Source organism: uncultured Roseobacter sp. (genome assembly GCF_947501835.1).
Taxonomy (GTDB): domain Bacteria; phylum Pseudomonadota; class Alphaproteobacteria; order Rhodobacterales; family Rhodobacteraceae; genus Roseobacter.
Map to the genome: position 1 here is coordinate 287,893 of NZ_CANMXR010000004.1, position 114,354 is coordinate 402,246.

The following is a 114,354-nucleotide window of genomic DNA, read 5'->3' on the forward strand; positions in this document are numbered from 1 at the left end:
AAGGTGCCCAAGAAGCTGGAGGGCAAATTTGACCTGATCATCGACGGCGGCACGACTGAGCACATTTTTCACATCGGTACCGCACTGGAAAACTGCCATGCGATGCTGAAACCGGGTGGTGTGATGATGAGTTTTGTGGCTGCTGACGGCTGGTTTGGACATGGATTTTTTCAGACCGGCCCGGATGTGCCATGGCGGTACTGGCATCATTGCCTTGGGTATCAGGTGCTTGAGGCTGGCGCGCAGGAGCGGCGCGGCAAGCAGGAATACTTCGATATCCCGGACCCGTCAGGCCAACGGCGGGGCGGTGTGAGGGCGTTCAAGGGCCCGACCATGCTGTTTTATGCGGTGCGCAAGCCGTTGAAGCCGAAGCCTAAAACCTTCCCCGTTCAAGGACATTATGTCGACTACGAGCGGTAGGTCTGATTGAACGACCTTTGGCGTGTCCTATGCCAAGGCCGCAACGTGCTCGACCCGGCCTGCATGCGCCGCGTCTGGTTGCCGCCCAGGCAGTCCAAAGAGATCCAGCCTAGGGCTGGTCGGGAATGTCGAGCCCATAGGATTTGCTGCAAGCGGCCAGCGCCGCATAGGTCTCGGCATAGTCGGGATGTTGGGACCCAAGATTTCGCAACTGCCAGTAGTCGTCTTTCAGATTGTAGAATTCGGTGGTGCCATCCTGATATCTGATCAGGCGATAGTCGCCTTTACGGATCGACACATCATCATGATGGAATGTGGGGACAACCCGATCAGGAACGGCTTCGCCCCCGACTTGAGTGCGTAGGGACCGACCGACGCAATCGGCGAGGCCCGGCATTTCCGCATAATCCAGAACCGTTGGGCCGACATCAATCAGCGCCACGGGGTCGTGAACCTCTCGTGGTGTCTTCTGCGCCGGATCGTGAATAATGAACGGCACCGCAGCAACCTGTTCCCACAATGTGGATTTCTTGTAGCGGTTCCGGTTCCCGAGGTGAAAACCGTGATCCGACAGGATAATGACAATGGTGTTTTCCGCATGTTTTGATGCCTTCAATGCCTCCATCACCCGCCCGAAATGGTAATCGCCGTGGCTGAACGCGGAAAAATAGTTGCGCACACTCATTTTCCACCAGCGGTCATCGCGAATGGCAATATTCGCTGAATAGTGTTCTGCCGCGTAGGGGTTTTCGTCAAACCCGTCAGACCATGACGCCGGTTTCGTAAAGTTCTTAACGTCATACATCTCCTTGAAGCGGGCAGGGGTGTAATGGGGGCCGTGCGGGCTGTAAAAACCGATTTCCCGATAGAACGGCTCACTCCTGTCATACTCCTCCAGGAACTTAATCGCGGAATCTGCGGATTGGTGATCGTAGAACATGTTGTCATCTTCTTTGGCCGTCGTTCCAAAACCGCGTCTGTGTCCGCCGAATTTTTTCTTCTCCACATCGGCTGGCAGGTTCATGTCGCTTCTGAACCGTTTTTGTTCATCCGAGTAGATCACCCGGTGAAAGCGTCTGCGAAGCGGTCGGTAGAGGTGATGCAACTTGCCACCGGAGGAGCAGAAATAACCATTCTCCTTCAGCCGGTAGGACCAGATTTCCTTGGGCGAAACGCGATCAAAGATATTCTGTTCGTTTTCGAAGATACCCAATTCATGGGGCGTTTTTGCCGACATGAAACTGGACCGCGACGGCCCGCAAATGGGTGATTGACAGTAGGCTGCGTGGAACACCGCGGATTGTCGGCAGAACCGGTCCAGATTCGGGACCTGAAGCGGCTCCTTGAAGACGTCCTTGTATTTGTAAAAGGCAATCGCGTCGTCGAAGCTGACCACGATGATGTTTTTGCGCGATTTGTTCATTTCAGGTCGGTCCTGTGAGAAAATTCGTGGGTTTTGACCAGGAATTGTAGGTGGTTGTCTGTCGGCCCCGAATGAACGCGCCATGTCGAGTGTTACTACAGGATTGGAGAGGGTTCCATCGGGATGAGCCGCTTGGGTGAGCGGCGCTCAGAACCAGGGCTGGAGAGCCTTATCGCGGTACTTTTGTGTGGCGAATGAGGGCCCTTACGCTCTGACCCCGAGGGCGACAATCAAAGTGGTCGCAGTGCAGATACTGTCTGGCTTAGGTTTGCAGAAACGCTCTGGGTAGAGAATGCACGGTCTGTGGACGCCGGAAGATATGCGCCCGCAGCACTCTCCAATCCGCAACGATCAGGTATTTTCCGACTGTGAATGTTAACGGCAGCGACGGCGTCATCACTGCGCTGTGCAGATGCCTATTTGGGCGATTTGGGGGGCTGCCAGCCGGGTTTCGATAATTTTCTTGACTCGTAATGATGCTCGGATCATTCTTTATATCAGTACAAATGTGCTGATATACAGAACAACAGGGAAATCACAATGCTCACAAAAGCAACAGTAGTGAGCATGGCCGCAGCCGCGATTGCCATGCTTCCTGGCGCAGTTCTGGCGGAAAGCCCGACTGTCAAAGAAATTCAGGAACGGGGCACGATGCTATGTTCCGGCCATAACGGAAGCTACTTTGGCTTCGTGGAAGTGAACGACAAGAACGAATGGAAAGGCCTCGACATCGACATCTGTCGCGCTCTGACCACGGCCATTCTGGGCGATCCGGAAAAGGCACAGATCGTGCCATTGAGCTGGGCGCAGCGTTTCCCGGCATTGCAATCGGGCGATGTTGATATCATCATCAAGGCCACCGGTTGGACCATGGGGCGCGACACGGAACTGGGCCTGCAATTCTCGCTGCCCTACTTCTTTGGCGGCACACAATTCATGGCGCATGGTGAGCTTGGCATCACCGATGCCACGGGGCTTGAGGGCGGTACGATCTGCGTGGAAGCCGGTACGACGATTGAGCGTATCTCGGCCAACTACATGTCCACAATCGGGGTGGAACATACAATCGTTTCCTATGAAAGCGCTGCCGAACTGAGGGCCGCCTATCTGGCGAACCGCTGCGATGCCTTTGCCGGTTGGGGGCCGAACCTCGCGGTGCTGCGAGCAACCGAGATCGACAATCCGGACGCGCATATCATCCTCAGCGACAAACTCTCGAGTGAGCCAATTGCGGCCGCCATGCGTCAGGGGGACGAGGACTTCGTCGATGTTGTGAACTGGATGCTGGCCGCGCTGCTGATCGCAGAAGAAGAGGGCGTGACAAAAGCGAATGTGGCCGAGATGGCCGCAACACCGCCGAACCCGCGCGTGGCCCGTCTGCTGGGTGTGGAGCCGGGCATGGGCGAACGTCTTGGCCTGCGCGAAACATGGGCCCGCGAGATGATCGCGGCCATGGGGAACTTTGGCGAAATCTATGATCGTAACCTGGGCAAAGACAGTGCCTATAACCTCGATCGGGGCTTGAACAATCTTTGGAGCCATGGCGGCGTGCTCTACGCACCGATCCTGGACTGATCCGAAGATCCCTGAGGCCGCCTCTCATCTCGGCGAGGTGGCCTCCACACAGACTTCAGCAAGAAATCGGGGGCAGTGATGGCGACCGCAATGGAACTGCGCAGACGTGCGAAACGGCGCAAACTGATCATCCAGGGCGCTTTGATCGTCCTGTCGGTCATTGTCGTCCTGGGGGCCATCCAAAGCGCGCGTGTCAATCTCGCCGCACTCGGGATCACCAGCGGGTTCGGTTTTCTGGAACGCGGGACCGGTTGGGATTACAGCTTCTCCCTCATCCCGAAAAGCATCAATGATCCCTATTCCAAGACGCTTTTCATCGGCTTTCTGAACATGATGTTCGTTGGCTTTATCTCCATCATTCTATCGACCATCTTCGGGTTTCTCATTGGCACGGCACGCGACGCGTCAAACATCGCACTCAAAACTGCGGCCTCTGTCTATGTGCAGATTTTCCGGAACATTCCGCTCATCCTGCAATTGATATTCCTCTATTCCGTTTTGATCCATTTCCCGGGACCCCGGCAGGCAATGAGCATCGCGGATGCGGTATTTCTGTCGAACAGGGGTGTCATGATCCCTGGCCTGAATGTCCCACCATCCGTTGCCTTGGGGCTTCTGATTGCGTCGCTTCTGCTGGTTGCGGTTCTGATCCTGCTCAAGACACCCTTGATGCGCGGGCTGCTTTATTGGCTTGGCGGCACCGTGTTTGGCTGCATCGCCGCAGCGCTGATCTTTGCCCCGGCAGGAGAGAGCATCTTTTCGATCCCGGCGCTGGCTGGGTTGCGGTTCCGGGGCGGGATCACCGTGCCGATTGAGCTCGCCGCGATGATCGTCTCCATCGTGCTTTACGGCAGCGCCTACATTGCCGAGGTTGTGCGAGGTGGCCTGAACCAGGTCCCGCGCGGTTTGACGGAAGCAGGTCAGGCGCTGGGCCTGACGCCGCGCAATATCTGGTCACGCATCAAATTGCCCATGGCGCTGCGCAGCATCATTCCGCCGCTGGTCAACCAGTGGATTTTCATCATGAAGGCCACGACCATCGGGGTGGCGATTGGGTTCAGTGACCTCTTCATGCTGGTGTCGACCTCGATCACCCAATCGGGTCAGACCCTGGAACTGATCGCGATCTTGATGCTCGCGTTTTTGCTGGTGAACTTCGCCATTGCGCAATTCGGCAATTGGCTCAACGCACGTATGAAGCTGAAGGCAAATTGACATGACCGATATGAGCACAACTCTGACCGCGCGCCCCAGCCGCATGCAGGCCTTTGTCAAATCCATGAAGCGGAACGCCTTTGGCACGCCGCTGGATACGGCCATCACAATCATCGTCTTCAGTGTTCTGGCCTATTGGGCCTGGCTGCTGGTCGATTGGGCCGTGCTGCGCGCGGTCTGGCGCGCCGAGGATGTGGGCAATTGCACTGAAGAGGCGGGCGCCTGCTGGTCGGTCATTGCCGGGCGGCACCGCCTGATCCTCTTTGGCCTTTACCCTTTCGAGCAGCATTGGCGTTCGACACTGGCCTGCTTCGCGATCATCCTGACCGTGATCTTTTCCTGTTTCCCGCAAGCGTGGTCGGCAAAGCGACTGACGCTGTTGTGGGGTGTCGGCTTTGCCGCCTATTACCTGTTGATGGAAGGCAGCCTTCTGGGCCTGCAACAAGTGACCACCGACCAATGGGGCGGGCTGGCGCTGACGCTCTTTCTGTTTGCCTCGGTTGTGCTTCTGGGCATGCCAATGGGGTTGGGGCTGGCTCTGATGCGGCGGTCCGACATGCCGGTGGTGCGCGGCTTTGCGACGCTGATCATCGATTTCATCCGCTCCCTGCCGCTCCTGACGACCCTCTTCACGGCCGCTGTGGTGGTGCCGATCTTGCTGCCCAGTTGGCTCGAGGGCGACAAGATCTGGCGGGTGATCATTGCCTTTGCGTTGTTTTTTGCCTGCTATCAGGCGGAGGTTTTCCGCGGTGGTTTCCAGGCCATTCCATCTGGTCAGTTCGAGGCGGGCAAAGCGCTTGGGCTAAGCTATTGGAGCATCCTGGGGCGTATCGTGCTGCCGCAGGTTTTCCGTCATGCGCTGCCAAGCACGATCAACATGTTGGTTGTGACCTTCAAGGAAACAGCGATTGTGATCATCATCGGGTTCTTCGATATCCTGGCCTCAGCTAAGGCCGCTTTTGGCACCGGGGAATGGGCGCCGCATTATCTTGAAGTCTATGTGTTTGTGGGCGCGATCTATTGGGTGTTCATCTTTTCGCTCGGCCAGTACGGCGAATACCTGAAAGGCCGGATGTCGATCGCGGCACGCTGATGCGGGATTTCGCCTGCTTGCGTCATTCCAGCGGCGCACGTCGCAGGGCGTCGCGGGTCTGGCGCAGCGTGTCCAAAAACCGGCTGGTCGATGCGAGGCGCGCCTCCACCTCGGCGATTTTGCTGGCCAGAAAGGCGTCGCCGTCGAAGGCCTCGCTGTCTTCTGCGTTGAGCTGAGAGAGGAAGATCGACAGATCGCCAATGCTCATGCCCGCGGCCTGCGCGTCGCGGATGACCTGCAGGGTGAGCACCGCGTCCTCCGGATAGGACTTGTAGTTATTGTCCCCTTCGCGGGCCGTTGCGGTCAGGAGGCCCTGTTTTTCATAGAAGCGGATAGCGTCGCGGCTGAAACCGGTTTGCTTTGCAAGTTGTCCGATCCGCATATTTATAACCATTGACAAAAAACCATGGTTTCTAGTCTATTGTTTTTCAGATCAGGATCAAGGAGAAAGACATGGGCCAACGCTGTCAGAGTTGCGGTATGCCGCTGAACAAGGATCCAAAGGGCGGCGGGTCCGAGAAAGATGGCAGTCTGAGCACAACATATTGCTCAATCTGCTATGAGGATGGGGCGTTTCGGCATCCGGGTGTTTCCGTCGAAGAGTTTCAGGCCCATTGCGTCGATGCCCTGGCGGATAAGGGCATGCCCCGCATCATGGCCTGGGCCTTCACCCGCGGCATCCCGAAACTTGATCGCTGGGCCTGAGACAATCGGGACGAGCGGTGTCGGTCAGGTCCTCAAAAGCCCTTTGATCTAGTCCAAGATGACAGATCCCTTTTGCGTATTGAGCGCAAAGGACAGTGCTGCTGGACCCTCCTGCACATCGGCAAGGTGATCGACGTTGAGGGCTTCAAGCACCTTGGTCAAGGCATCCGGATCAGGATGCGAGAGCTGTATTTGTTCAAGCGTGACCCCAAGATCCTGTTGCCCTGTGCTGGGGTGCGGACCGGGGGACCATTCGATGAACGCAGGGAGCAGGCCGCCCATGGGCAGGCTGCCGTCCCTGGGCACGGTCAGGCGCCAGGATCGGTCGCCTCGGGTAAAGAGGACAACCTCCCCCAGATCGACGGGGCTGGCCGCGAGCACACCGTCCAGATCGTCGGTACCAACCACCCAGCACAGCGCGCGGGGGCGTTCGGCCAGGCGCGCTTGTGTCGCAGGCTCGTCGAGGGTGAACCAACGGGGGCGCCCCGGATCGGCAGGGGCCTCGGGATCGATTGCGATCAGTTCAAAGAAGCTCTCGTTGCCCGCTTGCATGACGCAGTTATGCGTGCTCATCGCTTCGTGTTTGCCTCCGCGGGTGACCTCGACGCCGAGCGCTTGCGCCATAGCGATGATGCCCTGGTCCAGGGTGTCCGCACCGATGGCGAAATGGTCGATTTTATTGTGCATGGGTCACTCCGGCGCAGAATTCAGAAGGGGAAGGGCGGCGGCGAGATCTGCCTTGAGGCTGGCGGGATCTTCGAGGCCAATATTGAACCGCACCAGTTGGCCGTCTTCGGTCCAGGGGGTTGCGGTGCGAACGGGCTTGACCGGCAGCACCAGGCTTTCATAGCCGCCCCAGCTGACGCCAATGCCAAAGAGCTGCAGCGCATCGACGAAGGCGCGAATTTGAGCGTCTGAACAAGCGTGGAAAATCACGCCGAAAAGCCCCGCAGCCCCGGTAAAATCACGCGACCATGCATCATGACCGGGGCAGGCAGGAAAGGCCGGATGAAGCAGGGTTTTGACCTGCGGCTGCGCGGCCAGCCACGCAGCAATATCGCGTCCGGCGCGGTCGATGGTTTCCATCCGCATTTTCAGCGTGCGCAGGCCACGCAGGCATAAAAAGACCTCCTGCGCCCCGGTTTTGTCGCCAATGGCCATGACGGTTTGGCGGATTTGGGCGTGATACGTCGCATTGCTGGCAATCATGCCCATCATGCAATCGGAATGACCGCTGAGATATTTCGAGCAGGAGGCAACGATCACATCTGCGCCAAGGGTCAGCGGTTGGCAAAAGATCGGTGTCGCCCAGGTGCCGTCGATGATCGAGGGCACGCCTGCCGCGCGGGCCGTGTTGGAAATGGCACGAATGTCCGGCACCTCAAACGTGCCGGAGCCGGGCGCTTCGAACATCACGGCACAGGTGGTATCGCGCAGCCGCTTTGCCAGATCACCGTCGATTATGGGGTCGAAATACTCAACCTCGACACCCATGCGCCGCAGGACGCTTTCGCAAAACGCGCGGGTGTTGCCATAGACATGATCTGCCACCAGCAGATGTGCACCGGGCGTGGCAAAGGCCAAGAGCGTGCAGGATATCGCAGCGACGCCGGAAGAGGTGAGGGTTACGCCATGGGCCTGTTCGAGCTTTGCCAACATCGTCTCAAGCTGGAAGCTTGCCGTGTTGCCATATCGTCCGTAATACAATGTGTCAGTGTCATAGCGCGCCTCGCGTGCTGCCTCGAACGCCGCAAGAGTGTCGAAGACGATGGTGGAGCCCAGTTCAACCGGCATGTTGACATGCCGACCGTCAACCCGCGAGGGGCGCCCAAGGTGCACCAGATCATCAGAAATCGCGAATTTGTCGGAGGTCATTGCGGTCTCGCCCAAAAAAGAGTTTTTGGAGGATGACACTCTCATTAGATTGTGTCAACATTCGGAATATGTGTTCTTTATATCAGCACAAAAGATAGGGCTAGGATGAGTACGGATCACAAACTGACGGCGAGCCATTGGGGGGTGGGGCTGGCGGTGACCGACGGCAAGACGCTTACCGCGATCCATCCGCACCCCGATGATCCCGACCCCTCACCGATCAATGACAACATCACCGGCAGTCTGAATGGTGCGGCACGGATTTTGCGCCCAGCCGTGCGGAAAAGCTGGTTGGAGAGGGGCCCAGGGGCGGGGCCAGTGGCCCGCGGGCGCGACGATTTTGTTGAGGTTGCCTGGGAAGAGGTGCTTAAGCTTATTGCTGCTGAGATAAAGCGCGTGCGCCGCGACCATGGCAACGAGGCCATCTATGCGGGCTCATATGGCTGGTCGAGCGCTGGCCGCTTTCATCATGCCCAAAGCCAGTTGAAGCGATTTCTGAACACACAAGGGGGCTTTGTCCGCTCGGAAGGGAATTACAGCTATAACGCCGCATTGGGTTTGATGCCTTTCATCGTGGGCCCGTTCCGCGACCAGGTGGCCAAGGCCACGCGCTGGAGCGTCATCGCGAACCACAGTGATCTGGTGGTGATGTTCGGCGGCATGGCGGAGCGTAACACACAGGTCAGTGATGGGGGTGTGGCGCGGCACCGAATGCGGGGCAACCTGCAGGCTTGCGCGGAGGCGGGGGTCAAATTTGTCAGCATAAGCCCCTTGCGGACCGACGCAGCGCAGGGGCTAAAGGCGGAATGGCTGGCCCCAAATCCCGGGTCGGATACGGCGCTGATGTTGGGTCTGGCGCATACGCTGCTAAGCGAAGGTTTGCATGATGAGGCCTTTCTTGCACGCTATTGCGTCGGGTTCGACAGGGTGGCGGCGTATCTGATGGGCAATGAGGACGCGCAGCCCAAAGATGCACACTGGGCAGCGCAGCACACTGGAGTGTCTGCGGAGCGGATCGTAGGCCTCGCACGGGAAATGGCCGCATCGCGCACGATGATTTCCGTCGCAGCGGGGGTGCAGCGCACCGATTTTGGGGAACAGCCGATGTGGATGGCGGTGACCCTGGCCGCCATGCTGGGGCAGATCGGGCTGCCCGGCGGGGGCTACACCGTCGGGTACGGCGTCAATGCCAACATCGGCAATATCGAGCGCCCCTTTCGCTGGGCGGCCATGGGGCAGGGGACCAATCCGGTGACGGAATTCATCCCGGTGGCGATGGTCTCGGAGATGCTGCTTAACCCCGGTGGGTCCTACACCTATCTGGGCCAGACACGGCGCTTTCCGGACGTGAAACTCGTATGGTGGGCCGGCGGCAATCCGTTTCATCATCATCAGGACCTCAATCGCCTCCATGCCGCTTTCCAAAGACCGCAAACGGTCATCGTGAACGACATCAACTGGACCGCGACCGCGCGCCATGCGGACATTGTGTTGCCGGTTGCTGCAGCACAGGAGCGGACCGATTTTGGCGCCGGCAAATCGGACAATGCGCTGGTGCCAATGCAGCAGGTCGTGCCGCCAGCAGGGGAAGCGCGCGTGGAATATGACATTTATGCGGAGCTTGCGGCGCTGCTCGGCACCGCAGAGGCATTCACCGAGGGGCGCAGCGCGCAGGATTGGGTGCAAAAGCTGTGGGACGACACGCGTGCTGCCGGAGCAACAGCAGGTGTGGCGCTGCCCGAGTGGGATCGTTTCATCGCGGGTGAGGTGGTGGTGGTGCCCGATCCCTCCCCGTCGCAGGTTTTCCTGGCGGAGTTCCGGGCGGATCCCGAGACCAACCCGTTACCAACACCCAGCGGCAAAATCGAACTTTTCAGCGATGTGATCGCCGGTTTCGATTTGCCCGATTGTAAGGGTCATGCCAGCTGGTTTCCACCGCGCGATCTGGGCGGTGCGCACACGGCGGCGCATCCGCTCTATCTTTTGTCCGGCCAGCCGAAAACCAGGTTGCACAGTCAGCTGGACAATGGCGCCTATAGCCTAAGTCAAAAGATCGCCGGGCGCGAGCCCGTATTGATCCATCCCGACGACGCTGCGGCGCGCGGGATCAAAGACGGCGATGTGGTTGAACTATTTAACGCGCGCGGGCGCTGCCTTGCCGGTGCGCGGGTGACCGAAGACATTGCGCAAGGCTGCGTCTTTTTGTGGACCGGGGCCTGGTACGATCCGGATTTCGATGCCCCGCAGGCGCGCGACCGCCATGGCAATCCGAACGTGCTGACCCATGACCTGCGCACCTCAAGCCTCACCCAAAGTCCGGCGGCGCATTCGGCGCGGGTTGAACTGGTCCGTTTCACGGGTATTCCGCCAGAGGTGCAGTCACATAAACCGCCTCGCTTCCGCTCCGACCCAAGACCTGATAGGCCTAAAAAAAGCGCACAGGTAACAGATGTCAGACACACCGACGAAAGAGCCAAAAGTTGATTCAACCCTGTCCAAGGGGTTGTCGATTCTGGAGAATCTCGCAGCATCCCCCAAGGGCAAAGGGGTGACCGAGCTGTCAAAGGAGCTTGGTCTCACCAAATCGAACACCTTTCGGTTGCTGCAGACGCTAACCACGCTGGGCTATGTCAAACACCGTGAAGACAAATCCTATTCCGCGACGCTCAAGACATGGCAGGTCGGTCGCGCCTCGCTGGACAATCTGAATCTGCGCGAACTCGCCGCACCCGAGATGTCCTACCTGTCAAATGAGACGCAGGAAACCATCTACCTCGCGGTGCCGGAAAACCTTTCGGTGATCTACATCGACAAGATCGACAGCCAAAAACCGATCCGATCCTGGAATCGCATCGGCGGCAGCGCGCCAATCCATTGTGTGGCGACCGGCAAGGCGATCCTTGCGGCCAATTACAACGCCCTGCGGGAGCAACTGGTTGGGAACCTCACCCGGCACACCGAGCTGACCCTGACGTCGATGCCAGCCTTGGATGCGGATATGGCTGAAACGCTGAAACGCGGCTACGGGTTTGATCGGGGAGAATTCCGGGATCGTATTCTGAGCTTTGGGGCGCCGATCACCTTGCCTGACGGACTGGCCATCGCCGCTCTGGGCATCTCGCTGCCTGACATCAACCTGCCCTCGGGAGGAGCCGAGCGGTTGGGCGGCCTTGTGGCCCATGCCGCTCAAAGTGTTTCGGCAAAACTCTCCCGAGGCTAAGGCCCGCGAGCGCGGATCAGTCCTTTTCTTTCGATTCCGGCATTTCCACGGGCCCGCCCTGATCGGCCCAGGTTGAGAATCCTTCCTTGAGGTGGGCAGCGTCAAACCCCATTTCCTTCAGGCCCGCAACGGTGAGGGCGGAGCGCCATCCTGACGCGCAATGGAAGACGTATTTCTTGTCCTGGCCGAACACCTCCTTGTAATACGGGCTGTCGGGGTCGATCCAGAATTCGATCATGCCGCGCGGGGCGTGCACGCTTCCGGGGATGAAACCGCTACGCTGTCTTTCCCGGATATCGCGGATGTCGACGATCACCACATCGGGGTTGTCTATCATCCCGATCAGATCCTTTGTTTCGATTTCTTCAATCTGCGCGCGCGCGGTTTTGACCATGTCAGCGGCCGTGGTCTTGAGATTTTTCATTCCTAGATCTGTGCTGTTATATAGAACATATATTTCATATATTGACACAATGAAATGGATGCTGCAACCTTGCCCACGTCAATACGGCACCCCGAACCGGTGCTGTCTTGGAGGAGTTTCGAAATGACGGTACGACGCCCAATTTCGCTTTGGGACGCTTCGGCGAAAGAACAGGACTATCACAGCCCGCTTGATGGTGACGCAACCGTTGATGTGGCGATTGTCGGGGGCGGGTTCACCGGATTGTCCAGTGCCCTGCATTGCGCCGAAAAGGGGATGTCGGCACATGTGGTCGAGGCCGCCCAAATCGGGTTTGGCGGGTCGGGGCGCAACTGTGGTTTGGTGAACGCCGCGCTCTGGCTGCCGCCTCAGGAAGTGCGTGAAGAATTGGGCCGGGTCTACGGGCCGCGCTTCATCAAGAAATTCGGCAGCGGGCCGGAATATGTGTTCTCGCTGATCGAGAAACACCAGATCCAATGCGAGGTGACGAGAACCGGCACCATTCACGCCGCCCACGCTGCCAGCGGTTTTCGCGACCTGAAAGGCCGGCATGAGGAATGGGTGCGTCTGGGCGAACCTGTGGATCTTCTGAACCGCCAGGAAGTCTCCGACATGATCGGAACCGATGCATTCCACGGTGGTCTTCTGGATCACCGCGCGGGGACGATTAACCCGATGGGGTATTGTCGCGGGCTGGCGCGCGCGGCCCTCGCGGCGGGTGCAAAGATCAGCACCGGCGTCCGGGCGACGAAATTGCGCAAGGACGGTAAGCTTTGGAAGCTGGAGACCAGCAAGGGCACGTTGAGCGCCAAAGCTGTGGTGCTGGGGACCAATGCCTATACGGATGATCTGTGGCCCGACCTGAAACGCGTCTTCACCACGATCCACTACTTTCAGCTGGCGACCAAACCTTTGGGGTCGGAGGCCGATCATATCCTGCCCGGTAAACAGGGGCTGTGGGACACCGGCCAGATCATGTTCAACATCCGCCGCGACGCGTTCAACAGGCTGCTGGTTGGCAGCATGGGCAAGGTTGTGGGCGGCGTGAATGGCGGTCTGTCCCATCGCTGGGCCAGAAAGCAGATCGCGCGAATTTTCCCGTCGCTGGGGCCGATGGAATTCGAAGAGGCATGGCACGGCCAGATCGCGATGACGCCCGATCACCTGCCGCGCATCTACGAATTGGACAAGAACCTTTTCACACCCATCGGGTACAATGGGCGGGGCATCACGACCGGCACCATGTTCGGTCAAACCATCGCCGATCTTCTGACCGGAATGGACCGCGCGGATCTGCCCTTGCCCATGACCGAGCTTAAGACCGTACCGTCGGCCCCGATCATGTCCCGTCTTTATCAGACGGCGTTCACCGCCAACCAAATTCTCAAGAGCATCTGACCCTATGACCTCTTCCTCGATCCGCGTCGGCGTTGATATTGGCGGCACATTTACGGATGTCGCGCTCGAACATCCTGGCGGTCTGGCGACATGCAAGGTATTGACGAACTACAGCCAGCCCGAGCAGGCCATTCTGGACGGGATTGCGCAGGCGGCGGCACAGGCGGGGTGCGACCTTTCAGCGATTGATCAGGTCATTCACGGCACAACTTTAGTGACCAATGCGCTGATCGAACGGCGCGGCGCCAAGCTCGCGTTTATCACCACAGAAGGGTTCCGGGACGTTATCGAAATGCGCTCCGAGAACCGGTTTGAGCAATATGACCTGAACCTGACACTGCCTAAACCTTTGGTCGCACGCCGGGATCGTTTCACGCTGAACGAGCGCATGGGCCCGGCTGGCGAGGTATTGCTGCCTCTGGCCGAAGACGACGTGGCGGCGATGGTCGAACGCATCCTCGCAGGTGGCTACGAAGCGGTCGCCATTGGCCTGATGCACAGCTATGCAAATGACGCCCACGAACGTCAGATGGCGCAGGCGTTGCGGGCGGCAGCGCCGCAGCTGTCGATTTCAATCTCCTCCGTCATCTCACCACAAATGCGGGAATTGCCGCGGTTTAACACGGTGATCGCGAATGCCTATGTGCAGCCGCAGGTGGCCGATTATCTGGGACGGCTTGTGGAGCGCCTGCGGGAGGCAGGCGTTGAGGCACCGGTTTTCATGCTGCATTCGGGTGGCGGGCTGATCTCGGTGGAAACGGCGGCCGAGCAACCGGTGCGCTTGCTGGAATCCGGTCCTGCAGGCGGCGCGATTTTCGCGGCACATCTGGCGCGGGGCTATGGGCTTGATAAGGTGCTCTCCTTCGATATGGGGGGCACCACAGCCAAGATTTGTCTGATTGAAGACGGCGCGCCCAAGACGGCAAACACCTTTGAGGTGGCGCGAACCTATCGCTTCAAAAAGGGTTCCGGCATGGTCATTTCGACCCCGGTGGTCGAGATGGTCGAGATTGGCGCCGGTGGGGGCTCGATCGCCTCGATTGACAGCATGGGGCGCATTCAGGTCGGGCCGCGGTCAGCGGCCTCCGAACCCGGACCGGCCTGCTATCAGCGCGGGGGCCAGGCGCCGACAGTGACGGATGCGAACCTGTTGCTGGGCCGTCTGGATCCAGAGAATTTCGCGGGCGGTGCGATCCCCTTGTCCACAGAGGCCGCGCGCCGTGCGGTCGCGACAGAGTTGACGGTTTCGACTGGGCTCGAAGCGCCGGATGCCGCCTTTGGCGTGACCGAGATGGTTGATGAGAACATGGCAAATGCCGCGCGCGTTCATACGGTCGAGAATGGGCGTGACATCGAGCATTTCACGATGATCGGATTTGGCGGTGGCGCGCCATTGCACGCCTGCCGCTTGTGCGAGAAGCTGGGCATTGAAGAACTGATCATCCCGCCCGGCGCGGGTGTCGGCTCGGCCATTGGTTTTCTCAAGGCGCCCTTCAGCTACGAGGCGACGCGCGGGCTGTTTCAAAAGCTTGATCAGTTCGACGCAACAGCCGTGAACGCCGCATTGAACGAGATGGAGCGGGAAGCGCGCGCTTTTGTCGACGATGGGGCAAGGGGAGCGGCAACGACAACACGGCTGACCGCATTCATGCGCTATTCCGGGCAGGGCTGGGAAATCCCCGTATCGCTGCCGCATAAGGTGTTCGAAAACAGCGATCAAAAACTGATCCTCGCAGCGTTTGAAGATGCCTACCGCACGTTATTTGGCCGCATCATCGACGGGTTGAAGGCCGAGATCACCAATTGGTCTCTGGTGGTGGCAACGGTGCTGCCTGATGTGGTCAAGATCGCACGACATGACAGCGGCACGCCGGCAGACGCACCTCGGGAGGTCAGCTTTTTTGATGCCGCGCGCGAGGTCGAGCGCGTGGCCATGACACCGGGAAAGATCGTCGATGGGCCTGCCGTGATCGTTGAAAACGAAACCACCACCATCGTGACATCCGCCTATCGCGCAATCGGGCAGGGTGACGGCAGCCTGCTTTTGCGCCGCAAGGGAGAGGCCGCATGACACCCACCGCCATTGACTATCAGATCATGTGGCACCGGCTGATCGCGGTGGTCGAGGAGCAGGCCAAAACCCTGATCCGCACCGCGTTCTCGACCTCCGTGCGCGAGGCCGGGATCTGTCGGCAGGTTTGTTTGACCGGCAAGGTCGGATGATGGCGCAGGCCGTGACTGGCACACCGGGGCATGTGAATGCCATGGCAGAGAGTGTCACGCATTTCCTGCGCGAGGTCGGCGCGCAGAACATCTTTGAAGGCGATGTCTTCATCACCAATGATCCCTGGCTTGGCACCGGGCACCTGCACGACATCACCGTTGTGTCCCCGACCTTCCGCAACGGTCATCATATTGGTTTCTTCGCCTGCACTGCGCATGTCGTCGATATCGGGGGGCGCGGGTTTGGACCGGACGGGAACGAGGTCTATGAAGAAGGCCTGCTGATCCCGATCATGAAATTCGCAGAACGTGGCCGCGTGTCGGATGACCTGATCCGCATGGTCCGCGCCAACGTGCGGGCGCCTGATATGGTTGTCGGCGATATGTATTCGCTGGCCGCTTGCAATGAAGCCGGGGACCGGCGGTTGCAGACCATGATGGGCGAATTTGGGATCGATGATCTGGACGGGTTGTCGGATTTCGTGATCGAAACCAGCCGCAAAGCCACACACGAGGCCATTGCGAAGGTGCCGGATGGGTCATTCGCCAACACCATGCAGGTCGATGGCTATGACGCGCCTGTGCAGATGGTTGTGCGCCTCGATGTGGCAGGCGACAGGCTGAGGGCGGATTTCGACGGCACCTCGGGAATGAGCCGGTTTGGCGTCAACGTGCCGGAAGTCTATACGCGCGCCTACGCCTGCTATGGGTTGAAATGCGCCATTGCGCCGGATGTGCCGAACAATACCGGTTCGCTGGACCCCTTCGAGATCACGGCCCCCGAGGGCTGCATCCTCGCAGCCAAACGGCCAGCGCCCGTGTCGGTGCGCCATGTTTTGGGACATCTGGTGCCGGATGTCGTGCTGGGTGCCTTGCACAAGGCGATGCCGGACACGGTGCCCGCCGAGGGCGCGAGCGCGCTTTGGAACATTCAGATTTCTGCACGGCCAAGCGACGCGCAGAGCGATCTGCCCAATGCCGAGGTGTTGATGTTCAATTCGGGGGGCACCGGTGCGCGGCCTGGGTTCGACGGGTTGTCAGCCACCGCCTTTCCGTCTGGTGTCTCGACCATGAGCGTTGAGGCCACGGAACATGTGGGTCCGATCACCGTGTGGCGGAAAGACTTGCGCGAAGGCTCGGGCGGGGCCGGGGCGATGCGCGGCGGGCTGGGCCAAACCATCGAAATCGAGCCACGCGCAGGTTATGACATTTACTTCAACGCGATGTTTGATCGGGTGGAAAACCCGGCCCGCGGGCGCGACGGCGGCGCTGATGGGGCGGCTGGTCGGGTTGAGCTGGCAGATGGCACGAAGCTGCGCAGCAAAGGCCGCCAACTGGTCAAAAACGGGCAGCGGTTGAAACTGAGCCTGCCCGGCGGCGGTGGATATGGCGCACCTGGGGCGCGCGACCGTGCACAGGTATCTGCGGACTTGGCGGATGGTTTCATCACCCGGGCGCAAGCCAAAAAAGACTATGGATATGAAGGGTAAACGACGATGACCGAGACACCACTTGCTCTTGTGACCGGGGCCGCTCAGGGGATCGGCTATGCCTGCGCGGAGGCTTTGGCCGAAGACGGTGCAAGGCTTGTGCTGGCCGATATCAACGCGGATGGCGTAAAGAAGGCGGCTGAAAAGCTGGGCAACGGGACTGTTGGGCTGGCCTGCGACATGGGCGATCCTGCGCAGATTGCAACGCTGTTCGATCAGATCGAGGCGGCGCATGGCCCAGTCGAAATTCTGGTGAACAATGCGGGCATCGCCATGCCTGGTGATTTCCTTGAGACACCGCTGGAGAATTTCCAGAAAGTCATCGACGTCAATCTGACAGGAACCTTTCTGGCCATGCAACGCGCGGCCAAATCCATGGTGGCTCATAAAATTGAAGGCGCGATCATCAATATGTCATCGATCAATGCGGTCGTCGCAATTCCCTCGATTGCCGCATATTGCGCCTCCAAGGGGGGTGTTATGCAACTGACCAAGGCAACCTCCCTGGCATTGGCCCCCCACAACATTCGCGTGAACGCGGTCGGCCCCGGCTCCATCAATACCGAGATGATGGCGGGTGTGAACGCCAACCCCGACGCCATGAAAATGGTCATGTCGCGCACGCCGCTGAAACGCATGGGCGAAGCCCGCGATATTGGCGATGCCGTGGCCTTCCTGGCCAGCAAACGCGCAAAATACATCACCGGCGAGACCATCTACGTGGACGGCGGTCGCATTGGCATGAACTACACCTGCTGAGGTTTTGATGAGCTCGAAATACGCCGAAACATATGCCGCCTGGGCCAGTGACCCCGCAGGGTTCTGGGGGGAAGCTGGTAAGGCCATCGACTGGTTCCGCCCGGCTGATCAGGTGTTCGACAAGGACAGTGGCGCCTATGGCCGGTGGTTCGCCGGGGCCACATGCAACACCTGCTACAATTGCGTGGACCGTCATGTCGAGGCCGGGAAGGGGGCCAGCACCGCCCTGATCTATGACAGCCCCGTAACGGGGCAAGCTGCCAGCTACAGTTTTGCCGAGCTGCAGGTCGAAGTCAGCGCCTTGGCCCATGTGTTGCGCGGGCTTGGCGTCGAAAAAGGCGACCGGGTTGTCATCTATATGCCGATGGTGCCGCAGGCGGTTTTCGCCATGCTGGCCTGCGCGCGGCTGGGCGCCATTCATTCCGTTGTGTTTGGTGGATTTGCCGCGCATGAGCTGGCAACGCGGATCGACGATGCCGCACCGAAGGCGATCATTTCCGCGTCCTGCGGCATCGAGCCGGGCCGGGTCATCGCCTATAAACCGCTTCTGGATGCAGCCATTGAAATGTCTGGCGTCAAGCCCGATCACTGCCTGATCCTGCAGCGCGACACGTTGCCCTGTGATCTGGTTGCCGGGCGCGATGTCGACTACGCGGATGCCGTTCAGGCCGCGAAAAAGGCGGGGCAGGGCACAGAATGCGTGCCCGTCGCGGCAACGGACCCGCTCTATATCCTCTATACCTCGGGGACGACCGGCCAGCCAAAAGGCGTGGTGCGGGACAATGGCGGTCATATGGTCGCGCTGAAGTGGACGATGGCGCATCACTACGGTCTCGCACCGGGGGAGGTTTTCTGGGCGGCCTCCGATGTGGGGTGGGTCGTCGGACACTCGTACATTTGCTATGGGCCGCTGTTGCACGGGTGCGGAACGGTTGTCTACGAGGGCAAACCGGTTGGGACGCCGGATGCTGGCGCGTTCTGGCGGGTGATCCAGGACCACAAGGTGGCCGCGCTCTTCACGGCCCCGACGGCTTTTCGTGCGATCAAGAAGGAAGACCCCAAAGGTGCGCGGATCGCCGCGTATGACCTGAGCCATTTCCGCACGTTGTTCCTCGCGGGCGAGCGCTCTGACCCGGCCACAATCGAATGGGCGCAAGAGAAGTTGCAACGCCCGGTGATCGACCACTGGTGGCAGACCGAAACAGGCTGGGCAATGTCCGGCAACCCGGTGGGCCTCGGGGCCTTTCCGGTGAAACTGGGCTCCCCGGGCAAACCGATGCCCGGCTACGACATCCGGGTGCTGGACGACGATGGCCGCGAGGTCGCACCGGGCGTTTTGGGCAATATCGTATGCAAACTACCGCTACCGCCCTCCGGTTTCCCGACGCTGTGGAATGCCGAGGCGCGGTTTCGCAGCGCCTATTTAGACGAATTCCCCGGGTTCTACGCGACCTCGGACGCCGGGATCATTGATGAGGACGGCTATGTTTTCATCATGGCGCGCACGGATGACATCATCAATGTCGCGGGCCACCGCCTGTCCACCGGTGCGATGGAAGAAGTGATCGCCAGCCACCCCGATATTGCCGAATGCGCCGTGGTCGGCGCGGCGGATGCGATGAAGGGGCAGATGCCGCTTGGATTCTTTGTGCCCAACGATGGGGCAGGCCGACGTGCGGCAGACCTTGAGCGAGAACTGGTGCAGCTCGTGCGTTCTAAAAACGGCGCGGTTGCAGCCTTCAAAACCGCGGTGGAAGTCGCGCGGTTGCCCAAAACCAGATCTGGAAAAGTGCTGCGCGGCACCATGCAAAAGATCGCAGACGGGGCCGCGTTCAAGATGCCCGCCGCCATTGATGACCCGGCAATCCTGACGGAAATCGAAGCCGCGCTGAACGCGCGCAATCTGATCGGACGGAAGGCATGATCCCGCAGCACCCCTCCCGTGCCGTGGATCTTATGGTGATCGACCCGCGGCATCTCGAAGATCCCGCACCCGCAGCCACCAACCCGCAACTTTCTGAGAAGGACTGATCCATGACCCCTGCCGTCGAAATGATCAACGTGAACAAATACTACGGCACTTTTCACGCCCTCAAGGACATCAACCTGACCGTATCAAAGGGCGAGAAAATCGTTGTGTGCGGACCTTCCGGGTCAGGCAAATCAACGATGATCCGGACGATCAACCAGTTGGAAGAACACCAGTCGGGCGAGATCAAGATCAACGGTGATATGATCAGCGCGGATGCTCCCAATATCGAGGAAATGCGTCGCGAAGTGGGTATGTGTTTCCAGCATTTCAACCTGTTCCCGCATCTCACGATCCTTGAGAACTGTACTTTGGCCCCGCTTCTGGCGCGCAAGATTTCCCAATCCGAGGCGGAGAAAACCGCGATGGGATATCTCAACAAGGTGCAGATCGGCAATCAGGCCGACAAGTATCCGGGGCAGTTGTCCGGTGGCCAGCAACAGCGGGTCGCGATCGCGCGGGCGCTGTGCATGAAACCGGAAATCCTGCTCTTTGACGAGCCAACCTCGGCCCTTGATCCGGAGATGATCGGCGAAGTGCTCGATGTGATGGTGACGTTGGCGCAGGAAGGCATGACCATGGTTTGTGTGACCCATGAGATGGGTTTTGCGCGGAAGGTGGCGGATAGGGTGATCTTCATGGACGCAGGCGAGATCATCGAGGAGAACGACCCGGAAAGCTTCTTTACAGCGCCGCAAAATGATCGGACGCGGAATTTTCTGGATCAGGTTCTGACGCACTGAGCTGTCGTTGGCGCGTCCATGATTGGCGGGTCGGTCATGCGCTGGGGATCAACGGGCGCTCCTTGCGGCCTTCATCATAGGACCTGATCACCGCCTCCGCACCGCTTCATCTGAAGCCTGCCCGCGATTTCGGAATGTCGTATCGCAATGCGCAAACGCCCGTCGCCGGCTCAAACTGTTGCGCGCCAGCGCAAGAGGGCGGCCAAATAGTTCTGCGACACAGAAAACTCCTTGGAGGAAACGGGTACCATCATTCCCAGAATTCCGCCTGCCAGTTCGGGTTCGGCAGTTCCTCGACCACTTCGAAAGCGTACTTCTGGGTGAAAAAGCGCCCATGCCGGTCAGTTGTGGAAACCGTTAAAGTGTGAGTGCCAATGGGTAGCTCGGAGGGCAGATCCACGCGCCACAGATGCTGGCTGCTATCCGTCAGCATCCAGCGCTGGAAAGGCCCCGCCTTGCCGAACCACTCCGTTCCTTGCCAGGTCGTATAGCCTTGTGTGTCGGAGCCGCCGTCAACGGATCGCGCCGAGACGGAACTGATGGTCGACTGCTGCCAGATCGCCAGCGGATCCGCATAGTTCACACCCTCCAGCTTCTCTTCTCCCGCGCCCGCCTGGGTCCGCGTGCCCATCATCTCTTCGCCGTCGTTGATGGCAACCGACACCTGCGAGCTTTTTGACCCATTCCAGACGTTCACAGCCACCCAGGTGCCATTTGCGAGATCGTCGAGCGTCACCATATAGAGATCACCGAGGTCACGGTTGATCACAGGCGGTTCCTGATCAAAGGAGCGCTCATAAAGATCGCGATACGCGATCAAACGAGCCGCCCACTCACGAAACCTTGGGGTATTGAAACTGGCGTGCAGTTGTGCGCCGTCCTGACCAAAGACGTGGTAGGTGTCGATATAGCTGCTGCCGTCAAAGGACAGCTGGTAATATCCCCGCGGGCTGCCAAGGCGCTGTGTCCCACGGGGTACGCCCGCATCATTCAGATCCCCTGCCCACCAGGAGCCGGACACAGCCCCGATGATGATCTGGTGAAAGGGCGCGCCTGCGACATTGGTATTCTCTTCCCAGCCGTGGAAATGTTCCCCCTCTTCGATGTTCTCGGTGGTGTGAGTGTGGCCCGCCAGCGCCAGAACCTTACGACCGTCCAGCAGGGCGGCAAGCTCATCGAGATTGTCGGTCTGATGCTTGGCAGCTGTATTGTCGGTGAACGTCTGGAACGGAATATGTGCCGTCATCACGATCAGCTTGTCCTGTGGCACGTTGGGCAGGAAATTCCCCAGCCATTCCAGCTGACGTTCGCTGATCACCCCATTGTAGGTGTGGGTCTTGTCGGTGGAGCAAAAGGGATGCGGATCGACGCCGTTGCAGGGGTAGCGGACATTGTCGAGACCGATGAACATCACATCGCCGATCTCAGCCGCCCAATACTCCGGCCCCCATTCCCGGCGAAACGTATCGAAACTGTCGGCATCCGAGGCGGCATCAAAATCCACATCGTGATTGCCGCCGACGAAGTATTGCGGTGTCCGCCCGACGGCGATGATGTCCTTGAACCGGTCATAGAGCGACAGATCATCGCCCATGATGTCACCGGCAAAGATCAGGCATTCGGTATCACTCATGTCGCGCTCAGCCAGCATCTTGCCAGCGGTGTCGCGCACATAGCCGATTTCGCGATTGCTGTAGGGTTGCGGGTCCCCAAAGACGAGACAGTCGAAGGTGGTGTCCTGTGCATCTTCGATCAGCGGGAAATTGATCGCCGCAGGCAGGGGGCCTGTCGGATCAAGCCCCCCAAAACGCAAATCAGGTGATCCGGCTTCTTTGTGCACATAGGCGAATTGCGGGACCATCTGAGCGTTGACTGGGGTCACGTAGCCAGCAGGTTTCGTTATGAAGAGGTTCATGTCGCCATAGGCTGGCAACTCATAGCTGCCATCCTCGCCGGAGATCACGACCTTGCGGCCGTTGGAGACGATCACGCCGGGCACACCGGGTTCGCCATCGTCCAGCGCGGCGTTGCGGTTGCTGTCGAGAAAGACGGTGCCCCGCGCCACATCTGTGGCCTCCCCGGCGACGGTTTCAACGGCCCCGATGTACGAGACATCTTTGGCCCCCGCCGCACTGGCGAGGACGATGGCAGTGGTCGTTGCAAGAAGACGCAGCATCAAATTCTCCATTGGGTGTCAGAAGGCCAGCATCACGCGATTCCGTGACAGCAGGCTGGTTCAGCTATGAAATTTTGCCGAAGTTTCGATGACTTGCGTATGACAGTCGCTCGAATATGGCGCGTGGCTGGCAAATCGGCGCCTGTCGGGCGAGATGCATTTCCCAAAATCCGCAATCCTGTGACACAATACCGTCTCAATCGGATGATTGATACACGAGAGGTCGCGCCGGGTTTTGGCCAATCCCCCCTTGTAACATTGCCGTGAGCTCACCATATCTAATGTATACCATTGAATACAATCGAAAGGCCGGACCATGTTCGACCTCTATCTGACGGAACCCTTTGTTCCGTTCGCAATCGCGCTGTCCCTGCTGTTTGGTTTGCTTGCGCTTGAAGTTATCTTATCTTTCCTCGGTGCGACGCTTTTGGGGCTGGGGGCGGATGCTGACATCGATCTTGATTTGGACGCGCCCGATGTTGGCGATCTGGATATTGACATCGACGGTTTCGACGCGGGCGATTTTGACTTTGCGGATCCTGATCTTGATGCAGGGCCCAGCAGCGATGCGGGCGGTGCGGCGGCGGCTGGGCCTGCGGCTTGGCTCGGGATCGGCAAGATGCCCGTTCTCATCTGGGTTGCTGCCGTCCTGCTTGCCTTTGGCCTTGCAGGGCTATTCCTGCAAAACATCACCATTTCGGTAACTGGCGCAGCACTCCCCGCGCTCGTGATCGCCTTGCCCGCTGGTGTCTTTGGCATGTGGTTTGCTCGCCAATTCGGCGCATTCTTCGCGCGTGTTCTGCCCAAAACCGAGAGCACCGCGCTGTCCAATCGTCACCTGGGGCGCCGTACTGGCACGGTCACTCAAGGCGTCGCAAAACGCGGCAACCCCGCGGAAGTGCGCATCATCGACCGCTACGGCAACATGCACTACCTGCGCGGCGAGCCGCTAAAAGACGATGAAGATATCGCAACCGGTACACGCGTTCTGGTGCTGCGTCACAGACATGATCACGGCTACCGTCTGGTGCCGCTGGAACCTGAAACCTAAGACCCAAAACAACCTGTCATTTAACAAGGAGATACTTATGGACCTCGTCACACTCGGTATAACTGTTGCCAGCATCATCGGCTTTTTGATTTTCGTGGGGCTGGTCCTGGGGCGTCTCTATCGGCGCGCGACACGCGAGGTGAGCCTGGTGAAAACCGGGGCGGGCGGCAAGAAGGTCATCATGGATGGCGGTACGATTGTGGTGCCTCTGCTGCACGAAATCAGCCCCGTGAATATGAAGACGCTGCGCCTTGAAGTTCAGCGGTCCCATGAGGGCGCTTTGATCACTAAGGACCGAATGCGTGTCGACGTGGGCGTCGAATTCTACGTCTCGGTCAATGCCACCGAAGAGGGCATCAGCCGCGCGGCGCAAACGCTTGGGGATCGGACCTTTTTCGTGGATCAGCTGCGGGAGATGATCGAAGGTAAACTCGTCGATGGTCTGCGCGCTGTTGCCGCGCAGATGACGATGGACGAGCTGCATGAGAACCGCGCTGAATTTGTGCAAGAGGTGCAAAATGCGGTGTCTGAGGACCTGCTGAAAAACGGTCTTGAGCTGGAATCCGTCTCGTTGACCGCCCTGGATCAGACCCCCTTTGAAGCGCTGGACGAGAACAACGCCTTTAACGCGGTGGGGATGCGCAAACTGGCCGAAGTCATTGCAACGTCAAAGAAAGAACGCGCGCAGATTGACGCGGATGCGGACGTATCGGTGCGCCGGGCTGCGATGGAAGCGGAACGTCTGAAGCTGAAGATTAACCAGGACGAACAGCAGGCCGCGATTGCCCAGCGTCAGGAAATTGCGACGCTTGAAGCGGCTCAGGAAGCCGAGATTGCGCGCCGTCAGGAAGACGCTGAGCGGGAGAAGGAACAGGCGCGGATCAAGCGAGAAGAAGCCATTCGCGCGGCGGATATCGAGCGGGAACGCGCGATCCGCGAAGCCGAGATTTCTCGGGACCGTGAATTGGAAGTGGCCGATCAGGAGCGCCAGATCATCATCGCGGTGAAATCGGAAGAGGAAAGCCGCGCGCGTGCGTCGGCGGACGAGGCCCGTGCCGAGGCCACAAAAGCCTCCGAAAGCATTGAGACCGTGCGCTCTGTTGCCACAGCTGAACGGGCGAAACAGATTGCGCTAATCGAAGCGGAGCGTGAAGCCGAGAGAGAGGCAACGCGTATCCGTCTGGCCGCTCAGGCCGATAAAGACGCCGCCCAGGACCGCGCGGAGGCGAAGCGGGAGGAAGCCCGTGCCGAAGCGGATGCACTGACAATTCGGGCGGATGCGAAGAAAGCCGACCTTTTGGCCGAGGCGGAAGGTCGCCGCGCCATCGTCGAGGCGGAAAATGCCATCGCGGAAGAGATCGTGAATATGAAAGTTGCGCTCGCACGCTTGGAGAAACTGCCCGAAATCGTGGCACAGATGGTCAAACCAGCCGAGAAGATCGACTCGATTAAGATCCACCACGTGGGCGGTATGAACGGCCTGCCGGGTGCTGAAGGGGCCGCCAATGGCGGCAAGGCTCCGGTCAATCAGGCGCTGGATTCCATCATGGGCATGGCGGTGCAGCTTCCTGCGTTGAAAAAACTGGGCCAGGAACTGGGTGTGTCGATGGAAAACGGCGTGGCTGGCCTCGCGGACAGCCTGTTGGAAAAAGAGGACGCATCTGTTCCCGCTGCCGAATTGTCGGCAGATGTATCGGAGCCCAAGACAGAAGAGCTTCCAGCGAAGTGAAGGTAAAGTCCCCCGGGGTTCTGAGCCCGGGGGATGGCACTTAGGTGCATCGTTTCTTCGACGCGCAAGGAACGACTTTCTCGACGGGCAAATTCAAGGCGATTGCTTTGCAGGGATGCGAGGACGTCGCCTTTTCCTGCCCGGTGCCGCACCACCCGTTCACCTTAGCCCACAACCCTCGATCGCCGCCACATGTCCCGACCCAACGCGCGGATATGACATTGCTTCCCGCCAAATGTTCACTTAATGTTCCATCGTATGATGATGTCCACAAGGGAGGTATATTGAGATGATCAATGGAAGCTGTTGCTGTGGGGCCGTCAAATTTGCGCTGCTGGCGGAACCTTCGATGATGGGGACATGTCACTGTTCCCGATGCCGCAAGGTTGGTGCCAGCGCCATCGTTTTTGTCAAAAGAACGGATCTGAAATGGCTTCAGGGCAAAGATCGCGTAACACGTTTTGCGCCGGTGGCCCCCTATATCTACGGTCGATGCTTTTGCGAAATCTGTGGCACATCTCTGGGTGAGATTTTGTCTGAAGACGACAGCTTTCCAATTGCGGCAAATGCCATCGACAGCGCGCTTGAAGTCCGGAACCAGTTTCATGAATTTGTCCGTGAAAAGCCGTCCTGGTACGAGATTTGCGACAACGCGAAACAGTTTGAAGGCCTCCCAGAGACGCCGTGATGTCTCAGCCTTAAAGGCCTTTGCCTGCAAAGCTCTCGCGGTGATCCGTCTCGGACCGGCGGCCAAAGGTCATGGATAATTCGATTTGGTCGATTGTCCGGACTGCATCAGACATCAGCCTGCCCATGAAAATATTTTTTGAAGAGACGGTCGATGATGGGCTAAGTATCAGGGGCATAGATTCAAAAATTTATCTGATCGAATGGGGCATACCCCGATGTTTGGTGCTCAGCAAAGCAAGGCTCTCGAACTGATTTATGACACGGCTGTGCGGCCCGGTGGTTGGCGCCGCGCGCTTGATCAGACGACGTCCATCGTCGGTGCGCGCGGGATCGCGCTGGTCATCCGGGGCCGGAACGCAGGCGCGCCTAACCTGACAATGATGAGCCAGGTCTACCTTGATTTCTCTCGAAAACCTTCAGGGTGGTATTACGGTGCTTTTCTGGCGCGACTTCAGGAAACGGATTGGGATGCGCTCCGGTCCTTTCCCGTGCACAAGGCCATTCCGGATACGGATGCGGGCCTAAGCGCGGATGAGCTTGATGTGCGCGCCGACTACAGATTTCTGCGAAAGCGCACCGGTGTTGCGCGCAGGGTCGGTGTGCGGCTCAATCCGGATGAAGTGTGGTTTGACGCGATGAGCATTGGATTTGACCGCTCGCTTAATCAAGCGCCGACGGGCCTTTCAGAGCAAATCAAACCGCTGCTCCCCCATTTCTCCAAGGCGATTGAGATGGGGAGGATGTTCACGCTGCTCAAGGCGCGGTACCGGGCCGCTTTGAGCGCGCTTGACCATGTGCAGGCCGGTCTTGTCATTGCGCTTCCAGGGGGCGCCATGATCGTTGAGAATGCCGAAGCGCAACGTATTTTTGACCTGTCGGACGGGCTGGCAAAAGGTCGGGACGGGTATCTATTCACGCAAGATGCAGATCTGACAAAACGCGTTCGCCTCGCGATTGAGGCCGCTGCGGGCACGGCGGATGGCACAGGGAATCAACACGAGGCACTATTCGCGATCCCGAGGCCGTCGGGGGAAACGCCAATCCTTCTGGAGGCCGCCCCGATCTCGGATGCCGGTGGCGAACTGGAAACAGGGCTACGCGGCGCGCTCATAACCCTGATTGACCCCAACCGGGCGCCCTATCTAAAGCTTGAAAGGTTTGCGGCGCTCTACAATCTGACGGCGGCGGAAACCGATGTGTGCCGTTGGGTGGCAGAAGGGGCTGGTATCCCGGAAATAGCGGATCGCAGGGGAACCTCTCCGACAACGACGAAAAACCAGATTGCCGCTGTCTTGTCCAAAACCGGTGTGCACAGCCGCGCGGAACTGATCCGTCTTGTCCTGCGCGTCCTGCCGCCCGTGGCCTGACGCCGTCGGCGCGGCGTTGGAAGAGGTGGAACAAGAACAGCATATTGAGTGATGCGATGTCATATGCGACGCTTCTTTGATGCCCGAAGAACTTCAGCAAAACCCACATAAGACCGCCGAATTCAGCGAGAATGACCTCCTGGTGGCGATTGGCCGACAAACGCGGGTGTTTCGCCGTCAGAAAGGTCTGACAATCTCGCAATTGGCCAGAGAAATGGGCGTCTCCAATGGCATGCTGTCCAAGATCGAAAACGGTCAGACAGCCGCGTCGTTACACACCCTTCAGGCCTTGTCGCAGGCCTTGAGTGTCCCGCTGACCTCCCTGTTTGCCGGGTTCGAAGAGACCCGCGAAGCGTCACACGTCAAGTCCGGCACGGGGATCGAAGCGGAGCGCGTGGGGACCCGCGCGGGGCATCAATACAGCCTTTTGGGCAATATCGCTGGATCCTCGGGCGTGACGGTGGAGCCCTATCTGATCTTGCTGACCGAAGAATCCGACGTGTTCCCGACTTTCCAACATGAGGGCATCGAATTCCTCTACATGCTCGAAGGCCAGCTGGCCTATCGCCATGGGCGCGAAAAATATCTGTTGGAACCCGGCGATAGCCTGATGTTCGATGCGGATGCGCCCCACGGGCCGGAACGCATGCTGAAGCTGCCGGCGCGCTACCTTTCGATCATTTGTTACCCCAAGGAAAATCGAGCTGAATAAAGTTCACTAGAGGAATAAAAAGTTCTTATCGAGAAACTTTTGATGTGCAGTATTGCAATTTTCTCTTAGCCTCGTTGCGATTGGATGAGGTGATGAAATGTGCGGCATTGTCGGGCTCTTTCTGAAGGATAAAGCGCTGGAAGGTGATCTGGGTCGCATGCTGACCGACATGCTGATCACCATGACGGACAGAGGCCCCGACAGCGCTGGCATCGCGGTGTATCGCGAGAACGACGCGCAACTGAAATTCACCGTGCAGTCGGCGGATCCGGACAGGTGTTTCGCGACATTGTCTGAGGTGTTGGGCGCAGATGTGATCCAGATCGACAGTCACGCGATTGTCTCCTGCGCGCTAGATCAGTCGGAGGCCCTGCGCGCCAGAATTCGCGCAATCGACGGGCTGCGCATTATGTCGGTGGGCGAGGCCATCGAGATCTACAAGGAAGTCGGTTTGCCGCAATCGGTCGCCGACCGATTTGACATTCCGCAGCTGCAGGGCAGCCATGGCATCGGGCACACGCGTATGGCGACGGAAAGTGCCGTGACAACGCTTGGCGCGCATCCGTTTTCGACCGGTCTTGACCAATGCCTGGTGCATAATGGCTCGCTATCCAACCACAATTCACTGCGGCGCAAACTTGGCAGGCAGGGGGTGCGCGTCGAGACTGAAAACGACACTGAAGTCGCCGCTGCCTACCTCACCTGGAAAATGCAGCAGGGCGCCAACCTCGGTGAGGCGCTGGAGGCCGGATTGCAGGACCTTGATGGGTTTTATACATTCGTTGTGGGTACAAAGACCGGCTTTGGCGTGTTGCGTGACCCCATCGCGTGCAAACCTGCCGTGCTCGCCGAAACGGATCAATATGTCGCGTTTGGCTCGGAATACCGGGCCTTGGTCAACCTGCCGGGCATCGACGCGGCACAGGTTTGGGAGCCTGAGCCCGCGACCGTCTATTTCTGGGAACATTGATGTATGGAAACACTCGATCTGTCTGCTCTCGATCTGCGCGCGGTTAATGCGACGCTTCAGGCCGTGGGCAAGGGCGCCAACACCGGGTTCGAGATCGCCAACCCGCGCGGCAGCCACGCGATTGCCGTTGGCCTCGATGCGCCCATCCAGGTCACCGTGAAAGGCTCGACCGGCTACTATTGTGCAGGCATGAACCAGCAGGCGACCGTGCGGGTTACCGGCTCTGTCGGCCCGGGCGTGGCGGAAAACATGATGTCGGGCAAGGTGGTGGTGGAAGGCAACGCCAGCCAATACGCCGGGGCTACGGCACATGGGGGGCTGCTGGTGATCAAGGGCGACGCATCCAGCCGTTGCGGCATTTCGATGAAGGGCGTGGATATTGTCGTGCATGGCAAAATTGGCCATATGAGCGCATTCATGGCGCAGGCGGGCAATCTGGTCGTGCTTGGCGATGCAGGTGATGCGCTGGGGGACAGTCTCTACGAGGCACGGATATTCGTGCGCGGCGCGGTGAAATCATTGGGGGCCGATTGTATTGAAAAGGAAATGCGGCCGGAGCATCTGGAGCTCCTCAAACATCTGCTGCGCGACGCCGAAGCGGATGCCGACCCAGGCGAATTTCGCCGATACGGTTCCGCGCGCAAGCTATATCATTTCGATGTCGACAATGCAGGAGCCTATTGATGGACAAGACCCCGCAGACGCATCCGGTCAAATCCGCGACTTTTGACGATTACACCACATCCTACATTCGCCGGGCGGCAGCGACGGGTATCTACGACATTCGCGGCGGGGGGGCAAAACGCAAGGTGCCGCATTTTGATGACCTGCTGTTTCTGGGGGCCTCAATGTCGCGCTATCCGCTCGAAGGGTACCGCGAGCGTTGCGACACCAGCGTCACGCTTGGCGACCGCTACGCCAAAAACCCAATTCAGCTGGACATTCCCATCACCATTGCCGGGATGAGCTTCGGATCCCTGTCCGGGCAGGCCAAGGAAGCGCTGGGGCGTGGCGCGAATGCTGCCGGAACCTCAACAACCACCGGAGATGGCGGTATGACCAAGGAGGAGCGCGGCCATTCCAAGACGCTGGTCTATCAATATCTGCCATCGCGCTACGGGATGAACCCCGACGATCTGCGTCAGGCGGATGCAATCGAGATCGTGGTCGGGCAGGGCGCGAAACCGGGCGGTGGGGGCATGCTGCTGGGGCAAAAGATTTCGGACCGGGTTGCGCAGATGCGCACATTGCCCGCGGGGATCGACCAGCGCTCCGCTTGTCGGCACCCGGATTGGACGGGGCCGGATGACCTTGAAATCAAGATACTGGAGCTGCGCGAAATCACCGGATGGCAGGTGCCGATCTACGTGAAAATCGGCGGCGCGCGACCTTATTTCGACACCACCCTGGCGGTCAAAGCGGGTGCGGATGTGGTCGTTCTGGATGGGATGCAGGGCGGAACGGCGGCAACGCAGGATGTCTTTATCGAACATGTCGGGCAACCGACGCTGGCCTGCATCCGGCCTGCGGTGCGTGCCCTTCAGGACATGGATATGCACCGCAAGGTGCAGCTTGTGCTGTCGGGTGGGATCAGGACGGGTGCCGATGTGGCAAAGGCGCTGGCGCTGGGGGCAGACGCCGTTTCCATAGGCACCGCGGCGTTGATCGCGATGGGGGACAATGATCCCGCGTTTGAAGAAGAGTACCGCAAGCTCGGCACCACCGCCGGCGCCTATGATGATTGGCACGAGGGACGGGACCCTGCCGGCATCACAACGCAGGATCCGGTGTTGGCCGCGCGTCTCGATCCGGTGATCGCGGGGCGTCGGCTCGCGAACTACCTCAAGGTCATGACGTTGGAGGCGCAGACCATCGCGCGCGCCTGCGGCAAAAGCCATGTGCTCAACCTCGAACCGGAGGACCTTTGTGCCCTGACGATCGAAGCGGCTGCCATGGCGGGCGTGCCCCTCGCGGGGACAAATTGGATACCGGGCGTGGGCGAAGCCCCTTAGATAGACGGAGACTGGCATGGGAAGTGATCTGGCAAAATTCGCGGCGGACAAGGGTGTTCGTTTCTTTCTGTTCAATTTCACCGATCTTTTCGGGGTGCAGCGTGCCAAGCTTGTGCCCGCCGAGGCCGTTGGGGAGATGCAGAAATCCGGCGCGGGTTTCGCGGGGTTTGCGAGTTGGCTGGACATGACACCGGCCCACCCCGATATGTTCGTGATGCCGGATGCTGCCTCCGTCATTCAACTGCCCTGGAAACCCGAAGTGGCCTGGGTTGCGGGCGATCCGTGGATGGACGGGGAACCGGTGGCACAAGCCCCGCGCAACGTTCTGAAGGCGCTGATTGCCCGTGCGGATGCGCTTGGGTTGAAGATGATGTCGGGGGTGGAGCCGGAGTTTCATTTAATTTCAGAAGACGGGGCGGAGATTTCAGACGCGCGGGATACCCAGGAAAAACCCTGCTATGATCAAAGCGCGCTGATGCGCCGGTATGATGTGATTTCTGAGATTTGCGCTACCATGATCACGCTGGGCTGGGCCCCCTATCAGAACGACCATGAAGACGCGAACGGTCAGTTCGAAATCAACTGGGATTTCGGCGATTGCCTGCAAACCGCAGATCAGCACGCGTTTTTTAAATTCATGGTCAAGGCGATTGCTGAAAAACACGGGCTGCGCGCGACATTCATGCCAAAGCCGTTCAGCAACTTGACGGGCAACGGATGTCACGTGCACCACTCGCTTTGGACGCCGGACGCGAAGTCATGCGTGTTTGCTGATGACACCGATGAAATGGGCCTGTCTGAGACAGCCTATCATTTTCTTGGCGGGCTGATGGCACATGGAGCGGCGATGTGCGCGATCACGAACCCCACGGTCAATAGCTACAAGCGGATCAACGCACCCGCTACGCTGTCCGGCGCGACATGGTCCCCGTCATCTGTGACTTATGGCGGCAATAACCGCACCCATATGGTGCGCATCCCGGATGCCGGTCGTCTTGAATTCCGCCTCGCGGATGGCGCGGCCAACCCCTATCTGCTGCAAGCGGTTTTGCTGGCGGCGGGGCTGGATGGCATTGACCGGAAACTGGACCCTGGGAAACGGTTGGATATCGATATGTACACCGAAGGGCACAAGGTGCGCGGCGCGAAGAAGCTGCCGCTGAACATGCTGGATGCCCTTCGCGAATTCCAAAAGAACAAAGCACTGACAGGGGCGATGGGCCCGGCCTTCTCGAAGGCTTATGTGAAACTGCGCACGCGGGAATGGAACCAGTTCACGCACCACCTGACCGATTGGGAGAGGGAAAACGCATTGGACTGCTGACGCGGTCAGGTGTCCAAGTGACCCCTGATCTGCAGATCACGAAAGGGGGTGAAAGCGTCATTGGGGCTCAGTGTCATATCAATATACGGAGCCATCAGTATTCAAAGATCACCCTTTGCAAGAGCGGCAAAGCCTGATCCGGATTAAGGTCGGCATCAGTGTTTTACGAAACCTGACACCTCAGTGACAGCGCCAGTCACCCCGTATCCCCCAGGTGATCTGGTGTCTCGAAACCTTCAACGCTTGGATCGATCTGTCGGCCTGACCACTTTGATTCCAACAACCAAGATACCTGTTCCGCTGGTACCGCCCGCTCAAAAAGGAACCCCTGCCCAAGTGAGCAATCCAGCGATTGCAGATACCCGAGGTCATCGGCAGATTCGATCCCTTCCGCCGTCACATCCAGCTCAAGACCGTTTGCCAGCGCCATGATGCCGGACACGATTTTCTGATTTTGCGGTTCCGCTGCGATATTGGTCACGAAGCTCCGATCAATCTTGATACGGTCAAACGGCAGTTGCCGAAGACTGGCGAGACTCGAATAACCCGTGCCAAAATCGTCCAGTGCGACGGCAACGCCGAGTTCTTTCAGGGCGTCCAGCTTGGTCCTTGCCACCCCGAAGTCGTGAATGACAGAGCTTTCCGTTACTTCGATGGTTAGGCGTTTTGCGTCAAAGTTGCATTCGATCAGAATCTCTTCGATTTGTTCGACCAGCCGTGGGTCATGGAATTGGAATGGCGAGACATTGAACGAAATGGAGAGCCCTGGATCCCATTGCGCGGCGGCCAAGCAGGCTTGCCGCAAAATGCTCAGCCCAAGTACGCCAATCTGGCCGCTGTCTTCGGCAAGTTCAATAAAAACGCTGGGCGGGATCTGGCCACGTGTCTTGTGGTTCCAGCGGGCCAGAACCTCGAAACCGATCAGGGTCTTTGTCTCGATTTGGATGATGGGCTGAAACCAGGGCTGAATTTCAGATTTGACGATGGCCTCGCGCAGGTCCGCTTCGATTTCCGCCCGTTCATGGGATTGATGATCCAATTCCGCATCATACCAGGCAAATTGCCCTCTTCCGTGATCTTTAGCGGTGTAGAGGGCTTTGTCAGCCCGCCGGATCGCTTCGGAACACGAGGCCTTTGAATCCCAATTCACCAGACCGATGCTGCAGCTGATGAAAATCTGATTTTGCTCAAAGCTGACGGCGGTTTCCATGGCGTGTAAAAGTCGCCGGGCCGCGCGCTCCGCCTGAAAGGAATCTGTCGTCTTGTCAAAGATGACGGCAAACTCATCGCCCCCCAAGCGCGCAACGATGCTGCCCGCACCGGCTTCAGCTTTCAGCCGTTGGGCGACACAGCGCAGCGTTTCGTCACCCGCAGCGTGGCCGTGCAGATCGTTCACGGGCTTGAACCGATCCAGGTCAATGATTGCGATAATGCGACCGGTCGATGGGGTGACTTCAGCTTTGATCTCTTCCAGCGCCGCAGAGAATGCGCGCCGGTTCATCAAACCGGTGAGTGGGTCGTGCCGTGCGTTCTGCTCCGCCCGCTGGCGTTGAAAATCACGTTCTCCCATAAGTTTTTTCAGCTTTTTCCACTGGAAGAAAATTGAGAAAATCAGGGCGATTGTCAGGTTGACGATCAGCAGGGCAAACTCATCAAGGTCCCAGTCTTCGTGCGCACGGCTGTAGTCATAAAAACGTTCGAATAACTCCATTTCCGCCATCGCTGGCCAACAGATTACAGCGGATAGGAAAAAGAGTGCTGTTACTGCGTGATCTCGCATGAAGCGGGGCAGTGAAAAGGATGAAACGACCGCCATGGTAAACTCTCTCAGGTCAAAAAACTGTTGGGTAGATTATTGGGTCGTGGCTCTACAGCCGGTAAATCAGGCACGACAATCCCGTTTCATTTTTACTAAACGGCGCGGGTATTTGCTAAGGTGACCGTACCTTCCGCTTTCGACATATGGCGTAATCGGGCAGCGTTTTAATTGGTACGCGGCGTCGAAATTCTCCTTGCCAATGGGCATTTCTTCAGCAATCGGCGCCCGCAGGCCAAGGTTTTCTCTGATCCGCACCGGCGTTAACCATATGTTCGCAAATCAGAAACAACATGATTTCTATGAAATATGTATGGAAAATCACGCTGCGCCGCGCATTGAAGAGTGGCGACAGACAGCAGGGCTATGCGCTTGCGGGCAGCATGGGCGAAGCTTTGGAACTGGCAGGCGCTCCTGATGCGATCGCCGTGCCACAACCCGGAAAAGCATGGCAGGGACCGGAAGGCGCGAATTTTTTCTGGTACGAATGGCAACACTCGACAGCTTGAAATGCATCCATGATGTCGATGAGGTTTGAGCAAAGGGTTTCAGTCTACTGCGCGGCGCATTGTCAGACGCACCGGGAGGGTCTGGCGCTCACTTTCGCGTTTCTGCTGCGAACACGCCGAACGTGAAGTGGGCGCGACGCCGTTTCCACTTATGCCCAATGATCACATGCGCGCGCCGCGACATGCTGTTTTCCGTTTGCCTCGATGCGCACTAAATATGCACATCAAGGCGGAGCCCTCCGGCCTAGACAATGAGCTCATCGATTAACAACACGTTTTGATCGATGTTCAAGGCACCTGCCTCCACACCGTTGAGCAGGGCAATCTCCTCCCCATCGACTTCAACCATGACTTTGGGGCCCACACCGATAAAGGAGATCTGCGCTTCGGGCGAGAAGCCAACGAGATGCAATTGATCTTCTGCAGCATTGAAATCCGTGACCGTATCGAAACCGGTTTCACCGAAATTGAAGATGAAATTGTCCGCATCACGACCGCCCTGCAGCGTGTCGAATCCATCACCCCCTGACAGGTTATCCTGTCCGCTTCCCCCTTTGAGCCCGTCGTCGCCCGATCCGCCAAGCAGCGTGTCATCCCCACGACCGCCGGCTATTTCATCATCGTCATGCCCGCCAAGCAGCGTATCATTCCCGCGCTTTCCAAGCAGATGATCATTTCCGGCACCGCCCTCGGCGCGGTCATCGCCGAGACCGCCGTTCAGATGATCGTCGCCCTCGCCGCCGCGCATCGTGTCGTCCTCCCCGCCGCCAAAGAGATGATCGTCTCCGGTGCCACCCTCCATCAGGTCGTCGCCCCGCCCGCCATGGAGCATGTCGTCATCTGCGCCGCCTAACAACGTGTCCGCGCCGCCGTCGCCTCGCAGTTCGTCCTCATCTGATCCGCCGTCCAGCAGATCATTGCCCTGGCGTCCCCGCTGCAGGTCGTCGCCAGATCCGCCCTCGACAATGTCGTCGCCCCGACCGCCCTTCACGGTGTCATCGCCTGCGCCCGCGATGGTCAGGCCGCCCCCATTGCCGGTAGAAATCATATCGTCCCCGCCGCGGGTAAAGAGCGCCTCCCAGCGGATTTCGGCATTTGCAGCCACCTTTTTACCGACCTCCAGACCGTTGAGGTTTCCATCCTGGATGTGGATGCCGCCATAGATGCGGGAGATGCCGGCCTCTTCCGCCGCCTCGGTGAGCGTTTCCCATTGCAGGACCACCGGGTGGCCGTTGCCGAAATCCTCAAAAGCCAGCTCACTCGTTTCATAGCGACCCAGCAAGTCGAGGCCCGCGAACCCGTCGAGATCGTAATTGCTGAGCGACGTGCCGTCGTAATAGCTGTCTGATCCGACAAAGCTGGCGATGGTTTTTGCCGCAGCCATTGAAAAGGTCGAATGACCCGAGACATATTCAGGGAAGGGCGGTGTCACAAAGGTGACATTCTGATAGGGCTGCCATTCCTGACTAAGGATCTGTTGCGTGCCCTGGTTGACGCCGCCCCATGCCTCTATGGTCTGGTCGTAATAGAGGTCGCGGATGGCGGATTGTGGGCGCACATAATCGTGGACATACTTCGCTTCCCACGTGGCAATCCCGGCGTCAAAGACTGCTGCATTGAGGGCAAAAAACATCTTGGCGTCTTCGTCGATGCCGTGCCCCTCGCGCAGGGCGATGTCCTGGGCGATCTGGTTCCAGTGGCCAGGAGGGGATTCGGTGCGTGGACCATCGGCCCAAAGCTCTGCAATCACCTTCTGTTCATCGGTCAGATTGGCCGAGGTTGCGATCACGTCGTTGATCTGATCGCGATATGCCTGGTCATTGGTCGTCACTTTTCCGGTACCATCGACGTAGGGCGAGAAATCTCCCAGTTGCGGTGGCGCGTCGGGGCGGAATTGATCGTTTGCGGCGAGCGCAAAGCTGTCGACAGATCCCCAATGCGGGGTGAGCGCGACCTGATCCACATAGCTGCCTGGATCATTGTCATCGATGATCGGAATGCCGTTCGCGTCTTTGACGGTGCCTGTCGGGACGCGCAGTGGCTGCCAGTGGTTGGGGTCGAAATTCGCGCCACCGGGCACCCGGCCTGTGTTCGGATCGGCCGAATTCACCGGGGCGTAACCGCTGCTGTCGGCAAAATCGTTCTGCGCGTTTGATCCATCGTCGGTGCGTGCGTCAAAGACACTCTGCGCGGCCAGAGTGCCCACGCCCGCAGCGGTGTTGGTGGTGAGGGAGGCGTCCGCGGGATCGTAGCCCAAGTGCGACATGAACCCATCGAACAGGGCAATCTGTCCCGGAAAGAGTTCGATTAGGGCGGCGTAAGCGGCAAAGCTGACAGCGGCGGATTTATTGGTATCCGTATTGGCGAGGCCCGTTTCGATTTCCGAATAGTGACCATAGGCCTCGGGATCGAAAGCCGCCCAGGCATCGTATATCGCGGCGCTTGCGATGTGCAGTTGGTAGGTGGTGGCGGTGGGTTTCGCGCTGCCTTCGCGGATCGCTTCGAGGGTGACTTCGTTCCATTGCGCGACAATAGATTGCTGTTGAACAGTCATCGTTAAATCTCCAATAAAAATGTCTTCGTGCTAAAATGTGGAACAAGGGTACCACCAATGCCGCGATATCCAAACAACCCATTGATCTATCAGGGCTCTTGGTCGGTGCGATGATGGCGCATCCGGAGCCTAGCGTGTGGGTGGCGATGAGATCGCTTAATTTATCGGCATGGGTTGCGAAAACGCGTCAAACCTGAATGCGGATCACGAAAGCGCGCTGAAATCTGTGTAATTTCAGCATGTTGAGAGCCATTTCTTATCCAATGAAACACCCTGATAGCGGGCATCACTCCACCAGACCGGGTAACCCTTGGGAAAACTCCCCAGATGACAGCTTAGGGCTGCATAATTCTTTGGCACTTACCTGCCTTAGAAAAAATCTGCAGATCAGCCTCCGATGATCGACAATTGGGGTCATTTTTTCTAGCGTTTTACCAAATACGATTGGTTTTGAAGGTGTAGACTGTTGTGCCGTCGCCGTTCTGGTCGGCTAAAGGCTTGCGTTGCTTTGGACCCGTAATTTGTAGTCGGACGGCAATTTCCGCGTCAGCCAGCCGGTGTAGAGCGGCCCAAATTCGGCAAGCAGCGCGCGCCGATCAGGCCGGTCAACGATCCAGTATGTCGCCAGCCCCGATCCGCGCTTGCCCATATCGGGGCTGAAGTAAGCACACCCAAGATAGGTTGTTTCCGCATCCCGGATGACCCAGGCAAAGGATCTTTTGGCGGTGAACTCTCGATGGTGCCAGTGCAGGTCGGTCGCGTTATAGGATCTGGTCAACCCATCCGGCCAGGTCGGGCCAAAGAGGCCACGCAAAACATCGGCAGATCGGGTGACTTCGCGAAAGTCTTCGTCGAGATCATCGACCGTCAGGATGTCCATTTGGAAAGCGCCCAAGGGAAAGGACGTCAGGAATTCCAGGGTTTCGAAATCCGGATGCGGCGTCATTCCGCGGCGGTTTTGGCGACCCGTTTGAACGGGTTTTCCTCGGGGACATCGTAATCCAGTTTCAACACCCCCTTGGCGCGCGCGTCGGCCATGTAGCGAAAGGCGTTGACGGACATGCGCATCAAATGCTCGCCCGCTTTCAGCGGCGGGTATTTTGCGATGGTCTCCGCAGTGCGGAACTTTTCCAGGGGCTCAACGATGGCGTGGTAGTCGAGGCCGAAGAACAGCGGCAAGGAATAGCGCTCGCGCCCGATGTTGTTCACCCGGTGCTGGGTCGATTTGAATTGCCCGCCGGACCAGGTCTCGAAAATGTCGCCGATGTTGACGATGAAACAGCCCGGGATGGGGGGTGCCTCGATCCAGACGTCATCGGCGTTCATCACCTGCAGGCCCGGACCGCCCTGCAGCAGAATGGTGAAACATTCGAAGTCCGAATGCGCCGCGATGCCAACCAGATCCTTGGTCGCATCCATGTCGTTTTCAACGTAGCGCAACAGGCGCAATTGCGAGGTCGGGTTGGTGATGTGTTGGGTCAGCTCCGCCGGATCGACACCCAGTTCCAGCGCCAGCGTGTCCAGCAGCGTCAGGCCGAGAGAGAAGATTTCATCGTAGTAAGAGGACACCGTCTCCTTCCAGCCGGGGATGTCCGGCCAGATGTTCGGGCCCGTCATGCGCCAGTTTGCCAGATAGTCTGGATGATCGGCGGGCGCCTCAAACGACATGTCCCAGGCTTCGTTGAAATTGATCTGTTTGGGGAAGGACGCGCCGTTTTCTTCCAGCGGCACATACCCGCGATGATGGGTCGTGAAACCGGACCAGTATTTCATCTTATAACTGCGCGGCATTTCGTGAAATGCCTTGGAGGCCGCAAAGACGTCGTCAATCAGAGCCTGCGACACGCCATGCTGGGTGATGTAGAAAAAGCCGGAGGTCCGGGCAGCGTCCCCCAGCGTGTTTGCAACCTTGACCCGGTCGCTAGGATCACCGGTCCGCAGCCCGGACAAATCAATGACCGGCAGGTTCGCTTCTTCTATTTTCACGGCCTTCAGTTCGGCATCCTTTACATCGCTCATGGCTGGGCTCCTGCTGTGCGTCGCTTGAGCGTCAACGACATCGAGCGGGTCACGCAAGCGCCGTATCCGAATATCTGCGCACCTGATGCCACTGCCTAAAAACTGCCCGGCACAAACAATTCGGCGCTGAAAAATTAACCATTTGCCGAAAGGCCCCGCACGTTCTGTCAGATTGTTTGACTCGCAGAACGGGTCCTTTGTCCAATCGATGCAAGAGCGCTCAAATGCCGACATGCTGGCCAATTGAGCGACGCAGATAATTAAAACAGGGGATTTAACATGACAAAAATCAATCGCCGCGCGCTATTGAAATCCACCGCCGGTGCTAGCGGGTTGGCACTGGCTGGCAGCATGCTGGGCACACCTTTGATCGCGCAGACGCGCAGCCTCAAGGTGGGTTCTTACGGCGGCTATTTCGAGGACAGCTTCAAATCCTTCGTCTATCCCGCCTTCACCGAAGCCACCGGCATCGAGATCGAAAGCGTGACCCAGCCCAATTCCTCCGACTGGCTGGTCACCATGCAGCAAGCCACAGCTGCGGGCACCGTTCCGGCGGATGTGTCGCTTTATGCACGTGATGCCTTGATCAAGGCCTCGCGCATCGGCGGGTTGTTGGCGCCGCTGGAGACCAAGAACATGAAGGCGTCTGAAAACCTTGATGGGTATTTCGTGTTCGAGGACACAACCGGCGTGATCGGTGTGGGGGCGATGTCTTGGTTCACCTCGATGGTCATAAACCCGGAATATGTTGAGACCCCGCCCGCCAGTTGGGCGGAGTTCTGGGACACCGGCCAGTATGAATCGAGCCTGGGCATCTCCAAACTGCACAACTCTAACTTCCTCGATATTGTCGCGGCCACATTCTTTGAGGGCGAGGCCACATTCGCCAGCAACGATGGGATCGTGGCATTGGTTGAGAAGGCGCGGGAACTGAAGGCCAATACCGCGCTTTGGTGGTCTGCGGAAAGCCAGATGGAGCAGGCCATGAAGAACGGCGATGTGATCGGCGGCATGTATTACCATGACGTCGCCCAGCTGATGGCGGCAGATGGCTTCTCCATCCTGTCCCACTTCCCCAAAGAGGGCAATCCGCAGGGCTACGGCTCATGGTGTCTGTCCACCCTGTCGGAGAAAAAGGCCGAGGCCGAGGAATTCATCAACTTCTCCTCGGATCCCGCCACGCAGGCGCTGATGTCGCGCATGATCGGCACCGCACCTTTGGTCGATAAATCCAAGACCGACCTGACGGATGAGGAGTTTGCTGCCGTCTCCGGCACCCCGGCCATCCAACCGGCCTATGAGGCCTATTTGGATAACGAGACCTTCATTAAGGAAACCTGGGATACGATGCTGGGCACCAGCTGATTCCGATGAGCGACCTTATCCTGAGGGGCATTCGCAAGGACTACGGTAAGGTGCGCGCTGTCGAAGGCGTTGACCTTACCTTTACACATGGTGAGCTGACAGCACTGCTTGGCCCCTCCGGATGCGGCAAAACCACCCTGTTGCGGATGATTGCGGGGCTTGAAGATCCAACAGTCGGGAGCCTGCGTCTGGGCGGTACCGATCTGACAGATGTCCCGGCGCACAAGCGCAAATTCGGAATGGTGTTTCAGAACTTTGCCCTCTTTCCGCATCTCAACGTGCGCGAAAACGTGTGTTACGCATTGATCATCGATGGCGTGCCGAAAGCCAGGGCGCATGAAAAAGCGCATGAACTTCTCGACCTTGTGCAGCTTGGCACCTTTGCCGACCGCCGGATTGGTGCCTTGTCGGGTGGCCAGCGCCAGCGGGTGGCCATCGCACGCGCGCTCGCCCAGGAGCCGGAGATCTTCTTGCTGGACGAGCCAATGTCGGCGCTTGATGCCAATCTGCGCGAAGCGATGCAGGTGGAATTGCGCATGCTGCAACAGCGCCTTGGCATCACCACGATTGTTGTGACCCATGATCAGCGCGAGGCGATGACCATGGCCGACAAGATCGTCGTGATGTCGAGCGGGCGTGTCGAGCAATTCGGCCCTCCCCAGGACATTTATCACAAACCGCAAAACGCATTTGTCGCCGATTTTATTGGCCGCGCGAATTTTTTCGATGGTGTCATCCGCAACAAGACCATAGAGGCGGCGGCGTTCAATTTAGAGGCGGCGACGTTGAATTTCACCGAAGGGGCGCCGGTGCGCGTCGCTGTGCGACCCGAACAGGTGCATCTGGATGGCACCTTGCCGCAAGGCAACAGGGTACCCGCGCAGGTGACATTTGTGCGGGATGTGGGGGCCACGCGCGACATTCACCTCGAAACACCACTTGGCAGGTTGATCGTCGAATACGCGCTTGGTGAAAAAGCCCGCGCCTACGCACTTGGCGAAGAGGTCGAAGTACACTTGCCGCCCAAGGCCTTGTACGTCTATCCGGCCGCTGACCCCATTCCGAGTGCGGCGTGACCAGTATCGAAACGCCATCTACGCTGGAGCCAGAGGTGGTGGCCCTGAAGCCGCCCAGAATAACCCCCTCATTCAACACGCTTTTGCTGTGGGCGCTGATCTGCATTTTTTGCGTTGTGCCCTTCTTGCTGGTTCTCGCGATCTCCTTTGGACAAAAGATCGAAGGGGCGGCGTGGGAATGGGCCTTCACTGGGGACAATTACATACGTTTCTTTGTCGGTGCCGATTGGCCGCAAAGCACCACCTTTCTCTATCTCAATCGGCTCTGGTACTCGCTCTACTACGCGGTCATCGCCTCCTGTATCGCGGTGATCACGGCCTTTCCCTTCACGTATTTCATGACCCGGATGTCGCGGGCCGCACAAAGCCGCTGGCTGGTCTTTCTGCTGGCCACCATGTCGCTCTCCGAGGTCTTCATCGTGATGGGGTGGGACATTCTGCTATCCAACCGCTCTGGTCTGCCGATGCTCCTGCGCGAGACCGGCGTGACGGCCTGGCTGAAGGACGTGGGCTGGTTCACCCAGCTGCGCGAATGGGGGCTGGCCAACCCGCGTGACGTCAAATTCAAAACATCGGAATTCGCCACCATCCTGACCATGTCCTATCTGGTCTGGCCCTATGCGGTGATCCTGCTCTACCCCGCACTGTCCCGACTGGATCAATCGATGGTCGAGGCCGCGCGCACTATGGGCGCGGGTCCGTGGACGGTGGTGCGCACCGTTGTCCTGCCCACCGTGCGGATGCCCCTGATCGGGACGCTCTTTCTGCTCTTTGTTTTCCTGCTGGGCACCTATGTTTCCGTCACCGTCTTTGCCGATCCGTCGAAGCAGACACTGGCGATCTCGGTCTATGAGGCGGTGCGCGGCTCAACGCTGAACGCGCCCTTTGGGGCGGCTCAGGCGATGATCCTCCTGGTGACGGGGGCCGTTTGCCTGCTCTTGGGGCAACAGTTGGTCAACCGGACAGGAGCGCGCGCATGAAAACGCTCAGCACCCTCTTCATGGGTCTTGCCGCGATTGTCGTCCTGTTGCCCATCGTGGTGGTCAGTGCCGCGGCACTGAACGGCGGGCGGTCAATGCTGTTCCCGCCGCAGGATCCGACCCTCAGCCGGTTCGCCGAGTTCTTTCTGACAGAGCCGGTCTGGCGGACAGCGATGTTTCACTCGGCCATCATCGCAATTGGCAGCGCGGCGCTTGCGGTTCTGATTGCCTGGCCACTGGCCTATGGGCTTTGGAAAAAGGGGGGCAAGGCTTCGAAGGTTCTCGCTGGCCTCGGCGCGATGCCTTTTGCCCTGCCACCGATTGTATTTGGCGTTGGCTTGGGGTTTTTCTGGGGTTTTTCCGGTGGTTTGGGCGCGATCTGGTCGGGCATTGTCAGCCATGCGGTACTGTTTCTGGCCCTGCCGCTGGTCACCATTTCCATCGGCCTGCAATCCATCGACCGAGCCCATCTTGATGCGGCGGCGACCATGGGCGCGACCGAAAAAGTGATCTTCCGCACCATCATCCTACCGCAGATGGTGCCTTACACCGCATCCGGTTTTTTCTTCGCGCTGGTGCTCAGTTTCAACGAATTTATCGTCATGTTCTTCGTGTCGAGCTCGGCCTATTCGACCGTGACGTTGCAAATCTTCAACTCGCTGCGCAACGGTTTTACGCCAACCATGGCGGTGGCCGCGATCACCTTTATCCTCGTGTCCATCGCCGTCTTTTCCCTTGTCGCCCGCTTCGGCGACCTGCCGCGCCTGATGGGGGCGGATCAATCCAAATCCTGAAGGAGACCAGATATGCCACGCCAACCCACGCTTGTCGGAAATGCTGTTCTGATGGTGATCGACATCCAGAAAGGCGCCTTCCTTGATGGGGACGGTGGTATCCCACATATGCCGGGCTACACCGAAAACATGACACGGGCGCGGCAGGTGATCGATGCTGCTCATGACACGGACGTCCCCGTCATCTTCTTTCAGGAAATCCACCGCCGGGACGGGATCGATTATGGCCGCGAGCTGGATGGGTCAGAAGGCATCCATTGTATGGAGGGCGATCCTGGCACCCCTGTCGCCGCCGTGGAAATGGACATGCGCGACACGGATTACTTCGTGCACAAGCGCCGCTATTCGGTGTTTTTCGGGACTGAAACGGAGATCCTGCTCAAAGGTCTCAAGGCCGAAACGCTGATCCTGATTGGCGGCATGACCGACGTTTGCGTGCATTACTCTTTCGTCGATGGGCATCAGCATGACTATTACTGCCGCGTCGTGGCCGACAGTGTGGGCGGTACGTCGCCTGAGGCGCATCAGGCCTCCCTGAATGCGATGGAATATCTGCAGGCCGGGGCCGTCATCAGCACCGAAGATATCGTTGCCGCCCTGCGCGGAAAGAACCAGGCGGCTGCATGATTGGTGCCGCTGATCTCCAGGGCCACTGGCAGCGCGACTGGATAAAAGCGCCGGGATTTGAAGATCACACAACCCGCGTGCATTGGATGCAGGCGGGGGCGCTTTTCGCCGACATCCGCGTTCCGTTGGACAGGCCTGATCTGACCGGGCGCGATTGTCTCGCCGACCTGACGCAGCCTGAACTGGCGCAATTGCTGGCCGCCGAAGGGTTCGCCGGTACCATTACGGTCGCGGAAAATCGCTGCACATGGCATCGCGAGATCAATTGGCACGGGGAGCCGGACATCAACGATGTCGGGCTCATGTCGTTTGAGGGCGGCGCGTTGATCGAGGATGGGGTTCTGGCAGAATACCGCGAGCTATGGCGACGCGCGCCGAATGAAAAGCTGCGCGGCCACCGCCTGACATTTGGGGATCAGCGGGCCGTGTTGATTGAAAACCACAGCGTTTTTCTGGTTGCGGTCGGTCCGGTGCCGCAAGGAAACACCACCGCATTGGTCGCACATCTGCAGACCGGTGATGCCTCTCCTGGGGTGCTCCGGCAGCATTTTGAAAGCACCTACTGCATGGGGTATTGGGACGGCGAAAGTGGTGTTGCCGAGTTGGCGACCAACCCGTTTTGCGAAGGTCGGGCGGTTTTACAACGCGGCTCGGCGTTCCATTGGTCCGGCCCCACTTTTGATGGCGAGACCCAAGCGCAAGTTCTCAGAGCAGCCTAGACGACGGAGGAATCAGATGACGATCCACACTGCGACCACATCACCCGGCGAGGACAGATGCCACATCTCAAAACCCACCAACCGCATGGGGCGCGTTTTGCTGCGTCTTGGTCGTCGTATTACAAGTCTTATCAGCCCACAGGATGCGGGTCGCACCACCTGCGGGCAGGAACCGGGAAACACGGTGCCGCAGGTGTTCGTGCTGCATCGAAACGCTGTCAGTACCGGGTTCATTCAGCAGGTGCCTGAGAGGTCGGATTAGGCCGCTGATCAACGTGTTTTCCACGCCAATGCGGGTCAAATCTCAGGCTTGCCAGAGCATCAGATAGCGTTCCACAATTTCGTCCAGTCTCTGCTTGCCAAAACACGGGTCATGCCCGCCATGCACAACTGTGACCGGCAAGTCGCGGAGCCTTCGCAGGGTCCTGGCATAATCGGGAAGGCTCATCCCCGGGCCGTCATAAATCAGCGGTCCGTCATAGATGGCGTCCGTGCCAAAAAGTGTCCCGCTGTCGTGGTGGAACAGGCCGACCTGACCGGGTGAGTGACCGGGCAAATGCAGCACTTCGGCCTGCCAATCGCCAAGGTCGATCACATCCCCTTCGGTGACCATGCCCGTCGCCGGGGCACCACGTAAAACATAGCTGTCGACGTCATAGTCAGGCGCAGGTACGGCATTGATCAGAAGCGGCCAGAGCGGTTCATACCCGGCCTCCAGAAACAGGTTTCGGAAGGCGTCGGAAATGCCATCGGTGCGCAGTGAATAGGGCGCAGGGGCAGCAAGTTCATCCGCCTCGATCGGGTGCACCAGTCGGGTGTCGAATTCATGCACTGCCCCGATGTGATCCACATGGGTGTGGGTTGAAAGGCAGATCAACGGGCGCGCCGGATCGGGGCGGAGCGGGTCCACGAAAGGGCGCAGCGGGGCGACACCCATACCGCTGTCGATCAGCAGATCAGCGTCGCGCCCCAGCACCAAATGCATATTGGCCGAAAAGATCGGATGCACCCGTGGCTCGGTGATGAGCCACAGGCGGGGATCAATCTGCTCCGCGCGATACCACGCGGCATCGACCGGTAGATCGGCGGTCATGAAACGGGTCTGGCGCCGCGCAGGCGCCACGCCAGGAGAGCAGCGGCGGCGATGATGCAGAGGCCGATCACAAGGCCCAAGGGCGATGCGCTCCCGATGTCGGCTTCGTGGTGGGCCAGCGCGGGTGTGCTGACAACGAGAGCGGTGAGAAGTGTTGCGTATTTCATTTTGTGATCCTTTCTGAGGCGGGGTGTTTTTGCAAGAAGGTGCGCAGGTCTGTGACCGCTTTGGCGTCGAGCGAGACATAGATCAGGCCCATATTGGTGCGTTCCGTCACCATCTCGCCGGGGTAGGGCAGGTAGCTCAGTTCGCGTGAGCCGAAGGAGGGCGAGGCCGTGCCAACCTGCCATTCGGTCGTCAGTTTGACGTCCACCAGCTTCATCGTGGGGCCGCCGCCGGGCGCGTCGATCTCGAGCGGCACACCGGCGATGCGCAGATACGACATCTTGTCCTTGGCGGCGATGAAACCGTCGATAAACTGCTCCGTCAGGACCTGCAATTCATCCGCTTCATCGGCCTCATGCATATGGCTGTGCAGATGGTCGGGGTGGTCATGGTTGTGGCCGATGTGGCCGTTCACGATATCATGTGGCATTGGACCACCGCTTTCCTGTGAACTCGCCATGGGGGATCTCGACGGGTTTGTCGATGTGCCGCTTGTGCGCGCCCATCTTGCCTGCGGCGACCAGAGAGCCCAGCACATCCACGATCACGCGGGTGCCCATGAGCGCCGTGATTTCCGACTGGTCATAGGGCGGGGCGACCTCAACAAGCTCCATGCCGCAGATCCCTTCGGCGGCGACCTTCGAGGCTAGCGCTAGCGCTTCGCGCGGCAGGAAGCCCCCCGGTTCCGGCCAGCCGGTGCCCGGCACGAACCCGCAGTCGATGCTGTCGATGTCAAAGGACATATAGACCATGTCGACCCCGTCCCAGGCCATCTCCAGCGCCATCTCGGCGGTCTTGTCCACGCCCATCTTCTCCATATCACCCATGGTGATGATATTGGTCTCACGTTCGCGCGCGACCTTCACCGCCTCACGCGGCACCTGCCAGCCGCCAATGCCGACCTGCACGAGGTTCTTGGCGGGCACATTGGGCAGCAGCGTCGAATGGAACCACGGCGTGGTGTGCATCCGTTCGTCCAGATCTTTTTCCTGAATGTCCGCGTGACGGTCGAAATGTACGATCCCGATTTTCTTCGAGGTGCATTCGGCAATCCCGCGCACGCAGGGAAAGCCGATGGAATGGTCTCCTCCGATCATGATCGGCAGCGAGCCAGAGGAGGCCACATGGCTCACGGCCCGGGTGATCTGGTCAAAGGTTTTTTCGATGTTGGCCGGGATGGTAAAGACATCGCCTGCATCGCAGAGCGTCATCTGTTCGCGCAGATCCACGCCCATCTCGTAGTTGTAAGGCGTATAGAGCGCCGAGATCTTGCGCACGCCTTGCGGGCCAAACCGCGTGCCCGCGCGGTAGGTGGTCCCCCCGTCAAAGGGGATGCCCAGCACGGTGGCGTCATAATCCTTCACTTCCGTCACATCCTCGGCATAGGGCGCCTTGAGAAAGGTGTTGATGCCGGCGTAATGCGGCAGCTCGCCACGTGCGAAGGTGGGGATGGACTTGTCCTCGATGCTGTCGGCACCGGTCAGCCCCATGCGCAGCGCCCATTTCTTTTCCTGCTCCCACGCGGTTTCGGGCAGGTCGCCCTCGGCCTGCATGGCCTTCCAACCCCGCAGTTTCGTCAGGTCCGGGTGGTGGTCGCGCCGGGTGCTAGCCCGATGATCGCGCGGATGGTGTGAGCGCGAGCGCTCACGCGGGCTGAAAAACATGGGTGTCCTCCTTCAAGGTCTGAAATGGGATGCCGCCGTCGCGGGCATCAAAATCGTAGGTGATCGTTGCGCCATAAAGGTTAGGGTCCTGCGGGTCCCAGCGCGGCTTGTCGAAAACCAGCACGCGGTCGCCGAGCTTGAACGCTTCTTCGAGATCATGGGTCACCATGAAAACGGTCATGCCGGTCTCGGCGCGCAGGTGAGAGAGAAAGTCGTGCATCGACAGGCGCGTGCCCGGATCAAGCGCGCCAAAGGGTTCATCAAGCAAGAGCACCCGAGGCTTGGCGGTCAGCGCCTGACCGATCGCAAGCCGCTGTTGCATGCCACCCGATAGGGTGGCCGGATATTGGTCGGCCACGTGATCCAGCCCGATCCGACCCAACACGTCATCGGCGCGCGCCAGGGTGGCCTTGCGTTCCGCGCCAAAAAAGCGCCCCCATCCACGGCGGAAGCTTTCCCCCGTCACGATGTTTTCCCGGACGGTGAGGTGCGGAAAGACCGAATAACGCTGAAAGACGATGCCGCGGTCCAGACCGGGCTCGCGCGCAGGTGCCGCTCCGGCGATCCGGATCTCGCCGCGTGTGGGGCGTTCCTGTGCCAGCAACAACCGCAGAAAGGTGGATTTGCCGCAGCCTGACGCACCGACTATCGAGATAAACTCGCCTTCGTCCACGGCAACATTCACGCGCTCGAGGATCGGGCGGCGGCCGTAGTTTTGGAAGACATCCCGTACGGCGACAAAGCTCATAGGCCCTGCTCCGCCCAGGGGAAAAAGCGTCGCGATGCCCACCGCAGCACCCAGTCGATGGCGAAAGCCAGCAGTGTAATCCAGATGACGTAGGTCAGGATCACATCCATCGCGAGATACCGCCGCACAAGGAAGATGCGATATCCCAGCCCTGCGTCTGAGGCGATGGCTTCGGCGGCGATCAGAAACAGCCAGGCGGGCCCAAGCGACAGGCGCACGGCGAGGATTAGGCGCGGCATCAGCTGTGGCAGGGCCACACGCATCGCGATCACCCAACTGGAGGCGCCGAGGGTCTGCGCCTTGACGATCAATTCCTGCGGGATTTCCAGCACCCGCTGGCTGAGATCGCGGATCAGAAAGGGTAGGGTGCCCACGACAATCAGCACGACCTTGGAGAGCTCGCCCAGACCAAAGACGATGAAGAGGATCGGCAAGAGCGCCAGGGGCGGGATCATCGACAACACCGCGACAAACTGCGCCAGGCAACTACGCACCAGAGGCAACAAACCAATGGCTAGCCCAAAGATCATCCCCACAAGGGCGGATATTCCGACACTCAGGCCCAGCCGTTTCAGGCTGGCCCAAGTGTCCTGCCAGAACAGTATATCGCCGCTGCGCCGGTCCGGTTGGCTGACCAGCCGCATGGCCGTATCCCAAACGGTTGAAGGCGCGGGCAGCAGTTTGTCCGCCGGATTTTCCGCCAGCCGCAGCTCTGAGCCAATCGCATAGGCGATGAACACGGCGACAAACGGCAAAAGCGCCAGGAACAGGGCCAGCGGACGGCCAGGGAGGATGTTGATGATACGCATGTCAGGGTGCCCTGCGCCGCTTGTCACTGGCGGCACGGGGCTTTGCCCGATGGATCAGAGCGCGCCGTCGGCGGCCATTTGCATGTATGTGGTGTCGAAGCGAAACATCACGTTGTTTTCATCCCCAGTGACCGTGCCATCCGGATAGGCAACCCCCACAAAATCGGCAGATGGTGCGCCCTCGCCGAGGATCCCCTTGTCAAAGAGGAATTCCGCGACGCTGACCATTGTGTCGGGCAGCGCTGCATCAGAGGTGAAACTGACGGCCGCCGCTGGATCATAGAACATCTCGGTCGAGGCAAGCTGTGCCTGATAGCCTGCGAGATCGGTTCCCGAGGCTTCTGCCATGGCGGACAAAACCTCTTCATCACCCGCCGCCATCAGCCCCATCACCTCGTACCACGCGCCGACCAGGGCCTTGCCGAAATCCGGGTTGGCCGCCAGCGTTTCGGTGTTCACCACCATCAGGTCAATGATCTCGCCCGGGATGTCGGAGCTGTCGAAAAGCTTCGTGGCTTTCGGGTCTTCGAGGATCGAGGAGACCAGCGGGTTCCAGGTGACCACAGCTTGCACATCGTCGGTCGCAAAGGCCGCAATCATATCCGCATCAGAGGTGTTGATGACGCTGTCCAGATCCGCCTCCGACAGACCGACGCTGTCCAGCCCGCGCGCCAGCAGGTAATGCGACACGGAAAGCTCCACCAGATTGACCGGCATGCCCGAGAGGCTCTTCAGATCGCCGTCGCCTTTCAGGATGACCGCATCGTTGCCGTTGGAATAGTCGCCGACAATCAACGCCGTGGTGTCGACGCCACCACCCGCAGGGATGGAGAGCGTATCCATGTTCGTGGCCGAGACGCCATCGAATTGCCCGGCGGTGTACTGGTTGATCGACTCGATGTAGTCGTTGATCTGCACGATCTCGACATCGATGCTGTATTTGTCCGCCCATTTGTCCATGATGCCGCTGTCTTCGAGATAGCCCCATGGCATCCAGCCCACGTAGATTGACCAGGCGACCCGGAAGTCGGTGCGGTCCTGGGCGCTGGCGCCGGACGCAAGGCATAGTGCAGCTACTGTCGAGAAAAATAGTTTTTTCATCTTTGGTCCCCATCGGTTTTCATAAATGGAATGACCGCGTGAAGTGCTATATCGGAGCGCGGGTCAAACCTGCGCAGTAGCCTCCCGGGATTTTGCCCCGCCGTGTACCGCCCGGTCTGTTGCCGGGTAGCGATATCTCTCGGACCAGACCCTCACGCGGAAGCGGAACCCTAGATATCCTGCGCCCCCATGTCAGAATGCGCGGCGCGGGAATTCAACAGAGGTTCGACATCATGGCTTTGGAAACCCGAGGGCTGCTTAAAAATAGGGCGTATCAGGGTGTTTTGTCTGTTTTTGCCTAATTTATGGGCGGATTGGGTGGCGGTTCCCGCGGTTTAGATCCGTTGCAGCGGGGCAAGCATCTGACCAGCAGCACGTTATTAACGCTCTTTAGCACCAGATAAATGCATCCCATTGGCAATCCGGAGAATTTTTTACCCTCGCCATCCGTAGTTCCTAGTGGACGACAAAAGGAGAGCGCCATGGCTGTGGGAAGAGCCAGTCCGGCATATCCGGAACCGAGTTGCGCTTTGGCGCCATTCATTCCATTACTTTCCCTGGGTGTTCTGATCATCGGGGATGTTACATGCGAGGACTGCATGTTGACTGACTTCAAGCGCGATATGATTGCCGTTTTGCCGCGTCTCAGACGGTTTGCCCGGAGCCTGACACGGTCAGTTCCGGAAGCGGATGATCTTGTGCAGGAGGCCTGTTTGCGGGCGCTCAGCAAATCGCATCAATGGGACCCTGCGCAGCCATTGGACCGCTGGCTCTTTCGCATCACCCGCAACCTCTGGATCAGCGAGATCCGCAAACGCAAAGTGCGGCTGGGTGAAGGTCACATCCCGGCGGAGGAAAGCGCTGAATTGATCACGACGGAAACGGGCGAGAGCCGCGTTGCCTTCTCTCAGCTGCAGGGCAAGATCGCGGCTTTGCCCAGCGACCTTGCAAGCGTTCTGCTGGTCGTTTCGGTGGAAGGGTACAGTTACGCCGAGGCTGCTGAACTGCTGGACATTCCGATTGGCACGGTGATGAGCCGCATCCACCGCGCCCGAAAGACCCTAGCACAGAAAATCGCAGACCCTGTGGGAGGCGTCCAATGAACCAGTATCAGGAAAAACTGAGCGCCTTTCTGGACGGTGAGCTTTCGGAGACCGAAACCCGCGCGATGGAGAAGGCACTGGAAAACGACGCGGAACTGCAGGCGGAGCTTGAGACGCTGATGGCAGCAGACCGCGTTGCCAAAGACGAATTCGCCGCGATCCTGGGTGAACCGGTTCCTTTTGAACTTGCAAAAGCCATACAGGATGCGCCGGAAGACATAATTGCGAATGATCCCGGCGCGCCGCGCAAGGGGACGGGGTGGCTGACGGCTGCTGCGGCGGTCATCGCCTTGGCAATCGGTAGCGGCGGCGGATACTGGGCCGGTTTGACGCAAGGCAACGAGGTCGTTGCCGCGCCGGGCTGGCTTCAGGATATTGCCGACTATCACACCGTTTATGCTGCGCAAAAACGCCATCTTGTCGAAGTTCCGGCAACCGAACGGGACCACATCCAGACATGGTTGACCAATACGGTCGGCGCTGACGTGCGGGTTCCTGATCTGACGGCTCAAGGGCTTGAATTCCAGGGTGCGCGGCTTTTGGTGGCCGCGGGCAAACCGGTGGCCCAACTGATGTATCTGGATGCGAATGAACGCGTTGTGGCGCTGTGCCAGATCCAGACGGAAACGCCGCGTGATGGGTTTGCGGAACAGTCGATCCAAAACTTCGGCATGGTGTCATGGGGCGGAGAGAATTCGAACTTCGTCGTGGTCGGGGACGAAGGCAGAAGTGACCTTGCAGAGATTGCACGGGCAGCAGCGACGCAGGTCTGACGGGCTGAGTGGCACGCCGCCACGGACCAGATGCGCTTGGATCTGACCGGCAGTTTCGCGACATAAAACGCGTTCAGAAAAAAAGTTTAAAATTTTCTCGGATGCCGAGAATAATCTCTAAGGGCCATGCGTAACCCTGATGTGAGCGACCTGAACAACCGCTCAGCATAGCAGGTAGGAGCAAGGCCATGAAACGGACCGTCTCTATATCCTCCAGGGTATTTTTCGGAGGGCGCACCAGGGCAGTAGCCCCAGCGTTTGTTTTGGTTCTAGACGGGTGTTCTGGACCGCACTTCTATCAGTTTTGATCGTCATAACGTTCGTGGGGGGCCTTAGTGCCCCCCTTTTCACGCAATGGTTTATGTATAGGAGTTCCCATGTTTTCGACCCGATTTTCAGCTTTTGTCGGCGCGCTCATATTAGCGCCCTGCGTTGCGACCGCAGCCCCGATGATTTTCTCTGCCGCCGGTTCAGACGCGGCAAGCATTCAGGCCGAGGTTGACGCATTTCGCGATGCGCTCGGCGCGCTCAATCCAAATGAGCCGGAGAATTTCAAGGGCGGGCGTCGCCAGATCGACTGGGACGGGGCACCGGATGTGGTCTCCGATCCAAACCCGTTTCCCGGGGATTTCTTCAATCGCAATTTCGCACCTCTTGCCCGCGGTATCGAGTTCCGGCCCAGCGAAAACCCCAAGGCAGGCGCGCCCGAACAGATTGCCAAGGGCTTCCAGCTCAGCAGTACGGAAGCCTCTGGTGAGCCGGTTCGCTTTGGGTTTGAAAAGGAGCTTGATGTTTTCAGCCCTGAACGGCTTTTTGCACCCACGGGCGGCACAATTTTCGACGTGGTGTTTTTTGATCCCGCCGATCAGAAAACCCCGGCGGCGACACGTGGCCTTGGCATTGTCTTCACCAATGTGAGTGAGGTTGAGGACGAAAAAACCAAGGAAAAGACGACCGATGCGATGGTGAACTTCTTCCTGAAGGGGCAGGATATCGGCACCGACCATCCCGCGTTTTCCGTGAACGCGGAGGCAAGTGGACCGGGCGGATTGTCCTTCATCGGCGTTCTCTTTGATGAGCCGACAATTGTTGGTGCCACGGTTCAGGCCGGGTATATCCCTTTTGATACGGCGAAAAGTGGCGCCGGTGTCGTGGCCATGGATGATTTCATTTTTGGTGAACCGACGGTCGCGGCGGTTCCGGTGCCGGCCAGCGCCTTGCTGTTGGGCTCGGCATTGTTCGGCGGGGCCGCCTTTGCGCGCCGCCGCCGTCGCCAAGCGGCCTGAGGATCTGCAAAGCAACTCTTTTCATCTTTTGGACAAAGCGCAGCGGTCATGAATTTGGCCGCTGTCTTGTCATCCAGCGGTAGCCCAAATCCGACTTGGACGCTGCTCAAGACCTGCATCGCGCACCCTCTTTCATCCCGAAAATCAAGCATTTCAGACATTTTGTTGCGTGAACCGCCCGGTGAATGGTAACAAAATGTAAAAAGGATGCGTGGGTTGGAAACGATTAGTCTTACGTTGGAAATGTCGGTGGTCCTTGGCTTGCTGGCATTCACGGTTTTCCTGTTCATCTCAGAGATCGTCCGAATAGACCTCGCGGCCATCATGGTGATGGTGCTGCTTGGGCTGCTGAGCCAGATACCGGGCCTCAACTCACTGGCCGATGTCAGTCGCCTCTTTGACGGTTTGGCCTCGAATGCCGTTGTCTCCATCATCGCGGTGATGATCATCGGCGCAGGTTTGGACAAAACCGGTCTGATGAGCAAGGTGGCCTCCCTGATCCTCAAGCACGGCGGCAAAACCGAAACCCGCATCATTCCGATCATCTCCGGCACCGTTGGTGTCATTTCGTCTTTCATGCAGAACGTAGGAGCAGCAGCGCTGTTCCTGCCCGTGGTCAGCCGGATTTCGGTGCGCACGGAATTGCCGCTGAGCCGCTTGCTGATGCCGATGGGGTTTTGCGCCATTCTGGGCGGGACCATGACAATGGTGGGGTCATCGCCGCTGATCCTGCTCAACGATCTGCTGCTCAGCGCGAACCAAACGCTGCCCGCAGATCAGCAAATGGCGCCTTTCGGGTTGTTTTCGGTAACGCCGGTGGGGATTTGTCTGGTGATGACGGGCATTTTGTATTTCATGCTTTTCGGTCGCTGGGTGTTGCCCAAGGGAACAAAAGCCGGCGATGGCGCAAGTGCCAAATCGCTGAAAGACTACCTGAAAAACATCTACGGGCTAAAGACGGATATTTTCGAGATCACCGTTCCCGAAGGGCATCCTTGTGTCGGTGAGACGTTCGACGACATCATGCAACGCTATCATGTCTATATCATCGGCAGCGCCTATCAGGGCAAACGCTGGTTCGCACCGGTCATACAGACGGAGATCACAGCGCCCTGCCGTCTCGCCATTCTGGGCCGTGAAAAGGTCATCCAGCAGATGGTGGAAGAGGGGGGCTACATCCTGCATGACGATCTGGATGTCTTTGCGGAGGATTATGCCCCCACCAAATCCGGCGTGGCCGAAATGGTGGTCCCACCGGGTTCTTCGGTGATCGGAAAATGCGCGCATGATCTGGTGTTTCGCAAGACCTATGGCGCCAGCCTGCTTGCCATTCACCGCGATGAAGAGACCATGAGCTATGTGGAAACCGACGAACATGCGCCGACGGCGGTGGGCGAAGTACCCTTCCACGCGGGTGATACGCTGGTCATTCACAGCACCTGGGAATCGCTCACGCGGCTGACCCGGGACCGCGATTTCGTTGTGGTGACCACGGATTTCCCGCAAGAAGAACTGCGCCCGACCAAGGTCGGCTGGGCGCTGGTGTTCTTTATCATCTCGATCTCACTCATTCTCTTCACTGACCTGCGCTTGTCCCTGTGTCTGCTGACCGGCGCGGTCGGCATGATCTTGACCGGTGTGCTGGACATTGACGACGCCTATGGCGCGGTGAGCTGGAGCACGGTGTTCCTGCTGGCCAGCCTGATCCCGCTGGGGCAGGCGGTGCAGACCACGGGCACGGCGGAGTGGATTGCACAGCAGATCCTGTCCTTGCTGAACGGCTGGCCCTTATGGTCGCTGCAGGCCGGGGTTGCGGTTCTGGCAACCGCCTTCACCCTGATCATGTCGAATGTGGGCGCGACGGTGCTGCTTGTCCCGCTGGCGGTTTCCATTGCAATTGCGGCAGGCGGCGATCCGGCGATCTTTGCCCTGACCGTTGCCATATCGACGTCCAACTCGTTCCTGATCCCGACCCATCAGGTCAACGCGCTGATCATGGGCCCTGCGGGATACAAGGTGACCGATTTCATGAAGAGCGGCGGGGTGATGACGATCCTCTTCTTGATCGTGTCCCTGTTCATGATGAACGTGGTTTTCTGAACGACCACCGGATCGGCGCGACGGCTGTCACAAAATCTTTGTCAGATTGTCATCAACCCGATGCTTTTACCTCTGTAGATGCGCTCGGACCCGGCCAGCCCGGGTGAAACGCATTATCAAAAAGAGGGTTCCCCTATGAGCTTCACGCGTCGCTCCGCATTGAAACTGACAGCGGCAGGTGCTGCTGCCCCGATGATCCTGAAAGCGTCCGACGCGCTGGCGTCCTCCGGGACGGTCAAGGTTTTTGCCTGGCAGGATTACGTTCAGCCCAACATCATCGAGGCATTTGAGGCGGAAACCGGTATCCAGCTGGAACTGACCACCTATGGCTCGAACGACGAGGCGGAATCGACTGTGCGCGCCAATGGCGGCAAAGGGTTCGATGTGGTGTTCCCCTCCATCACCAATTCGGGCGGTTATGTGGACGACAGCGGCGACAGCTTTTTCGCGCCCATTCCTGCCGCGGTGAATATAGAGAACGTGATCCCCTCCTTCGTGCGCGACAGCGCGGGGCTGGGCGGTGTGTTCAAAGGCGAACAGATCCTGCTGCCGTTTGATTGGGGCACCGAGGGCGTTACCTATAATTCGGCGGCCATGCCGATCGAGGGTCAGGTGTCCTACGGCGATTTATGGGCCGATGCGGCCAAGGGCAAAGCGGCCTTCCGTCAGAAATCGGTCATCATGGGCACCGGGCTCTATCTCGACGCCATTGGTGCCGTGCCGTCCAATCGCATGCTCGACGTTTACAAGTCAGAAGACGATGCGCGCCGGGTCTGGGGCGAAGTGACCAAGTGGATCCTGGAGCGCAAAGACAATTTCGGGGCGTTCTGGAACAACGCGACCGAAGCCACCGCCGCCTTCAAGGAAGCGGGTTCGATCATCGGTCAGACCTGGGACACCACCGGCCTGCTGCTGAACCGCGAAAACAGCGACTACCTCTACCGCGCGCCGAAAGAGGGCATTGTGACCTGGCTCGACAGTTTCGGCATCCTGAAAGGTGCGGAAAACCCCGAGCAGGCCGTTGCCTTCATGAACTTCATGCTGAAACCGGAAACCGGTGGCATGTTTGCCAATAACACCGGTTACAACTCGGCTGTGGCCGGGGCGGCGGACTTTGCCTCGCCAGAGTTCAAAGCGCAGTTCAACGAGGTCTATACGCCGGATGTTCTGGGGAACATGTGGTGGTGGCAGGCCGATACGCCGTTCTTTGCACCGGTGCGGAACGAGTTCGTCGAAATCATCACCAACGCCTGAGGGTTCCAAAGGCGATTTTCAAAAGACCAAGGCGGTCCCTTGTTGCGGGGCCGCCTTGGCCCAACGGTTGGAGCGGATTATGGAACGTGGCAAGGATGTTGTGCTCGACGGTGTGGAGATCACCTATCCCAACGGTTTCACCGCGGTCCATGAGACCCATCTGAAGGTCGAAGCTGGCGAGTTCTTTTCCATTCTGGGGCCTTCGGGCTGTGGCAAAACGACGATCCTGCGGTCGGTTTCGGGGTTTGTAGAACCCTCACGGGGGCGCGTGTTGATCGGTGGCGAGGATCAGCGTGGCAAGGGGCCGAATGGGCGCCCGACGGCGCTGATTTTTCAGAACCTTGCGCTCTTTCCGCTGATGCCTGTCTGGGAAAATGTGGCCTTCGGGCTGGAAGCGCGCGGCGTCGGCAAACGCGCACGCCGGGAAAAGGCCGATGAGCTCTTGCAGCTTGTCGCCCTCGGGGATCAGGCGGAGAAAAAACCCTCTGAGTTATCAGGCGGACAGCGCCAGCGCGTTGCCATTGCCCGGGCCTTGGCGGTGGGGCCATCGGTCTTGCTGCTGGATGAGCCACTCTCAGCGCTCGACCTGAAGCTGCGCCAGCATATGCGGGCTGAATTGCGCGCGATCCAAAAGAAAACCGGCGTGACCTTTATCTACATCACCCATGATCAGGGGGAGGCACTGACGATGTCCGACCGGATCGCGGTAATGAACGCGGGGCGCATCGAGCAGGTTGGCGGCGCAGATGAGATTTACTCCAGCCCGCACACGGCCTTTGCCGCCTCCTTCGTGGGGGAGGCCAACCAGTTTCGCGGTCGGGTGACGGCGGTGACCGGCGACTACGCCCATATCAAAACCGCTCATGGTCAATTTGTCGGCCGTAATCCGGTGGGCTTGCGGGACGGGGATGAGGCGATACTGTTCATTCGGCCCGAAGCGATGGTGCTGGACGCCGGGAACAATCAGATGATGGCGCGGATGGAGCGCCGCGATCTGGAAGGTGCCTTTGTCAACATGATGCTGCGCACGCCGACGGGTGCGCAGATCACTGTCTGCGTGCCCAATACCAGCGCCACGCAGATCAGCGCGGATGCCGCACAATTCGGGTTTCCTTCCGAGGACGCCGTCGTGCTGCCCGAGGGGCCGCTGGCCCGCACCGGCGGTGAGGAGCTTGCCGCGCAATGACGGATCTGATCCGGGGATATGGGCGCGGTCTTGTCGCGGTATTTGTCGGCGCGGTTCTGGTCTGGGGGTTGGTGCTGGTCATTCTGCCGCAACTGGCGATGCTGGAACGGGCGCTGACCAAGCCCAAGCGACAACTCGACAGCTCCATCGCCGCACAGCTGGAGCGCGACGCCTTCAATTGTATCAGCATTCTGGGTCAGTACGCTGAGGCGCCCGACACACCGGCGCAAAGTGGCGGTCTGGCTGTGCCATCCGCCTCCGGCATGGCCGTGCCCTCCGCGTCGGGTATGAGCGCCCCTTCAGCACAGGCCGGAAGCAGGCCCTATATCCTGCAATGTGACCGGGCCACCACGCGCAAGAAAATGGTGCGCGCTGCCGGGACAGAGGCGTGGTTCAACGATCTCTATGATCTGCCGCTGCTTTCGGTGACCGATGACCTGCCCATTGCGCAGCAGATCGACGTCGCCCGGCAGATTGCCGCGCTCGCCGGTGACACCTACCAATCCCTTCTGATCAGCGAGGCCAACGCGCCGCGTCTGAGCGTCGGCAATTTCGCCGCCCTGACGCAGCCCGTGCTGATCCCGCTGTCGGATGCCGCGCGGGTGGCAGAAAACGCCAAGCTGTCCAATCAGCTGCTCGGCGTCATCGGGCTGCGTTACAGTGTCGAGGGCGACGTCTACGAACGCATTGGCCTGATCATCCTCGTCCGCACGCTGGTCTTTGCGGTTCTCGCAACGGGGCTGGCGTTGGTGGTCTGCTATCCGATTGCCTACAAGGTGGCGCTCGCAACCCCGCCGGAACGGGCAGTCTGGCTGTTTCTGGGCCTGATCATCCCCTATGCCATTGTCGAGCTGATGCGCATCTATGCCTGGACGGCGATCATCGACAACAAGGGTCTGCTCAACCAATTCCTGCTCTGGACGGGCGCAATCGCGGAACCGATCCAGTTCAAACGCTCCGCGCTGACGGTTTTTGCCGTCATCGTCTACACCTATGTACTTTTCATGGTCTTCCCGATCTTCAATGTGATGTCGACGCTGGACCGCAACCAGATCGAGGCGGCGCGGGATCTTGGGTCCTCGACCTGGCGGGTGCATTGGCGGGTCATCATTCCGCATGCCAAACCCGGCATTGCCGTGGGCTGTATTGCCACCTTCATGCTGGCGGCAGGCGCGTTCTCCGTGCCGCGGATCATCAGTCGCGGGTTGCAGGCGGAATGGTTTAGTCAGACGATCTACAACAAGTTCTTTGAATCGGAAAACTCCAATGTCGGCGCGGCCTATTCCTTTGCCTATACGCTGGTGTGTTTTCTGATCGTGGCGCTGTTCATGTGGCTCATGCGGACGCGGCTCAAAGATTTCGCGAGTGTAAGATGACCGATGCATCCGTAACCCCCGGCGCAACTGCGCGCACGCTGCGGATCAGCGCCGATACCGTGCTGAGCGTCTATACCTGGGCCTTCCTCATCTTCATGCTGGCGCCGCTTTTGTTGATGATCGTATCGAGCTTTAACAACACCTCGCCGCCCTCTGTTACCGAATGGGGCGGGTTCACCACCAAATGGTATGACTTTTTCTGGATGTCGGAGGCGGCGATCCGCGAGGATCCGGTCCTGCGGTCACTGGATCGGGATCGGTTTCTGAGCTGTTTCGGCAATTCGCTGCAGGTCTCGGTGGTTGTCGTGCCATTGTCGCTCTTGCTGGGTCTCGCGGGGGCGGTGCTGTTGACGCGTTGGCGCAGCCGGGCAAATGGTATCCTGTGGTGGGTGCTGTTGTCGCCCATGCTGGCCCCAGGGGTGATCCTTGGCCTCTCGGCGCTGGTGTTTTGGAGCAGGCTTGGCGTGAACGCGGGCCTCTTCACCATCATGATGGCGCAGGTGACCTTCATCGCGGGCTATCCGCTGCTGATCCTGATGGCGCGGTTGCAACGCCAGCCGGTGGAGCTGGAAGAAGCAGCCCTTGATCTGGGTGCATCCCCGTTTCGCGTTTTCCGGCGCATCACCCTGCCATTCCTGCTGCCGGCGCTTGCCTCGGCGGCTGTGATCGCCTTCATGGCGTCGATGGAGAATTACAACACCACGATGTTCGCCAAGGGTGGGGCCTGTACCTTTGCGACGGAGATCGGCGCAATGAGCCGCAATCCCAACGGTCATCCCCCGGTGATCAATGCGGTCGGAACCATCATCATCGTGCTGACCGTGGCAGCCGCACTGACGCATACGGTTCTGACCCGCCGCGAAATGCGCTAAGGCCACCGCATGATGATCACTGCGCGGTGCCATCCGGCCCTGGAACCTTTGTTGCCCAAACCCGTACCCGCCGCGCGGATGCTGCCCAACTGGCTGCGCGACATGCCCGAAGAGGTGCAGGCAGCAAGCCTTGGCGGCGCGCCGGTGCGCACGCTCAAGCATTGCCCGCCGCTGATTGACGCGATGCGGCTGGGGGTGTTGATCCTGTGTCCCGTCGATGTGACGGTTCGTGGGGGGGAACTGAGCTGGGAGTGGGACCCGCCCGTTCTGCCGGAGACGCTGATCACCCGCGCGCCGGTCGGCCTGCATGTGCCGGAGCAGGCCAATGGCTCCCCGCTGGCGCAGGATCACATTTTCATAAAGTTCATCAACTACTGGACGCTGGAAGCGGAGCCGGGCTGGTCGCTGCTCTTCCATCACCCGTCCGGCCATCCGGACCTACCGTTTCAGACCCTCTCCGGCGTGGTGGATTGTGACCTCTTTGCAGACGGCTATGTGCATTTTCCCGCCGTGCTGGAGCCGGGTTTCGACGGAGTGATCCCGCGTGCGACACCCATCGCCCAGGTGGTGCCGGTTCAGAAAGCCACATCGCTCACGGTGACCACGATGACCGAGGCTGAAATTACCAGCAATCGTGATGTGCAGGAGGCGCTGTCGGTCGCGCCCGGGGTCTACCGGAAGCGTTTCCGCAGGTAGGTCTTTACCGGTTTGAGGGAAAATGTAACACTTTCATGACAAAAGGCAGGTCATGAGAGCAGTACTTTTATCTGTTGGATTTCTGGTTGCGGCAGGGGCGGCCCGGGCGGGTGCCTATGAGGATCGGCGTGCGCAATGTCTGGGCTGGATGGTTCAGGGATACCCCTCCGGGCTTGAGGAAACTGCCTGCACGGCGCAGTTTTCCCTGCCTTCGCCTTTTCTCTTCAAATGTGCGCATGCACAGCGCAAAGGATATGACAGCGAGCTGCAGCGCAATGCCTGTCGTTTGTTCTTTGAGGAGGCGTCCATTGCGACAGGTGACGGCTACGTCCGCTCGAACTGAGGCAGTTTAAGCGGCAGCGTGCCTTTCGCGGTACGGGTCAGCACGCGCAGAACAGCAGGGCGCATTTCCGGATCCCGCAAGAGTGCTGCGCGCGCCGCGGTGGTGTCTTCCCCTTGCTCCGCCGCAATGCGATACCGCGCCAGACGCGCCTCGCTGTCGGTACTCTCTGCAAATCCGGCCTTTGCCTTTTCCCAATCACCCAGCCGCAGCGCCAGCTGTGCCGATAGCCGCCGGGCCTCGTGATCCTCGGGAGCCAAACGCGCGGCCGTGTCAAAGGCCTGCGCGGCGGCGACAAGATCACCATCGTCCAGCGCCGCGCGTCCCAGTTCGAACCAGGCCATGGCGTAATCGGGGCGTTCTGAGACGGCACGTTTAAGCCAGATCTGGCGCTGCGCCGGTTTGCCGCGCGCCTCCAACACCTTGGCGAGGTTGTAATAGACTTCGGCGGGCGCACCCTTCTTTTGCGCGGCACGGCGCAGGAGCCGTTCGGCCCGTGGCCAGTCCTGCGCCTGCAGAATGCCATGTAATGCGCTGAGATCAGTCAAAAAAGGCTCCACGTCGCGAAACTGTCACATGCTTTTCACACCCTTGCGCAACAAGCGTATGACACAAAAGAGGGCACCCATGAGCAGTTTGGCATTCGACCGTCCGGGCCGGTTTTGGCGCGGGAACCTTCATACGCATTCCAACCTGTCAGACGGCTGCCTGGAGCCCGCAGAAGTTTGTCGCCGTTACCGCGCCGAAGGCTATGATTTCATTGCGCTGACAGATCATTTTATCGGGCAATATGGCTATCCGATTGCCGACACGCGCGCCTTTCGAGGCGAGGGGTTCACCACATTGCTTGGGGCCGAATTGCATTCTGGTGCAATGGAAAACGGAGAGCTGTGGCATATTCTGGCGGTGGGCCTGCCAGAGGATTTCGAGCCGCCAAACGCGCCTCACTTCAAACCCATCGATGGGCAGGAGAGCGGTGCGGCCTTGGCCCGACGGGCGCGCGACGCGGGTGCTTTTGTCGCCATTGCGCACCCCGAATGGTCCGGGCTGACAACAGAAGATGCGCGGACCCTTGAGGCCGCCCATGCGGTTGAGGTCTATAACCATGGCTGTGCCACCGGGTGTGATCGACCGCATGGGTTCTATACGCTCGATCAGATGCTGTCTGAGGGCCGCCAGATGACCCTTTGCGCCACCGATGATGCGCATTTCACGGAGCCTGATCATTTCGGCGGCTGGGTCATGGTCAAGGCGGAGGAAAACGACCCCGACGCGCTTTTGAGGGCGTTGAAGGACGGGGCCTATTACGCCTCGACCGGTCCTGAAATCCGCGCCATTCACTGGGAGGAAAATGCCGTGGTGGTGGAGACCAGTGCGGTTGCTTCCGTGATCGTGCAGGGGCGTGGGTCGGCAGCGGTTGGCGCGCATGGGGCGTCGATGACGCGCACTTCCGTGCCGCTTGAGCGCTTTGAGGCCTCGCCGTGGATGCGGGTGAGCGTCATCGACGCGGCCGGGCGGCGCGCCTGGGCCAACCCCGTTTACAGATCCGCGTGAAGTCCCGTACCCATGCGCCGTTGATTGCCGGCACATCACGGCTATCTGGTTTCCCGAAACCATGAGCATCACGGCACGAAACCTGACAAAGCGGTTCGGCGCGCTTGCGGCTGTTGACGATGTCTCTTTCGACATCCCGCAAAACGCCTTCTTTGCGATTGTTGGCGCGTCGGGCTGTGGCAAGAGCACGCTGTTGCGGCTGATCGCCGGGCTGGAAACACCAGACAGCGGCAGCCTTGCCTTGCACGGCGCGCAGGTCGCAGGGCCGGAGGTGTTTCTGCCGCCGGAAGACCGGGCCGTAGGCGTTGTTTTTCAATCCTACGCGCTCTGGCCGCATCTGACCGTTGAGGGGAATGTGGCATTCCCCTATGAGGCGCGGGGCCTGAGCCGTGAGGCGGCGCGCAGCAAAGCCGCCGCACATCTGGAAACCGTCGCCCTTACGGCGATGAAAGACCGGCGGCCCGAGGCGCTTTCGGGGGGGCAACGGCAACGTGTCGCCCTAGCCCGCTGCCTTGCGGGAGAGGCCGATACGATCCTGATGGATGAGCCCCTCGCCAACCTCGACCCGCATCTGCGCAGCGAGATGGAAACCGAGTTGAAAGCCTTTCATCGCCGCTCAGGCGTGACCACGCTTTACATCACCCATGATCAGCGCGAGGCGATGGCGCTTGCCGATATCATGGCGGTGATGGACGCGGGCCAGTTTCTGCAGATCGGATCGCCGCGGGAGATCTATGACCAACCGGCCTCGGCAAAGGTGGCGCGGTTCATTGGACGCGGGACCGTGGTGTCCGCGATCCTGCGCACGGGGCACGTTCAGATCGGGCACCAGAATGTCGCGCCAAGGCGTCCGCCCGACCGCGAGAATGGAACGGCGCAGGCTTTCCTGCGACCGCGTGATATCGGCATCGGGGGGCACGGGGTGCCCGCGGTTCTGACATCGGTGCACTACCGGGGCGGTGTGTGGGAGGCCACTGCCGCGGCGGAGGGCATCGACACGCCCTTGATGGTAGACCTTGATCAACCGGCCACCGTCGGCGAGGGTCTCTGGCTCACTTTCAGGGGGTGCTGGCTGTTGCCGGACTAAAGACGCCAGGGGACGACACCTCGTGGTGCAACACGGCCCAGACGGTCCAGCGCGATCATCAGCAGCACGGTGGCAACGACCGTCACCGCAGACATCGCTGCGGCCAAGGTGGTGTAGCCGCCGTCCTCATAATTGAAGATCGTGGTGCCGATGGTTTCATTCCCAGAGGACCACAAGAGCGCGGAGACCGTGACCTCGTTATAGGCGGTCAGAAACACCAGAATGGTGCCAGAGGCCGCCGCTGGCGCGATCAGCGGCGCGGTGATCCGCCGCATACGTGTGCCAAACCCGGCCCCGGCGACGCGCGCCGCTTCGTCCAGTGTGGGGTCAAGCTGTAAATAGGCCGCGCTGACCGGTTTTAGAGCGATGGAGAAAAAGGCGCAGAGATAGGCGAGCAGAATGATCGTCAGCGTGTTGTAGATCGACAGGTTGAGGAGTGGCAGCGGCTTGATGAAGGCGAGGATGAAGGCAATCGAGATCACCAACCCGGGGATGGCATAGGTGATTTCGGCCAGCGTCGCCATGCCCGTGCCGAGCCGTCGGGTGCCAGGGTCCCGAGCGACCATGTAGCGCGCCAGCAGGGTGCAGAGCAGGGCAATGGTGATCGCCGCGATCCCCGCGATCAGGGTGGAATTCAAGAACGCGCGCGCGGTCACGGATTGCCGAAACAGGACCTCCGCAAAGTTCTTCAGCGTCAGGGTTTCAGCGGTCAATGGCAACCCGTAGGTGGTGACCAGCGCGGTGGCGAAGAGTGCGGTGAGCGGCAGGACAAGCGTGCCCAGCACGACCATGGCCATGCTCAGTTCCACCACCGGACGCGCGGGGCCCAGGGCAATCGAAAGCGGCGCCTGCGGTGGGCCGATCAGGGCGTTGCGACTGCGGCGGGCGAGCCACATCTGGGCCAGCACGGCAGCGATCGCGATGACGGCAACCAGCGCGGCAATCGCGGCAACATCCGACAGGACCGAGGGGCCGAAACTGGCGAGCCGCTGCCAGATCAGGACGGGCAGCGTGGTGTAGCGCGCGGGAATGCCCAGAAGCGCGGGGATCCCGAAATTGCCCAAAGCCGAGACGAAAGCGAGCGCAAAGCCTGCAACCAGCGTGGGCGCCAGAAGCGGCAGAATGATGCGCGCCAGCAGCTGCCCGGGCCCGGCACCTGCCACGCGGGCGGCATCGGACATTTCCCGCGGCAAGCTGCGCAGGGCGGCCAGAACCACCAGAAACACAAGCGGGGCATGCTGGATGCCCAGCAGAAAGATGACCCCCTCACGGGAGTAGAGCGGGTGCGTGGTGCCGATCTCGGGAGCCACTCCCAGCGTTTTCAATAGCGGAGAGGAGGGACCCAGGGCCTGCACCCAGGCAATCGCTGTCACATGGGGCGGGATCATCATCGGGATCAGCAGGAGAAAGGTGAACGCGCCTTTCCACCTGATATCCGTCAGCCCCAGCACCAGTGCGGCGGTCGTGCCGCCGAGGAGTGCGAGTACAGCAGAGAGCAGGCTGCTTTCCAGCGAATTCCAAAGCGCGCGTGGCACCGCGCGGCTGTTGAGCGCTTCGATCACAGGGGCGAGGTTCAGACCCTCATCGCCAGACAGGCCCACCCGGACCAACAAGCCAAGCGGGAAGACAAAGAGGATCAGCGCGACACAAAGCAGAGCGGCGAGGGTCACCCCCTCGCCACTGCGCCAATAGCGGAGCAAGGCTTACCCGCCAAAAATGTCAGCGAAACGCGCTTTGTTGGCGGCGTCCTCAGACAGTGCCTTGGCTGGGTCAAAATCAAGCAGCTTGATTGCGTCGCGTGCCGGGAAGCCTTCGGGGGGCGCGATGGCGGGATGCGCGGGCAGATAGCCCATATCCGCCGCCAATTGCTGGCCCTCCGGCGAGATTAGGAAATCGATAAAGGCTTTCGCGGCTTGCGGGTTTTGCGCCGTCGACAGGATGGCCGCGGGTTCGGTCACCGCACTGACGCCTTCCTCGGGGAAGACGAATTTCACCGGCGCACCCTCAAGCATGTTCCGGATGGGCAGGAAATCGACAACGAAACCATAGAGTTTCTCGCCCCCGGCGATTGCTTTGTAGGTGCCGCCATTGCCGCCCTGCGGGTTTGCGCCCTGATCCGCCAAGGCTTCGTAGTAGTCCCACCCCAGATCGGAAGCTCCGGTGATCGATGCCATGTGAATGGTGGCCGCCCCGCTGGTCAGCGGCGAGGGCATTGCCAGCTTGTCCTTTGCATCAGGTTTCAGCAGATCTTTGTAGGAGGTTGGCACCATAGGGGCGCCGGTGTTGTAAACGATGCCCGTGGTGATCAGCTTGGTCGAGAAATAGTGGCCCTCGTCATCCATGAGTGCTGGATCATAGGCGGATACATCGGCGTCCGGATAAGGCATCAGGCGGCCCTCGGCCTCCAGGCCTTCCATGGTCACCATATCGGCGATCAAAAGCACATCCGGCTGTGGTGCGCCGGCCTCGAATTCAGCGCGCAGTTTGGCCATGATTTTGGTGGTGCCGTCACGGATCCATTCCACGTCAACCTCTGGATACTGGGCTGTAAAAGCATCGACAGTACGTTGCGCATCGGCATTCGGCTGCGAGGTATAAAGCACCAGCTTGCCGGAGACATCGGCGGCAAGGCTGGTTGCGCCAAAGCCAAGCGCGACAAGGGCGGCAGCAAGTATCGTTCGCATCAGGGTATCCCATCTGTTCGTGTTTCAACATTGCATGTGTGGCAAAGGACTGTGACAGGGCGATGAAATCCCCGAATGCATGCCGCAAAGACCTTTGAAACGCGATGACAGCAGGTGTTTGGGACAAGAGTAAACGCTCCATACATCGGCTGGAGCGGGTTTGGACATCCGCTGAGGCCGGGGCTACTCTGCAGGCCAACCTGGATGTATCGCATTGGATCGAACGGATGTCAGAATGGCGCTTGACTGAGGAATACCAGACCTCCGCCGGCAAGGTGGCGGCTGGCAGAGCCGGTCAAGGGCCCGCGCTGGTGGTTGCGCATGGCTGGCCGTGGTCGTCGTTCAGTTGGCACCGTGTCATTCCGCGATTGTCCCGGAAGTACACCGTTTATTGGTACGACATGCCAGGCTACGGGCAATCTGAAAAGCGCAGCGGGCAACGCACGTCGCTTGATGTCCAGGGCGCCGTGTTTTCCGAAATGCTCGCGCATTGGCAATTGGAAAAGCCATCCGTCATGGCGCATGATTTTGGGGGCGCGACCACCCTGCGTGCGCATTTGCTGCATGGGTGTGACTACGAACGCTATGTGCTGATGAACGTCGTGGCGATGCGCCCCTGGGGATCTGATTTTTTCGATCACGTCGGCAAACATGTGGATGCCTTTCAAGGGCTGCCGATGCATATCCACCGCGCCATTGTCGAAGCCTACATCCAGGGTGCCCTGATCAGCGAGATATCGGATGCGGATTTCCAGGAACTGGCAGCGCCCTGGCTGACGGACGCGGGCAGCCAGAGCTTTTACCAACAGTTTGCGCAGGCGGATGAAAAATACACCGCTGAAATTGAACCGCTCTTTGGTGCGATCCGATGCCCGGTTCAGGTTGTGTGGGGGGAGGATGATCCCTGGATCCCCCTTGCGCGAGGCAAGGCATTGCACCGCTTGATCGGCCAGGATCGGTTGGAAATTATGCAAGGCGTCGGCCACCTGCCGCAACTGGAAGCCCCTGAACGAGTGCTTGAGGCAGTGTCTGGGTTTTTGTGAACTGGCGCCGCCGGTTGCATTTTCAGGCCTTTCATCCCGCAGGAATTGTAGGTTTTCTACCTATCAGAGAAAGCTCACCAAATTCGTGATCAATTTTACGCCGATGCCCGACGCTATTCGGCATTATGTTGCGCAAACGACCGCGGGCGATGGACAGCCCATGTCGTTACTGTTCTCATACTAAACATAATAACGCTGCGGGCAGGCTGTTGTACCGCGGAGCGAAACGGGACGGGGAAGTGACGCGAATGGGAACGGCTTTGTGGCACGGCGCCATGAAGCGAAGGCGTGATGCCAGCCCGGGTCTCATTTCGTCAAATTGAAAGTGTTTTGTGAGACTTTTGAGTCGAAATGAGGGGATTTAGATGGATCAATCCTTGGATCAAACGGGGCGGTACCGGCCCGTTTTCACGGTTTGCGAAGACATGGGTGTTAGCTGTCTTGAGACATTCACAATGCTGACACCACATTGCCCGATTTGGTTGTGATGCTCGGCTGCAGCTGCATTCACAAGGGGAAATTCGCTGGTGCTTAACGCGAGTGTAAAAACTGACGACCGGGGCGATCTGATGAAGGCCCGCAAAGTGACAACGCGTCGTATTCTGTCTTTGGGATGCGCCGCCTTGGCGTTTGTGGTCGCGACCAGTCATTTGGCACCTGCATACGCGGGCACCAGTTCCGGCAGTTTTCTTGTGGCACAGCGGTCGATTAAGGCCCCGCCAGGCTTCTCCGGGCTTTGTGCGAAGTACAATTGGGCCTGTGCAAGCACCGGCCATTCAGCGCTCAGCAATGACGCCGTTGTCAAGCTGGCAACAAAGGTCAATCGCCAGGTGAACCGTCAGGTCCGCCAGATCGAAGACCAACAACAGTATGGCAAAGAAGAGCATTGGGCACTGCCCACGTCGCGCGGTGGTGACTGCGAAGACCTCGTTTTGCTGAAGAAGAAAATGCTGGTTGAAAGAGGCGTGGCCGCGCAGGATCTTTTGATCGCGACGGTGCTGGATCGTAGGCTGAACAGCCATGCCGTTCTTATTCTCCGGACGCAGAGCGGAGATCTGGTGCTCGACAATCTGACCAACAAGATCGTGGCTTGGGAAGCGACAGGGTATACCTTCCTGAAGCTGCAAAACCCAAAGGCGCTCAGCCGCTGGGATGCTGTGCTTGCGGGTGGGCTGATCACCGATAAACCGACCGCGTCTCGTTAAGACGGCGATGTCCGACCGCGATGCGCTGAATTCGACGGACCAGCCGTGGTCGTGAATTCAAAAAGGGCATCCCATTGGATGCCCTTTCCTTCGTATCAAACGAATGTTGAGGGTGTATCGAGCGGACCCGATCACTCATCGCAAGGTCGATCAGCCTGGCAATACGCCGCCACCGCCTGGGTTGTCACCGTTACCGCCGGGATCATCCGGGTTGTCGCCGCCACCGCCAGGCGTGTCGCCATCGCCACCGGGCGTACCGCCGTCACCACCTGGGGTGCCACCGCCGCCGCCGGGCGTGCTACCACCGGGGTCGCCTGCCGTGCGCGACGGACCATTACCGCGTGACCGGTCAAGGGCGTCACCTTCTTCAGGGTCTGCGCCCAATCCGATCGACGCTGTTGGCCTGTCCGTCAGCCCCAACGCACTTTCGGGGCAATACTTGAACATCCGTTGCAGGATTTCATTGTAGTCGGGGCGCCTTTCGATGCGGTTCAAAACCGCAGTTGGGATCGTTTCCCAGTTGCACATGTTGTATTCTTCAGCAGCAGATGTGTTTGGCGCCAAAACCGAAATTGCGGTCACGGCTGCTGCGGCGAGGGACGCGGTGAGAGAGACAGAGTTTTTCATTTTTTACCTCTTGGGGTGTTCCGAACTAGTTACCAAAAATTACAGTCGAATAGTCTTAAGTACCGGGTCGTAGAATTAAGAGTGCCCCGGAACGGCCCGGGGCATTCGAGTTTTATAACTGGTGAGACCGATGTGGCCGAGCGGTGCGGGCCGTCGAAACGACCTTGGCGCTCGATGATATCGGTCTCTGAATACTCATGCCGCCTTCTTGTCTTGGCGACGCATGGCTGCAAGGCCACCCAGGCCTCCCAGCAAAAGCCACATGCCCGCAGGCAGTGGGACGGTAGAAATATCTGCGTAAATACCAATTGTGGATGTACCACCTTCGACATTGGTCCAGAACCCGTTGCCCGCATTGTAGGCGCTGCGTGTTCCGGCGTCGAAGAGGTCAAAGAAGACGGCGTCCAATGTGTGCCCGCCGCCCAAGTCAAGCGGTACCCCGAATGCGCCAACAGCGAGTTGCATGCCGCTGATCTCGTCGGCGTTGTTACCCGTCGCTTCGTTGGTGTCGGTGTTAAAGCTCACGTCTGGCGTGTTGGTGATCTCGAACGCGATAGAGTCGCTCAATGTCAGCGCCAGCGGTGCAAAGAAATTCAGCCCCAGGTTCACATTGCTGGTCCATTCGGACCCGGTGTGAAAATTGGACTGGTTGTTCCATGTGATCGTGCCAAGCAGAACGCTTCCGCTTTTCACGTCGCTTTTTTCAAAGCTGAAATTTGTGGTGTTGATTTCCAGGGAGCTGGAATTTCCAGACTCGACCGTATAGTTTTTGTGGCTGGGTGTGCCCCACTCCAGCTTGCTGGTACCAGCTCCAATATACTGTATCGAAGGGTCTGTTGCCCCGGAGGGTGCATCAACTGTTCCGCTGAAACTTCCGGAAATGGTGCTTGCCTGGGCGGCGCCGACGACGCCTAAAGACAAGGCACCTGCGATGGCGATCTTCTTGAACATTGTTTAACCTCGGACCTACTAATAAAACTGTTACAATTGTCACCTACGCGTTTTGCTATTCATAATCAAGACACCTCGTTGCTGCATTTTCGCCTTATTTCGCAATTTCCGTTTCTGTTGCGAAAATGATGATGTCTGATGGCCTTCATTACCACCGAATCGGAAACGAACATAACCTATGCGGGAATATTTTCGTTGTTAACCAAGGTCATGCGGTAAGGGGTGGGATCTGGCAAGATATGCTTGGGAGCACCCGGATCTCGCGCGTTTTATGGGACCAGACGCGCGGGTTTTTCACGTCTTTTGCGCTCAGGACAGGCCGACCTTTAAGGCGCGGGTATCATTTGCAAAGAGCGCGCTGAGCGCCCCCACCGATGCCCGGAGGGGTGGGGGCCACTTCGCATGATTAGCCGATGATCTGATTCAGCGTTGCAGACGGGCGCATCACCTTTGCGGTTTTGTCAGCATCGGAGTGATAATATCCCCCGATATCCGCAGGGGCGCCCTGGACGGAAACGAAATCCGCCTGGATCGCCGCTTCATTCTCCGCGAGCGCCTGCGCCATGGGTGCAAAATGCGCCGCCATTTCCGCGTCGTCGGTTTGCGCGGCGAGGGCTTGCGCCCAGTAAAGCGCAAAATAGTAGTGGCTGTCGCGATTGTCTGTCTGACCGACCTTGCGATTCGGCGACTTATTGTTGTCCAGAATGCCTTGGGTCGCCACGTCAACCGCATCGCCCAGCACCTTGGCCTTGGCATTGCCTTTGACCTGCGCAAGGAACTTCAGACTTTCGCCCAGAGCACAGAATTCGCCCAGTGAGTCCCACCGCAAGTGGTTCTCTTCGACCAATTGTTGAACGTGTTTTGGCGCGGATCCACCGGCGCCGGTCTCGAAGAGCCCGCCGCCCTTCATCAGCTTCACGATAGATAGCATCTTGGCCGAGGTGCCCAATTCGAGGATCGGGAAGAGGTCGGTCAGGTAGTCGCGCAGAACGTTTCCGGTCACCGCGATCGACGTATCCCCCTTGCGGATCGTCTCGAAACTCACCCGGGTGGCTTCGCGTGGCGCGAGGATTTGGAATTTCTCGCTGGCACCCGCAGCATCCAACAGGGGCCTGACGTAGTTCAAAAGCTGTGCGTCATGGGCACGGGTTTCATCCAGCCAGAAAATGGCCTGACATCCTTCCAGCGCCTGACGATCGATGGCCAGTTGCACCCAGTCTTCAATCGGCGCCTGACGCGTCGAAGCCGAGCGCCAGATGTCCCCGGCTTCGACCACATGTTCGTGCAGGATGTCGCCATTGGCGGCGATCATGCGCACGGTGCCGTCGGTCGGGATTTCGAATGTCGTGGGGTGCGAGCCGTATTCTTCAGCCTTCTGCGCCATCAATCCGATGTTTTGCACGGTGCCAGCGGTCGATGGATCGAGCGCGCCGTGCGTCTTACAGTCCTTGATCGCCTCGTCATAGACGGCGGCGTAGGAGCTGTCAGGGATCACGCAGGCTGTGTCTGCTTCTTTGCCATTCGGTCCCCATCCTTTGCCGCCCGCGCGGATCAGGGCCGGCATGGAGGCGTCGATGATGACGTCCGACGGCACGTGCAGATTGGTGATCCCCTTGTTGGAATTCACCATGTAGAGCGGCGGATTGTCGGCCATCGCCGCGTCAATGGCGGCGAGAATTTCATCTGCCTCCGGGGCCTCGGCAACCGCTTCCAGAACCGCGCCCAGCCCGGAGTTCGGGTTGACGCCCGCCGCAGCCAGCGCATCGCCGTAGGTATCAAACACGGGCTTCAGGAAGGCCTTGACCGCATGGCCAAAAATGATCGGGTCCGAGACCTTCATCATCGTGGCCTTCATGTGGATCGAAAACAGGATGCCCGCAGATTTGGTCGCGGCGATCTGGTCCAGCAGGAAGGCGCTCAGGGCTTTGGCGGACATGAAGGTCGCATCAACCACGGTGCCCGCAGGGTATTCGACACCCTCCTTGAGGGTGGTGACCGATCCGTCCTTGCCGACCAACTCGATCCGCGCAGCACCGGCTTGCGGGGCGGAGAGCGTTACGGATGTCTCATTTGAGCGGAAATCATGTGCGCCCATCGTGGCCACATGGGTTTTGCTATCCGCGGACCACGTGCCCATCGAATGCGGGTTCGCCTGCGCATAGTTTTTGACAGCCACCGCGGCGCGCCGGTCGGAGTTGCCCTCCCGCAGCACCGGGTTCACGGCGGAGCCTTTGATCGCGTCATAGCGCGCACGGATCGCCTTTTCAGCGTCCGTTGCGGGCGTTTCGGGGTAATCGGGCAGATTGTACCCCTGCGATTGCAGCTCCGTCACCGCCGCGACCAGTTGCGGTACGGAGGCAGAAATATTCGGCAGTTTGATGACATTGGCCCCCGGAGTTTTCACCAGCTGGCCAAGGACGGCGAGGTCATCGGTCTGGCGCTGCCCCTCCGTCAGGTTCTCAGGGAAGGCAGAGATGATGCGCCCGGCAAGCGAAATATCACGCGTCCCCACCGAAATGCCCGCAGCAGAGGCAAACCGCTGAATGATGGGCAGGAGTGACGCGGACGCCAGTTCCGGGGCTTCGTCAACCTTGGTGTAAATGATGTCGGGATTTTTCATTTCTGTCATGCCTACATGGACCCTGTGCTGTTCAACTATCCCCTAAACGACCCAAGAAGTGAGGTCCACAGCAGGCAGGCGCATAATCTCGGGCAAAACTCATACTGGGCAGATTTGCGTCATGCTTTTTGCGAAAAGGGGTCCGGGGCGGTGTGCAGTCGCAAGTGCCGCATGAAAGCGCGCGCAATGCTGGGCGTGGGGCCATGATCCGGCGTGACAAAGTAGCTGCGATATTCGATCTGCGACGCGAAGGGCCGGAAGACCACATCGTTGGCCCGGTACTGGACGACGGGGAATGGATTGACGATGGTCAGCCCCAGCCCTTCCTTGGCCAGGTCCACCGCCGCAAAGGATGTCGATGCCTCCGCCACGATATGCGGCGTGCTGCGGCAGCCATGCAGCACCTTTTCCAGCTGGGCGCGCCGGGCGTGGCGGTGGGTCAGCGCGATCAGGGCTTGCCCGTCCAGGTCCTCTGGCTGGATCGTTTCACGGGAGGCAAAAGCGTGGTCGCTGGCCATGGCGCAGACCGCGCTGGAGGTGCGATAAGGGGTCAGTTTCACGCCATCGCGCGAAAGCTCGACACCTGTGAGGCCAAGATCGAACCTCTCCTCCAGAATGCCGCGGATGACATCTTCGGATGGGGAAACCTCGAGGCTCACATAGAAATGCGGGTTCGTTTTGAGGAAGGTGGCAATATGATGCACCAGAAACCGGTGGGCGTAGGTTGGAGGCGCTACGATGCGCAGTGTTTCCTGTGCGGCTTCGGGCGGGCCATCGATGCGGTCGAGCGCTTCAAACAGCGGATCAAGCCGTCTATTCAATTGTGCGGCCTCGTTAGTCGGGCGCAGCCGACCGCCATCCCGCTCGAATAGAATCCGCCCGGTGCGCGCCTCAAGGTTGGCAATGGAGCGGCTGACAGCGGATTGCGACAGGCCAAGCCGGATGGCCGCTTTGGATGTGGTTCCGCTCTCCATCAATGCGCGCAATGCCTGATATTCGGGCAGGCTGTGCCAAGTTTTAGTCGCCATTCGGGTCTCCCTGCAAAACGCTCATAAGGCAATGATAAAATATCATACTAAAAGGGATGGTCTATGAGTAATGCTGGCGTAAGGTGGCTAGGTGGTCTTTGGGGGACACTCACAGCGTGGCAAATCAAACCGCTCCCGTCATTTTTGACGGTCACAACGATGTCTTGTTGAAACTCTACCGCGCCGGTGGGTTGTCAGCATCCGAAACCTTCGTTTCCGGGCGTGATGGCGCCATTGACGCGGGCAAAGCCGCGACGGGTGGGTTTGGTGGTGGGTTTTTCGCCATCTACGTGCCTTCTCCCCTGGATCTCGATTTCAAATTCAAGGAAATGGCAAAACCAACCTACGATTTGCCCTTGCCCGATCCGATCGAATGGGAGGATGCTTTCCCCGTTGTGATGTCGCAGGCGGCAATCCTTTTGGATCTGGAGGCGCGTGGCGCATTGACGGTTTGCCGAACCGCGGCGCAGATCCGAGACACCCTGAACAAAGGCAAACTGGCAGCGATTTTCCACATCGAGGGCGCCGAGGCCATCGACGCGGATCTGCATACGCTGGAAGTGCTCTATCAAGCGGGGCTGCGGTCCATCGGCCCGGTCTGGAGCCGGTCAACGATATTTGGTCACGGCGTGCCCTTCCGCTATCCCAGCACGCCCGACATTGGCAGCGGTCTGACAGATCACGGCTTGCGGCTGGTCAAGCGCTGCAATGCTCTGGGGATCATGATCGATCTATCGCACCTCAATGAGGCAGGTTTTTGGGACGTCGCGCGGCATTCATCCAAGCCGTTGATCGCGACACATTCAAATGTGCACGCCATTTGTCCGCACAGCCGCAACCTGACCGACAAACAGCTTGCCGCGATCCGGGAAAGCGACGGTATGGTCGGGGTGAATTTTGCGGTGGCCTTTTTGCGGGATGACGGGCGCATGGTATCTGATGTGCCGCTGGAACAGATGTTGCGCCACCTCGATCATCTGATCGAGCATCTGGGCGAGGACCGGGTTGGGTTCGGATCTGACTATGATGGGGCTATTGTGCCGGACGCATTGACGACCTGCGCCGGGTTGCCCGACCTGAGACATGCGATGGCGCAGCATGGCTACAACGACGCGTTGATGGCCAAGCTGTGTCACGAGAATTGGCTGCGTGTGTTGGAGAAAACATGGGGGGCTTAACTCCCAGAGCACGCGCGGAAAATGTACTGAAACGGAACAGGAGAGGTTCTAAAATGAATGCTTTTAACAGACTACTGACAAGTGCCGCGATTGGCCTTGCGGTCAGTGTCACATCACTGACGGCTTATGCCGAGACGCCCGCCAATATGCTGGTGATCGCGCACCGGATCGATGATGTTACAACCGTCGACCCGGCCGAGAGCTTCGAATTTGCAGGCTCCGATATCAGCCGCAACGTCTATGGCCGGTTGGTCAATCTCGACCCCAACGATCTGGCCGCGGGCTACAAACCCGACTTGGCCGAAAGCTGGGATGTCTCGGAGGATGGCAAGACCATCACCTTCACCATGCGCGAAGGGGTGACCTTTCATTCCGGCAATCCGGTGCGGGCCGAAGATGCGGCTTTCTCACTGCAGCGCGCGGTGATCTTGAACAAGACACCCGCTTTCATTCTGACGCAGTTTGGCTTTACGCCCGAGAACGTCGCGGAGACGATCCGGGCCGACGGCAACAAGCTGATCATCACGACGGATCAGAAATACGCAACCTCCTTCGTGCTGAACTGTCTGACGGCCACCATCGGTGGGATCGTCGACAAGGAAGTTGTGATGGCCAATGAAGTCGATGGCGACATGGGCAACACCTGGCTGAAAACCAATTCTGCGGGCTCCGGTCCCTACAAGCTGGACAGCTGGAAGCCCAATGAAAGCGTTACGCTGTCGTCCAACCCCGACTACTACGCAGGGGCACCCGCTATGGAACGGGTGATCGTGCGCCATGTTCTTGAAAGCGCGTCCCAGCGCTTGCTGCTGGAGCGTGGCGATATCGACATCGCGCGCAACCTCAACCCCGAGGATGTTGCCGGTGCGTCGCAGGCCGATGGCGTGAAAATCGCGGATGAGCTGAAAGGCCGTCTGATGTACCTGGCGCTGAACCAGAAGCATCCCGAGCTTTCCAAGCCGGAAGTGCGTCAGGCGTTCAAGTATCTTGTCGATTACGAAGGCATGAAAAACAGCTTTCTGAGCGGTCAGTATACGATTCATCAGAACTTCCTGCCCGCAACCTATCTGGGCGCGTCTGAGGAAAACCCGTTCTCCTTCAACATCGAGAAAGCCAAGGAGTTGCTGGCAGCCGCCGGTGTGGAAGGTCTTGAAGTCGAAATCGGCGTGCGTGAAGCGCAGGAGCGCATCGAGATCGGACAATCCTTCCAGAATGCCGCAGCTCAGGCGGGCATCAAGGTCAATATCACTGTCGGCACGGCCAAGCAGATCCTCGCGCGGTACCGTGCACGGGAACTGGATGTCTATCTCGGCGCCTGGGGGCCGGACTATCCTGACCCGCAGACCAACGCAGGCACCTTTGCCTATAACCCGGACAACTCCGACGAGGCCAATGCCACGGGTCTTCTGGCATGGCGCAACAGCTGGGATACCGGCGGCCTGACGGAGAAAGTCGCGGCAGCCGTTACCGAAGGGGATCGCGACAAGCGGGTGCAGATGTATCTGGATATCCAGGCGGAGTTCCGCGAGACCTCGCCCTTCGTGGTGATGTTCCAGCAGATCGAACAATCCGCTCTGCGCGACAACGTGACGGATTGGTCAACCGGTCAGGCGGTCACCTCCGCAGCCTACTGGCAGGTCACCAAGTAAATGGCCCTCACAGAGGACAACAACCGGAGGCGCCCCCAGCGGGCGCCTCTGTCAGAGCAGCTTTGGCCCGTTGCCAAGACCGCGCTGCTGACGCTTGGTTCGGTCGCCGTGACCCTGCTGGGCCTGCTTTTCATTACTTTCATCATCGGGCGGGTCATGCCGATCGACCCTGTTCTGGCCATCGTGGGCGAGCGCGCGTCGCAATCGACCTATGATGCGGTCTACCAACAGCTTGGTCTCGACAAACCGCTCTTGGTGCAATTTCTCTATTACATATGGGACGTGCTGCATCTGGATTTCGGCACCTCACTGCTGAACGCGCGGCCCGTGTCCGAGGACATCGCGCGCGTCTTCCCTGCCACGCTGGAACTGGCGACGCTCGGCATTCTCTTCGGCATCGTTCTGGGTGTGCCGCTGGGCGTGCTGGCCGCTGTGCGCAAGGGCTCTTGGATCGACCAGATTGCTCGCGTCGTTGCCCTTGTGGGATATTCCATGCCGATCTTCTGGCTGGGCCTGATGGGGCTGCTGATATTCTACGGTATTCTGGGATGGGTCGGCGGGCCGGGCCGCGTTGGGATTTTCTACGTTGATGTGGTGCCCAGTGTCACGGGCCTGATCCTTGTGGATGCCGCCCTCGACGGCAACTGGGACGTCTTCAAGGACGCGTTTTCGCACATCATCCTGCCCGCGTCCTTGCTGGGATATTTCTCGCTGGCCTACATCAGTCGGATGACGCGCTCTTTCATGCTTGAACAGCTCAGCGCAGAGTACATCACCACGGCCCGCGTGAAGGGCATGTCAGAATGGGACGTGGTCTGGAAACATGCCTTCAAAAACATCCGCGTCCAGCTGATCACAGTGATTGCGTTGAGTTATGCCAACCTGCTCGAAGGGTCTGTCCTGACCGAGATCATTTTCTCCTGGCCGGGCATCGGCAGCTATATCACCACGGCGCTTTTGAGCGCGGACATGAACGCGGTGCTGGGCGGGACGGTTGTTGTCGGCCTGATCTTCATCCTGCTGAATATTTTCTCCGACCTGCTCTACAAGGTCTTTGATCCACGTGCAAAATAGTGAGGCGAAATAGATGGCCGACCAAACCCTCAAAGCGTGGCTGCTGACAGATACGCCGACCTCCCGGCGCCATGCCAAGCTCTCCGCCCTCTATCAGGGGTGGCTGTCGTTTCGCAGCAATACGATGGCGATGATCGGGTTGGGCATCCTTGTGGCGCTGGTGCTCATTGCGGCAGCGGCGCCCGTGCTCGCCCCGCATGATCCCTACATGCAGGATCTGGGCAATCGGCTGGCCCCGCTCGGCAGTGAAGGTCATGTGTTCGGTACCGACAGTCTGGGCCGGGATATCCTATCGCGGCTGATCTACGGCGCGCGCATCACGCTCTATATCGTGGCGCTGGTGGCGCTGATCGCCCCGGTTGCGGGCCTTTTGGTGGGCACGGTGTCAGGCTATGTCGGCGGTTGGACCGATATGATCCTGATGCGCATCACCGATATCTTTCTGGCTTTTCCCCGGTTGGTGCTGGCCCTGGCCTTTGTGGCGGCATTGGGTGCGGGCATTGAAAATGCGGTGCTGGCGATATCGCTGACCGCCTGGCCGCCCTATGCGCGGATCGCCCGTGCCGAAACGCTGACCATCCGCTCCTCCGATTACATCAGCGCCATCAAACTGCAGGGTGCGGGGGCGCTGCGGATCATCACCAAACACATCTGGCCGCTCTGTATCTCATCGCTGATCGTGCGGGTGACGCTGGACATGGCGGGCATCATCCTCGCCGCTGCCGGTCTGGGCTTTCTGGGCCTTGGCGCACAGCCCCCCAGCCCGGAATGGGGTGCGATGATCTCCGAAGGGCGCCGCTTCATCCTCGATCACTGGTGGGTGGCCACGGTGCCGGGGCTGGCCATTTTCACCGTCTCGCTTGCGTTCAATCTGCTGGGTGACGGGCTGCGCGATGTCCTTGATCCGAAGGCGGGTGACTGATGAGCACGCTTCTGGATGTCAATGACCTTTGGGTCAAATTCCCCTCGCGCCATGGGGTTTTTGATGCGGTGCGCGGGGTATCCTTCACCCTAGGGCGCGAACGGCTGGGCATTGTCGGTGAGAGCGGCTCCGGCAAGTCGATGACCGGGCGCGCGATCCTGCGCCTGATCCGTCCGCCGGGGATTGTCGAGGCGGATCATATCAGCCTGGAAGGGGTCGACCTTCTGAAGAAATCCGAAAAGGACATGCGCGACGTGCGGGGCCAGCGGATCAGCATGGTCATGCAGGACCCCAAGTTTTCGCTCAACCCGGTGATGACCATTGGCGATCAGATCATCGAGGCCTACCGGTTGCACAACGCGGCCTCGAAAGCGGAAGCGTACAAGAAGTCGCTGGAAATGCTCGAAGCGGTGTCGATCCGGGATCCGGAACGCGTGATGCGCGCCTACCCGCATGAGATGTCGGGCGGCATGGGGCAGCGCATCATGATCGCGATGATGCTGATCCCGAACCCGGAGATTTTGATCGCGGATGAACCTACGTCGGCGCTGGACGTGTCGGTCCAGCGGCAGGTGCTCGACATCATGGACAAGCTGGTGAAAGAGCGTGGGATGGGGCTGATCTTCATCAGCCATGACCTCAATCTGGTGGCTGATTTCTGTGATCGGGTGTTGATCATGTACGCAGGCCGTATTGTCGAGGTCTGCGATGCTGACAAGCTGCATGCGGCCCAACATCCCTATACCCGTGGTCTGTTGAATTCGCTGCCCCGGCTCGATGCGCCGCGCGACCGGCTCGAAGTGTTGCAGCGTGATCCTGAATGGGCGACGGCGCCCAGCGTGAGTGGACGCGTATGAACATGTTGGAAGTCACCGGCCTGAACGTCTGGTTCGGAAGCCACCGGGATCGTGTGGACGCGGTGAAAGACGCGACATTCAGCGTCGGGCAAGGCGAGAGCTTTGGCCTGGTTGGTGAGAGCGGGTCGGGTAAATCGACAATCCTGCGCGCGATCACCGGACTTGCCCCCGATTGGTCCGGCGACATCACGGTGGAAGGCACCAAGATTGGCAAGAAACGTGCCAAAGGGTTTTTCAAGACCGTGCAGATGGTATTTCAGGACCCCTACGCCTCGCTGCACCCGCGCCATTCCGTTGACCAGGTCCTCGGGGAGACACTGCATTTACACGGTTTCAAGGACATTGACGCACGCGTGGTGAAACTGTTGGAAGATGTCGGCCTTGGCCAACGGTTTCGGTTCCGCTATCCGCATCAGCTGTCTGGCGGGCAACGCCAGCGGGTTGCGATTGCCCGTGCTTTGGCGCCGGAGCCCGACCTGTTGCTGCTGGATGAGCCGACGTCCGCCCTGGATGTGTCCGTTCAGGCGGAAATCCTGAACCTCTTGGCCGATTTGCGTGCGGTGCGGCGGCTGACCTATCTCATGGTCTCGCACGATCTTTCGGTCGTCGGGCACATGTGTGACCGTCTGGCGGTGATGAAAGACGGTGAAATCGTTGAAATCCTGGACGTGGATGCCTTGCGCAACATGAATGCCGGGCATCCGTACTCCCAGCACTTGCTGAAAGCTTCGTTGTAATTCACAGCAGGTTCGCAGGCTGCCCAAGCGCGGCGGGTAGGTAACCCTTGCCTGGAGCTGGTGCTGCGGCCCTCACGCGAAGCCCAGACCCGATCTGTTCTCTCGCATGTAGGCGCAAAGGCTTTTGAGATCCCGTGGCTTTGAGAAATAGTACCCTTGCAGCCGCTCCGCGCCCAATCGCGCCAGAATGCGCGCCTGTTCTTCCGTTTCCACGCCCTCGGCAATGATGCTGATTTCCAGCGCATTGCCGATCTCGACAATCGATTGCACAAGCCGCGCTGCGCTGTTGCCCTCTTCCAGTGGCATCACAAGTCTGCGGTCGATTTTCAACCGGTCCGGCGCGATACGCTGAAGTGCGACAACGGAGGCGCGACCGCTGCCAAAATCGTCAACTTCCAGGGTAATGCCCATGTCGCGTAGCTGATCCAGCTGCATCAGGAAGGCGTCACTTTCCTCTTCAAGAAAAATGGTTTCCAGCAGTTCGAAGGCAACTTCGCCGGAATAGGCTTTCACAAGTCTGCCGATCTGCTCGATTTCTTCGAACTGGACGCGCTTTGCACTGACGTTGAACGATAGGCTCGGCATCGGGTCGAAACCCTTGAACGCCGCCTCGCACTCCACAATTGCCTTTTCAAAAATCATCCGGTCGATGTCGGCGACGACGTTCAAATCCGACGCGACGGAGAAGAACTGATCCGGTGCCAGAACACCAGCCGACGGGTGTTGCCAGCGTGCCAGTGCTTCGATGCCCACCACTGCACCGGTGCGCGCTTCGATCTGAGGCTGGTAGTACGGCAGGAACTCAGACTCTTCGAGCGCTCGCATGATGTCATCTGCCAGGGTCTTGGTACGGCGCATCTCGTCGATGTCTTCGCGGCTGAAGACGGCGACTTGTCCGCGCCCGGCACGTTTTGCCTTGTACAGCGCCACATCCGAATTGGTCAGCAAATCCTTCTCATCGGCCAGCGGCGTGCGCGATATGCCAATGGAAGCGCCAAAGCGGCATTTGCGACCTTCAAAATACGAGGGCTGGAAGAGGTCCTCCAACAGCGCCTCGGCGAGCTCTTCCGGTCGGTTATTGTCTTCCGCCAGCCATAGCAGAATGACGAATTCATCGCCCCCGATCCGCGCAACGACGTCGTCGGGCTGCGTGTTTTTGCGAATGCGATTGGCGACGTCCACAAGCACATGATCACCGGCCGCGTGGCCGATGGTATCATTGATCTGCTTGAAGCGATCCAGGTCAATGTGCAGCGCGGCAAGCTCGCCGCCTTCGTCTCGTCGTCGACGCGAAAGGGCGTCGAATTTCTCCGACAGGAAGCGCCGATTGCCCAGACCTGTCAGCTGGTCGTGCAGGGCCTTGTGCGTAATCTGCTGATTGGCGTCTTCCAGACGTTTGGCGTATTTTTCCAGGGCGCGGCGCTGGCGAACCGCCTCCGTAATGTTCAGCCGCAGGACGACGATTTCACCGTTATCAGCCTGCGACCTGATGATGCGGTAATGCTCATCATTGTCGAATTCGAACTCTTCTTCCTCTGTCTTGGCCATATCCGGGGTGACATATTCTTCCAGCCACTCGGCTTCACGCCCCCTGGCTGCGGGCACATGCCCGTTGTGCACGGCCAGACGCACCACTTCGTCCACGCTCATGCCCGCGGTCACATCATTGGGATCATCGGTCAGCGTGGCGGCAAACGCCGGGTTCCACGTGAGCAGTTTAAGGTCACGGTCGTAGATGGCGAAAGGATCGGGGAAGGCGTTGATCGCGGAGATCAGACGATCCTGCGTGACCTCCAGCGCGCGGCGCTGCCGCACCAGTTCGGTGGTGTCCAGACGGACAATAACCAGATCGCCACCCGGTGAGCGGGAGCGTAAAATCCGGTGGTGCGTGTCACCGGCGAGTTCGATGTCTTCGATGGCCCGCGTTTCTGCGGCAGAGGCCAACAGGTCGGCCAGCCAGTCTTCTTCCCGTCCGGCGGCCTCGGTAAAGCGCCCGTTTCTCAGACCAACGCGCATTGTGGCTTCCAGCGACATGCCTGCCTTGAGTTCGCTTGGATCATCGGTCAGCGCGGCCGCGTATTCCTCATTCCAAACGGCCAGGTTGGAGTTGTTGTCGTAGATGCAAAATGGCGCGGGATAGGCCCCGATCGCGGACAGGAGCCGCTCTTGCGCTTCCTCAGCGCTGCGTTTCTGGCGCACCAATTCCGTGATGTCCAAACGCAGAATGACCCAATCGCCGTTTTCTGCCTTGCTGCGCAACATCCGGTGATGGATGTCATTGGCAAGCTCGACGTCCTCGGTCTTGAGCGCGACCCGTTCGGGTTTCATCATCTCATCCAACATCGCAGCCCGCCCGATCGGTGGCACCGCCATGCGACCGCTGTCAAAAGCTTCGTTCAGGACGTCGCGAATGTGCATGCCGGGTCGAATGGCCTCTGGCCGCGTGGAGAGAGATTCTTGATATGCGGTGTTGCAGACAACCAGCCGCATGTCCTTATCGTAAATGACAAAGGGGTCCGGATAAGCATTCATCGCGGAGAGCAGCCGCGTTTGCGTGTCCATCAACTCGTCGAATGTGCGTTCTTTTTCGACCAGGAGCTGGTTGCGCTCTGCAAGCGCCCGGGAGGCCTCCTCTTCCCGCTCGACCAGCTCTGAGATATCGCGGAAAACGGCACAGCTATAGCGGCCTCCGCGCTCCTCATCATCAACAATGAAGAACGAGAGGCTCGCCCAGAACTTCTTGCCGTCGGAGGTGATGCAACGGGTTCTTTCGGTGAAACTCTTGGCGCCGGATTCGAACTTTGGCGTCACACTGGCAACATATTCATCCCAGTGTTCCGGATCGTGACCAATGTCGACGGGGGCACCAAGCACTTCGTCGGGCGCATAGCCGAAGAGCTCCGAATAGGCGGGGTTGATGTACACCACTCTGGCGGTGTCATCGCCAGGTCCGCGGTATCCCACGCCGACGGCATCCTGCGTCAGGGTCAGGAAATTCTGCAAAATTTCAGAAAGTTGCATCCGCGCGCCTTCGATTCGGTGCGCAAACCATAAAAGCGATAGGTTACTTGAAGGGTAAGCCGGGCCTTTTAGTAAAATCTGACTCAAAAGTGCCAGAAAGCAGAGTGGTGTAAATTTAAACATTTGAAAAATATGGAAATTTCTTCTGGCCAGAGAAAGTGCTGCGCATGCTTCGATGCATGCGCCGGCCTTTTTGAAAATGGTAAAATTACCCCCCGAAAAATGAACCTTGCACCGCGTCAAGGTACGGGCCATCGATCCGACCGGTTTCGCTGCGCTGAAGGCGTAACCGACCCCGGAAAAATGGCAGTCTGACCGAAATTTGGCGCGGCGCTGGAACGGCCTGACCAACCCCAACCGGGACATCTCAGATAATGTGAAGACGCCTGCGGTAGTCGCTAGGAGGGCAGGGGTCGCGGATGGAATCTGCCAGCTTTCGCCGATGCGGCCTAGCTGACTTTCTCGTCTGCTCCGGTAAATTTGGCGACCTCAATCGCCAGCGCTTCCCAATCGGTGAACTCATGTTCGTCCACCGCCGGGTTATAGTCCTGATCCCTCAGCACCACATGCCGCAGAACCTGCGTCGCGTAGTAGTCATAGTGACGCGACCGTACCGCACCCGCGACCAGAACTTCCGCGGTGGGCTCAAGTTCTGTCCGCATTTTCAACTCGGTAACATATTCTTTTGCCTCCTCCATGCCTTCGGAGAAGGCGGCGCTGAGGCTGACGGAGAGCAAAAGTGTTTCGCATTTCTGCAGTTCCTGCCTGTGTGCCGTCAGAAACACTTCAAAGGTCTCGGGATGTCTGCGTTCATGCACCGGAGCGGCCAATATCACCTTGTCGACGCCCTTGAATGTTACAGGTGCCGTTTTCTCAGCCGTGTTCATAACCTCGAATTCACAGCCCATGGTGCGCAGTTGTTCCTGGACGGCATCCGCCACTTTCCCGGTCTGACCTTCAACAGTTGCGTAAACAAGTAGAATGGACATGGTTGTCTCCTGTGTGCGCCGGGGAAAGCCCTATGGCGTTTGATGCAGGTCGATTACCCGGCTCATCTGGTCGACTGCTGTCTTTCCTATGGTCTGTTGGTCTTGTGGCAAGGTACCCCGGTGAAAACTACCGGACCTTGTCTTAGATCAATTGATCGCTTCCGGCGTCACGTCGCAGCTTGCGGTCAGCGCGCTAAGGACCTGCGCCGCGGGATCAGGTGAGTGCTGGCCCATGGCGCCGCCGCACCGATGCAGCCCGCCCGGGGATGTCCAATGCGGCGTCAGCACGGGGGGTCTGGCTGATCAGCTTGCCCTTGGCGATGACGAAAAGCCGGTTGGCGCGCAGGCGCAGCGCCTCCACCGGGTCACCGGCATCGAGCACGACCAGCGAGGCCTGCGCGCCGACGTGCAGCCCATACTCATGCAAGCCCATGGTTTTGGCATTGTTCACCGTGACCATGTCGAAACAGCGCCGCATCTCTTCAGGGCTGGTCATCTGCGCCACATGCAGCCCCATGAAGGCCACGTCGAGCATGTCTGCGGTGCCCAGCGAGTACCACGGGTCCAGCACGCAATCCTGACCCCAACCCACATTGATACCCAGAGCCTGCATTTCCTTGACCCGCGTCAGGCCGCGCCGTTTGGGGTAGGTATCGTGACGTCCCTGCAGAACAATATTGATCAAAGGGTTCGGAATCGCGGAAATTTCAGCCTCCGCCATCAGCGGCAGGAGTTTGGAGACATAGTAATTGTCCATCGAATGCATCGAGGTCAGATGTGACCCGGCAACCCGACCCTGAAGGCCAAGGCGCTGGGTCTCAAAGGCCAGCGTTTCGATGTGGCGCGACATCGGATCGTCGGTTTCGTCGCAATGCATGTCGACCTGCAGTCCGCGGTTGGCCGCGATCTCGCAGAGCTCTGTGACCGAGGCGGCCCCATCCTGCATCCTGCGTTCAAAATGCGGGATACCGCCGACCACATCGACGCCCATATCCAGCGCGCGCAGTGTGTTGGTCCGGGCCGTGGGATCACGGTAAAACCCGTCCTGCGGGAAGGCGACAAGTTGCAGATCGATGTAGTCCTTGACCTCATCGCGCACGTCCAGCAACGCTTCCACGCCCAGCAACCTGTCGTCGCAGGTATCCACATGGCTGCGGATCGCCAGCAGCCCCATGCTGGCCGCCCAATCGCAGTACGCCAAGGCGCGGGCGACCACATCATCGCGGGTCATAATCTGTTTCAATTCGCCCCAGAGACCAATTCCTTCCAGCAAGGTGCCCGAGGCATTGATGCGCGGCTGACCGTAGGAAAGCGTGGCATCCATGTGGAAATGCGGGTCGACAAAGGGCGGGCTGACCAGGTCGCCCGTTGCATCAATCACCTGCCCGGCGTTGGCGGTCGACAGGTCTTCGACGGCAGTAATCCTGTTGCCTTTTATGCCGATGTCCGTGATCTCGCCGGTCGTCAGCGTGCCCCCCTTGATGATCAGATCAAACATCAGCGTTCTCCTTTGTTGAACGGCACCATAAGGGCGGCAGGGACTTCTGCGCGGCGCGACACCAATACCAGGGCGACGATGGACAGGACATAGGGCATCATCAGGAAAATCTGGTAGGGCACGGTCGCGCCCAGGTTGGTCTGCTGGACACGGATTTGCAGCGCGTCGAAGGCCGCAAAGAGGATCGCGCCCAAGAGCGCCTTGCCCGGTCGCCACGCGCCAAAGACGACCAGCGCGATGCAGATCCAGCCGCGCCCGTTGACCATCTCGAAAAAGAAACTGTCAAAGGCGGACATGGTCAGGAAAGCGCCGCCCACGGCCATGAAACCGCTGCCGATGATCACGGCGCCCATGCGGATACCGGTGACGGACAGGCCCTGGGCGGCCACGGCGGATGGGTTTTCGCCCGCGGCGCGCACGGCCAGCCCAAGCGGGGTGCGATAGAGTGTGAAACTGACGATCAGAACCAGCGCAAAAGCGGCATAGGTCAGCGGAGTTTGGTTGAAGAGGGCAGGGCCAATGAGCGGGATGTCGGCAAGGCCGGGGATCCTATAGGGTTGAAACGCCTCGATTTTCGGCGGGCTTGTGACCTCTGGCAGCGCGAGGCGGTAAGCGTAATAGGTTGCCGAGGTGGCCAATAGCGTGACACCCAGCCCCACCACATGCTGCGAGAGGCCAAAGGGGACCGTGAGCGTGGAGTGCAAGAGGCCAAAGAGCATGCCGACGGCCATGGCAACGGCAACACCGGTCCAGAGCCCGGTGCCGGAATAGACCGCCATCCACCCGGCGAAGGCGCCCGCCACCATGATGCCTTCGATCCCGAGGTTGAGCACGCCTGCGCGCTCACAGATCAACTCGCCCAGGGTGGCGAAGATCAGCGGACTGGCGATCCGGATGGCGGCAGCCCAGAAACTGGCGGAGAGCAGGATGTCGATGATATCCATCTCAATCCCTCACAACGCGAAAGCGGCTCAACATGATCGCCAGCACCATGAACAGGAGCGCCGTGGCGAGCATGATATCGGCCAGATAGGTCGGCACATTGGCCGCGCGGCTCATGCTGTCGGCGCCGACAAAGATACCGGCCACGAAGAGCGCGGCAAAGATCACGCCGATCGGGTTCAGCAGCGCAAGCATGGCCACGATGATGCCGGTGTAGCCAAAGCCGGGCGACAGATCGAGCGTCAGGCTACCCTTGAGGCCCGCCACTTCGGAAAACCCCGCCAATGCCGCCAGACCGCCCGAGAGCAGAGCGGTTTTCACCAGCACGGTATTGACCGGGATCCCGGCAAAGCGCGCGGCCTCGACATTGTTGCCCACCGCGCGCATTTCATAGCCCAGCGTGCTGCGGGTCTGGAGGACCCAGACGGCGATGGCCGACAGGATCGCAAGACCAAATCCCCAATGCAGCCGCAGCCCCTCAACGATACGCGGCAGTCGCGCCTCGGGCAGCACCCGGGCCGATTTTGGCCAGCCCATGCCCATCGGATCCTTGAGCGGTCCTTCCAGCAGCATGGAAATGAACAGCAGGAAGATGAAATTGAACAGCAGGGTGGTGACCACCTCATCCACGCCGAAACGGGTTTTCAGCAGAGCAGGGATGAGCAGCAGGATCGCACCGGCCAGAACAGCGGTCAGCGCGAGGACGGGCAGCAGCAAGGGGCTGGGCCAGGCGAGCAACCCGGTGCCCAGAACCACGGTGATCAAGGCACCTGCATAAAGCTGCGCTTCGGCGCCGATGTTCCAGAATTTCGCACGAAAGGCGACGGCTGCAGCCAAACCGGTGAAGATCAGCGGCGTTGCACGGTTGAGCGTCTCAAGAATGGCAAATTTGGACCCGAACGCACCCTGCAGGATCAGCCCGAGCACGGAAAAAGGATTGGCACCCGCGATCATCGCCAGCAGCGATGCGATGACAACCGTTGATCCGATGGCGAGGGCAGGCAGGCCCAGGCGGCGCGGCAAGGTCGGATTGGCGATGGGTTCAAGACGCAAGTGCTGCCTCCTCAAACCCGTGACCGGCCATCCAGATGCCCAATTCTGGTGGGGTCATCTCGCCACGGGCGAAACCAGGCGAAAGACGGCCCTCCGAAATCACGTGGATCACATCCGACAGGGTTATGATCTCATCCAGATCTTCGGAAATCAGCAGGACCGCCGCACCGGCGTCGCGCGCTGCAAGAAGCTGGCTGTGCACATAGTTGACGGCTCCGATGTCGAGGCCACGCACCGGCTGGTTGGCCAGAATAATCTGTGGTCCTGCCTCCAGCACACGGCCCAGGATGAGCTTTTGCATATTGCCGCCCGACAACAGTCGGATGCGCGTGTCGGCACCGGGACAGCGCACGTCGTATTTCTCAATGATCCCATTGGTATAGTCCCGCGCTGCGCGCCAATTCAGCCAGCCAGAGGCGCTGAAGTCAGAGGAATTGTACCGCTCCAGTATCGCATTCTCGGTGAGGTCGAAATCGGCGATTGTGCCCGTCTTGTGCCGGTCCTCGGGAATGCGCGCGATGCCTTTTGCGACGGCCTCGCGCGGCGTCCAGGACGTGGGTGTTTCCCCATTCACCGTCAAGGTCCCGGCGTCTGGCGCCTGCATGCCGCCCACCAGATCGGCAAGCGCGGCCTGACCATTGCCGGAGACCCCTGCGAGCCCGGTAATCTGACCGGCCTTGAGCGCCAGAGAGATGGATTTCAGACCTGGCGCATTCCCGATGTCGGCGGTGCTTATCCGGTCCAGTTGCAGCAACACAGCACCGGGTTGCGCAGGCGCAATATCGGGCGGGGTGGCGCTGGTGCCCATCATCATGGCGGACATGGCTTTGGGATCGGTGTCCTTGGTGTCCACCTCACCCACCAGCCTGCCATGGCGCAGGACGACAACCCGGTCTGAAATCGCCATGACCTCATGCAGTTTGTGCGAGATGAAAATGATCGACAGACCGTTGGCAATGGCCTGTCGGAGCGTAGCAAAGAGGTCTTCGGTTTCCTGCGGGGTCAAAACGGCGGTGGGCTCATCGAGGATCAGGATTTTCACGTCGCGGTAAAGCGCCTTGAGGATTTCCACCCGCTGACGCTCCCCCACGGTCAGGCTGCCGACGCGCGCATCCGGATTGACCTTGAGCTGGAACCGTTCCGACAGCTCGATGATCCGTTTGCGGGCAGTTTGCGTGCCGGAGCGCAGTGAAAACAGCGGCTGCACGCCAAGCGTGATGTTTTCCTGCACGGTCATATTGCCCGCCAGCGTGAAATGCTGATGCACCATGCCCACACCGGCATCCAGAGCCGCGCGCGGATTGCCCGGCGGCAGGGTCTGGCCAAAAACCTCCACCGCCCCCTGATCGGCCGTGTACTGGCCGAAGAGGATGTTCATCAACGTGGTTTTGCCTGCGCCGTTTTCCCCCAGAAGGGCCACCACCTCACCCCGGTGCAGCGTCAGGCTGACCGCATCATTTGCGATCAGCTTGCCAAACCTTTTGGTGATGTCATTCAGGCGAAGAACGGCGTCCCGTGCCATGTGAAATCAGGACGATTTTGGTTCTTCGTCGTTGATCGTGACGGTGAACGCCCCGGATTTGATCTCCTCCGTGCGCTTGCTCACCAGATCCATAGCTTCCTTAGGTATCTTGCCTTCGAAGGTGCCCAGCGGCGCCAGCGATGTGCCGCCCTGGTTCATGAAGGAATAGATGCCGTAATCCGCCGCGACAAAAGAGCCTGCCTGCACCTCGGCAATGGCCTTGTCCAGCGTCGGTTCGAAGTGCCAGATCGCCGAGGCCACAACCGTGTCAGGGTAATCCGCCTGCGTGTCGATCACGTTACCAATGGCCAGAATGCCCTTTTCCTTGGCCGCATCAGAAACACCAAAGCGTTCCGCATAAAGCAGGTCCGCGCCGTTTTCGATCATCGCGAAGGCGGTTTCCTTGGCCTTGGGCGGATCGAACCAGCTGCCGATGAAGCTGACCTGGAACGTGATGTCCGGGTTCATCTCCTTGGCGCCAGCCATGAAGGCATGCATCAGCCGGTTCACTTCCGGGATCGGGAAGCCGCCGACCATGCCGATGTTACCGGACTCAGTCATTGATCCGGCAATGATCCCAGATAGATAGGAGGCGTCCTGAATGTAATTGTCGAACACTGCGAAGTTGGGCAGGGCGGCGTCTTCCTTGAAGCTGGATCCCATCAGGAAGGCAACATCAGGATATTCTGCGGCCACTTCACGGGCTTCCTGTTCGGCGCCGAAAACCTCGCCGATGATCAGTTTATTGCCCGCTTCGGCGTATTCGCGCAGCACCCGGGCGTAATCTGTGTTCGAGACGTTTTCGGAGAAGGTGTAGCTGATGTCGCCGCGCTCCTGCGCGGTCAGGGCCGCCTTGTGAATGCGGCTGACCCATTGCTGTTCAACGGGGACGGTATAGATGCCTGCCGTCTTGATCGGGTCGGCTGCCAGTGCGGGCGAAACCCCCATGGCACCGGCCATCAGCGATGATGCGGCGGTGGTGGCCAGAAAGCGGCGGCGGTTGATGTAATGTCTTGTGGTCATATGGACGTCCCCCAGTTGTTTGAGCAATCAAGCGCAAGAATTTACCAATTGGTCAAGGACCAAAGGGGTGGGGCGGTCCCCTGGCGGGGGATTGATCCGCGACTGCCGTAATGAAAGGCAACGGACATGAGCGGATTGCAACCGGGGCTAGAAACCCATCGCCGCGCCGTCCTTGCGGGGGTCAGAGCCCGCGACATAGCCGCGACCGGGCAAGCGTGCGATCAACTGCGCACCGCCAAAGCCAAATGCGTTGTCAGGCGCTTCCAGCGACAGCGCGTGCCCCATGCCGCGCAAGGCCTCAAGCGTTTCTGGCGGCAAAGTGGTCTCGCAGGCAACGCCCAAGCCATCGGTCACACGCCAGCGCGGTGCATCGACGGCCATTTGCGGATCCTGCCCGAAAAGCTGCGTTCTGAGCACCATCTGAACATGGCCCTGTGCCTGCATCGGTCCACCCATCACGCCAAAACTCATCTGCGGGCCACCACGGCCCATGAGGAACCCTGGAATGATCGTGTGAAACGGACGTTTTCTTGGTCCTACGCGGTTCTGGTGATCCGGGGCGAGCGAGAAGCCCGCGCCGCGGTTTTGCAGGGAAACACCGGTACCGGGCACGACCACGCCAGAGCCGAACCCGGCGTAGTTGGATTGAATGAACGAGACCATCATGCCGGATGCATCCGCTGCGGTCAGGTAAACCGTGTCGCCCTGTTTCGGCGCACCCGCCCCGAAATTGGTGGCGTGGCTTGGATCGATTTCGCGCGCGCGGGAGGCCAGATAGCCATCATCCAGCATATCGGCGACCGTGATGTTCTTCATGTGATCAAGGTCCGCGACGTAGCTTTCCGCGTCCCGCAGCGCCAGCTTCATGGCTTCGATCTGCAGATGCAGCGCGCGGGGGTCATCCGCGTCCATGTTGCGAATGTCGGTCTGCCCCAGAATGCCCAGCCCCATGAGAGCTGCGATGCCCTGACCATTTGGCGGAATTTCGTGCAGGGCAAACTCATCGAAGGATTTCGAGATCGTCCCGCACCAATCTGCTTCATGGGCGGCCATATCCTCCAGCGTGAGGGCGGCGTCATGTTTGCGGGCATAGGCTGCGATCTCTTCGGCAATCTCGCCGGTGTAGAATGCCGCTCCACTGGTTTCCGCGATCAATCGCAGGGTGCGGGCATGTCCGGGGCTGCAGAAGTATTCCCCGGCTTTTGGTGCGCGCCCATCGGGCATGAAAGTTTCCGCGAACCCCGGTTGATCGCCGAGTTGTTCAGCGGCGCGGTGCCAGAGCGTTGCAATGATCGGCGAGACCGGAAAACCGCGTTCGGCGTAACCAATGGCCGGCTCAAAAAGGGTCGCGAAATCGAGCTTGCCAAACCGGTCTGAAAGGCTCAGCCAGGCGGAAACGGCTCCGGGCACCGTGACGCTTTCCCAGCCGCGAAATGGCATTGTCTCGTGCCCTGCGAAGCGCTCGGGTGTCCAGCCCGCAGGGGAGTGGCCGGAGGCGTTCAACCCGTGTAATTCCTGGCCATCCCAAAGAATGGCAAAAGCATCGGACCCGATGCCATTGCCCGTCGGTTCAACCACAGTCAGGGTGATGGCCGCTGCCAAAGCTGCATCAACTGCATTACCGCCGCGCGCCAGCATGGAGACGCCAGCTTGTGCTGCCAGTGGATGCGATGTCGCCACCATGTTGTCGGCTGCAACGGCCGACCGCCGCGACGGGTAATGGTGGTTGGAACGTATGTGCATCGATCTCTCCCGCGGCCAAGCGCCGTGACGCTTGGTGCCTTTTCCGGAAGAAATACGCAAGAGAGGCGCGGGCGGTGGCCGGGGCGCTGGAAGCGAGGCCAACGCGCTCCGGGGGTATCCTAGCCGACCTTGAAACCCCAGAAGCTGGTTTGATCTGCGAGAAAATACCCGTCGAACCCGCGCAACCGGCCTTGCAGTTCAACGGTGTCGCCTGCGGCAAGCGAGACCATGCATTGGATCTGCAACGAGGTTTGTTCCGACACATGGGGACCGGTGATTTCGCTTAAGGACCCTGTGATCACGCTGGTCCCGTTCAAAATCATTTGAGCGCCCATGCGCGCCTGATCCGATGCATTCTGTTTGAATGTCAGCGCCGCCCCAAAGAAATAGCTGCCCGCGACCGGCGCCACAAAATGGTTGGTTCCCGCATCAAAGGCATTCTGGTCGTTGAATTCGGTCTGGTTGATCGCAATCTTGGTCCAGGCGTCTGCAGCCGTGTAGTTGTCGAAATTGGTTACACCTTTGAACTGCGGCAGGTTGGGCTGATCCACGACGCCGGTCGCAGCATCCACAATCAGGCCATCGCGAAAGGCGACCCCATCAGCGGATGTGGCCAACCGCAAGTTATCGCTGCCAAAAAGCCCGAAGAGACCGCGCGTGCCAAAATCCTGCTGGAACACAAATCCGGCGTCATTGCTGGTGGCTTCTTTGTTCACGGTGGTGATCAGATTGCCGTCACCGCCATCATCCAGATAGTGCGCTGTCCACAATGCGGCATTCAGTTTGGCAGAAAAGGGGGTGTTGGGCAGCGACATCATCCCAAGGCCAAAGGCTTCGATGTCCTGCAGTTCTGCACTGTCCAGATCAATCCACTCGGTGCCGTCGTGCACGACCAGCGCCTCACGGCCCGTCACATAGGCGCGCCACCCGGCATTCGGCGTGAAATACTGCCACACACCGGTTTCATAGAGGGCAACCTGTCCCTCATGACCCGTCCATGCGTCGGTGGCAGCGTCACCCACGATGTAGCGATCCCCTTCCGCAGGCGAGGCAGGTGGTGTGGCCTGATCGTCCGCCAACACGCCAAGCTGGGTGACCACATCCAGAATGCGGAGCGCTTCGTTATGGGTGACGTGTTTCTGGGCCTGGCTGGGCTGGATGAACGGCAAAGACAGGCTGCTGGAGGTATCGGCCATTGGATTTCCCTGAGAAATTTTGATCAGGCCTGAAGGTGCGCTAATTCCCTTGCCGCTGGCTTAAGGCAGCGTGCGGTGCGGTTAACGGGGGCTATCCTTGACGGCGGGATTTTGTTTTTGACCAGTAATGCCGCAATTGCTGACCGCCCCGGAAACTTGCATCAACGGTGCAGCCCGATTATGCCCTTCGTAAGAATCGGCTACGATTTCCGAAAGCGCGCGATGGAAACTGCGGCGGTTTTGGTTGGTGGCCAGCGCGTTTTTGCGCTTGGCACAGCATCAACGCCTGTGATGCCTTTAGCGCAGATCGCTTTGGTGCTAAAACAACCATCGGCTGACGAGATTCAGTGACCTTCTGCGCATTCGGGTGGGACCCGCAGGCGCAAGCAAAACCTAGTGTAGAAATGATATTTGTTATGAAAACTTTTTGTTACGCTGCAGCACTCGTTGCGCTTTTTTCCATGGGGTTGGTTGTTCCGGCACAAGCGCAAGTGCCGCCAAACTGCACGGTTGAACCGGCGACCGATCCGGACCGCGAGCTTTTGAGGTGCGCATTTGGCCTGTTGATCGAAATCGAGGCCGCCGCAGCGCTGGAAATTACCGGTGAAGTATCGCCTGACGCCCCGACCGCGATGGATCTGAACAGCGGGGCGGCCTTTATCGAGGTTGAGCCGGGGGCGGCGCGGCCCCAGATCAGGACGCCGCATGCGATCGCTGCGGTGCGTGGCACCGTCTATGTCGTTGACGTGACGGAGACGACAACATCCGTCTTTGTGGTTGAGGGCGAAGTGACCGTTTCAAAGGTCGATGATCAGAGCGAGGCAATCGTTCTGGGGCCGGGCGATGGCGCTGACGTTGGGGGCGACACCACGCTCGAAGCTAATGTCTGGCCTGCCGAGCGGGCGCGCAGCTTGCTGGCCCGTTTCGGCAGATGACGTCATACCGCTGGACGTCGGTCCTGGCTGGTGTCCTCCTGCTTCTTTTTTCAACGCTGTGGGCGGTGTTTGTCAGCCGCCCGAATGTGGCGGCCATCGCCAGCCCGCTCGACCGTTTGGAGGCCACGCTGCTTGACGCGCGATACACGACATTTGGTCCGGTAGCCCCCGTTTCAGATGTCGTGATCGTTGCCATCGACGATGCGACGCTGGACAGCACCCAAGACAATGCGTCAGACAGTCGTCTTTTGCTGGCCAATGTTGTGCATGCCATTGCCGATGCCAACCCAAGAGCGTTGGGCCTTGATATCATTCTCGCGGATGCGGGGGATCCCGTCACCGACAACCTGCTCGCCACCGCGCTTCAACGCAGTGATACGGTGCTGGCGGCAGCTGGCCGGTTTGCGGAGGATCAAGAGGCTGCTGATCTGGCCCGGCCCGTCAGCGTCCTGAGACCGCAGCAGGTGTTTCTGAGGTCCGCAAAGTCCGGTTTGGTCAACCTCTCCACCGATGCCACCGGAACGCCGCGCTACCTTCCGGCGGTGTTTCAGACACCTCAAGGGGTGGAGCCTGCCTTTGCGCTGCTGATCGCGTCGGCCTTCGCAGAGGTGGAGCCCACGATGACAACGGACGCGGTAGCGTTGGGGGATAACCGCACGCCGCTGGACATTGGGTTCAACCTGCCGCTGCGCCTGGTCGGTCCGACTGCGAGCATTCCAACCTTCTCCGCAGTGGATGTTCTGACGGGACAGGTGAGCGACGCGCTCACGGGTAAAGCGGTGCTGCTCGGATATACGGCGACCGCTTTTGGCGACCGTTTCCCAAACCCTTTTGACGAAAACGTACCCGGGGTGGAGATCATGGCAACAGCTGTGTCGCAATTGCTGGGCGGGGAAACCCTGCGGCGTGACGCGGGGACCCGCAGGGTCGACACGGCGGCGGCGGTTGTGCTGGCGCTGCTTGTCACGGTTCCGATCATTGCCTTGCCCTTATCCAGCGGTGTGCCTTTGGCCATTGGGGCGCTTGGACTATGGCTTGCCGTGGTCTGGTTTGCCTTTTCTGCCGGTGTCTGGCTCAGCGCGTCCATACCGCTGGCTTGCGCAAGCGTGCCCATTCTGGCGGCCTCAAGCCTGCGGTACTTTAACGAAAAGCGAAGTGCGGCACGCGGCGCGCGCGCATTGGCAGCCCTGAAACAATTCCAATCCCCGGCGCTGGCGGAACGGATTGCCGATGACCCGGCCTTTCTCGCTCGCCCCACCGAACACAGACTATCGGTTTTCTTTGTGGATCTCAGCGCCTTTACCAATCTGTCGGAAAAGCTGGGCCCGGCGCGTACGCAGGATCTTCTCAAGCAATTTCACCAGATCACTGCGCAGACGGTGGAGGCCAATGGCGGTATTGTGCTGAACTACATGGGGGATGGGGCGTTGGCGATCTTCGGGATGGCCGAGGGGGATACAAACGGTCCTGACGAAGCCCTGCGCGCGGGGTTTGACCTCATGCGGGAAATTGAGCGACTGGGGCCGGAGATGGCAAAGGGGTTGCCTGTCGGATGCCGGATCGGGTTGCATCACGGCGATGTGGTCTTGTCACGGCTCGGCGGCGACCGTCACCAACAGGTCTCGGTCGCAGGGGACACGGTCAATCTGGCAAGCCGTCTGTTGGAGATTGCCAAGGACGAAGGTGCGGCACTTGCCGTCACGGACGTTTTGCTGGGGGCCGCCAAACATCCGCCGGAGCGTCCGTCTGATGCCATAAAAACCGTGGATGTGAGGGGACGTGAAAGCACCGCGCAGGTGCACTTCTGGCGTGCGTCGCCCTGACACGGCTCAGCTGTTGATGAGCGCTGTGAGCTCCTGAGCCGCAGCCTTCAGCGTGTTCACACTGCGTGACAGTCCGGCCAGATCGTGTCTCTGCAACGGCGCATGAACCGACAGTGTGGACACCAATCGCTTGCGATTATCAAGGATCGGCACCGCGATGGCCGCCATGCCCTCCATGAACTCCTGATCATCGGTGGAATAGCCGCGTTTCCGCGTGGTTTCGATTTCCGCCTTGAGGTCGGCCTTGCTGGTGATCGTGCCGGGCGCCCGGCTGTCCAGCGTCGCCGTCGAGAGGTAGCGGTCAAAATAGGCTGGCCTGAGGGAGGACAGGTACATCTTGCCGCTGGCAGTACAATAGAACGGCACCTGCGTGCCGACAGGCAGTTGAATGCGCAGCGGCCAGTGCGTCTCAACCCGGTCCAGATAGATCATGCCGTCGCGATCCGGTGTCGCGATGTTGCAGGTCTCGCCGATTTTCTCCGCCACGCTGCGCAGAATGGCGAGACGTACGGTGCGCAGACGTTGGGATGAGACCGTATTCAGGGACAACTGGCGCAATCGCGGGCCGGGGCCGTAGGATCTGCCATCGATGTCGCGTTGCAAAAACCCGGCTGCCTCGGCTGTGTTGAACAGGCGGTGCAGCGTGGGTTTTGGCAGGTTCAGGGTATCTTTGAGCGAAGATGGGGTGACTGGCACACCGGCTTTTGCGACTTCTTCAAGGAGGACCAGCAACCTGAGCGTTGTTGGTATCTGGCCCTCTCTATCCTTTCCAAAATCGTCTGGCATGCTCAGTCGTTCTGTTAACTCGGCAGTAACATAAGCGCCAGATTTGGCACCATTGCAACCAGTATCCAAACCGCCAGCAGCGAGAACAGATACATTGTCGAATATCTGAGCAGGCGGAAGTAGGGAACGCCTGTGACACCCGAGGCCACGTAAAGATTCAAGCCATATGGTGGTGTGATGAAGCCGATGGAAGCCCCCACCAGGAAAATAACCGCGAAGTGGATCGGATCTACGCCAACAGACGCCGCAATGGGTGCGAGGATCGGAGCCATGATGATCGTTACCGGAAGACTTTCAAGGATCATTCCTGCAATAAACACCATCGCCATGGCCGTAAAGAGCACCGGATAATATCCGCCCATGCTGGTCACAAACCCTCCGATGGTTTCCTGTGCGCCCAGAAGCGACAGGATTTGCTGCATCACCACGGAGACCGCGATCAGCGGCGCAAGGATGCCGGTGATCTGGGCCGACCGCACGACGATGGAGGGGACTTCCGGCAGGGTGAACCCTTCGACCACAATCATCGAGCCGAAGGTTTTTTCATCCACGGGAATGCTGGAATCATTGCCCATCAGCTTGTTCAGCGGGTAGCTGATCAGACCAACGATGATGCCAAACCCAACGGTGACCCCCGCCGCTTCGGTGGGGGAGAACTTGCCGGTATAGATGCCCCAGAGCACCAGACCGATGGCGAAGAAACCCAACCACGCGCCAAGCGCCGTTTTGGTCATACGGGTGATGCTGAGGTTTGTCAGAATGCCCCACTTGTTGATCGTGCAGACCACAAAGCAGACCGACATCATGGCGAGGACCATCAGGACCCCAGGGATGATGCCCGCGAGGAACAACTGGCCCACTTCAAGGTTCATCAGGAAGCCGTAAACGATGAAGATGATCGATGGCGGAATGATGATCCCGACGGTGCCGCCCGCAGCCGCTGTGGCCGCTGAGAAGCGTTCGTCATAGCCGCCCTTGACCATTTCGGGGTGCAACATCGACCCGATGGTTGCGGTTGTTGCCGAGTTTGATCCGGAGATCGCCGCAAAGAGGCCGCAGGCCCCAATGGAGGCCATCGCAAGCCCGCCACGCAGCCAGCCCAGACAGGCGTAGGCGTAGTCGGACAATCGTTTGGCGATGCCTGATTTGTTGATCAGGTCCCCGGTCAGGATGAAGAGCGGCATCGCCAAGAGGGCAAACCCATCCTTGAAGACGTTAAGCATCTCCGAGCCGGTGTTGTCGAGCGTCAGATCGAGGACGAAGCTACAGCCCACAACCCAGTAGAAGATGATGAGCAGGACAGGGGTGCCAAGCATGAACAGGAAGGTCACGCCGAGCGAGATAATTGTGATCCATGATCCGTCAGACATCAGACATCTCCCCCGATAACGGCTTGTTCAATCAACGGCTCGCCGTTGCGGTATTTCTCGAGATCCTCGAACAGGTTCTCCAGAACCCGCCCGGCCATCATGACGAAACAGATGGGCATCGTAACAATGAACCACCACCGCATGACGTTATCCGTGCCCAGCACGATAGCAAAGTTGTCATAGGTATTGACGGTGACGCGTGCGGTTGTCGTGACAACGATGATGCAGAAGATAAACCACAGCATATTGTCCAACAGCAGGCAGGTCAGTTGCCCCGTGCGCCCCATTTTCGTGCGGAATTCGTTGAAGCTGAGGTGGGTGCGCAGTTTGACGTTATAGGAACATCCGTACCACGCCATGATCATGAACAGGAGCGGGGGGATCGTCGTTGACCAGGGCACCTGCGCCGAGAAAACGAATCGCTGGATCACGCCGACAAAAATGATCAGAGCGATGATGATGTAGGTATAGACGATGATCGTGCGTTCCAGATGCCGGTCAAGCCACGGTATTTTCTTGTATAGAAAAAGCACCAGAAAGGCGCCGACCACGGTGAGTGGTCCGAACACATACCATGCCGCCGGTGACCGATAAGCCTGGACCACTTTGAAATTAATATCGCCACTCAGCGTCGCCGTGACGATGGTGCCCATATCCGCCAAGATTGACATCTGGCCCCCTCCCTATGTTGTTCTCATCCGATGCTGCCCGAAGAAGGCTATCGGATCAAAGCACTTTCCGCATCCGTCGGAAGAATATCTGAGGTTTCTCCATCCCGAAAACCCGCGATACCAAGTCCCGAACCATCTGAAAGTGATGAAAAAAGCCGGCCCGCGTTGAACGGACCGGCTCAATTTCAACGCCGAGCCGGACTTAGGCTTTCCACCAGCGACGTGGTTCCACGTTTTCTGGCAGCGTATCTTCGTCGATCTCACGCGCGATGTCGTAGATCTCCTGATACGTGTCCAGACCACCGGACCAGCCGTTGAGGCGCTCGCGCCAGTCTTCCCACAATTGTGGCTGGAACTCTGGCGAGCACATTTCTTCGGCCTTGCGACGCTCTTCTTTCGACAGGAAGGCGTTGCGCACGTTGTTTTGCGCGAAGATTGTGTTTGGCAGTTGTGGATCGGACAGACCAACGGTTTTGACCAGCGCTGCTTCGTTTGCCGCCTGGACGTGCACCTGGCTCCAGTAGGAGCTTTCCAGAACCTCGTCCTGCAATTCGCCACCCAGGCTGTCGAAAACGCCTGCGTTCATGGCTGTGTGCTCTGTGCCGCAGAAGAAGTCGAGGTGCACAGACTGGGACACAACGGGGGACATGTTGGCGTAGGCCACGGCGGACGCCCATGTTTCCGCACCATCGATCAGGCCCTGCTTCAGACCGTCGAGGGTTTCTTCCCAGGCCACCGGAACCGGGTTCAGGTTCAGCGCGGTCATCGCGATACGACCCAGCTGCGTGCCCGTGACGCGGTTTTTCGTGCCGAAAAGCTCTTCGATGCTGGTGACCGTTGGCTTGTCTTCCCACGAAAGACCCAGCTGGATGCCGCGCAATTCGGCGTGGCTGAAGAGGAATTTCAGGCCGTGACGACGCTCATAGGGCTCACGCAGCAGCTCTTGGGATTTCGGGTGATACAGGAAGTGGTACTGATCGGCCCGGCTGCGGAACATGAACGCATAGTCCAGAACGTTCAGATAAGGCGCGCCACCCGCAGAGTTCTGTGTCGATGCCGCATAGATGTCGACGATGCCCTGTTGCGCTTTTTCAACACAGGAAACCTGTCCGCAGATCTGATTGTCGCCGATAAACTCAACGCGAATCTCGCCGTCTGTGCGGCTTTCAAGATCACGCGCAAATTCCAGAGCACCCGCGCGTTCGATCAGCAAGTTGCGTGCGTTGAAGCCCGCAGCGCCGAATTTCAGCGTGAATTTCGGCTCTTTTGCGAAGCGTTTTTCGTAGGTCGATTCGGCCGCACTTGCCAAGTTTGCAAGGCTCATCGCGCCCCCGAAGCTGCCTGCGGCGAGCAATGTCGAGCTCATCCCGTAGCGCCCCGCGATCCGGAACAGATCCCGGCGCGAAATGTGGTTTAGTTTATCGTAAATTCCCATGACTTCCTCCCTGAATGTCATTTATTGAGACTATTAGTCCCAAAAAACACTAGTATAGTATTGTCTTTTTGCATAGAGTTTTTTTCAGGTTGGTTTGGGAGGTCGATATGGAAGCTGATTTTATCGTCGTCGGGGCAGGATCCGCAGGGTGTGTTTTGGCGAACAGGTTGAGCGCGGATCCCAATACAAAGGTCATTTTGCTTGAGGCTGGTGGTCGTGATCTTAACCCGTGGATTCACATTCCGGTGGGTTATTTTAAAACAATTCACAATCCGAACGTGGACTGGTGCTACAAAACGGAGCCTGATCCGGGGTTGAACGGGCGCTCCATTGAATGGCCACGCGGCAAGGTTCTGGGGGGGTCGTCCTCTCTGAACGGGTTGTTGTACGTGCGGGGGCAACCGCAGGATTATGACCGCTGGCGCCAGATGGGTAACACCGGGTGGGGCTGGGATGATGTGCTGCCGCTTTTCAAACGCGCGGAGAATAACGAACGCGGGGCGGATGAATTCCACGGCGATCAGGGCCCGCTTTCGGTGTCGAACATGCGCATCCAGCGCCCCATCACCGACGCTTGGGTCGCGGCGGCGCAGGCGGCCGGGTATAAATTCAACCCCGATTACAACGGCGCAGATCAGGAAGGGGTGGGTTTTTTCCAGCTGACCTCTCGCAACGGCCGCCGCTGCAGCTCTGCCGTGGCCTATCTCAATCCGATCAAGAAACGCCCGAACCTGCAGATTGTCACCCATGCGCAGGTCGACAAGGTCGAAATCGAGGGCGGGCGGGCAACCGGCGTCAGCTACACGGACCGTTCGGGCCAGAAACAGACCGTCACGGCCAACCGCGAGATTGTGTTGTGCGGGGGCGCGATCAATTCACCTCAGCTCTTAATGCTCTCCGGGATCGGCGAGGCGGAACAGCTTTCTGAAAATGGTATTGAGGTCAAAAAAGACCTCAAAGGCGTTGGTAAGAACATGCAGGACCACCTGCAGGCGCGGCTGGTCTACAAGTGCAATGAACCTACCCTGAACGACGAGGTCACAAGCCTATTTGGTCAGGCCAAGATCGGCTTGAAATATGCGCTCTTCCGCGCGGGTCCCATGACGATGGCGGCCAGTCTCGCCACCGGGTTCCTGAAAACGCGCGAAGACATGGAAACGCCGGATATCCAATTCCATGTGCAACCCCTGTCGGCGGAAAACCCGGGCAAGGGCGCGGATAAGTTCTCGGCCTTCACCATGTCGGTGTGTCAGCTGCGGCCTGAAAGCAAGGGTGAGATTCGCCTGAATTCGTCTAAGCCGCGGGAATACCCGAAGATCATTCCTAACTATCTGTCGACAGAAACGGATTGTCGCACGGTTGTGGCCGGGGTCAACATCGCCCGCAAGATCGCGCGTCATGCGCCTCTGACCTCGAAGATATCCGAGGAATTCCGGCCGCATGCCAGCCTGGATATGGATGACTATGATGCGACGTTGGATTGGGCGCGCAACAACACCGCCTCCATCTATCACCCGACCGGCACTTGTAAAATGGGCTCGGGCGAGGACGCGGTTGTCGACGCGCAATTGAAGGTGCACGGGATCGAAGGGCTGCGGGTTGCCGATTGCTCGATCATGCCGGAGATCGTTTCGGGCAACACCAATGCGCCTGCGATCATGATCGGGGAAAAGGCATCTGACCTGATGCGCGGCATGGGCTAAGAGTTCACAAAACTGATACAAAACTGACATCTCCATGTGTCTTGAGACTGCGTCCTTGCGCACATCTCAAGACCATGGAGTTTTCAATGACCAAACACCTGCTGCTGACCAGCACGCTGCTGGCGACCGCCGCAATTTCACCCGCGCAGGCGGAGATGAATTTCAATCGCATCGCGTCTTTTCCGGTGACCTCGAATTTCGAGGGGACGGTGCCCGATGAAACATCAGCAGAAATCATCGACGTCACGGCGGATGGCATGACCCTGGTCTACACCGACAGCCCCGCGGGCGTGATCGGTGCGATCGACATCACCGATCCGGCGGCCCCGGCACCTATGGGAACACTCGTGGTCGAGGGCGAGCCAACCGCGGTTTCCGTGATCGGCAATACCGCCTTTGTCGGGGTCAATACCTCCCCGAGCTACACGGCGCCTTCGGGGTTCATCAAGGCGGTAAACCTCGCGGACATGAGCATCACAGCCTCCTGTGATCTGGGCGGTCAGCCCGACAGCACCGCGCGGGCCAAGGATGGGTCCTTCATCGCGGTGGCCATTGAAAACGAACGGGACGAAGACCTCGGTGACGGTCGCGTGCCACAGATGCCCGCCGGTGATCTCGTGATGATCGACGTGGCGGATGGCACGCTGGACTGTGATACGCTGCGGCGCGCCAGCCTGACCGGTCTGGCGGATGTGGCGGGCGAGGACCCCGAACCGGAATTCGTGGACATCAACGCATTGGGCGAGGTCGTCGTGACCCTTCAGGAAAACAACCACATCGCCGTTGTGGCCCGCAACGGCACGGTTCTGTCACATTTCTCCGCCGGTGCGGTCGATCTGGAGGGCATCGACACCCGGGACGAACGTGGCGCACTGATCTTCGATCAGAGCCAGCAGGGGCGGTTGCGCGAACCCGATGGTGTGCAATGGATCGACGATGACCATTTCGCCATTGCCAATGAGGGCGACATGGATGGTGGCGCGCGCGGGATGACGATTTTCCACAAAGACGGCACGCTTGTCTGGGAAAGTGGGGCGTCGCTCGAGCATGCGATTGTGCAAATCGGCCACTACCCGGACAAACGCTCCGACAGCAAGGGCGCTGAACCGGAGGGCATGGAGTTCGCTGTCTTTGACGGCACGCCCTATGTATTTGTCATGGCCGAGCGGGCATCGATTGTTGCCGTCTATGACGTGACCGACCCGAGATCGCCAGTGCTGAAACAACTGCTGCCTTCGGGGATTTCTCCCGAAGGTGCGGTGGCCATCCCCGAGCGGGGCTTGCTGGCCACGGCCAATGAATTCGACGGGTTGCAGGACGGTGCCGCGCGCGCGCATGTGATGCTGTATCAATATGCCGATGCGCCCGCGTCCTATCCGCATCTGACCTCGGAAGGCATGGCGGAACTGACCGGCTGGGGGGCGATCTCTGGCATGGTCGCGGATGCGGAGGGGATGATTTACGCGGTGGCTGACAGCTTTTACGGCTACCAACCCCGCATTTTCAAAATCGACCCCACAACGACGCCAGCGCAGATCGTCGATGCCATCGATGTGACGCGCAACGGGATGCCTGCGCAAAAGCTGGACATGGAAGGCATCGTTCTGGATGCCGACGGCAATTTTTGGGTGGCCTCTGAAGGGCGGACCGATCGCGTCATTCCTCACGCGCTCTACCAAGTGAACGCCAAGGGTGAAATCAAGAAGGAAATCGGCCTGCCCGCAGAGCTGATGGCCGTCGAAAAGCGCTTTGGTTTCGAAGGCATCACACTTGTCGGCAACACACTCTGGATGCCCGTGCAGCGTGAGTGGAAGGACGATCCCAAGGACCATGTGAAGCTCGTGGCCTATGATCTGGAGCGTGAAGAATGGGGGGCTGTTCTCTACCCCAAAGCCGCACCCGCAAAGGGGTGGGTGGGGCTGAGCGACATGGCTGTGCATGGCGACCACGTTTACATCATCGAGCGTGACAACCAGCACGGCGCAGAGGCCGTGACCAAGAAGATCTACGCGGTGCCCTTGGCCGATATGACGCCCGCCGCCCTCGGGTCGGAGTTTCCTGTCGTGACCAAGACATTGGTGCGCGACCTGATCCCGGATCTGCTGTCAACCGGTGGGTACGTGCTTGATAAGGTTGAGGGAATCGCCATCTCCCCGGATGGTACCGCATGGATTTCCACCGACAATGACGGCGTGGATGATCATTCGGGGGAGACGATGTTCTTCAGCATTGGCAAGGTCGCAAAATAATTCCGCCCATTTACAGAGCGTTATCTGGCGTTTCGCGCGATAAGCGTGAAACGCCACCAAAGAATCGGTGACACCCGCCATCGCTCCCCAGTATTTTACCAGAGAATCGGACGAGTCGGGGGACACTATGAAACATGAACAAATTGCCGAGACGAAGATGTCTCATTCCGTGTTGGGCCTCGACGAAGCAGAGATCGGTCCCTTCATTCTGAGATGTGTGAAAGAGCGCTCGCTGAGCAAGCTGGTGGCCAATCTCAACAACGATATTCTCAACGGCACGTCGACCGAACGCGACAGCGCGGAGAAGGCATTGGGCCGTATGGGCTTTCTCTGAAAGCGCAGCATCCTGCCGCCTGTCATACAGGCAAAACTCGCAAACAGATGGACCTGGAAAACGTGGCATCCGCCGCGTATGCGCCATGTCGTTTTGTCGGGCAATCCCGTGGTCAGGGTGATCCACAGGCCGTCATAAAACCTTTTTATTTCTGTCACGGTCGGTTCACACCCCGCCCATAGTCAGCCCCCAACGTCGGGGGATACGATGCTGGACATAAAAGATCTGACCAAAACATTCGGGCAGAACACAGCGGTAGATGCCGCCTGCATCGAGGTTTCCAAACCTTCCATGATCGGCATCATTGGTCGGTCCGGCGCGGGAAAATCGACGCTGTTGCGCATGATCAACCGGCTTACCGAAGTGAGCAGCGGGCAGATCCTCTTTGACGGGCGCGATGTCACCGCCCTGCGCGGGGCGGACAAACGCGCCTGGCAATCCAAGTGCGCGATGATCTTCCAGCAGTTCAATCTTGTACTGCGCATGGATGTTGTCTCCAACGTGTTGCACGGCACCCTGAACCGTCGCTCAACACTTGCGACGATGTTCAACCTCTTTCCCGATGCGGACATTCAGCAGGCGATTGCCATTCTGGACCGTCTGGGCATCGCGGAACATGCGGCGAAGCGGGCCGAAGATCTCTCCGGTGGGCAACAGCAGCGGGTCGCCATTGCGCGCGCCTTGATGCAAGACCCGAAGATCATTCTGGCGGATGAACCCATCGCCTCCCTTGACCCGATGAACGCTCAGGTGGTGATGCGCGCCCTGCGACGCATTCACGAAGAAGATGGGCGTACCGTCATTTCCAATCTGCACACGCTCGATACCGCGCGGCGCTACTGTGACCGTGTCATCGGCATGCGGGACGGTCGGATCGTCTTTGACGGCACGCCGGAGCAGCTGAGCACGGCGGCGGCCCGGGACATCTACGGCGCCGATGCCGATTTCTCTGAAAGCGCGACCTCCACGGAGATCGAACAACTGGATCGCTCCGATGCTGCCGAAGCGGCCCGGCTGAGCGCGCTTGCAAACGTTTAACCCCTTCATTCAATGGCTGGCCTCGCGGGTCGGCACCAACCAAGAGAGACATAATCCATGAAAAAAATCATTTGCGCCCTGGCGGCAACAACGGCCCTGACGACCACAGCCTTTGCCGATGACACGGCGATCAGCGAATTCCGCATCGGCATTCTGGGCGGCGAAAACGCTCAGGACCGGCTGAATTCCAACGAGTGCCTGCGCGCCTATACCGAAGAAGCCCTTGGCGTTCCGACAAAACTCTTCGCACCGGCGGACTATAACGGCGTGATCCAAGGCCTGCTGGGCGGCACGCTGGACATGGCTTGGCTGGGTGCGTCTTCCTACGCAGCCGTGCACATCCAGAACCCGGAGGCTGTTGAGCCGGTTCTGGTAAAGATCAACCTTGATGGCTCCTATGGCTATCACTCCATCGGCTTTGCCCGCAAAGACAGCGGCATCGCCTCGCTCGACGACATGAAGGGCAAGACCTTTGGCTTTGGGGATCCGAACTCCACCTCCGGCTATCTGATCCCGTCGATCGAGATCCCCGAGCAGACCGGCGCGACCATGAACTCCGGTGACTATTTCGGCGAAGTGAAATTTACCGGCGGTCACGAGCAGACCATCGTTGCGGTAAACAACGGTGACGTGAATGGCGGTGTGACCTGGGCCGACGGTCAGGGCAATTGGGAAGATGGGTACAACTCGGGCGCGCTGCGCAAGGCGGTTGATGCCGGTCTCGTCGACATGAACGATCTGGTTGAGATCTGGCGCTCCAAGCCGATCCCGGAAGGTCCGATCGTCTTGCGCAAGGACATGCCGGATGACGTTAAGACAACGATGACGGCGCTGGTGGATGGCTTGTATGAGGCCGACGCCGATTGCGCCTACGGGGTGGCGGCGGGTGACAGCCTTGGCTTCGACCCGATCACGCATGAGGCCTATGTCTCCATCGTGGAAGCCCGCAAAGCCAAAGCGAATTAATACAATAATTTTAGCACGAAAGAGCGGGCCTTTTCCCGGGGCCCGCTTCACTGAATGCTGGGGGGCGGCATGGCGGACACGACGTTTCAGGCGGATGGCCTGTCGCAGGTGCAGGACAGCTACGCGCGGCTGATCCGGACGCGCCGCATTTGGAACGCGGCCATGCTGGCGCTTTTCATTGCCTTGCTCATGGCCGGTTTCATGACCGCCGACGCGCGCAATGCAGGTGGCTTCTGGGACGGTGTCACCCATGTCTTTGACTTCCCCGCCGAGGTCATTGGCGAGGCCTGGGAGAAATCTCATCTGCTGCCCGGGCATTTCCTCAAATATTTCCCGTCGCTGATCGAAACTATCAACATTGCCGCCGCTGCGACGCTTGTCGGCGTTATCGCGGGGACGGTCCTGTCTTTGTTGTCGACACGCGGGCTAGCGCGCTGGCCGTCCCTGGTGGGCGTCTTTCGCCGCATCAGCGACATCCTGCGGGCCATTCCGGAGATCGTGATCGCCCTGGTGCTGATCTTTGTTTTGGGCGCCGGGCCCGTGCCCGCCATGATTGCCATCGCGCTGCACACCGCCGGGGCGATTGGAAAGCTCTATTCGGAGGTGAATGAAAATGCCTCGCTCAAACCGGTGGAAGGTCTCGCCTCCGTCGGCGCGAACTGGACACAACGCATGCTGCTGGGGATCGTGCCGCAGGTCGCGCCCAATTACCTCAGCTATGCCTTGCTGCGGTTCGAGATCAACATCCGCGCCTCGGCCATTCTCGGCTTTGTGGGGGCGGGCGGCATTGGCTACGACCTCAAAAACGCGATGAGTTGGGGGCAGGGCAAGTTCGACGAGGCCGGTGCCATCTTCATCCTGCTCTTTGCCGCCATCGTCCTTTTTGATCAGCTGTCTTCTTACGCCCGTCACCGTCTGACAACCGGAGCCCGTCCATGAGCGATGCCGCCATCCTGACCGAAACGCGGGGCCTTTTTCGGCGCAAGCGTCTGATTGCCGCCGCCCTTCCAGCGACCGTTCTGGCCTATCTGATCTACATTTTCTTTGCCTTTGGCGTGCCGGATATGATCCGCACCGCCGATACCAAAAACGCGCGTATTCTGGTCTCCGACAGCTACAGCCACAAGGTCCACGTGACCCGCGACAATCGCGATGCCAGCGTCGATGTCGCCATTGAGGGGGAGCGCAAAGGCCGCTACCCGGCGGGTGAGGCGCCCGCTTGGGTGACGCTGGGCGATACGACGGAAATCGATCTGGAAGATGGGCACCTCATCACCTTCGGCCCGGAACTGATCACCTATGACATCCCCGGATACGGTCGGATCACGGCGCAGCCGGGCAACCGCGGGGTGAATGCGGAACTGCCGCCGGGAGAGTTGCCGGATTGGATCAACGCCTCGAAAAACCGACTGTCGATTACAACTGACGCGGGCCGCCTGACGATCACCCGAAACCGCTCGGAAGTATTTCGCTATTTCAACGGGTGGGAGCTGTTTTTCTTTACCCTCGACAGCCCGTTTCACGGCATGGGGCCGGGCGAGGTGCTGTCACGGGCAATGGCCGGTGATGCCGCTGCGATCTGGCGTGACTTCTGGACCAACAAGATGTGGCGTCATTCCGACGTGGCCTGGGCGATCTTTGAGACCATCCTGATGGCCTTTCTGGGCACCGTGGGGGCGGCAATCATCGCACTGCCCTTGGCCTTTCTGGCCGCGCGGAATTTCACGCCGTTGGGGGCGGCACGCTTTGCGGCGCGACGCCTGTTTGATTTCCTGCGCGGCGTGGATGGGTTGATCTGGACCGTCGTGCTCAGCCGCGCCTTTGGTCCTGGCCCGATGACCGGCGCGCTGGCGATTTTGCTGACGGATTCCGGGACCTTCGGCAAAATCTTTTCCGAAGCGCTGGAAAACGTGGACGACAAGCAGATCGAAGGCATCCGTTCCACCGGCGCCAAACCGCTGCAGCGCTACCGCTTTGGTGTGATCCCACAGGTCACCCCGATCCTGCTCAGCCAGATCCTGTATTATCTGGAATCCAACGTTCGCTCCGCCACGATCATCGGCGCCATTACCGGCGGCGGGATTGGTCTGCTGCTGACCCAGGCCATCATCACCCAGAAGGATTGGGAAGAGGTGAGCTATTACATCGTGCTGATCATCCTGATGGTCATGCTGATGGACACGCTGTCGGGCTGGCTGCGCCGGCGTCTGATCCACGGGAAACCGGCATGAAGCTGGCAGGCGATGCACCGGTCCTGCAGGCCGACTGCGATGTGGTGGAGGTGCAATTCGGCCGCTTCGTTGAAATCGGCGCTGGCAGCCGCGTTGCCTACAGCGTGATCGGCGATTATTCCTATTGTGACCGGGTGTGCGACATCGCGAATGCGGATGTGGGCAAATTTGCAAACATCGCCAGCTTTGTGCGCATCGGGGCGACGGACCACCCTATGGATCGCGCGTCGCTGCACCACTTCATGTACCGATCCTCTGATTACTGGGACGACGCGGATCATGATGCCGACTGGTTTGCGCATCGCCGCGCGCGGCGCGCGACAATTGGGCATGACACCTGGATCGGACACAATGCGCAGATCAAGCCCGAGGTGACGGTCGGCCATGGTGCTGTGGTCGCCTCGGGGGCCATTGTCACCAGATCGGTGGATCCTTACACCATTGTCGCCGGGGTGCCCGCCAAGCCGATCCGCGACAGGCAACCGGTGGCAATCGCCGACCGCATGATGGCGCTGGCGTGGTGGGATTGGGACCATGACCGCTTGCGGGATGCGCTTGAAGACTTCCGCGCCTTGCCCGCCGAGGCCTTTCTGGAGAAATACGAGCGCTAGCGGCTATTCCGCCGCATGCGCAAGCGGGCGGGCCTCTGTGATGAACCGTTGGCCCAGTTCTCCGCTCAGATGGGCCAATCGCCCCTGAGAGATCGTCGCTGCAATCCGGTGCGTTGCCTTGTCGACCACCACCAGATCCGCGCGTTTGCCGGGGATCAGTGTGCCACGATCCGCCAAGCCCAGAATTTCCGCAGGCCGTGCGGAGATCAAAGCCCAGGCGCGTGCCAAATCCAACGCGCCGTTCTGCGCCAGTGAAAACGCCGCCTGCGCCAGCGACGGGTAGTGGTAGTCGGAGACAAGAGCGTCGCAATCGCCCGTTTTGATCAGGTCCAGCGCTGCGATGTTGCCGGATTGCGACCCGCCCCGCACCACATTCGGGGCGCCCATCAAGACCGGGTTGCGCAAAGAGCGTGCCGCCCGCGCGGCTGTTTGCGAGATCGGGAATTCACAGATGGTTGCGCCCATTTCATTGAAATAGCAGCGGGTTTCCGCGGTACTGTCGTCATGGCTGCCGTATCTGATCCCCTTGGCATCAAAGAATGAAGCCAGATTGCAGAGATAGCGCGGCACGCGCGGCGATTGCACGTAGGCATCATCGACAATGCGCATGTGCTCCTCCGGCGTGCGCCCGGCCTTCTTCGCCCACCCCAAAATCTCCTCGGGCTTGTCCTTGGCCATTTGCCGCGCCTCGGGCAAGTGGTTGTTGAAGACGGCGTAATCCACCTCGAAATCCGCGATGGTTTTGACCAGCGTCTCGAATGTCTCAACCGTATGGGTTTCGATGCGCAGCTGGATGCGCAAATCGACCATGGCGTGGGGGCGATAGTTCTGCAGCGCGTTCAACAGTTTTATCGTGAAGTCCGGCCCGCGTAACCCGCCCTCCCAGGACCAGCTTTGCGCCATCCAGGCCGTCGTGACGCCTTGACAGGCCGCATCGCAGTCGGTTGCGCGCAGCGCCTGATCCAGCGGGAAGACCGCCGAGACACGGGGGGCGATTTGACGTTCGAACGCATCACCATGCAGGTCGATGATCCCTGGCAATACGTAAGCGCCCTGCAGATCGATCTCACGCCCGGGTCGATCAGAAATAACGCCCTCTCGGAACGACAGAGGTCGGTCTGCCAATCCATCCGGTCCCAGGACGGTCGCACCTGTAAAGGTGATCGGGGGAAGTGTCATTTGCGGTCGCTGCTCAGAGGGTCGTTTTTGCCTTCATGGCAGAAAACAGCGACAGCTTTGTGACAGGGGTGTCAGGGATCGTTCAGCGTTAGCGTCACCCGGTCGCCGACAAACCATGTGCGCCCGTATTCGACAGGTGTACCCGCCAGATCCACGTTAACACTGACCGACCGCAAGATCGGCGCGCCTTCTTCAATGCGCAGGAGACCCGCCTGCGTCGCTGTTGCGCGTTTGGCGGTGAGGCGGGTCCAGGCGCGGGTGTAATCGGTCACGCCGTCGGCGCGCATGGCTTGCGTCACGGAGCCTGCTTCGGTCAGGGCCTGCGGCAGGTTGGCGAAACGGTCTGCGGGAAACACGCTCTGAAAAAGCGCCAGCGGCATACCGTCTGCCAGCGACAGCCCCTCGTAGCAATGCACCATCTCTTGTGGTTCCAGGTCCAACGCCTCGGCTTCGGCCGCCGCGGCCCGGCGCGTGGTGACGTCCAGCACCTTTTTCGCCGGCGTGCGCCCGGCGGCGGTGATGTTCTGGTGAAACCGCACCCGTTTGCCGATGGGATAATCTGTCGGCGTGCCGGTCACGAAAACACCAGCGCCCCGACGCGAGACCACCAGCCCCTGCGTTGCCATTTCGGCCAGAGCGTGGCGAACCGTGTGGCGGTTCACCCCAAACCGTCGCGACAGCGCGGCCTCGGTCGGCAGTTTATCCCCGGTGGCGTAGATGCCTTCGGAGATTTCCCCGCTGAGGGTTGTAAAGATCGCCCGCCAGATCGGTGTTTTCGAAGCGGTGTAGTGGTTCATGTCATCAAATCTTCATGCTGGCCGGGATTGCGTAAAACATCGCGCTGCGCTATATTTGTCTAGTTGTATAGTAAACCTCAAGAGTTGTCTACATGGCACAGGCGATCAGACAGACCGCAGAACAGCTGGATCGAAAAGAATGGATGAGCCTGCTGGCAAAAGAGCCAGCAGTTCGTCTCGCAGAGCTATGGGCTGCCGCTGACTGCACGCCGGAACACGTGTTTTTGCGGGCACCGGAGCAGGGGGCCGTGATGGTGCGCGGCCGCGCCGGGGCCACGGGCGCGCCCTTCAATCTGGGCGAAATGACGGTGACGCGCTGCACCGCCAGGCTTTCGGATGGCACGGTGGGGCATGGGTACGTGCAGGGCCGCGACAAGACCAAGGCGGTGACTGCCGCGCTGATCGATGCGCTGATGCAGACCGACCAGGCGCGCGTTATCCAAGATGCCATTCTGACGCCGCTCCGGGAAAATGCAGAGGCTGCCGCCCAGACCAAAGCGGCCAAGGCGGCAGCCACCAAAGTGGAGTTTTTCACACTCGTGCGAGGAGAAGACTGATGGCGTCCGAGGCTCTGACCGGGGGCTTTGCCAATGCGCCCCACGCTGCCGCAATCACCTTTCGCGGTGCCATGCGGGCCATGGCGATGCCAGGGGTGATCGAACATATCGAGGGCGCGGCAGGACCCGTGCCGCTCTCTCCTGCCGCTTCGGCCTTGCTCTTGACGCTGTGTGATCCGGAAACGCCGATCTATCTGGGAGGCACACATGACACGGCTGCGGTGCGTGACTGGATTGCCTTTCATACCGGCGCGCCGCTCACCGACCGGGCGCGGGCGATGTTTGCTCTTGGCACATGGGATGCACTGGCCCCGCATGACGCCTATGCGATTGGCACGGCGGAATATCCGGATCGGGCCGCCACGCTCATTGTCGAGATGCCTGCGCTGACGACAGAAGGTGCGCGCCTGACCGGGCCGGGCATCGAAAAGGAGGCCGCTTTGAACCTGCCCGACATCTCGTTCTGCCAGGCCAATGCGGCGCTCTATCCGCTGGGCGTCGATCTGTTTCTCACCCGTGGCAACGCGGTGGCGGCCTTGCCGAGATCGACAAAGGTGCGCTGATGTATGTTGCAGTAAAAGGCGGCGAGCGAGCCATCGACAATGCGCACGCGCTGCTTGCCGAAAAACGCAGAGGTGATACCGCCATCGCCGAGTTGAGCATCGCACAAATTCGCGAACAGCTCAGCCTCGCGGTCAACCGGGTGATGGCCGAAGGATCCCTTTATGACCCCGACCTTGCGGCATTGGCGATCAAGCAGGCGCAGGGCGATCTGATCGAGGCGATCTTTCTGATCCGGGCTTATCGCACGACATTGCCACGGTTTGGCGCCTCTGACCCCATTGATACGGGCAAGATGGCCTGTACCCGCCGCGTTTCGGCCACCTTCAAGGATGCGCCCGGGGGCCAGGTTCTGGGGCCGACCTTTGACTACACCCATCGATTGCTGGATTTCAAACTGATGGCAGAGGGTGACGTGGCGGAGGCGGAGACGGGCACACCACGCAGGGAGCCCACCCCCCACATCACCGAATTTCTCAATGCCGAAGGGCTGATCCAGCAAGAGGCCCCATCGGATGAAACGCCCAGCGATCTGACGCGCGAACCGCTGGAATTGCCCGCTGCCCGGCCCTTGCGGCTGCAATCGCTGACACGGGGCGATGAAGGGTTTATTCTGGGCATGGCCTATTCCACTCAACGTGGCTACGCGCGCAATCACGCCTTTGTCGGGGAGCTGCGCATCGGTTCGGTGCCTGTGGAAATGGACATCCCCGAGCTTGGGTTTTCAATCGAGATTGGCGAGATTGAGGTCAGCGAATGTGAGACCGTGAACCAGTTCAAGGGTTCCAGGACTGAGCCGCCGCAATTCACCCGCGGGTATGGTCTGATCTTTGGCCAGTCCGAGCGCAAAGCGATTTCAATGGCTCTGGTGGACCGCGCTCTGCGCTGGAAGGAATTGGGCGAGGACGACATGGGCGCCCCGGCACAGGACGAGGAATTTGTCCTCTACCACGCAGATAACATCCAGGCGACGGGGTTTCTGGAACACATCAAGCTGCCACACTACGTAGATTTTCAAGCAGAGCTGGAGTTGGTGCGAAAAATGCGTGCCGAGGCACAGACCGGGCTACAGGAGGCTGCGGAGTGAGCTTACTTGTCGTTTTTGTCGCGCGGGTCGCTCCGCCTGCGTTTTCTGTCGAGAATGTAGAGAGCGCAAATCCCAATAACGAAGGCGCAAAATATGGCGGTATCCAAGGCAATAACTCTGTTTTTATAGGGTCGCAAAAATGAATAGTTACAACTTCGCATACTTGGACG

The 114,354-nt window shown here is 59.4% G+C and carries 104 protein-coding genes, 1 pseudogene and 1 riboswitch (2 of these 106 cut by a window edge); of the genes and pseudogenes, 66 read left to right on the forward strand and 39 right to left on the reverse strand.

Annotation, left to right across the window (positions count from 1 at the left end; genetic code table 11):
* A protein-coding gene (locus tag Q1A20_RS10420; protein ID WP_299407304.1) for a class I SAM-dependent methyltransferase crosses the window boundary here: on the forward strand, positions 1–420 show its 3' portion. The gene continues 288 nt to the left of window position 1, outside the view; 420 of the gene's 708 nt are visible here — the last part of the coding sequence; the start codon falls outside the window, past its left edge; its stop codon occupies positions 418–420.
* A gap of 109 nt (positions 421–529) precedes the next feature.
* Here Q1A20_RS10420 and Q1A20_RS10425 read toward each other — a convergent pair whose 3' ends face one another.
* Positions 530–1,843: a sulfatase-like hydrolase/transferase gene (locus Q1A20_RS10425; RefSeq protein WP_299916902.1), complete on the reverse strand. Its 1,314-nt coding sequence runs from the start codon at positions 1,841–1,843 to the stop codon at positions 530–532.
* A gap of 540 nt (positions 1,844–2,383) precedes the next feature.
* Between Q1A20_RS10425 and Q1A20_RS10430 the strand changes: the two genes are divergently transcribed.
* The 3 genes from Q1A20_RS10430 to Q1A20_RS10440 all read left to right on the forward strand — a co-directional run bounded on the left by Q1A20_RS10430 (position 2,384) and on the right by Q1A20_RS10440 (position 5,726).
* The gene (locus Q1A20_RS10430; protein WP_298973130.1) at positions 2,384–3,418 is read left to right on the forward strand and encodes a transporter substrate-binding domain-containing protein; all 1,035 of its coding nucleotides are present in this window, start codon (positions 2,384–2,386) and stop codon (positions 3,416–3,418) included.
* A 78-nt stretch (positions 3,419–3,496) separates the two neighbouring features.
* Positions 3,497–4,633 carry an ABC transporter permease subunit gene (locus Q1A20_RS10435; protein ID WP_299916903.1) on the forward strand — a complete coding sequence of 379 codons (1,137 nt, stop codon included), beginning with the start codon at positions 3,497–3,499 and terminating at the stop codon, positions 4,631–4,633.
* A gap of 1 nt (position 4,634) precedes the next feature.
* Complete coding sequence (locus tag Q1A20_RS10440; protein WP_299916904.1) at positions 4,635–5,726, forward strand: amino acid ABC transporter permease; 1,092 nt, start codon at positions 4,635–4,637, stop codon at positions 5,724–5,726.
* Positions 5,727–5,748: 22 nt separating this feature from the next.
* Here Q1A20_RS10440 and Q1A20_RS10445 read toward each other — a convergent pair whose 3' ends face one another.
* Positions 5,749–6,108, reverse strand: coding sequence for a MerR family transcriptional regulator (locus Q1A20_RS10445; protein WP_299407314.1), 360 nt, complete (start codon positions 6,106–6,108; stop codon positions 5,749–5,751).
* Positions 6,109–6,179: 71 nt separating this feature from the next.
* Here Q1A20_RS10445 and Q1A20_RS10450 point away from each other — a divergent pair, with 71 nt between their 5' ends.
* Positions 6,180–6,431 carry a zinc ribbon domain-containing protein gene (locus Q1A20_RS10450; protein WP_298973140.1) on the forward strand — a complete coding sequence of 84 codons (252 nt, stop codon included), beginning with the start codon at positions 6,180–6,182 and terminating at the stop codon, positions 6,429–6,431.
* A gap of 48 nt (positions 6,432–6,479) precedes the next feature.
* Here the strand turns inward: Q1A20_RS10450 and Q1A20_RS10455 are convergent, their stop codons facing one another.
* Positions 6,480–7,118 (reverse strand): VOC family protein, encoded by a 639-nt coding sequence (locus tag Q1A20_RS10455; protein WP_299916905.1) that lies wholly within the window; start codon positions 7,116–7,118, stop codon positions 6,480–6,482.
* Positions 7,119–7,121: 3 nt separating this feature from the next.
* Complete coding sequence (gene metC / locus Q1A20_RS10460) at positions 7,122–8,306, reverse strand: cystathionine beta-lyase (RefSeq protein ID WP_299916906.1); 1,185 nt, start codon at positions 8,304–8,306, stop codon at positions 7,122–7,124.
* Between the two features lie 105 nt (positions 8,307–8,411).
* Here metC and Q1A20_RS10465 point away from each other — a divergent pair, with 105 nt between their 5' ends.
* Positions 8,412–10,790 (forward strand): molybdopterin-dependent oxidoreductase, encoded by a 2,379-nt coding sequence (locus Q1A20_RS10465; RefSeq protein WP_299916907.1) that lies wholly within the window; start codon positions 8,412–8,414, stop codon positions 10,788–10,790.
* Positions 10,756–11,526: an IclR family transcriptional regulator gene (locus tag Q1A20_RS10470; protein ID WP_298973148.1), complete on the forward strand. Its 771-nt coding sequence runs from the start codon at positions 10,756–10,758 to the stop codon at positions 11,524–11,526. The genes Q1A20_RS10465 and Q1A20_RS10470 overlap by 35 nt, the downstream gene beginning before the upstream one ends.
* 16 nt (positions 11,527–11,542) lie before the next feature.
* Here the strand turns inward: Q1A20_RS10470 and Q1A20_RS10475 are convergent, their stop codons facing one another.
* On the reverse strand, positions 11,543–11,950 hold the full coding sequence (locus Q1A20_RS10475; RefSeq protein WP_299916908.1) for a rhodanese-like domain-containing protein: 408 nt from the start codon (positions 11,948–11,950) through the stop codon (positions 11,543–11,545).
* Positions 11,951–12,073: 123 nt separating this feature from the next.
* Between Q1A20_RS10475 and Q1A20_RS10480 the strand changes: the two genes are divergently transcribed.
* The 6 genes and pseudogenes from Q1A20_RS10480 to Q1A20_RS10505 all read left to right on the forward strand — a co-directional run bounded on the left by Q1A20_RS10480 (position 12,074) and on the right by Q1A20_RS10505 (position 20,592).
* Positions 12,074–13,348 carry an FAD-binding oxidoreductase gene (locus Q1A20_RS10480; protein ID WP_299916909.1) on the forward strand — a complete coding sequence of 425 codons (1,275 nt, stop codon included), beginning with the start codon at positions 12,074–12,076 and terminating at the stop codon, positions 13,346–13,348.
* 4 nt (positions 13,349–13,352) lie between these two features.
* A complete protein-coding gene (locus Q1A20_RS10485; protein ID WP_299916910.1) occupies positions 13,353–15,419 on the forward strand; it encodes a hydantoinase/oxoprolinase family protein in 2,067 nt (688 codons plus the stop codon).
* Between the two features lie 26 nt (positions 15,420–15,445).
* Positions 15,446–17,061 (forward strand): annotated as a pseudogene (locus Q1A20_RS10490) (hydantoinase B/oxoprolinase family protein).
* Positions 17,062–17,067: 6 nt separating this feature from the next.
* Positions 17,068–17,820 carry an SDR family NAD(P)-dependent oxidoreductase gene (locus Q1A20_RS10495; RefSeq protein ID WP_299407335.1) on the forward strand — a complete coding sequence of 251 codons (753 nt, stop codon included), beginning with the start codon at positions 17,068–17,070 and terminating at the stop codon, positions 17,818–17,820.
* A gap of 7 nt (positions 17,821–17,827) precedes the next feature.
* On the forward strand, positions 17,828–19,744 hold the full coding sequence (locus tag Q1A20_RS10500; RefSeq protein WP_299407338.1) for a propionyl-CoA synthetase: 1,917 nt from the start codon (positions 17,828–17,830) through the stop codon (positions 19,742–19,744).
* Between the two features lie 110 nt (positions 19,745–19,854).
* Positions 19,855–20,592 carry an amino acid ABC transporter ATP-binding protein gene (locus Q1A20_RS10505; RefSeq protein WP_298973167.1) on the forward strand — a complete coding sequence of 246 codons (738 nt, stop codon included), beginning with the start codon at positions 19,855–19,857 and terminating at the stop codon, positions 20,590–20,592.
* A 250-nt stretch (positions 20,593–20,842) separates the two neighbouring features.
* On the opposite strand, the gene Q1A20_RS10510 is transcribed toward Q1A20_RS10505, so the two are convergent.
* Positions 20,843–22,768 carry a calcineurin-like phosphoesterase family protein gene (locus Q1A20_RS10510; RefSeq protein ID WP_299916911.1) on the reverse strand — a complete coding sequence of 642 codons (1,926 nt, stop codon included), beginning with the start codon at positions 22,766–22,768 and terminating at the stop codon, positions 20,843–20,845.
* 316 nt (positions 22,769–23,084) lie between these two features.
* Between Q1A20_RS10510 and Q1A20_RS10515 the strand changes: the two genes are divergently transcribed.
* The 9 genes from Q1A20_RS10515 (at position 23,085) to glnT (ending at position 32,623) form a co-directional block, all read left to right on the forward strand.
* Positions 23,085–23,819, forward strand: coding sequence for an OB-fold-containig protein (locus tag Q1A20_RS10515; RefSeq protein ID WP_299407343.1), 735 nt, complete (start codon positions 23,085–23,087; stop codon positions 23,817–23,819).
* Between the two features lie 37 nt (positions 23,820–23,856).
* Positions 23,857–25,548 (forward strand): flotillin domain-containing protein, encoded by a 1,692-nt coding sequence (locus Q1A20_RS10520; RefSeq protein ID WP_299407346.1) that lies wholly within the window; start codon positions 23,857–23,859, stop codon positions 25,546–25,548.
* Positions 25,549–25,837: 289 nt separating this feature from the next.
* The gene (locus tag Q1A20_RS10525) at positions 25,838–26,236 is read left to right on the forward strand and encodes a GFA family protein (protein WP_299916912.1); all 399 of its coding nucleotides are present in this window, start codon (positions 25,838–25,840) and stop codon (positions 26,234–26,236) included.
* A gap of 217 nt (positions 26,237–26,453) precedes the next feature.
* Positions 26,454–27,605: a helix-turn-helix transcriptional regulator gene (locus Q1A20_RS10530; protein ID WP_299407351.1), complete on the forward strand. Its 1,152-nt coding sequence runs from the start codon at positions 26,454–26,456 to the stop codon at positions 27,603–27,605.
* A 79-nt stretch (positions 27,606–27,684) separates the two neighbouring features.
* The gene (locus Q1A20_RS10535) at positions 27,685–28,317 is read left to right on the forward strand and encodes an XRE family transcriptional regulator (RefSeq protein ID WP_299916913.1); all 633 of its coding nucleotides are present in this window, start codon (positions 27,685–27,687) and stop codon (positions 28,315–28,317) included.
* Positions 28,318–28,414: 97 nt separating this feature from the next.
* Complete coding sequence (locus Q1A20_RS10540; RefSeq protein ID WP_299916914.1) at positions 28,415–29,287, forward strand: glutamine amidotransferase family protein; 873 nt, start codon at positions 28,415–28,417, stop codon at positions 29,285–29,287.
* Positions 29,288–29,290: 3 nt separating this feature from the next.
* The gene (locus Q1A20_RS10545) at positions 29,291–29,971 is read left to right on the forward strand and encodes a protein GlxC (RefSeq protein WP_299407358.1); all 681 of its coding nucleotides are present in this window, start codon (positions 29,291–29,293) and stop codon (positions 29,969–29,971) included.
* Complete coding sequence (locus tag Q1A20_RS10550) at positions 29,971–31,299, forward strand: FMN-binding glutamate synthase family protein (protein ID WP_299407361.1); 1,329 nt, start codon at positions 29,971–29,973, stop codon at positions 31,297–31,299. Before Q1A20_RS10545 ends, Q1A20_RS10550 begins: the two co-directional genes overlap by 1 nt.
* A gap of 16 nt (positions 31,300–31,315) precedes the next feature.
* On the forward strand, positions 31,316–32,623 hold the full coding sequence (glnT, locus tag Q1A20_RS10555; protein WP_299407364.1) for a type III glutamate--ammonia ligase: 1,308 nt from the start codon (positions 31,316–31,318) through the stop codon (positions 32,621–32,623).
* Positions 32,624–32,819: 196 nt separating this feature from the next.
* On the opposite strand, the gene Q1A20_RS10560 is transcribed toward glnT, so the two are convergent.
* Positions 32,820–34,439, reverse strand: a complete 1,620-nt coding sequence (locus tag Q1A20_RS10560; RefSeq protein WP_299916915.1) for an EAL domain-containing protein — start codon at positions 34,437–34,439, stop codon at positions 32,820–32,822.
* A gap of 302 nt (positions 34,440–34,741) precedes the next feature.
* On the opposite strand from Q1A20_RS10560, the gene Q1A20_RS10565 reads away from it, so the two are divergent.
* On the forward strand, positions 34,742–34,948 hold the full coding sequence (locus tag Q1A20_RS10565; RefSeq protein WP_299407369.1) for a hypothetical protein: 207 nt from the start codon (positions 34,742–34,744) through the stop codon (positions 34,946–34,948).
* Positions 34,949–35,192: 244 nt separating this feature from the next.
* Here Q1A20_RS10565 and Q1A20_RS10570 read toward each other — a convergent pair whose 3' ends face one another.
* From Q1A20_RS10570 to Q1A20_RS10580, 3 genes are all read right to left on the reverse strand, one after another.
* A complete protein-coding gene (locus tag Q1A20_RS10570; RefSeq protein WP_299916916.1) occupies positions 35,193–37,502 on the reverse strand; it encodes a DUF6851 domain-containing protein in 2,310 nt (769 codons plus the stop codon).
* A gap of 490 nt (positions 37,503–37,992) precedes the next feature.
* The gene (locus tag Q1A20_RS10575) at positions 37,993–38,448 is read right to left on the reverse strand and encodes a hypothetical protein (protein ID WP_299916917.1); all 456 of its coding nucleotides are present in this window, start codon (positions 38,446–38,448) and stop codon (positions 37,993–37,995) included.
* Entirely contained in the window at positions 38,445–39,521 is a 1,077-nt protein-coding gene (locus tag Q1A20_RS10580; protein WP_299916918.1) for a 2-oxoglutarate and iron-dependent oxygenase domain-containing protein, read from the reverse strand. Before Q1A20_RS10580 ends, Q1A20_RS10575 begins: the two co-directional genes overlap by 4 nt.
* Before the next feature lie 279 nt (positions 39,522–39,800).
* Here Q1A20_RS10580 and Q1A20_RS10585 point away from each other — a divergent pair, with 279 nt between their 5' ends.
* From Q1A20_RS10585 to Q1A20_RS10615, 7 genes are read left to right on the forward strand one after another with little or no spacing between them, the layout of a single operon-like run.
* On the forward strand, positions 39,801–40,886 hold the full coding sequence (locus tag Q1A20_RS10585) for an extracellular solute-binding protein (protein ID WP_299916919.1): 1,086 nt from the start codon (positions 39,801–39,803) through the stop codon (positions 40,884–40,886).
* Between the two features lie 5 nt (positions 40,887–40,891).
* On the forward strand, positions 40,892–41,962 hold the full coding sequence (locus tag Q1A20_RS10590) for an ABC transporter ATP-binding protein (RefSeq protein ID WP_299916920.1): 1,071 nt from the start codon (positions 40,892–40,894) through the stop codon (positions 41,960–41,962).
* Positions 41,959–42,942 (forward strand): ABC transporter permease, encoded by a 984-nt coding sequence (locus Q1A20_RS10595; protein WP_299916921.1) that lies wholly within the window; start codon positions 41,959–41,961, stop codon positions 42,940–42,942. Before Q1A20_RS10590 ends, Q1A20_RS10595 begins: the two co-directional genes overlap by 4 nt.
* Positions 42,939–43,736 carry an ABC transporter permease gene (locus Q1A20_RS10600; protein WP_299916922.1) on the forward strand — a complete coding sequence of 266 codons (798 nt, stop codon included), beginning with the start codon at positions 42,939–42,941 and terminating at the stop codon, positions 43,734–43,736. Before Q1A20_RS10595 ends, Q1A20_RS10600 begins: the two co-directional genes overlap by 4 nt.
* Before the next feature lie 12 nt (positions 43,737–43,748).
* A complete protein-coding gene (locus Q1A20_RS10605) occupies positions 43,749–44,363 on the forward strand; it encodes a cysteine hydrolase (RefSeq protein WP_299916923.1) in 615 nt (204 codons plus the stop codon).
* The gene (locus Q1A20_RS10610; protein WP_299916924.1) at positions 44,360–45,082 is read left to right on the forward strand and encodes a hypothetical protein; all 723 of its coding nucleotides are present in this window, start codon (positions 44,360–44,362) and stop codon (positions 45,080–45,082) included. The genes Q1A20_RS10605 and Q1A20_RS10610 overlap by 4 nt, the downstream gene beginning before the upstream one ends.
* Positions 45,083–45,098: 16 nt before the next feature.
* Positions 45,099–45,344, forward strand: a complete 246-nt coding sequence (locus tag Q1A20_RS10615) for a hypothetical protein (protein WP_299916925.1) — start codon at positions 45,099–45,101, stop codon at positions 45,342–45,344.
* A gap of 42 nt (positions 45,345–45,386) precedes the next feature.
* On the opposite strand, the gene Q1A20_RS10620 is transcribed toward Q1A20_RS10615, so the two are convergent.
* The 7 genes from Q1A20_RS10620 to Q1A20_RS10650 are packed head-to-tail and all read right to left on the reverse strand — an operon-like array spanning position 45,387 to position 50,662.
* Positions 45,387–46,175 (reverse strand): MBL fold metallo-hydrolase, encoded by a 789-nt coding sequence (locus Q1A20_RS10620; protein WP_299407397.1) that lies wholly within the window; start codon positions 46,173–46,175, stop codon positions 45,387–45,389.
* Positions 46,172–46,342: a hypothetical protein gene (locus Q1A20_RS10625; RefSeq protein WP_299407399.1), complete on the reverse strand. Its 171-nt coding sequence runs from the start codon at positions 46,340–46,342 to the stop codon at positions 46,172–46,174. The genes Q1A20_RS10620 and Q1A20_RS10625 overlap by 4 nt, the downstream gene beginning before the upstream one ends.
* Positions 46,339–46,770, reverse strand: coding sequence for a hypothetical protein (locus Q1A20_RS10630; protein ID WP_299407402.1), 432 nt, complete (start codon positions 46,768–46,770; stop codon positions 46,339–46,341). Before Q1A20_RS10630 ends, Q1A20_RS10625 begins: the two co-directional genes overlap by 4 nt.
* Positions 46,760–48,004: an agmatinase family protein gene (locus Q1A20_RS10635; RefSeq protein WP_299407404.1), complete on the reverse strand. Its 1,245-nt coding sequence runs from the start codon at positions 48,002–48,004 to the stop codon at positions 46,760–46,762. Before Q1A20_RS10635 ends, Q1A20_RS10630 begins: the two co-directional genes overlap by 11 nt.
* On the reverse strand, positions 47,985–48,752 hold the full coding sequence (locus Q1A20_RS10640; protein WP_299407407.1) for an ABC transporter ATP-binding protein: 768 nt from the start codon (positions 48,750–48,752) through the stop codon (positions 47,985–47,987). Before Q1A20_RS10640 ends, Q1A20_RS10635 begins: the two co-directional genes overlap by 20 nt.
* Positions 48,749–49,561, reverse strand: coding sequence for an ABC transporter permease (locus tag Q1A20_RS10645; RefSeq protein WP_299407409.1), 813 nt, complete (start codon positions 49,559–49,561; stop codon positions 48,749–48,751). The genes Q1A20_RS10640 and Q1A20_RS10645 overlap by 4 nt, the downstream gene beginning before the upstream one ends.
* A 54-nt stretch (positions 49,562–49,615) precedes the next feature.
* Positions 49,616–50,662, reverse strand: coding sequence for a putative urea ABC transporter substrate-binding protein (locus Q1A20_RS10650; protein ID WP_299407412.1), 1,047 nt, complete (start codon positions 50,660–50,662; stop codon positions 49,616–49,618).
* 79 nt (positions 50,663–50,741) lie between these two features.
* A riboswitch (guanidine-I (ykkC/yxkD leader) is annotated at positions 50,742–50,847 on the reverse strand.
* Positions 50,848–51,261: 414 nt separating this feature from the next.
* Here Q1A20_RS10650 and Q1A20_RS10655 point away from each other — a divergent pair.
* The 10 genes from Q1A20_RS10655 to Q1A20_RS10700 all read left to right on the forward strand — a co-directional run bounded on the left by Q1A20_RS10655 (position 51,262) and on the right by Q1A20_RS10700 (position 61,651).
* Positions 51,262–51,765, forward strand: coding sequence for an RNA polymerase sigma factor (locus Q1A20_RS10655; protein WP_298973229.1), 504 nt, complete (start codon positions 51,262–51,264; stop codon positions 51,763–51,765).
* Positions 51,762–52,538, forward strand: coding sequence for an anti-sigma factor (locus Q1A20_RS10660; RefSeq protein ID WP_299407416.1), 777 nt, complete (start codon positions 51,762–51,764; stop codon positions 52,536–52,538). Before Q1A20_RS10655 ends, Q1A20_RS10660 begins: the two co-directional genes overlap by 4 nt.
* Positions 52,539–52,915: 377 nt before the next feature.
* Complete coding sequence (locus Q1A20_RS10665) at positions 52,916–53,824, forward strand: PEP-CTERM sorting domain-containing protein (protein ID WP_298973234.1); 909 nt, start codon at positions 52,916–52,918, stop codon at positions 53,822–53,824.
* Positions 53,825–54,040: 216 nt separating this feature from the next.
* Positions 54,041–55,924, forward strand: a complete 1,884-nt coding sequence (locus Q1A20_RS10670) for an SLC13 family permease (protein WP_299407703.1) — start codon at positions 54,041–54,043, stop codon at positions 55,922–55,924.
* Between the two features lie 135 nt (positions 55,925–56,059).
* Positions 56,060–57,178 (forward strand): extracellular solute-binding protein, encoded by a 1,119-nt coding sequence (locus tag Q1A20_RS10675; protein ID WP_299916926.1) that lies wholly within the window; start codon positions 56,060–56,062, stop codon positions 57,176–57,178.
* Between the two features lie 79 nt (positions 57,179–57,257).
* Positions 57,258–58,364 carry an ABC transporter ATP-binding protein gene (locus Q1A20_RS10680; RefSeq protein WP_299916927.1) on the forward strand — a complete coding sequence of 369 codons (1,107 nt, stop codon included), beginning with the start codon at positions 57,258–57,260 and terminating at the stop codon, positions 58,362–58,364.
* Positions 58,361–59,740 (forward strand): ABC transporter permease, encoded by a 1,380-nt coding sequence (locus Q1A20_RS10685; protein WP_299916928.1) that lies wholly within the window; start codon positions 58,361–58,363, stop codon positions 59,738–59,740. The genes Q1A20_RS10680 and Q1A20_RS10685 overlap by 4 nt, the downstream gene beginning before the upstream one ends.
* A complete protein-coding gene (locus Q1A20_RS10690) occupies positions 59,737–60,612 on the forward strand; it encodes an ABC transporter permease (protein WP_299407429.1) in 876 nt (291 codons plus the stop codon). The genes Q1A20_RS10685 and Q1A20_RS10690 overlap by 4 nt, the downstream gene beginning before the upstream one ends.
* 9 nt (positions 60,613–60,621) lie before the next feature.
* Positions 60,622–61,308: a hypothetical protein gene (locus Q1A20_RS10695; protein ID WP_299407431.1), complete on the forward strand. Its 687-nt coding sequence runs from the start codon at positions 60,622–60,624 to the stop codon at positions 61,306–61,308.
* Positions 61,309–61,360: 52 nt separating this feature from the next.
* The gene (locus Q1A20_RS10700; RefSeq protein WP_299407434.1) at positions 61,361–61,651 is read left to right on the forward strand and encodes a hypothetical protein; all 291 of its coding nucleotides are present in this window, start codon (positions 61,361–61,363) and stop codon (positions 61,649–61,651) included.
* On the opposite strand, the gene Q1A20_RS10705 is transcribed toward Q1A20_RS10700, so the two are convergent.
* Positions 61,633–62,196: a tetratricopeptide repeat protein gene (locus tag Q1A20_RS10705; protein WP_299407436.1), complete on the reverse strand. Its 564-nt coding sequence runs from the start codon at positions 62,194–62,196 to the stop codon at positions 61,633–61,635. The genes Q1A20_RS10700 and Q1A20_RS10705 overlap by 19 nt on opposite strands.
* Before the next feature lie 79 nt (positions 62,197–62,275).
* Between Q1A20_RS10705 and Q1A20_RS10710 the strand changes: the two genes are divergently transcribed.
* Complete coding sequence (locus Q1A20_RS10710) at positions 62,276–63,202, forward strand: PHP domain-containing protein (protein ID WP_299407439.1); 927 nt, start codon at positions 62,276–62,278, stop codon at positions 63,200–63,202.
* Positions 63,203–63,263: 61 nt separating this feature from the next.
* Positions 63,264–64,289: an ABC transporter ATP-binding protein gene (locus Q1A20_RS10715; RefSeq protein ID WP_299407442.1), complete on the forward strand. Its 1,026-nt coding sequence runs from the start codon at positions 63,264–63,266 to the stop codon at positions 64,287–64,289.
* On the opposite strand, the gene Q1A20_RS10720 is transcribed toward Q1A20_RS10715, so the two are convergent.
* On the reverse strand, positions 64,286–65,989 hold the full coding sequence (locus tag Q1A20_RS10720) for an iron ABC transporter permease (protein ID WP_299407444.1): 1,704 nt from the start codon (positions 65,987–65,989) through the stop codon (positions 64,286–64,288). The genes Q1A20_RS10715 and Q1A20_RS10720 overlap by 4 nt on opposite strands.
* A 3-nt stretch (positions 65,990–65,992) precedes the next feature.
* A complete protein-coding gene (locus tag Q1A20_RS10725; RefSeq protein ID WP_299407447.1) occupies positions 65,993–66,973 on the reverse strand; it encodes an ABC transporter substrate-binding protein in 981 nt (326 codons plus the stop codon).
* A 104-nt stretch (positions 66,974–67,077) separates the two neighbouring features.
* On the opposite strand from Q1A20_RS10725, the gene Q1A20_RS10730 reads away from it, so the two are divergent.
* Positions 67,078–68,016: an alpha/beta hydrolase gene (locus Q1A20_RS10730; protein WP_299407448.1), complete on the forward strand. Its 939-nt coding sequence runs from the start codon at positions 67,078–67,080 to the stop codon at positions 68,014–68,016.
* Between the two features lie 569 nt (positions 68,017–68,585).
* On the forward strand, positions 68,586–69,221 hold the full coding sequence (locus Q1A20_RS10735) for a transglutaminase-like cysteine peptidase (protein ID WP_299407451.1): 636 nt from the start codon (positions 68,586–68,588) through the stop codon (positions 69,219–69,221).
* 150 nt (positions 69,222–69,371) lie between these two features.
* Here the strand turns inward: Q1A20_RS10735 and Q1A20_RS10740 are convergent, their stop codons facing one another.
* The 4 genes from Q1A20_RS10740 to Q1A20_RS10755 form a co-directional block, all read right to left on the reverse strand.
* Complete coding sequence (locus Q1A20_RS10740; protein WP_298973276.1) at positions 69,372–69,848, reverse strand: hypothetical protein; 477 nt, start codon at positions 69,846–69,848, stop codon at positions 69,372–69,374.
* Positions 69,849–70,043: 195 nt separating this feature from the next.
* Positions 70,044–70,799: a VPLPA-CTERM sorting domain-containing protein gene (locus Q1A20_RS10745; protein WP_299916929.1), complete on the reverse strand. Its 756-nt coding sequence runs from the start codon at positions 70,797–70,799 to the stop codon at positions 70,044–70,046.
* 406 nt (positions 70,800–71,205) lie between these two features.
* Positions 71,206–73,428, reverse strand: coding sequence for an NADP-dependent isocitrate dehydrogenase (locus Q1A20_RS10750; RefSeq protein WP_299407458.1), 2,223 nt, complete (start codon positions 73,426–73,428; stop codon positions 71,206–71,208).
* A gap of 110 nt (positions 73,429–73,538) precedes the next feature.
* Complete coding sequence (locus tag Q1A20_RS10755; RefSeq protein ID WP_299407460.1) at positions 73,539–74,447, reverse strand: LysR substrate-binding domain-containing protein; 909 nt, start codon at positions 74,445–74,447, stop codon at positions 73,539–73,541.
* Between the two features lie 116 nt (positions 74,448–74,563).
* Between Q1A20_RS10755 and Q1A20_RS10760 the strand changes: the two genes are divergently transcribed.
* From Q1A20_RS10760 to Q1A20_RS10785, 6 genes are read left to right on the forward strand one after another with little or no spacing between them, the layout of a single operon-like run.
* Entirely contained in the window at positions 74,564–75,625 is a 1,062-nt protein-coding gene (locus Q1A20_RS10760; RefSeq protein ID WP_299916930.1) for a dipeptidase, read from the forward strand.
* A gap of 53 nt (positions 75,626–75,678) precedes the next feature.
* Positions 75,679–77,274 carry an ABC transporter substrate-binding protein gene (locus Q1A20_RS10765; protein WP_299916931.1) on the forward strand — a complete coding sequence of 532 codons (1,596 nt, stop codon included), beginning with the start codon at positions 75,679–75,681 and terminating at the stop codon, positions 77,272–77,274.
* Positions 77,275–78,348, forward strand: a complete 1,074-nt coding sequence (locus Q1A20_RS10770; protein WP_299916932.1) for an ABC transporter permease — start codon at positions 77,275–77,277, stop codon at positions 78,346–78,348.
* Positions 78,349–78,361: 13 nt separating this feature from the next.
* A complete protein-coding gene (gene nikC / locus Q1A20_RS10775; RefSeq protein WP_299916933.1) occupies positions 78,362–79,270 on the forward strand; it encodes a nickel transporter permease in 909 nt (302 codons plus the stop codon).
* Positions 79,270–80,127 carry an ABC transporter ATP-binding protein gene (locus Q1A20_RS10780; RefSeq protein WP_299916934.1) on the forward strand — a complete coding sequence of 286 codons (858 nt, stop codon included), beginning with the start codon at positions 79,270–79,272 and terminating at the stop codon, positions 80,125–80,127. The genes nikC and Q1A20_RS10780 overlap by 1 nt, the downstream gene beginning before the upstream one ends.
* Positions 80,124–80,864 (forward strand): ABC transporter ATP-binding protein, encoded by a 741-nt coding sequence (locus Q1A20_RS10785; RefSeq protein WP_299916935.1) that lies wholly within the window; start codon positions 80,124–80,126, stop codon positions 80,862–80,864. The genes Q1A20_RS10780 and Q1A20_RS10785 overlap by 4 nt, the downstream gene beginning before the upstream one ends.
* 72 nt (positions 80,865–80,936) lie before the next feature.
* Here the strand turns inward: Q1A20_RS10785 and Q1A20_RS10790 are convergent, their stop codons facing one another.
* From Q1A20_RS10790 to Q1A20_RS10830, 9 genes are all read right to left on the reverse strand, one after another.
* On the reverse strand, positions 80,937–83,885 hold the full coding sequence (locus tag Q1A20_RS10790) for an EAL domain-containing protein (protein ID WP_299916936.1): 2,949 nt from the start codon (positions 83,883–83,885) through the stop codon (positions 80,937–80,939).
* A 449-nt stretch (positions 83,886–84,334) separates the two neighbouring features.
* On the reverse strand, positions 84,335–84,874 hold the full coding sequence (locus Q1A20_RS10795) for a flavodoxin domain-containing protein (RefSeq protein ID WP_299407479.1): 540 nt from the start codon (positions 84,872–84,874) through the stop codon (positions 84,335–84,337).
* Positions 84,875–85,088: 214 nt separating this feature from the next.
* On the reverse strand, positions 85,089–86,372 hold the full coding sequence (locus Q1A20_RS10800) for an amidohydrolase family protein (RefSeq protein WP_299407481.1): 1,284 nt from the start codon (positions 86,370–86,372) through the stop codon (positions 85,089–85,091).
* Positions 86,372–87,316, reverse strand: coding sequence for an ABC transporter permease (locus tag Q1A20_RS10805; protein WP_299407484.1), 945 nt, complete (start codon positions 87,314–87,316; stop codon positions 86,372–86,374). Before Q1A20_RS10805 ends, Q1A20_RS10800 begins: the two co-directional genes overlap by 1 nt.
* Before the next feature lies 1 nt (position 87,317).
* Positions 87,318–88,367 carry an ABC transporter permease gene (locus Q1A20_RS10810; RefSeq protein WP_299407486.1) on the reverse strand — a complete coding sequence of 350 codons (1,050 nt, stop codon included), beginning with the start codon at positions 88,365–88,367 and terminating at the stop codon, positions 87,318–87,320.
* The gene (locus Q1A20_RS10815; protein WP_299916937.1) at positions 88,357–89,889 is read right to left on the reverse strand and encodes an ABC transporter ATP-binding protein; all 1,533 of its coding nucleotides are present in this window, start codon (positions 89,887–89,889) and stop codon (positions 88,357–88,359) included. Before Q1A20_RS10815 ends, Q1A20_RS10810 begins: the two co-directional genes overlap by 11 nt.
* A 6-nt stretch (positions 89,890–89,895) precedes the next feature.
* Positions 89,896–90,912, reverse strand: a complete 1,017-nt coding sequence (locus tag Q1A20_RS10820) for a BMP family protein (RefSeq protein WP_299407492.1) — start codon at positions 90,910–90,912, stop codon at positions 89,896–89,898.
* Between the two features lie 147 nt (positions 90,913–91,059).
* The gene (locus Q1A20_RS10825) at positions 91,060–92,655 is read right to left on the reverse strand and encodes a gamma-glutamyltransferase family protein (protein ID WP_299407494.1); all 1,596 of its coding nucleotides are present in this window, start codon (positions 92,653–92,655) and stop codon (positions 91,060–91,062) included.
* A 119-nt stretch (positions 92,656–92,774) separates the two neighbouring features.
* A complete protein-coding gene (locus tag Q1A20_RS10830; RefSeq protein WP_299916938.1) occupies positions 92,775–93,851 on the reverse strand; it encodes a DUF2793 domain-containing protein in 1,077 nt (358 codons plus the stop codon).
* A gap of 117 nt (positions 93,852–93,968) precedes the next feature.
* Between Q1A20_RS10830 and Q1A20_RS10835 the strand changes: the two genes are divergently transcribed.
* The 3 genes from Q1A20_RS10835 (at position 93,969) to Q1A20_RS10845 (ending at position 96,609) form a co-directional block, all read left to right on the forward strand.
* Positions 93,969–94,202, forward strand: a complete 234-nt coding sequence (locus Q1A20_RS10835) for a hypothetical protein (protein WP_299407500.1) — start codon at positions 93,969–93,971, stop codon at positions 94,200–94,202.
* 65 nt (positions 94,203–94,267) lie between these two features.
* Entirely contained in the window at positions 94,268–94,786 is a 519-nt protein-coding gene (locus Q1A20_RS10840) for a FecR family protein (protein ID WP_299407502.1), read from the forward strand.
* The gene (locus tag Q1A20_RS10845) at positions 94,783–96,609 is read left to right on the forward strand and encodes a CHASE2 domain-containing protein (RefSeq protein WP_299916939.1); all 1,827 of its coding nucleotides are present in this window, start codon (positions 94,783–94,785) and stop codon (positions 96,607–96,609) included. The genes Q1A20_RS10840 and Q1A20_RS10845 overlap by 4 nt, the downstream gene beginning before the upstream one ends.
* 6 nt (positions 96,610–96,615) lie before the next feature.
* On the opposite strand, the gene Q1A20_RS10850 is transcribed toward Q1A20_RS10845, so the two are convergent.
* The 4 genes from Q1A20_RS10850 to Q1A20_RS10865 all read right to left on the reverse strand — a co-directional run bounded on the left by Q1A20_RS10850 (position 96,616) and on the right by Q1A20_RS10865 (position 100,871).
* A complete protein-coding gene (locus Q1A20_RS10850) occupies positions 96,616–97,395 on the reverse strand; it encodes an IclR family transcriptional regulator (RefSeq protein WP_299739624.1) in 780 nt (259 codons plus the stop codon).
* A 14-nt stretch (positions 97,396–97,409) separates the two neighbouring features.
* Positions 97,410–98,765, reverse strand: a complete 1,356-nt coding sequence (locus Q1A20_RS10855) for a TRAP transporter large permease (protein ID WP_298973322.1) — start codon at positions 98,763–98,765, stop codon at positions 97,410–97,412.
* Positions 98,765–99,436, reverse strand: a complete 672-nt coding sequence (locus Q1A20_RS10860; RefSeq protein WP_299916940.1) for a TRAP transporter small permease — start codon at positions 99,434–99,436, stop codon at positions 98,765–98,767. Before Q1A20_RS10860 ends, Q1A20_RS10855 begins: the two co-directional genes overlap by 1 nt.
* 202 nt (positions 99,437–99,638) lie before the next feature.
* Positions 99,639–100,871: a TRAP transporter substrate-binding protein gene (locus Q1A20_RS10865; RefSeq protein WP_298973326.1), complete on the reverse strand. Its 1,233-nt coding sequence runs from the start codon at positions 100,869–100,871 to the stop codon at positions 99,639–99,641.
* Positions 100,872–100,978: 107 nt separating this feature from the next.
* Between Q1A20_RS10865 and Q1A20_RS10870 the strand changes: the two genes are divergently transcribed.
* From Q1A20_RS10870 to Q1A20_RS10905, 8 genes are all read left to right on the forward strand, one after another.
* Entirely contained in the window at positions 100,979–102,574 is a 1,596-nt protein-coding gene (locus Q1A20_RS10870) for a choline dehydrogenase (protein ID WP_299407512.1), read from the forward strand.
* Positions 102,575–102,660: 86 nt separating this feature from the next.
* Positions 102,661–104,823, forward strand: a complete 2,163-nt coding sequence (locus Q1A20_RS10875) for an esterase-like activity of phytase family protein (protein WP_299916941.1) — start codon at positions 102,661–102,663, stop codon at positions 104,821–104,823.
* A 127-nt stretch (positions 104,824–104,950) separates the two neighbouring features.
* Complete coding sequence (locus Q1A20_RS10880) at positions 104,951–105,157, forward strand: hypothetical protein (protein WP_298973336.1); 207 nt, start codon at positions 104,951–104,953, stop codon at positions 105,155–105,157.
* A 207-nt stretch (positions 105,158–105,364) separates the two neighbouring features.
* A complete protein-coding gene (gene phnC / locus Q1A20_RS10885) occupies positions 105,365–106,195 on the forward strand; it encodes a phosphonate ABC transporter ATP-binding protein (protein ID WP_299916942.1) in 831 nt (276 codons plus the stop codon).
* A gap of 57 nt (positions 106,196–106,252) precedes the next feature.
* Positions 106,253–107,161, forward strand: a complete 909-nt coding sequence (gene phnD / locus Q1A20_RS10890) for a phosphonate ABC transporter substrate-binding protein (protein WP_299916943.1) — start codon at positions 106,253–106,255, stop codon at positions 107,159–107,161.
* 69 nt (positions 107,162–107,230) lie between these two features.
* Positions 107,231–108,100 (forward strand): phosphonate ABC transporter, permease protein PhnE, encoded by an 870-nt coding sequence (gene phnE, locus Q1A20_RS10895; RefSeq protein ID WP_299916944.1) that lies wholly within the window; start codon positions 107,231–107,233, stop codon positions 108,098–108,100.
* Complete coding sequence (gene phnE, locus Q1A20_RS10900) at positions 108,097–109,392, forward strand: phosphonate ABC transporter, permease protein PhnE (RefSeq protein WP_299407524.1); 1,296 nt, start codon at positions 108,097–108,099, stop codon at positions 109,390–109,392. Before phnE (Q1A20_RS10895) ends, phnE (Q1A20_RS10900) begins: the two co-directional genes overlap by 4 nt.
* Positions 109,389–110,003 carry a chloramphenicol acetyltransferase gene (locus Q1A20_RS10905; RefSeq protein ID WP_299407525.1) on the forward strand — a complete coding sequence of 205 codons (615 nt, stop codon included), beginning with the start codon at positions 109,389–109,391 and terminating at the stop codon, positions 110,001–110,003. The genes phnE (Q1A20_RS10900) and Q1A20_RS10905 overlap by 4 nt, the downstream gene beginning before the upstream one ends.
* Before the next feature lie 3 nt (positions 110,004–110,006).
* Here Q1A20_RS10905 and Q1A20_RS10910 read toward each other — a convergent pair whose 3' ends face one another.
* Both Q1A20_RS10910 and phnF read right to left on the reverse strand, forming a co-directional pair.
* Complete coding sequence (locus Q1A20_RS10910; RefSeq protein WP_299407527.1) at positions 110,007–111,182, reverse strand: alpha-D-ribose 1-methylphosphonate 5-triphosphate diphosphatase; 1,176 nt, start codon at positions 111,180–111,182, stop codon at positions 110,007–110,009.
* Positions 111,183–111,253: 71 nt separating this feature from the next.
* Positions 111,254–111,979 (reverse strand): phosphonate metabolism transcriptional regulator PhnF, encoded by a 726-nt coding sequence (phnF, locus tag Q1A20_RS10915; protein ID WP_299407530.1) that lies wholly within the window; start codon positions 111,977–111,979, stop codon positions 111,254–111,256.
* 92 nt (positions 111,980–112,071) lie between these two features.
* On the opposite strand from phnF, the gene phnG reads away from it, so the two are divergent.
* The 5 genes in view from phnG to Q1A20_RS10940 are tightly spaced (each overlapping or abutting the next) and all read left to right on the forward strand, a layout consistent with a single transcriptional unit that may run on beyond the window.
* Entirely contained in the window at positions 112,072–112,536 is a 465-nt protein-coding gene (gene phnG, locus Q1A20_RS10920; protein ID WP_299407531.1) for a phosphonate C-P lyase system protein PhnG, read from the forward strand.
* The gene (phnH, locus tag Q1A20_RS10925; RefSeq protein ID WP_299916945.1) at positions 112,536–113,099 is read left to right on the forward strand and encodes a phosphonate C-P lyase system protein PhnH; all 564 of its coding nucleotides are present in this window, start codon (positions 112,536–112,538) and stop codon (positions 113,097–113,099) included. The genes phnG and phnH overlap by 1 nt, the downstream gene beginning before the upstream one ends.
* The gene (locus tag Q1A20_RS10930) at positions 113,099–114,184 is read left to right on the forward strand and encodes a carbon-phosphorus lyase complex subunit PhnI (protein ID WP_299916946.1); all 1,086 of its coding nucleotides are present in this window, start codon (positions 113,099–113,101) and stop codon (positions 114,182–114,184) included. Before phnH ends, Q1A20_RS10930 begins: the two co-directional genes overlap by 1 nt.
* Positions 114,181–114,327: a hypothetical protein gene (locus Q1A20_RS10935; RefSeq protein WP_299916947.1), complete on the forward strand. Its 147-nt coding sequence runs from the start codon at positions 114,181–114,183 to the stop codon at positions 114,325–114,327. The genes Q1A20_RS10930 and Q1A20_RS10935 overlap by 4 nt, the downstream gene beginning before the upstream one ends.
* A protein-coding gene (locus tag Q1A20_RS10940; RefSeq protein ID WP_299916948.1) for an alpha-D-ribose 1-methylphosphonate 5-phosphate C-P-lyase PhnJ crosses the window boundary here: on the forward strand, positions 114,324–114,354 show its start. It continues 824 nt past the right edge of the window; the window shows 31 of its 855 coding nt (coding positions 1–31); it begins with the start codon at positions 114,324–114,326; its stop codon lies off the right edge, out of view. The genes Q1A20_RS10935 and Q1A20_RS10940 overlap by 4 nt, the downstream gene beginning before the upstream one ends.

Bases quoted from the DNA above. Each gene is read 5' to 3' on its own strand.
- Q1A20_RS10630 (WP_299407402.1), bottom strand. From the start codon at position 46,770: ATGCCACATGATATCGTGAACGGCCACATCGGCCACAACCATGACCAC.
- Q1A20_RS10560 (WP_299916915.1), bottom strand. From the start codon at position 34,439: ATGGCGGTCGTTTCATCCTTTTCACTGCCCCGCTTCATGCGAGATCAC.
- Q1A20_RS10860 (WP_299916940.1), bottom strand. From the start codon at position 99,436: ATGTCAATCTTGGCGGATATGGGCACCATCGTCACGGCGACGCTGAGT.
- Q1A20_RS10625 (WP_299407399.1), bottom strand. From the start codon at position 46,342: ATGAAATACGCAACACTTCTCACCGCTCTCGTTGTCAGCACACCCGCG.
- Q1A20_RS10510 (WP_299916911.1), bottom strand. From the start codon at position 22,768: ATGCTGCGTCTTCTTGCAACGACCACTGCCATCGTCCTCGCCAGTGCG.
- Q1A20_RS10930 (WP_299916946.1), top strand. From the start codon at position 113,099: ATGTATGTTGCAGTAAAAGGCGGCGAGCGAGCCATCGACAATGCGCAC.
- Q1A20_RS10700 (WP_299407434.1), top strand. From the start codon at position 61,361: ATGAGAGCAGTACTTTTATCTGTTGGATTTCTGGTTGCGGCAGGGGCG.
- Q1A20_RS10865 (WP_298973326.1), bottom strand. From the start codon at position 100,871: ATGGGAATTTACGATAAACTAAACCACATTTCGCGCCGGGATCTGTTC.
- Q1A20_RS10740 (WP_298973276.1), bottom strand. From the start codon at position 69,848: ATGAAAAACTCTGTCTCTCTCACCGCGTCCCTCGCCGCAGCAGCCGTG.
- Q1A20_RS10590 (WP_299916920.1), top strand. From the start codon at position 40,892: ATGAGCGACCTTATCCTGAGGGGCATTCGCAAGGACTACGGTAAGGTG.
- Q1A20_RS10795 (WP_299407479.1), bottom strand. From the start codon at position 84,874: ATGTCCATTCTACTTGTTTACGCAACTGTTGAAGGTCAGACCGGGAAA.
- Q1A20_RS10525 (WP_299916912.1), top strand. From the start codon at position 25,838: ATGATCAATGGAAGCTGTTGCTGTGGGGCCGTCAAATTTGCGCTGCTG.
- Q1A20_RS10430 (WP_298973130.1), top strand. From the start codon at position 2,384: ATGCTCACAAAAGCAACAGTAGTGAGCATGGCCGCAGCCGCGATTGCC.
- Q1A20_RS10645 (WP_299407409.1), bottom strand. From the start codon at position 49,561: ATGCGTATCATCAACATCCTCCCTGGCCGTCCGCTGGCCCTGTTCCTG.
- Q1A20_RS10840 (WP_299407502.1), top strand. From the start codon at position 94,268: ATGAAAACTTTTTGTTACGCTGCAGCACTCGTTGCGCTTTTTTCCATG.
- Q1A20_RS10805 (WP_299407484.1), bottom strand. From the start codon at position 87,316: ATGGATATCATCGACATCCTGCTCTCCGCCAGTTTCTGGGCTGCCGCC.
- Q1A20_RS10680 (WP_299916927.1), top strand. From the start codon at position 57,258: ATGGAACGTGGCAAGGATGTTGTGCTCGACGGTGTGGAGATCACCTAT.
- Q1A20_RS10815 (WP_299916937.1), bottom strand. From the start codon at position 89,889: ATGGCACGGGACGCCGTTCTTCGCCTGAATGACATCACCAAAAGGTTT.
- phnD (WP_299916943.1), top strand. From the start codon at position 106,253: ATGAAAAAAATCATTTGCGCCCTGGCGGCAACAACGGCCCTGACGACC.
- Q1A20_RS10715 (WP_299407442.1), top strand. From the start codon at position 63,264: ATGAGCATCACGGCACGAAACCTGACAAAGCGGTTCGGCGCGCTTGCG.
- Q1A20_RS10910 (WP_299407527.1), bottom strand. From the start codon at position 111,182: ATGACACTTCCCCCGATCACCTTTACAGGTGCGACCGTCCTGGGACCG.
- Q1A20_RS10875 (WP_299916941.1), top strand. From the start codon at position 102,661: ATGACCAAACACCTGCTGCTGACCAGCACGCTGCTGGCGACCGCCGCA.
- phnH (WP_299916945.1), top strand. From the start codon at position 112,536: ATGGCGTCCGAGGCTCTGACCGGGGGCTTTGCCAATGCGCCCCACGCT.
- phnG (WP_299407531.1), top strand. From the start codon at position 112,072: ATGGCACAGGCGATCAGACAGACCGCAGAACAGCTGGATCGAAAAGAA.
- glnT (WP_299407364.1), top strand. From the start codon at position 31,316: ATGGGAAGTGATCTGGCAAAATTCGCGGCGGACAAGGGTGTTCGTTTC.
- Q1A20_RS10455 (WP_299916905.1), bottom strand. From the start codon at position 7,118: ATGCACAATAAAATCGACCATTTCGCCATCGGTGCGGACACCCTGGAC.
- Q1A20_RS10735 (WP_299407451.1), top strand. From the start codon at position 68,586: ATGAAGGCCCGCAAAGTGACAACGCGTCGTATTCTGTCTTTGGGATGC.
- Q1A20_RS10480 (WP_299916909.1), top strand. From the start codon at position 12,074: ATGACGGTACGACGCCCAATTTCGCTTTGGGACGCTTCGGCGAAAGAA.
- phnE (WP_299916944.1), top strand. From the start codon at position 107,231: ATGGCGGACACGACGTTTCAGGCGGATGGCCTGTCGCAGGTGCAGGAC.
- Q1A20_RS10465 (WP_299916907.1), top strand. From the start codon at position 8,412: ATGAGTACGGATCACAAACTGACGGCGAGCCATTGGGGGGTGGGGCTG.
- Q1A20_RS10425 (WP_299916902.1), bottom strand. From the start codon at position 1,843: ATGAACAAATCGCGCAAAAACATCATCGTGGTCAGCTTCGACGACGCG.
- Q1A20_RS10540 (WP_299916914.1), top strand. From the start codon at position 28,415: ATGTGCGGCATTGTCGGGCTCTTTCTGAAGGATAAAGCGCTGGAAGGT.
- Q1A20_RS10450 (WP_298973140.1), top strand. From the start codon at position 6,180: ATGGGCCAACGCTGTCAGAGTTGCGGTATGCCGCTGAACAAGGATCCA.
- Q1A20_RS10435 (WP_299916903.1), top strand. From the start codon at position 3,497: ATGGCGACCGCAATGGAACTGCGCAGACGTGCGAAACGGCGCAAACTG.
- Q1A20_RS10790 (WP_299916936.1), bottom strand. From the start codon at position 83,885: ATGCAACTTTCTGAAATTTTGCAGAATTTCCTGACCCTGACGCAGGAT.
- Q1A20_RS10640 (WP_299407407.1), bottom strand. From the start codon at position 48,752: ATGAGCTTTGTCGCCGTACGGGATGTCTTCCAAAACTACGGCCGCCGC.
- Q1A20_RS10770 (WP_299916932.1), top strand. From the start codon at position 77,275: ATGGCCCTCACAGAGGACAACAACCGGAGGCGCCCCCAGCGGGCGCCT.
- Q1A20_RS10545 (WP_299407358.1), top strand. From the start codon at position 29,291: ATGGAAACACTCGATCTGTCTGCTCTCGATCTGCGCGCGGTTAATGCG.
- Q1A20_RS10530 (WP_299407351.1), top strand. From the start codon at position 26,454: ATGTTTGGTGCTCAGCAAAGCAAGGCTCTCGAACTGATTTATGACACG.
- Q1A20_RS10800 (WP_299407481.1), bottom strand. From the start codon at position 86,372: ATGTTTGATCTGATCATCAAGGGGGGCACGCTGACGACCGGCGAGATC.
- Q1A20_RS10500 (WP_299407338.1), top strand. From the start codon at position 17,828: ATGAGCTCGAAATACGCCGAAACATATGCCGCCTGGGCCAGTGACCCC.
- metC (WP_299916906.1), bottom strand. From the start codon at position 8,306: ATGACCTCCGACAAATTCGCGATTTCTGATGATCTGGTGCACCTTGGG.
- Q1A20_RS10660 (WP_299407416.1), top strand. From the start codon at position 51,762: ATGAACCAGTATCAGGAAAAACTGAGCGCCTTTCTGGACGGTGAGCTT.
- Q1A20_RS10505 (WP_298973167.1), top strand. From the start codon at position 19,855: ATGACCCCTGCCGTCGAAATGATCAACGTGAACAAATACTACGGCACT.
- Q1A20_RS10585 (WP_299916919.1), top strand. From the start codon at position 39,801: ATGACAAAAATCAATCGCCGCGCGCTATTGAAATCCACCGCCGGTGCT.
- Q1A20_RS10655 (WP_298973229.1), top strand. From the start codon at position 51,262: ATGTTGACTGACTTCAAGCGCGATATGATTGCCGTTTTGCCGCGTCTC.
- Q1A20_RS10600 (WP_299916922.1), top strand. From the start codon at position 42,939: ATGAAAACGCTCAGCACCCTCTTCATGGGTCTTGCCGCGATTGTCGTC.
- Q1A20_RS10730 (WP_299407448.1), top strand. From the start codon at position 67,078: ATGACAGCAGGTGTTTGGGACAAGAGTAAACGCTCCATACATCGGCTG.
- Q1A20_RS10665 (WP_298973234.1), top strand. From the start codon at position 52,916: ATGTTTTCGACCCGATTTTCAGCTTTTGTCGGCGCGCTCATATTAGCG.
- phnE (WP_299407524.1), top strand. From the start codon at position 108,097: ATGAGCGATGCCGCCATCCTGACCGAAACGCGGGGCCTTTTTCGGCGC.
- Q1A20_RS10780 (WP_299916934.1), top strand. From the start codon at position 79,270: ATGAGCACGCTTCTGGATGTCAATGACCTTTGGGTCAAATTCCCCTCG.
- Q1A20_RS10870 (WP_299407512.1), top strand. From the start codon at position 100,979: ATGGAAGCTGATTTTATCGTCGTCGGGGCAGGATCCGCAGGGTGTGTT.
- Q1A20_RS10765 (WP_299916931.1), top strand. From the start codon at position 75,679: ATGAATGCTTTTAACAGACTACTGACAAGTGCCGCGATTGGCCTTGCG.
- phnC (WP_299916942.1), top strand. From the start codon at position 105,365: ATGCTGGACATAAAAGATCTGACCAAAACATTCGGGCAGAACACAGCG.
- Q1A20_RS10605 (WP_299916923.1), top strand. From the start codon at position 43,749: ATGCCACGCCAACCCACGCTTGTCGGAAATGCTGTTCTGATGGTGATC.
- Q1A20_RS10615 (WP_299916925.1), top strand. From the start codon at position 45,099: ATGACGATCCACACTGCGACCACATCACCCGGCGAGGACAGATGCCAC.
- Q1A20_RS10685 (WP_299916928.1), top strand. From the start codon at position 58,361: ATGACGGATCTGATCCGGGGATATGGGCGCGGTCTTGTCGCGGTATTT.
- Q1A20_RS10830 (WP_299916938.1), bottom strand. From the start codon at position 93,851: ATGGCCGATACCTCCAGCAGCCTGTCTTTGCCGTTCATCCAGCCCAGC.
- Q1A20_RS10820 (WP_299407492.1), bottom strand. From the start codon at position 90,912: ATGACCACAAGACATTACATCAACCGCCGCCGCTTTCTGGCCACCACC.
- phnF (WP_299407530.1), bottom strand. From the start codon at position 111,979: ATGAACCACTACACCGCTTCGAAAACACCGATCTGGCGGGCGATCTTT.
- Q1A20_RS10550 (WP_299407361.1), top strand. From the start codon at position 29,971: ATGGACAAGACCCCGCAGACGCATCCGGTCAAATCCGCGACTTTTGAC.
- Q1A20_RS10620 (WP_299407397.1), bottom strand. From the start codon at position 46,175: ATGACCGCCGATCTACCGGTCGATGCCGCGTGGTATCGCGCGGAGCAG.
- Q1A20_RS10515 (WP_299407343.1), top strand. From the start codon at position 23,085: ATGTTCGACCTCTATCTGACGGAACCCTTTGTTCCGTTCGCAATCGCG.
- Q1A20_RS10725 (WP_299407447.1), bottom strand. From the start codon at position 66,973: ATGCGAACGATACTTGCTGCCGCCCTTGTCGCGCTTGGCTTTGGCGCA.
- Q1A20_RS10580 (WP_299916918.1), bottom strand. From the start codon at position 39,521: ATGAGCGATGTAAAGGATGCCGAACTGAAGGCCGTGAAAATAGAAGAA.
- Q1A20_RS10650 (WP_299407412.1), bottom strand. From the start codon at position 50,662: ATGAAAAAACTATTTTTCTCGACAGTAGCTGCACTATGCCTTGCGTCC.
- Q1A20_RS10850 (WP_299739624.1), bottom strand. From the start codon at position 97,395: ATGCCAGACGATTTTGGAAAGGATAGAGAGGGCCAGATACCAACAACG.
- Q1A20_RS10440 (WP_299916904.1), top strand. From the start codon at position 4,635: ATGACCGATATGAGCACAACTCTGACCGCGCGCCCCAGCCGCATGCAG.
- Q1A20_RS10535 (WP_299916913.1), top strand. From the start codon at position 27,685: ATGCCCGAAGAACTTCAGCAAAACCCACATAAGACCGCCGAATTCAGC.
- Q1A20_RS10855 (WP_298973322.1), bottom strand. From the start codon at position 98,765: ATGTCTGACGGATCATGGATCACAATTATCTCGCTCGGCGTGACCTTC.
- Q1A20_RS10745 (WP_299916929.1), bottom strand. From the start codon at position 70,799: ATGTTCAAGAAGATCGCCATCGCAGGTGCCTTGTCTTTAGGCGTCGTC.
- Q1A20_RS10675 (WP_299916926.1), top strand. From the start codon at position 56,060: ATGAGCTTCACGCGTCGCTCCGCATTGAAACTGACAGCGGCAGGTGCT.
- Q1A20_RS10475 (WP_299916908.1), bottom strand. From the start codon at position 11,950: ATGAAAAATCTCAAGACCACGGCCGCTGACATGGTCAAAACCGCGCGC.
- Q1A20_RS10755 (WP_299407460.1), bottom strand. From the start codon at position 74,447: ATGGCGACTAAAACTTGGCACAGCCTGCCCGAATATCAGGCATTGCGC.
- Q1A20_RS10825 (WP_299407494.1), bottom strand. From the start codon at position 92,655: ATGCACATACGTTCCAACCACCATTACCCGTCGCGGCGGTCGGCCGTT.
- Q1A20_RS10485 (WP_299916910.1), top strand. From the start codon at position 13,353: ATGACCTCTTCCTCGATCCGCGTCGGCGTTGATATTGGCGGCACATTT.
- Q1A20_RS10785 (WP_299916935.1), top strand. From the start codon at position 80,124: ATGAACATGTTGGAAGTCACCGGCCTGAACGTCTGGTTCGGAAGCCAC.
- Q1A20_RS10880 (WP_298973336.1), top strand. From the start codon at position 104,951: ATGAAACATGAACAAATTGCCGAGACGAAGATGTCTCATTCCGTGTTG.
- nikC (WP_299916933.1), top strand. From the start codon at position 78,362: ATGGCCGACCAAACCCTCAAAGCGTGGCTGCTGACAGATACGCCGACC.
- Q1A20_RS10610 (WP_299916924.1), top strand. From the start codon at position 44,360: ATGATTGGTGCCGCTGATCTCCAGGGCCACTGGCAGCGCGACTGGATA.
- Q1A20_RS10635 (WP_299407404.1), bottom strand. From the start codon at position 48,004: ATGTTTTTCAGCCCGCGTGAGCGCTCGCGCTCACACCATCCGCGCGAT.
- Q1A20_RS10750 (WP_299407458.1), bottom strand. From the start codon at position 73,428: ATGACAGAAATGAAAAATCCCGACATCATTTACACCAAGGTTGACGAA.
- Q1A20_RS10470 (WP_298973148.1), top strand. From the start codon at position 10,756: ATGTCAGACACACCGACGAAAGAGCCAAAAGTTGATTCAACCCTGTCC.
- Q1A20_RS10710 (WP_299407439.1), top strand. From the start codon at position 62,276: ATGAGCAGTTTGGCATTCGACCGTCCGGGCCGGTTTTGGCGCGGGAAC.
- Q1A20_RS10565 (WP_299407369.1), top strand. From the start codon at position 34,742: ATGAAATATGTATGGAAAATCACGCTGCGCCGCGCATTGAAGAGTGGC.
- Q1A20_RS10575 (WP_299916917.1), bottom strand. From the start codon at position 38,448: ATGACGCCGCATCCGGATTTCGAAACCCTGGAATTCCTGACGTCCTTT.
- Q1A20_RS10695 (WP_299407431.1), top strand. From the start codon at position 60,622: ATGATGATCACTGCGCGGTGCCATCCGGCCCTGGAACCTTTGTTGCCC.
- Q1A20_RS10520 (WP_299407346.1), top strand. From the start codon at position 23,857: ATGGACCTCGTCACACTCGGTATAACTGTTGCCAGCATCATCGGCTTT.
- Q1A20_RS10690 (WP_299407429.1), top strand. From the start codon at position 59,737: ATGACCGATGCATCCGTAACCCCCGGCGCAACTGCGCGCACGCTGCGG.
- Q1A20_RS10845 (WP_299916939.1), top strand. From the start codon at position 94,783: ATGACGTCATACCGCTGGACGTCGGTCCTGGCTGGTGTCCTCCTGCTT.
- Q1A20_RS10905 (WP_299407525.1), top strand. From the start codon at position 109,389: ATGAAGCTGGCAGGCGATGCACCGGTCCTGCAGGCCGACTGCGATGTG.
- Q1A20_RS10445 (WP_299407314.1), bottom strand. From the start codon at position 6,108: ATGCGGATCGGACAACTTGCAAAGCAAACCGGTTTCAGCCGCGACGCT.
- Q1A20_RS10570 (WP_299916916.1), bottom strand. From the start codon at position 37,502: ATGACTGTTCAACAGCAATCTATTGTCGCGCAATGGAACGAAGTCACC.
- Q1A20_RS10495 (WP_299407335.1), top strand. From the start codon at position 17,068: ATGACCGAGACACCACTTGCTCTTGTGACCGGGGCCGCTCAGGGGATC.